Source organism: Phytopseudomonas punonensis, from assembly GCF_900142655.1.
GTDB classification, from domain to species: Bacteria; Pseudomonadota; Gammaproteobacteria; order Pseudomonadales; family Pseudomonadaceae; genus Aquipseudomonas; species Aquipseudomonas punonensis.
In genome coordinates this window covers 194,918-310,260 of sequence record NZ_FRBQ01000002.1, presented here as the reverse complement: position 1 = coordinate 310,260, position 115,343 = coordinate 194,918, and the positions used below count along the sequence as shown (strand labels likewise).

Annotated in this window: 100 protein-coding genes and 10 tRNA genes (1 of these 110 cut by a window edge); 30 read left to right on the top strand and 80 right to left on the bottom strand. The window is 60.0% G+C overall.

All coding sequences use genetic code 11. The annotated features are described in order from the left end of the window. Positions 1 to 727, bottom strand: partial view of a CvfB family protein gene (locus BUC40_RS08090; RefSeq protein ID WP_073264428.1) — the 5' portion only. It extends 113 nt beyond the left edge of the window; only the first 727 of its 840 coding nucleotides appear in the window; it begins with the start codon at positions 725 to 727; the stop codon falls past the left edge of the window. A 165-nt stretch (positions 728 to 892) separates the two neighbouring features. On the opposite strand from BUC40_RS08090, the gene BUC40_RS08085 reads away from it, so the two are divergent. Continuing rightward, a complete protein-coding gene (locus tag BUC40_RS08085; protein ID WP_208605756.1) occupies positions 893 to 1,084 on the top strand; it encodes a hypothetical protein in 192 nt (63 codons plus the stop codon). Between the two features lie 240 nt (positions 1,085 to 1,324). Continuing rightward, complete coding sequence (locus tag BUC40_RS08080; protein ID WP_073264426.1) at positions 1,325 to 3,538, top strand: LTA synthase family protein; 2,214 nt, start codon at positions 1,325 to 1,327, stop codon at positions 3,536 to 3,538. A gap of 9 nt (positions 3,539 to 3,547) precedes the next feature. Here the strand turns inward: BUC40_RS08080 and BUC40_RS08075 are convergent, their stop codons facing one another. Both BUC40_RS08075 and BUC40_RS08070 read right to left on the bottom strand, forming a co-directional pair. After that, on the bottom strand, positions 3,548 to 4,267 hold the full coding sequence (locus BUC40_RS08075) for a substrate-binding periplasmic protein (RefSeq protein WP_073264424.1): 720 nt from the start codon (positions 4,265 to 4,267) through the stop codon (positions 3,548 to 3,550). A gap of 88 nt (positions 4,268 to 4,355) precedes the next feature. After that, positions 4,356 to 4,763: a transcriptional regulator gene (locus tag BUC40_RS08070; RefSeq protein WP_073264422.1), complete on the bottom strand. Its 408-nt coding sequence runs from the start codon at positions 4,761 to 4,763 to the stop codon at positions 4,356 to 4,358. Positions 4,764 to 4,915: 152 nt separating this feature from the next. Between BUC40_RS08070 and BUC40_RS08065 the strand changes: the two genes are divergently transcribed. After that, a complete protein-coding gene (locus tag BUC40_RS08065; RefSeq protein ID WP_073264419.1) occupies positions 4,916 to 6,691 on the top strand; it encodes a S8/S53 family peptidase in 1,776 nt (591 codons plus the stop codon). Positions 6,692 to 6,773: 82 nt separating this feature from the next. Continuing rightward, positions 6,774 to 7,061, top strand: a complete 288-nt coding sequence (locus BUC40_RS08060) for a hypothetical protein (RefSeq protein WP_083593403.1) — start codon at positions 6,774 to 6,776, stop codon at positions 7,059 to 7,061. Between the two features lie 235 nt (positions 7,062 to 7,296). Here BUC40_RS08060 and BUC40_RS08055 read toward each other — a convergent pair whose 3' ends face one another. From BUC40_RS08055 to BUC40_RS08045, 3 genes are all read right to left on the bottom strand, one after another. Beyond that, the gene (locus BUC40_RS08055) at positions 7,297 to 8,649 is read right to left on the bottom strand and encodes a DEAD/DEAH box helicase (protein WP_073264417.1); all 1,353 of its coding nucleotides are present in this window, start codon (positions 8,647 to 8,649) and stop codon (positions 7,297 to 7,299) included. Positions 8,650 to 8,745: 96 nt separating this feature from the next. Then, a complete protein-coding gene (rarD, locus tag BUC40_RS08050) occupies positions 8,746 to 9,648 on the bottom strand; it encodes an EamA family transporter RarD (RefSeq protein WP_073264415.1) in 903 nt (300 codons plus the stop codon). 363 nt (positions 9,649 to 10,011) lie between these two features. After that, positions 10,012 to 10,326: a 3-phosphoglycerate kinase gene (locus BUC40_RS08045; protein WP_073264413.1), complete on the bottom strand. Its 315-nt coding sequence runs from the start codon at positions 10,324 to 10,326 to the stop codon at positions 10,012 to 10,014. Positions 10,327 to 10,400: 74 nt separating this feature from the next. Here BUC40_RS08045 and BUC40_RS08040 point away from each other — a divergent pair, with 74 nt between their 5' ends. From BUC40_RS08040 to BUC40_RS08020, 5 genes are all read left to right on the top strand, one after another. Beyond that, the gene (locus tag BUC40_RS08040; RefSeq protein ID WP_073264411.1) at positions 10,401 to 11,327 is read left to right on the top strand and encodes a PA3225 family LysR-type transcriptional regulator; all 927 of its coding nucleotides are present in this window, start codon (positions 10,401 to 10,403) and stop codon (positions 11,325 to 11,327) included. Between the two features lie 4 nt (positions 11,328 to 11,331). After that, positions 11,332 to 12,144: an alpha/beta fold hydrolase gene (locus BUC40_RS08035; RefSeq protein ID WP_073264409.1), complete on the top strand. Its 813-nt coding sequence runs from the start codon at positions 11,332 to 11,334 to the stop codon at positions 12,142 to 12,144. 5 nt (positions 12,145 to 12,149) lie between these two features. Beyond that, complete coding sequence (locus BUC40_RS08030; RefSeq protein WP_073264407.1) at positions 12,150 to 12,704, top strand: peptidylprolyl isomerase; 555 nt, start codon at positions 12,150 to 12,152, stop codon at positions 12,702 to 12,704. Between the two features lie 129 nt (positions 12,705 to 12,833). After that, positions 12,834 to 14,669, top strand: a complete 1,836-nt coding sequence (locus BUC40_RS08025) for an ABC transporter ATP-binding protein (protein WP_073264405.1) — start codon at positions 12,834 to 12,836, stop codon at positions 14,667 to 14,669. A 197-nt stretch (positions 14,670 to 14,866) separates the two neighbouring features. Continuing rightward, on the top strand, positions 14,867 to 15,130 hold the full coding sequence (locus BUC40_RS08020) for a DUF2790 domain-containing protein (protein WP_073264402.1): 264 nt from the start codon (positions 14,867 to 14,869) through the stop codon (positions 15,128 to 15,130). A 57-nt stretch (positions 15,131 to 15,187) separates the two neighbouring features. Here BUC40_RS08020 and BUC40_RS08015 read toward each other — a convergent pair whose 3' ends face one another. The 3 genes from BUC40_RS08015 to BUC40_RS08005 form a co-directional block, all read right to left on the bottom strand. Further along, positions 15,188 to 16,312, bottom strand: a complete 1,125-nt coding sequence (locus BUC40_RS08015) for a GNAT family N-acetyltransferase (RefSeq protein WP_073264400.1) — start codon at positions 16,310 to 16,312, stop codon at positions 15,188 to 15,190. A 109-nt stretch (positions 16,313 to 16,421) separates the two neighbouring features. Further along, on the bottom strand, positions 16,422 to 17,750 hold the full coding sequence (locus BUC40_RS08010; RefSeq protein WP_073264398.1) for an OprO/OprP family phosphate-selective porin: 1,329 nt from the start codon (positions 17,748 to 17,750) through the stop codon (positions 16,422 to 16,424). Positions 17,751 to 18,011: 261 nt separating this feature from the next. Further along, positions 18,012 to 19,136, bottom strand: coding sequence for a beta-ketoacyl-ACP synthase III (locus tag BUC40_RS08005; RefSeq protein WP_073264396.1), 1,125 nt, complete (start codon positions 19,134 to 19,136; stop codon positions 18,012 to 18,014). A gap of 256 nt (positions 19,137 to 19,392) precedes the next feature. Between BUC40_RS08005 and BUC40_RS08000 the strand changes: the two genes are divergently transcribed. Next, on the top strand, positions 19,393 to 21,042 hold the full coding sequence (locus BUC40_RS08000) for an FMN-binding glutamate synthase family protein (protein ID WP_073264394.1): 1,650 nt from the start codon (positions 19,393 to 19,395) through the stop codon (positions 21,040 to 21,042). On the opposite strand, the gene BUC40_RS07995 is transcribed toward BUC40_RS08000, so the two are convergent. Beyond that, complete coding sequence (locus BUC40_RS07995) at positions 21,035 to 22,003, bottom strand: NAD(P)H-quinone oxidoreductase (protein WP_073264392.1); 969 nt, start codon at positions 22,001 to 22,003, stop codon at positions 21,035 to 21,037. The two genes, BUC40_RS08000 and BUC40_RS07995, sit on opposite strands and share 8 nt — an antisense overlap. Positions 22,004 to 22,131: 128 nt before the next feature. Here BUC40_RS07995 and BUC40_RS07990 point away from each other — a divergent pair, with 128 nt between their 5' ends. Both BUC40_RS07990 and BUC40_RS07985 read left to right on the top strand, forming a co-directional pair. After that, positions 22,132 to 24,222, top strand: coding sequence for a carboxy terminal-processing peptidase (locus tag BUC40_RS07990; RefSeq protein WP_482811885.1), 2,091 nt, complete (start codon positions 22,132 to 22,134; stop codon positions 24,220 to 24,222). Positions 24,223 to 24,440: 218 nt separating this feature from the next. After that, entirely contained in the window at positions 24,441 to 26,225 is a 1,785-nt protein-coding gene (locus tag BUC40_RS07985; RefSeq protein WP_073264388.1) for a bifunctional diguanylate cyclase/phosphodiesterase, read from the top strand. Here BUC40_RS07985 and BUC40_RS07980 read toward each other — a convergent pair. From BUC40_RS07980 to BUC40_RS07970, 3 genes are all read right to left on the bottom strand, one after another. After that, positions 26,207 to 26,572, bottom strand: coding sequence for a hypothetical protein (locus BUC40_RS07980; protein WP_073264386.1), 366 nt, complete (start codon positions 26,570 to 26,572; stop codon positions 26,207 to 26,209). The two genes, BUC40_RS07985 and BUC40_RS07980, sit on opposite strands and share 19 nt — an antisense overlap. Next, positions 26,569 to 26,886 (bottom strand): helix-turn-helix domain-containing protein, encoded by a 318-nt coding sequence (locus tag BUC40_RS07975; protein WP_073264384.1) that lies wholly within the window; start codon positions 26,884 to 26,886, stop codon positions 26,569 to 26,571. The genes BUC40_RS07980 and BUC40_RS07975 overlap by 4 nt, the downstream gene beginning before the upstream one ends. Positions 26,887 to 27,007: 121 nt before the next feature. Then, complete coding sequence (locus BUC40_RS07970; RefSeq protein ID WP_073265160.1) at positions 27,008 to 27,565, bottom strand: TetR/AcrR family transcriptional regulator; 558 nt, start codon at positions 27,563 to 27,565, stop codon at positions 27,008 to 27,010. A gap of 189 nt (positions 27,566 to 27,754) precedes the next feature. On the opposite strand from BUC40_RS07970, the gene BUC40_RS07965 reads away from it, so the two are divergent. Beyond that, positions 27,755 to 28,927, top strand: coding sequence for an efflux RND transporter periplasmic adaptor subunit (locus BUC40_RS07965; RefSeq protein WP_073264382.1), 1,173 nt, complete (start codon positions 27,755 to 27,757; stop codon positions 28,925 to 28,927). 15 nt (positions 28,928 to 28,942) lie between these two features. Then, positions 28,943 to 32,080 carry an efflux RND transporter permease subunit gene (locus tag BUC40_RS07960; RefSeq protein ID WP_073264380.1) on the top strand — a complete coding sequence of 1,046 codons (3,138 nt, stop codon included), beginning with the start codon at positions 28,943 to 28,945 and terminating at the stop codon, positions 32,078 to 32,080. A 134-nt stretch (positions 32,081 to 32,214) separates the two neighbouring features. Here the strand turns inward: BUC40_RS07960 and BUC40_RS07955 are convergent, their stop codons facing one another. Together BUC40_RS07955 and BUC40_RS07950 are read right to left on the bottom strand one after the other, a co-directional pair. Next, the gene (locus BUC40_RS07955; RefSeq protein ID WP_073264378.1) at positions 32,215 to 32,823 is read right to left on the bottom strand and encodes an FMN-dependent NADH-azoreductase; all 609 of its coding nucleotides are present in this window, start codon (positions 32,821 to 32,823) and stop codon (positions 32,215 to 32,217) included. A 79-nt stretch (positions 32,824 to 32,902) separates the two neighbouring features. Next, positions 32,903 to 33,691: an EAL domain-containing protein gene (locus tag BUC40_RS07950; RefSeq protein WP_073265158.1), complete on the bottom strand. Its 789-nt coding sequence runs from the start codon at positions 33,689 to 33,691 to the stop codon at positions 32,903 to 32,905. Between the two features lie 397 nt (positions 33,692 to 34,088). Between BUC40_RS07950 and BUC40_RS07945 the strand changes: the two genes are divergently transcribed. Next, the gene (locus BUC40_RS07945) at positions 34,089 to 35,090 is read left to right on the top strand and encodes an AraC family transcriptional regulator (RefSeq protein WP_073264376.1); all 1,002 of its coding nucleotides are present in this window, start codon (positions 34,089 to 34,091) and stop codon (positions 35,088 to 35,090) included. Positions 35,091 to 35,340: 250 nt separating this feature from the next. Here BUC40_RS07945 and glpT read toward each other — a convergent pair whose 3' ends face one another. The 18 genes from glpT to leuC all read right to left on the bottom strand — a co-directional run bounded on the left by glpT (position 35,341) and on the right by leuC (position 54,327). Beyond that, positions 35,341 to 36,687: a glycerol-3-phosphate transporter gene (glpT, locus tag BUC40_RS07940; protein ID WP_073264374.1), complete on the bottom strand. Its 1,347-nt coding sequence runs from the start codon at positions 36,685 to 36,687 to the stop codon at positions 35,341 to 35,343. 399 nt (positions 36,688 to 37,086) lie between these two features. After that, positions 37,087 to 37,163, bottom strand: a tRNA-Asp gene (locus BUC40_RS07935). Positions 37,164 to 37,260: 97 nt separating this feature from the next. After that, positions 37,261 to 37,337: transfer RNA gene (locus tag BUC40_RS07930), tRNA-Asp, on the bottom strand. A 37-nt stretch (positions 37,338 to 37,374) separates the two neighbouring features. Continuing rightward, a tRNA-Val gene (locus BUC40_RS07925) sits at positions 37,375 to 37,450 on the bottom strand. Positions 37,451 to 37,533: 83 nt separating this feature from the next. Further along, complete coding sequence (locus tag BUC40_RS07920) at positions 37,534 to 38,745, bottom strand: O-succinylhomoserine sulfhydrylase (RefSeq protein ID WP_073264372.1); 1,212 nt, start codon at positions 38,743 to 38,745, stop codon at positions 37,534 to 37,536. 66 nt (positions 38,746 to 38,811) lie between these two features. Then, a complete protein-coding gene (gene purF, locus BUC40_RS07915; RefSeq protein ID WP_042553057.1) occupies positions 38,812 to 40,317 on the bottom strand; it encodes an amidophosphoribosyltransferase in 1,506 nt (501 codons plus the stop codon). A 28-nt stretch (positions 40,318 to 40,345) separates the two neighbouring features. Continuing rightward, positions 40,346 to 40,912 carry a CvpA family protein gene (locus BUC40_RS07910; protein WP_073264370.1) on the bottom strand — a complete coding sequence of 189 codons (567 nt, stop codon included), beginning with the start codon at positions 40,910 to 40,912 and terminating at the stop codon, positions 40,346 to 40,348. Between the two features lie 79 nt (positions 40,913 to 40,991). Further along, positions 40,992 to 41,630 (bottom strand): SPOR domain-containing protein, encoded by a 639-nt coding sequence (locus tag BUC40_RS07905; protein ID WP_073264368.1) that lies wholly within the window; start codon positions 41,628 to 41,630, stop codon positions 40,992 to 40,994. Further along, positions 41,614 to 42,921: a bifunctional tetrahydrofolate synthase/dihydrofolate synthase gene (gene folC, locus BUC40_RS07900; RefSeq protein ID WP_073264366.1), complete on the bottom strand. Its 1,308-nt coding sequence runs from the start codon at positions 42,919 to 42,921 to the stop codon at positions 41,614 to 41,616. Before folC ends, BUC40_RS07905 begins: the two co-directional genes overlap by 17 nt. Beyond that, positions 42,918 to 43,802, bottom strand: coding sequence for an acetyl-CoA carboxylase, carboxyltransferase subunit beta (accD, locus tag BUC40_RS07895; protein ID WP_073264364.1), 885 nt, complete (start codon positions 43,800 to 43,802; stop codon positions 42,918 to 42,920). Before accD ends, folC begins: the two co-directional genes overlap by 4 nt. Positions 43,803 to 43,974: 172 nt before the next feature. Continuing rightward, positions 43,975 to 44,607: a phosphoribosylanthranilate isomerase gene (locus tag BUC40_RS07890; protein ID WP_073264362.1), complete on the bottom strand. Its 633-nt coding sequence runs from the start codon at positions 44,605 to 44,607 to the stop codon at positions 43,975 to 43,977. Between the two features lie 82 nt (positions 44,608 to 44,689). After that, on the bottom strand, positions 44,690 to 45,520 hold the full coding sequence (gene truA, locus BUC40_RS07885; RefSeq protein ID WP_073265156.1) for a tRNA pseudouridine(38-40) synthase TruA: 831 nt from the start codon (positions 45,518 to 45,520) through the stop codon (positions 44,690 to 44,692). A 174-nt stretch (positions 45,521 to 45,694) separates the two neighbouring features. Beyond that, a complete protein-coding gene (locus BUC40_RS07880; protein ID WP_073264360.1) occupies positions 45,695 to 48,505 on the bottom strand; it encodes a motility hub landmark protein FimV in 2,811 nt (936 codons plus the stop codon). A gap of 146 nt (positions 48,506 to 48,651) precedes the next feature. Further along, positions 48,652 to 49,659 (bottom strand): aspartate-semialdehyde dehydrogenase, encoded by a 1,008-nt coding sequence (locus tag BUC40_RS07875; protein ID WP_073264358.1) that lies wholly within the window; start codon positions 49,657 to 49,659, stop codon positions 48,652 to 48,654. A gap of 137 nt (positions 49,660 to 49,796) precedes the next feature. Beyond that, entirely contained in the window at positions 49,797 to 50,909 is a 1,113-nt protein-coding gene (gene asd, locus BUC40_RS07870; protein WP_073264356.1) for an aspartate-semialdehyde dehydrogenase, read from the bottom strand. A gap of 54 nt (positions 50,910 to 50,963) precedes the next feature. Next, positions 50,964 to 52,046, bottom strand: a complete 1,083-nt coding sequence (gene leuB, locus BUC40_RS07865) for a 3-isopropylmalate dehydrogenase (protein WP_073264354.1) — start codon at positions 52,044 to 52,046, stop codon at positions 50,964 to 50,966. A 195-nt stretch (positions 52,047 to 52,241) separates the two neighbouring features. Further along, positions 52,242 to 52,889, bottom strand: coding sequence for a 3-isopropylmalate dehydratase small subunit (gene leuD, locus BUC40_RS07860; protein WP_073264352.1), 648 nt, complete (start codon positions 52,887 to 52,889; stop codon positions 52,242 to 52,244). Between the two features lie 10 nt (positions 52,890 to 52,899). Next, complete coding sequence (gene leuC / locus BUC40_RS07855; RefSeq protein ID WP_073264350.1) at positions 52,900 to 54,327, bottom strand: 3-isopropylmalate dehydratase large subunit; 1,428 nt, start codon at positions 54,325 to 54,327, stop codon at positions 52,900 to 52,902. A 318-nt stretch (positions 54,328 to 54,645) separates the two neighbouring features. Here leuC and BUC40_RS07850 point away from each other — a divergent pair, with 318 nt between their 5' ends. Together BUC40_RS07850 and BUC40_RS07845 are read left to right on the top strand one after the other, a co-directional pair. Beyond that, complete coding sequence (locus BUC40_RS07850) at positions 54,646 to 55,527, top strand: LysR family transcriptional regulator (RefSeq protein ID WP_073264348.1); 882 nt, start codon at positions 54,646 to 54,648, stop codon at positions 55,525 to 55,527. 114 nt (positions 55,528 to 55,641) lie between these two features. Next, positions 55,642 to 58,563, top strand: a complete 2,922-nt coding sequence (locus tag BUC40_RS07845; protein ID WP_073264346.1) for an EAL domain-containing protein — start codon at positions 55,642 to 55,644, stop codon at positions 58,561 to 58,563. Between the two features lie 50 nt (positions 58,564 to 58,613). Here BUC40_RS07845 and BUC40_RS07840 read toward each other — a convergent pair whose 3' ends face one another. After that, positions 58,614 to 59,060 (bottom strand): Hsp20 family protein, encoded by a 447-nt coding sequence (locus BUC40_RS07840; RefSeq protein ID WP_073264344.1) that lies wholly within the window; start codon positions 59,058 to 59,060, stop codon positions 58,614 to 58,616. A gap of 117 nt (positions 59,061 to 59,177) precedes the next feature. Here BUC40_RS07840 and BUC40_RS07835 point away from each other — a divergent pair, with 117 nt between their 5' ends. Next, the gene (locus BUC40_RS07835; protein WP_073264342.1) at positions 59,178 to 59,924 is read left to right on the top strand and encodes an SDR family oxidoreductase; all 747 of its coding nucleotides are present in this window, start codon (positions 59,178 to 59,180) and stop codon (positions 59,922 to 59,924) included. Here the strand turns inward: BUC40_RS07835 and BUC40_RS07830 are convergent. Further along, positions 59,908 to 60,921 (bottom strand): tRNA dihydrouridine synthase, encoded by a 1,014-nt coding sequence (locus BUC40_RS07830; RefSeq protein WP_073264340.1) that lies wholly within the window; start codon positions 60,919 to 60,921, stop codon positions 59,908 to 59,910. The two genes, BUC40_RS07835 and BUC40_RS07830, sit on opposite strands and share 17 nt — an antisense overlap. Before the next feature lie 157 nt (positions 60,922 to 61,078). On the opposite strand from BUC40_RS07830, the gene BUC40_RS07825 reads away from it, so the two are divergent. Then, complete coding sequence (locus BUC40_RS07825) at positions 61,079 to 61,468, top strand: hypothetical protein (protein ID WP_073264338.1); 390 nt, start codon at positions 61,079 to 61,081, stop codon at positions 61,466 to 61,468. A gap of 4 nt (positions 61,469 to 61,472) precedes the next feature. Here the strand turns inward: BUC40_RS07825 and BUC40_RS07820 are convergent, their stop codons facing one another. The 8 genes from BUC40_RS07820 to uvrB form a co-directional block, all read right to left on the bottom strand. Further along, positions 61,473 to 61,907, bottom strand: coding sequence for an acyl-CoA thioesterase (locus BUC40_RS07820; RefSeq protein ID WP_073264336.1), 435 nt, complete (start codon positions 61,905 to 61,907; stop codon positions 61,473 to 61,475). Positions 61,908 to 62,127: 220 nt separating this feature from the next. Continuing rightward, positions 62,128 to 62,203: transfer RNA gene (locus BUC40_RS07815), tRNA-Glu, on the bottom strand. A 47-nt stretch (positions 62,204 to 62,250) separates the two neighbouring features. After that, positions 62,251 to 62,326, bottom strand: a tRNA-Ala gene (locus BUC40_RS07810). 49 nt (positions 62,327 to 62,375) lie between these two features. Continuing rightward, positions 62,376 to 62,451 (bottom strand) — tRNA-Glu (locus BUC40_RS07805). A gap of 59 nt (positions 62,452 to 62,510) precedes the next feature. Next, positions 62,511 to 62,586 (bottom strand) — tRNA-Ala (locus tag BUC40_RS07800). Positions 62,587 to 62,743: 157 nt separating this feature from the next. Further along, positions 62,744 to 64,225: a glutamate--tRNA ligase gene (gene gltX / locus BUC40_RS07795; RefSeq protein WP_073264334.1), complete on the bottom strand. Its 1,482-nt coding sequence runs from the start codon at positions 64,223 to 64,225 to the stop codon at positions 62,744 to 62,746. Between the two features lie 154 nt (positions 64,226 to 64,379). Beyond that, entirely contained in the window at positions 64,380 to 64,898 is a 519-nt protein-coding gene (locus tag BUC40_RS07790; RefSeq protein WP_073264332.1) for a nucleoside 2-deoxyribosyltransferase, read from the bottom strand. Beyond that, positions 64,895 to 66,910, bottom strand: a complete 2,016-nt coding sequence (gene uvrB / locus BUC40_RS07785) for an excinuclease ABC subunit UvrB (RefSeq protein ID WP_073264330.1) — start codon at positions 66,908 to 66,910, stop codon at positions 64,895 to 64,897. The genes BUC40_RS07790 and uvrB overlap by 4 nt, the downstream gene beginning before the upstream one ends. A 165-nt stretch (positions 66,911 to 67,075) precedes the next feature. Here uvrB and BUC40_RS07780 point away from each other — a divergent pair, with 165 nt between their 5' ends. Then, positions 67,076 to 68,272 carry an amino acid aminotransferase gene (locus BUC40_RS07780; protein WP_073264328.1) on the top strand — a complete coding sequence of 399 codons (1,197 nt, stop codon included), beginning with the start codon at positions 67,076 to 67,078 and terminating at the stop codon, positions 68,270 to 68,272. Between the two features lie 67 nt (positions 68,273 to 68,339). Continuing rightward, positions 68,340 to 68,415 (top strand) — tRNA-Asn (locus tag BUC40_RS07775). A gap of 337 nt (positions 68,416 to 68,752) precedes the next feature. On the opposite strand, the gene BUC40_RS07770 is transcribed toward BUC40_RS07775, so the two are convergent. From BUC40_RS07770 to BUC40_RS07625, 30 genes are all read right to left on the bottom strand, one after another. Then, positions 68,753 to 70,162 (bottom strand): sigma-54-dependent transcriptional regulator, encoded by a 1,410-nt coding sequence (locus BUC40_RS07770; protein WP_073264326.1) that lies wholly within the window; start codon positions 70,160 to 70,162, stop codon positions 68,753 to 68,755. A gap of 3 nt (positions 70,163 to 70,165) precedes the next feature. After that, positions 70,166 to 71,371 (bottom strand): sensor histidine kinase, encoded by a 1,206-nt coding sequence (locus BUC40_RS07765; RefSeq protein WP_073264324.1) that lies wholly within the window; start codon positions 71,369 to 71,371, stop codon positions 70,166 to 70,168. Between the two features lie 217 nt (positions 71,372 to 71,588). After that, complete coding sequence (locus BUC40_RS07760; protein ID WP_073264322.1) at positions 71,589 to 73,061, bottom strand: sigma-54 dependent transcriptional regulator; 1,473 nt, start codon at positions 73,059 to 73,061, stop codon at positions 71,589 to 71,591. Between the two features lie 219 nt (positions 73,062 to 73,280). Beyond that, positions 73,281 to 73,577 carry a flagellar protein FliT gene (locus BUC40_RS07755; RefSeq protein WP_073264320.1) on the bottom strand — a complete coding sequence of 99 codons (297 nt, stop codon included), beginning with the start codon at positions 73,575 to 73,577 and terminating at the stop codon, positions 73,281 to 73,283. 25 nt (positions 73,578 to 73,602) lie between these two features. After that, positions 73,603 to 73,983 carry a flagellar export chaperone FliS gene (fliS, locus tag BUC40_RS07750; RefSeq protein ID WP_027906174.1) on the bottom strand — a complete coding sequence of 127 codons (381 nt, stop codon included), beginning with the start codon at positions 73,981 to 73,983 and terminating at the stop codon, positions 73,603 to 73,605. A gap of 218 nt (positions 73,984 to 74,201) precedes the next feature. Next, complete coding sequence (fliS, locus tag BUC40_RS07745) at positions 74,202 to 74,588, bottom strand: flagellar export chaperone FliS (protein ID WP_073264318.1); 387 nt, start codon at positions 74,586 to 74,588, stop codon at positions 74,202 to 74,204. Beyond that, positions 74,589 to 76,007, bottom strand: a complete 1,419-nt coding sequence (gene fliD, locus BUC40_RS07740) for a flagellar filament capping protein FliD (RefSeq protein WP_073264316.1) — start codon at positions 76,005 to 76,007, stop codon at positions 74,589 to 74,591. A gap of 80 nt (positions 76,008 to 76,087) precedes the next feature. Then, entirely contained in the window at positions 76,088 to 76,468 is a 381-nt protein-coding gene (locus tag BUC40_RS07735; protein ID WP_073264314.1) for a flagellar protein FlaG, read from the bottom strand. Between the two features lie 80 nt (positions 76,469 to 76,548). After that, positions 76,549 to 77,709 (bottom strand): flagellin, encoded by a 1,161-nt coding sequence (locus tag BUC40_RS07730; protein ID WP_073264312.1) that lies wholly within the window; start codon positions 77,707 to 77,709, stop codon positions 76,549 to 76,551. A gap of 256 nt (positions 77,710 to 77,965) precedes the next feature. Next, positions 77,966 to 82,390, bottom strand: coding sequence for a glycosyltransferase (locus BUC40_RS07725; protein WP_083593399.1), 4,425 nt, complete (start codon positions 82,388 to 82,390; stop codon positions 77,966 to 77,968). Then, positions 82,387 to 82,803: a sugar 3,4-ketoisomerase gene (locus BUC40_RS07720; RefSeq protein WP_073264310.1), complete on the bottom strand. Its 417-nt coding sequence runs from the start codon at positions 82,801 to 82,803 to the stop codon at positions 82,387 to 82,389. Before BUC40_RS07720 ends, BUC40_RS07725 begins: the two co-directional genes overlap by 4 nt. After that, the gene (locus BUC40_RS07715) at positions 82,794 to 83,930 is read right to left on the bottom strand and encodes a DegT/DnrJ/EryC1/StrS family aminotransferase (RefSeq protein ID WP_083593396.1); all 1,137 of its coding nucleotides are present in this window, start codon (positions 83,928 to 83,930) and stop codon (positions 82,794 to 82,796) included. The genes BUC40_RS07720 and BUC40_RS07715 overlap by 10 nt, the downstream gene beginning before the upstream one ends. After that, a complete protein-coding gene (locus BUC40_RS07710) occupies positions 83,914 to 84,396 on the bottom strand; it encodes an acyltransferase (protein ID WP_073264306.1) in 483 nt (160 codons plus the stop codon). The genes BUC40_RS07715 and BUC40_RS07710 overlap by 17 nt, the downstream gene beginning before the upstream one ends. Next, on the bottom strand, positions 84,393 to 85,541 hold the full coding sequence (locus tag BUC40_RS07705) for a CDP-glycerol glycerophosphotransferase family protein (RefSeq protein ID WP_073264304.1): 1,149 nt from the start codon (positions 85,539 to 85,541) through the stop codon (positions 84,393 to 84,395). The genes BUC40_RS07710 and BUC40_RS07705 overlap by 4 nt, the downstream gene beginning before the upstream one ends. Continuing rightward, on the bottom strand, positions 85,534 to 86,205 hold the full coding sequence (locus BUC40_RS07700; protein WP_073264302.1) for a phosphocholine cytidylyltransferase family protein: 672 nt from the start codon (positions 86,203 to 86,205) through the stop codon (positions 85,534 to 85,536). The genes BUC40_RS07705 and BUC40_RS07700 overlap by 8 nt, the downstream gene beginning before the upstream one ends. Continuing rightward, on the bottom strand, positions 86,181 to 86,783 hold the full coding sequence (locus tag BUC40_RS07695; protein ID WP_073264300.1) for an HAD-IB family phosphatase: 603 nt from the start codon (positions 86,781 to 86,783) through the stop codon (positions 86,181 to 86,183). Before BUC40_RS07695 ends, BUC40_RS07700 begins: the two co-directional genes overlap by 25 nt. A 5-nt stretch (positions 86,784 to 86,788) precedes the next feature. Beyond that, positions 86,789 to 87,547 (bottom strand): class I SAM-dependent methyltransferase, encoded by a 759-nt coding sequence (locus tag BUC40_RS07690; RefSeq protein ID WP_073264299.1) that lies wholly within the window; start codon positions 87,545 to 87,547, stop codon positions 86,789 to 86,791. A 164-nt stretch (positions 87,548 to 87,711) separates the two neighbouring features. After that, a complete protein-coding gene (gene flgL, locus BUC40_RS07685) occupies positions 87,712 to 88,956 on the bottom strand; it encodes a flagellar hook-associated protein FlgL (RefSeq protein WP_073264297.1) in 1,245 nt (414 codons plus the stop codon). 169 nt (positions 88,957 to 89,125) lie between these two features. After that, positions 89,126 to 91,165, bottom strand: a complete 2,040-nt coding sequence (gene flgK, locus BUC40_RS07680) for a flagellar hook-associated protein FlgK (RefSeq protein WP_073264295.1) — start codon at positions 91,163 to 91,165, stop codon at positions 89,126 to 89,128. Between the two features lie 6 nt (positions 91,166 to 91,171). After that, on the bottom strand, positions 91,172 to 92,395 hold the full coding sequence (flgJ, locus tag BUC40_RS07675) for a flagellar assembly peptidoglycan hydrolase FlgJ (RefSeq protein ID WP_073264293.1): 1,224 nt from the start codon (positions 92,393 to 92,395) through the stop codon (positions 91,172 to 91,174). A 12-nt stretch (positions 92,396 to 92,407) separates the two neighbouring features. Continuing rightward, positions 92,408 to 93,505, bottom strand: a complete 1,098-nt coding sequence (locus BUC40_RS07670; RefSeq protein WP_073265153.1) for a flagellar basal body P-ring protein FlgI — start codon at positions 93,503 to 93,505, stop codon at positions 92,408 to 92,410. A gap of 11 nt (positions 93,506 to 93,516) precedes the next feature. Continuing rightward, the gene (gene flgH, locus BUC40_RS07665; RefSeq protein WP_073264291.1) at positions 93,517 to 94,230 is read right to left on the bottom strand and encodes a flagellar basal body L-ring protein FlgH; all 714 of its coding nucleotides are present in this window, start codon (positions 94,228 to 94,230) and stop codon (positions 93,517 to 93,519) included. Positions 94,231 to 94,291: 61 nt separating this feature from the next. Then, a complete protein-coding gene (flgG, locus tag BUC40_RS07660; RefSeq protein WP_073264289.1) occupies positions 94,292 to 95,077 on the bottom strand; it encodes a flagellar basal-body rod protein FlgG in 786 nt (261 codons plus the stop codon). 45 nt (positions 95,078 to 95,122) lie between these two features. Beyond that, a complete protein-coding gene (locus BUC40_RS07655; RefSeq protein WP_073264287.1) occupies positions 95,123 to 95,863 on the bottom strand; it encodes a flagellar basal body rod protein FlgF in 741 nt (246 codons plus the stop codon). A gap of 191 nt (positions 95,864 to 96,054) precedes the next feature. Then, complete coding sequence (locus tag BUC40_RS07650; RefSeq protein ID WP_073264285.1) at positions 96,055 to 97,458, bottom strand: flagellar hook protein FlgE; 1,404 nt, start codon at positions 97,456 to 97,458, stop codon at positions 96,055 to 96,057. A 43-nt stretch (positions 97,459 to 97,501) separates the two neighbouring features. Continuing rightward, on the bottom strand, positions 97,502 to 98,176 hold the full coding sequence (flgD, locus tag BUC40_RS07645) for a flagellar hook assembly protein FlgD (protein ID WP_073264283.1): 675 nt from the start codon (positions 98,174 to 98,176) through the stop codon (positions 97,502 to 97,504). Between the two features lie 14 nt (positions 98,177 to 98,190). Next, positions 98,191 to 98,634 carry a flagellar basal body rod protein FlgC gene (gene flgC / locus BUC40_RS07640; RefSeq protein ID WP_073264281.1) on the bottom strand — a complete coding sequence of 148 codons (444 nt, stop codon included), beginning with the start codon at positions 98,632 to 98,634 and terminating at the stop codon, positions 98,191 to 98,193. An 11-nt stretch (positions 98,635 to 98,645) separates the two neighbouring features. Beyond that, on the bottom strand, positions 98,646 to 99,056 hold the full coding sequence (gene flgB, locus BUC40_RS07635; protein ID WP_073264279.1) for a flagellar basal body rod protein FlgB: 411 nt from the start codon (positions 99,054 to 99,056) through the stop codon (positions 98,646 to 98,648). A 289-nt stretch (positions 99,057 to 99,345) separates the two neighbouring features. Next, entirely contained in the window at positions 99,346 to 100,173 is an 828-nt protein-coding gene (cheR, locus tag BUC40_RS07630) for a protein-glutamate O-methyltransferase CheR (RefSeq protein ID WP_073265151.1), read from the bottom strand. 112 nt (positions 100,174 to 100,285) lie between these two features. Then, a complete protein-coding gene (locus BUC40_RS07625) occupies positions 100,286 to 101,209 on the bottom strand; it encodes a chemotaxis protein CheV (protein ID WP_073264277.1) in 924 nt (307 codons plus the stop codon). A 79-nt stretch (positions 101,210 to 101,288) separates the two neighbouring features. On the opposite strand from BUC40_RS07625, the gene flgA reads away from it, so the two are divergent. The 4 genes from flgA to BUC40_RS07605 all read left to right on the top strand — a co-directional run bounded on the left by flgA (position 101,289) and on the right by BUC40_RS07605 (position 103,928). Beyond that, complete coding sequence (flgA, locus tag BUC40_RS07620) at positions 101,289 to 102,047, top strand: flagellar basal body P-ring formation chaperone FlgA (protein ID WP_073264275.1); 759 nt, start codon at positions 101,289 to 101,291, stop codon at positions 102,045 to 102,047. Between the two features lie 142 nt (positions 102,048 to 102,189). Continuing rightward, positions 102,190 to 102,525 (top strand): flagellar biosynthesis anti-sigma factor FlgM, encoded by a 336-nt coding sequence (gene flgM / locus BUC40_RS07615; protein ID WP_073264273.1) that lies wholly within the window; start codon positions 102,190 to 102,192, stop codon positions 102,523 to 102,525. 102 nt (positions 102,526 to 102,627) lie between these two features. After that, a complete protein-coding gene (locus BUC40_RS07610) occupies positions 102,628 to 103,098 on the top strand; it encodes a flagella synthesis protein FlgN (protein ID WP_244160619.1) in 471 nt (156 codons plus the stop codon). 80 nt (positions 103,099 to 103,178) lie between these two features. Beyond that, positions 103,179 to 103,928 carry a flagellar brake protein gene (locus BUC40_RS07605; RefSeq protein WP_073264271.1) on the top strand — a complete coding sequence of 250 codons (750 nt, stop codon included), beginning with the start codon at positions 103,179 to 103,181 and terminating at the stop codon, positions 103,926 to 103,928. 11 nt (positions 103,929 to 103,939) lie between these two features. Here the strand turns inward: BUC40_RS07605 and BUC40_RS07600 are convergent, their stop codons facing one another. The 4 genes from BUC40_RS07600 to BUC40_RS07585 all read right to left on the bottom strand — a co-directional run bounded on the left by BUC40_RS07600 (position 103,940) and on the right by BUC40_RS07585 (position 110,066). Beyond that, positions 103,940 to 105,268, bottom strand: coding sequence for an MFS transporter (locus BUC40_RS07600; protein WP_073264269.1), 1,329 nt, complete (start codon positions 105,266 to 105,268; stop codon positions 103,940 to 103,942). Between the two features lie 158 nt (positions 105,269 to 105,426). After that, positions 105,427 to 106,083: a YceH family protein gene (locus BUC40_RS07595; protein ID WP_073264267.1), complete on the bottom strand. Its 657-nt coding sequence runs from the start codon at positions 106,081 to 106,083 to the stop codon at positions 105,427 to 105,429. Positions 106,084 to 106,444: 361 nt separating this feature from the next. Continuing rightward, positions 106,445 to 106,519, bottom strand: a tRNA-Arg gene (locus BUC40_RS07590). 79 nt (positions 106,520 to 106,598) lie between these two features. Continuing rightward, positions 106,599 to 110,066, bottom strand: coding sequence for an indolepyruvate ferredoxin oxidoreductase family protein (locus BUC40_RS07585; RefSeq protein WP_073264264.1), 3,468 nt, complete (start codon positions 110,064 to 110,066; stop codon positions 106,599 to 106,601). A 198-nt stretch (positions 110,067 to 110,264) separates the two neighbouring features. Between BUC40_RS07585 and BUC40_RS07580 the strand changes: the two genes are divergently transcribed. From BUC40_RS07580 to BUC40_RS07570, 3 genes are all read left to right on the top strand, one after another. Continuing rightward, positions 110,265 to 110,732: an Lrp/AsnC family transcriptional regulator gene (locus BUC40_RS07580; protein ID WP_073264262.1), complete on the top strand. Its 468-nt coding sequence runs from the start codon at positions 110,265 to 110,267 to the stop codon at positions 110,730 to 110,732. Between the two features lie 178 nt (positions 110,733 to 110,910). Next, positions 110,911 to 111,147: a hypothetical protein gene (locus tag BUC40_RS07575; RefSeq protein WP_073264260.1), complete on the top strand. Its 237-nt coding sequence runs from the start codon at positions 110,911 to 110,913 to the stop codon at positions 111,145 to 111,147. Between the two features lie 186 nt (positions 111,148 to 111,333). Next, the gene (locus BUC40_RS07570) at positions 111,334 to 111,516 is read left to right on the top strand and encodes a PA3371 family protein (RefSeq protein ID WP_073264258.1); all 183 of its coding nucleotides are present in this window, start codon (positions 111,334 to 111,336) and stop codon (positions 111,514 to 111,516) included. A gap of 17 nt (positions 111,517 to 111,533) precedes the next feature. Here BUC40_RS07570 and phnN read toward each other — a convergent pair whose 3' ends face one another. After that, a complete protein-coding gene (phnN, locus tag BUC40_RS07565; protein ID WP_073265147.1) occupies positions 111,534 to 112,109 on the bottom strand; it encodes a phosphonate metabolism protein/1,5-bisphosphokinase (PRPP-forming) PhnN in 576 nt (191 codons plus the stop codon). Between the two features lie 372 nt (positions 112,110 to 112,481). On the opposite strand from phnN, the gene BUC40_RS07560 reads away from it, so the two are divergent. Next, a complete protein-coding gene (locus BUC40_RS07560) occupies positions 112,482 to 112,811 on the top strand; it encodes an Arc family DNA-binding protein (RefSeq protein WP_073264256.1) in 330 nt (109 codons plus the stop codon). A 128-nt stretch (positions 112,812 to 112,939) separates the two neighbouring features. On the opposite strand, the gene mgtE is transcribed toward BUC40_RS07560, so the two are convergent. Next, entirely contained in the window at positions 112,940 to 114,388 is a 1,449-nt protein-coding gene (mgtE, locus tag BUC40_RS07555; RefSeq protein ID WP_073264254.1) for a magnesium transporter, read from the bottom strand. 323 nt (positions 114,389 to 114,711) lie between these two features. On the opposite strand from mgtE, the gene BUC40_RS07550 reads away from it, so the two are divergent. Continuing rightward, positions 114,712 to 115,209: a DUF4124 domain-containing protein gene (locus BUC40_RS07550; RefSeq protein ID WP_073264252.1), complete on the top strand. Its 498-nt coding sequence runs from the start codon at positions 114,712 to 114,714 to the stop codon at positions 115,207 to 115,209. Between the two features lie 41 nt (positions 115,210 to 115,250). On the opposite strand, the gene BUC40_RS07545 is transcribed toward BUC40_RS07550, so the two are convergent. Beyond that, positions 115,251 to 115,327: transfer RNA gene (locus tag BUC40_RS07545), tRNA-Arg, on the bottom strand. Between the last annotated feature and the right edge of the window lie 16 nt (positions 115,328 to 115,343).

Genomic DNA, 115,343 nt, shown 5'->3' with positions numbered 1-115,343 from the left:
GCTCGGGCGTGCTCTTGTCGCTCAACTCCAGCATGCCGCCGCTTTCACGCAGGCGCTGCAGAATCTGCTCGCTGAGGCCCTCGCTAACCTGCTGGCCGATCGGTTGCAGGCTGAGGCTGATCTTGCCGTCGCTGCGCATTTCCTTGATGAAGCCGGGCTGGCGGATACCTGGGCGCATAAAACCGATCACTTCGTTCTTATGGATCAGGCCCCAGTGCTTGCCGTTGATGATCGCCTTGAACCCCATGTCGGTCGGCTCGACCACCAGCAGGTCGACTTCTTCGCCTGACTTGTAAGTGGCCGGCACCTTGTCCAGGTAGCGGTCCAGGCGCGCGGTCGCGGTAATACGCCGGCTGCGCTTGTCGACGAAGACGTGCACCACGCAATAATCACCGATCTGCAGCGGGCGCTTTTCTTCCGAATGCGGCAGCAGCAGGTCCTTGGGCAAGCCCCAGTCGAGGAACAGGCCAACACGATTGATATCGACGACCTTCAGGCTGGCGAACTCGCCAACTTGCACCTTGGGCTTTTCGGTGGTGGCGATCAGCTTGTCTTCGCTGTCGAGGTAAACGAAGACGTTCAGCCAGTCTTCCACCTCACTCGGCGTCTCCTTGGGGATGTAGCGCTTGGGTAACAGAATCTCGCCATCCGCCCCGCCGTCCAGATACAGACCGAAGTCGGTGTGCTTGACGACCTGCAAGGAATTCATACGTCCGATAACAGCCATGGTGCCTACCCTCATTTTCAGGCCGGCATTGTACCCGACTCCGCAACGAAACTCGCCTTTGCAGCGCCTACCGCACCGGCGTTTTGCCCACTGGTCAATGAGTGAACAGTTGAGCGCGCCGCGGTGTTACAATACGCGGCCATCTTGATTACTCGAGTAGGTAATATGGCCGTCATGCGCGTCAAAGCATCCCAGAGCAAAGCCAAGCCCGCCCCAGCGGTAGAAACCAGCGAATCGATCGACGCTCAAGTAGCGGCGTTCCTCAAGTCCGGCGGCAAGATTCAAGAAATTGCCAAGGGCGTGAGTGGCCAGACCAACGGCCCTGCCAGCCGTCACATCACCATCGCCAAAAAGTAATTTGTTGTCTGTATCGACCTGCAGCGCCTGACAGTAGGCGCCAGGTCGGCAGCTCCTCCCCTCGCCCGTCCGGGCAATGATTTGAACGACTTAATTCACGACTTCATCGTTTGTTGCTAGCGGTGAGCACACGCATATTTCAAAATAATGTCACTCGCGTTTCAGCACCGGCGCTGATGGATAGCCGCCTGCATGTTTGCTGAAACCGTCGTTCGTTGCCCATCGATTTAAGGAAGATTCGTGCGTTCTCTCGGCCCCTGGCTGCAGCGACCGGCCAGCATCGTGTCCGTACTGGCGGTCCTGTTCATTGCATTGCCACTGCTCAGCCGTTACTCGTTGGGCTGGTCACACCCCTTCGGTTACCTCTCGGATCTGGCCATTGGCAGCCTGTTGCTCTTGTTGTCGCTGCGCCGCCGTTTGCTGCTTGGCATACCGCTGACGCTGCTTTGGGTCGTGCTCAACTTGGGCACTGTTGAACTGGTGAGCGCCGTGGGCCGCATGCCTGAACCAGCCGACCTGCACTACCTCACCGATGCACAGTTTCTCAGTCACTCCACCCAGGGCGGCGGGCTGACTCATCCCTGGCTGGCTGGCGCGTCCATCCTCGCCGCGCTGGCATTTTTCGTCCTGCTGTTAGTGCGCGGATCGCGCCAGCGCAAGCCTTCGGTCGCCTGGTTACTGGCACCGCTCGGCCTGCTCGCGGCACACGCCGTCTACCAGTACCGCAGCCCCAGCGAAGCCGACCAGTGGGTGCAGTTCAATCTGCCACACAAGTGGCTCGCCGAAGGCCTCAGCCTCGCCAGGCTGGGTGTCGACGACTGGATGAGCCGAGGCCAGCCCAACAGCCCGCCCGATGTCACAGGTCTGACTCGCCTGGACATGGACGGCACGCCGCTGCTGGCCGAACCGGGCCGCGCCCGCAACGTGCTGATCATCACCCTGGAAGGCATTCCCGGTGCGTATATCAGCGCCAGCCGGCAGGCAATCGGTAGCAGCTATCAGGACGATCTGATGCCACGCCTGAGCGCCTGGGCCGAGCGCGGCATGCTGACCACCGATTACGTGCTGCACGCTCACCAGACCATCCGCGGGCTGTACGCGATGCTCTGCGGCGATTACGACAAGCTGGGCTCGGGAACCCCAAAGGGCATCGAGCTGCTCGGCAATGCCGAACGTAGCTCACAGTGCCTGCCAGCGCAGCTGCGCGAGAATGGCTTCAGCACGCACTTTTTGCAGGGTGCTGGGCTGCGCTTCATGGCCAAGGACCAGATCATGCCGCGCATGGGCTTCGACAAGACCCTGGGCCGCGACTGGTTTCGAAACACGCCGTACCTGGACTTCGCCTGGGGCATGGACGACAAGTCCTATTTCGAGGGTGCGCTGACCTACGTCGATAGCCTGCGCAAGAGCAAGGCGCCATGGATGCTGACTCTGCTGACCGTTGGCACCCACCAGCCCTACTCCGCCCCGGCCGACTATCTGGAACGCCATGCCAGTGCCAAGCAGGCTGCCATCGCTTACCTGGACGATGCCGTTGGCGACTTTCTCGACGGGCTGCAAAAACGCGGCGTGCTCGACGACACGTTGGTGGTGGTGACCTCGGACGAATCCCACGGCATCGAGAACGTGCGCCTGGCATCGGCCTGGGGCTTCAACCTCATGCTGGCCCCGGAGCAGCCTCAGTTGCCGGCGCGCAAGAGCGGCGTTTACGGGCATATCGACCTGACCGCTTCGATTCTCGATTACCTGAGCCTGCCGATTCCGGCAGACATCGCCGGGCGCTCGATGCTGCGTGACTACAGCCACGGCCGCGAGATCATCTCCTACACCAACGGCCTGCTGCGTGAGCATGATGGCAAGGGCACGTTGACCGAGTGCAACTTCCAGCAGGTTTGCCGGCGCTACGCCAGCCCGGGCTTTATCGCCGAGCATGCCGACTACCTTGGTCGCCTCAGTGGCAAACCTGCGCGCCAGGTGAGCCTGCGGGCCGAGCTGCTGGATCGCTCGTTGACCGATGGCCAGGGCAATCAGGTGCTGCAGTTCGCCAGCAACGAACGCATTCGCTTGAGCCAAAACCCCAGCGATGACTGGGCAGACAACCTGATCGGCGCCCAGTATCTGGAGCTACCGAAAGGCACCCAGACCCGCGTCACCTTGAAGATCAACGCCCTGAACATGAGCGAGGCCGGCGCCACGCTGCGCCTGAAGACCAAGGAATTCGACCGCGACGTGCTGATCAACATGCCGGAGATACCGCGGCTCAAGAAGGGCCAGCCGGTAGAGGTGAGCTTCGCCTTCGACAACCTGGATACGCGCAAGGCGTTTTCCTTCCACCTGATTGGCGAAGGCAAAGGCTCTATCGAAATCACCGACTTCAGTGTCGAAACGCGGCCAATCGAAAGCGAGATGGTGGCCGTTCAGGCCGACGAGGAAACCGAAGAGCTGACACGGTAACGGGCCGGCTCAATACATCGCATAGCGTCGCTCGATTTCCTGGTACTCGCCGCTGGCAATGATGTCGGCGAGGCCCTGATCGAAGCGATCACGCGCCGACTGATCACGCATCCCCAACTGGTATGCGGTCGGCGCAAACAGCGGGTATTCGGTGACCGGCTGGCTGACATCCACCTGGCGATACACCTCACGGTTGAAATAGCGCAGGATCCGCCTGTCGCCGATCACCACGTCTACCCGGCCGCTGTAAAGCAGGCGGTTACGAGCGATCTCCTGAGCTTCCTCGTGATACCGCGGGTTGGCCTCGGCCATGCGCTGGAATTCTTCGCCGAGAACCACACGCGCCCGCTGGAAAGCGCGCACGGAGTAATTGCCCAGGTCAGAAATACGTTCAATACGGTAATGCCGGGCGCTGAGCGCCAAAGCCACGTGCTGATAATTGATGTAAGGCTGGGTGTAGAAACTATTCACGCCGCCTTCCAAGCGCGTACTGGCGATGCCGTCGAGCTCGCCACGGCTGTACTCGCGGTGCAAACGTTCTACAGGAGCATAGGAGGGAATGACTTCCATGCCACCGGCACGAGCGGCAGCCACCACGATGTCGTACTCGAGCCCGCGCCTTTCACCCTGAAAAATATACGGCGGTTTGTGCGTGCCAAAGCCGATCCTTAGCTCGTCAGCCGTGGCATTGATCGCCAACAGCAGCAGTCCGATTGCCCACCACTTCATCCCACACTCACCCTCGCTGCGCAGACTGTACCTATAACCTGGACAGGTCATGAAAGCACAGTTTACGCGGCCAGGGCGCAGGCGGGTATCAGACCAGCGTTGCCCGCGGCGCCAGCGTATCGAACACCTCTGGCTCGAGCGCCGACAGGCCATGACGGTCAAGCACCTCGCGTGGGTGCTCTTCGCCGGGAAAGGTGCTGTCGATCATGCTCAACAGCTGGGCGCCACGTGGGGTGAGCACAAAGTTCTCGCCATTGCCGCCTTCTTCTTCCGGTCGCGGCGCGATAAAGCCGCCCTCCAGCAGTGTGGCCTCGTATCCATCGGCTTGAGCCTTCAGCGAATCGAGATTATCGACCGGCTGACCGGCCTGTTGCAGCGCCTCGGCTAGTTCTTCGGCGCAGCGCCGTGGCACGAATGGCTGGCCGGCGCCGTTCTGCACCTCGTGGAGCAAACGCTCGATAAGGTCCCAGTTGTGGGTGTGATCGTGAGTCGTCATAGCAGCGTCTCCCATCTTGTCGGTGCCAGCGGCACCCGTGAGGGTGTGACGCCGATGCCGCCGGCAAGGTTCGAGCTATCTGCCGAACGCAGCCTGAACCAAGCCCAGCGGCGCCAGTCTGAGGCGCATCCCCCCGCACAAAGGATTCCGCCATGCCCTGTCGGCCAACGCTGCGCCCGCTTTTCAGCGCCTTGCTCGTGGCGGCTATAGCGCCGTCGGTATTGGCGGCAGAACCGCTGCGGCTCAAGCACCTGTATCGCTGCGAGAATGTTCTCGACACCGATCGCCAGACGTTCTGTCTGGATACCCGCGGCATGGCCGAAGGCGAGCTGCAGGTGTTGCTCGATGGCAAATCGTTGCCCGCCAGCGCAGTGAACCGCCGCGATGGGCTGCGCGTCACCCTGGACACCCTGCGCTACAAAAGCGGCCCGCTGTGGCTGAAACAGGGCGACCAGGAAAGCAACCCGGTGTGGCTGTCGATGGCCGGCAGCCACGTGCTGGCGGCCAAGCCCGGAGAAGTGGCAAAGAACATGGATGGCCTCAATACCTACGTCGACCTGGTCAGCGTGGTTATCGAGGAAGACGCCAACGGCCTCGATACAGCCAAGGCCCTGGCCAAGAAATACGGCGCCGAGGTGGTCGGCGTGATAGCGCCGCTCAATACCTACCAGCTACGGCTGCCGGCCAAAGATTTGATCCAGCGCGACGCCATGGTGCTGCGCCTGGGCAGCGAGCTGAGCGTCGACGCCGTGGTGATCGAGGAGTCATCCGCAGAAGAACAGGAAGCGCAATCGGGCGAGACGAAGGACGCACATCTGGACGAGGAAGAATGGGCCGCCAATCGCTTCGTCGATGCGGTCAACTATTACCAGCGGCGCATCCCGTCCAAACGCTCGCCCATCGCCACAAAGCCGGTACGCATCGGCCTGATCGAACGTAACGTCGACTTCGACGCGCCGGACTTCAAGGATTACCTGGGCGCCGCCGACCGTGACGGGCACACCCCGCACACCCGGCTGTACAGCCGCGACGCCGACAAACCGGATGGTCACGGTTCCACCGTGGCCGGCATCCTCGCCGCGCGCTGGGACGATGGCGGCAATACCGGTTTCCTGCGCGGCCTCGATGGCGCCGGCCCGGGCTTCGAAGTGATCGTCGACCGCAACTCCGACGCTGGCATCACTGCCAACATCGCCGCCTCGGTCAATCTGGTCGAGGATGGGGTGCGGGTGCTGAACTGGAGCTGGGGCATTCACCGTATCGGCGCGAAGAATATTCACGGCGACGAAATCGACTCGCTGGTGCGCTCCGGCATCGCAATGAGCGGCTACGAGGAACTACTGGAAGAGTTCTTCCTGTGGCTGCGCCGTGAGCACCCGGACGTAGTGGTGGTCAACTCGGCTGGCAACGGCGCATCGTTCTCCGGCGCCGACGATTACCGTCTGCCCTCCTCGTTCGTCACCGAGCAACTGTTCGTGGTCGGCGGCCATCAGCGCAGCGAGCGCAAGGACGTAGCTGTAGACGACCCGGCCTACGTCAAACGGCGCAGCTCCTCGAACGTCGATACCCGCGTGGACATCACTGCAGCGGCCTGCGTGCGTGCCTCCACCGCCGAGGAGAATCAGCAAGGCAGCGTGCACTGCGGTACGTCCTATGCCACGCCATTGGTGGCCGGCGTGGTGGCCTCGCTGATGTCGATCAACCCGGATCTGCACCCCGACCAGCTGCGTATGCTGCTGCGCCGCAGCGCCATGACCATCGGTGAGGAGTTCGACTTCGAGCCCACCGACGCCGACGACCTGACTGCGCCGATCCTGCCGTCCGAACGCGGCTTCGACATGAACGACAAGGACATCGGCCGCTCGGCGCGACTGGACATGCAAAAGGCGCTGGATCTGACCGTCAGGAGCCTGGACCAGAGGAAATGACGCACCGGGCGAAAGCCTGAACCTTCAAGCCTGGCAGGCACTCAACCTCACACATGACCCTGCCAAGCCTGAGGAATTGAGCATGATCAAGCTAGTCGCACCACTCTGTGGTCTGGCCTTCGCACTGTATGGCATGGCCCAGGCACAGGCCTGCACCGCCGATGAAGCCACTGCCAAAGCGCAAGAGCTGGCGGCCAAGGTGGATGAGATTACTCAACGTGACCCGGAGCGAGCCGCGTTGCTGCGTCAGGAACTCAAGGACATGAAGCCCGAGGCGCCAGGGCAGCAGGCTACCGACTGCGACGCTTACGATCAGCGCCTGCGCGAGCTGGAAGAGATTGGTGGCGAGGTGGAGGAACAGATGGACTAAGAACCTGTTCACGATCTTTCAGTATAGGTTCGTCGATTTTGGCAGCTAAATGGCGGAAGCGGCCGGTCGATCGCCACTTGTGGGACGGGCCATGCCCGTGATTTCGCGGGCATGGCCCGCTCCCACAGGTACTGCATCGATGACTGCTTCTGCATTGCAGCAGCCGCCTAAAAAGATCTTGAACAGGTTCTAAGCGCTTACCGACAGGCGTGGCTGTCGGTAAGCGCTGCCGGGATCAGGCGTCGGCCGAAGGCGCCTTACGTTTGAGCGGCGCTAGCCCGTCCTGGCTGACCAGCGTCGGCGCATCGCTCTTCGGCTTGTTAACCGTGTTGCGCTTGGCCGGGGTTTTCGCCGCTGACTTCTTGGCGATCTTCTTGCCGGTTTTCGGGTCGATCTTTTTCTTCTTGGCGCCCACAGCCTTGCCGGAGGCTTTCAGGTTCTTCGGCCCCTGATAAATGCCCTTGTGCTCCTTGACGGTACGCTTCTCGAAACGCTGCTTGAGGTAGCGCTCGATGCTCGACATCAGGTTCCAGTCGTTATGGGTGATCAGCGAGATCGCCAGCCCTTCATTACCGGCACGGCCGGTACGCCCGGTGCGGTGCACGTAATCGTCACCCGAGCGCGGCATATCGAAGTTGATCACCAGATCCAGACCATCGACATCTAGGCCGCGCGCCGCCACGTCAGTGGCAACCAGCACTTTCACCGCACCCTGGCGCAGACGATCGATGGCCAGCTTGCGGTCTTTCTGGTCCTTCTCACCGTGCAGCACGAAAGTCTTGAATTCTTTGGCCACCAGCTTGCCGTACAGGCGGTCGGCCTGGGCACGGGTGTTGGTGAAGATGATCGCCTTGTCGTAGGTCTCGTTAGTCAGCAACCACTCGACCAGTTGCTCCTTGTGGTAGTTGTGGTCGGCGGTGATGATCTGCTGACGCGTACCTTCGGCGAGTTCGCTGACCCGGTTGAGCTGCAGATGCTCGGGGTCGCGCAATACCTTGGCGACCACTTCACGCAGGCCCGCGCCGCCACTGGTGGCGGAGAACAGCAGGGTCTGGTGCTCACGGCCGCACATCTCGGCCAGGCGCTGCACATCTTCGGCAAAGCCCATGTCGAGCATGCGGTCGGCTTCATCGAGCACCAGCACTTCAACGTCATCGAACAACAGGTTGCCAGCGTTGGCATGCTCGATCAGCCGGCCTGGCGTACCGATGACGATATCGATCTTGCGCAGCATGGCAGCCTGCACCTTGAAATCTTCACCGCCAGTAATCAGCCCGCCCTTGAGAAAGGTGTACTGGGCGAAACGCTCGACTTCCTTGAGGGTCTGCTGGGCCAGCTCGCGGGTCGGCAGCAGAATCAGCGCACGTACGCTGACGCGGGCCTTGGAGCTGCCATTACCGAGCAGACGGTTGAGCATGGGCAATACGAAGGCTGCGGTCTTGCCGCTCCCCGTCTGGGCGATTACCCGCAGGTCCTTGCCTTCCAGCGCCAGAGGAATCGCAGCGGCCTGTACCGGGGTCGGCTCGGTGAATTTGAGCTCTTCCACGGCTTTGAGCAGGCGTTCATGCAGGGCAAATTGGGCAAACACGGGGCAACCTCGATGCAAATGCTAAATCAGCCGCATAGGTTACCGCGTTCGCGCCCCGGGGCCGAATGCTTTCTCAATCTGAACCGCCGAAAGCCGTCAGACGGCCCGTTGCATGCGCCGCTGCTTGATCAGCAAGCGCCCGCTGTCCCAGCCAACGAGCACCACGGCTACCCAGATGGGCAGGTAAGTGAGGAACTGCTTGGAATCGAACTGCTCGCCGAGAAATACCAGGCTGACCATAAACAGCAGCACCGGCTCGACATAACTGAGAATGCCAAACAGGCCCAACGGTAGTAGCCGCGACGAAGCCATCATCGCTGCCAGGGCGATGGTGCCCAGCAGCGCCATGCCCGGCACCAGCCACCACAGGCGCGGATACTCGGCGAACATCCCGGCCGGCGCCCAGTAGACGACCAGCCAGATGGCCAGGGGCGCCATCACCAACATTTCCAGTACCAGCCCCGGCAGTGCGTCCAGGCGCATCCAGCGGCGCAGCATGAAGTAAGGCGGATAGCCTAGCGCGGTGACCAGCGTGACCCAAGAAAACGCCTGGGACTGCCACAACTCATGCAGCACGCCGGCAAATGCGCAGGCCACGGCGAGCCTTTGCAGCGGACGCAGACGTTCGCCGTAGAAGACCCGTCCGGCCAGCACCATGGCCAGCGGCAAGAGGAAGTAACCCAGAGAGACGTCGAGCATATGGCCGGTCAGCGGCGCCCACACGAACAGGAACCACTGCAGGCCGATCATCGCCGCTGCCAGAGGCAACGCAGCCAATAGCAGTGGTTCTCGGCGCAAGCGCTGCAGCGCAGCCAGCAACAGCGGCCATTGGCGCAGCAGGGTGAGCAACAGCAACACCGCCGGAATCGACCACAGCACGCGCTGGGCGAACACCTGAAAACCGTCCAACGGCGTGAGCATCTGCACGTAGCCAGGGATCAGGGCGAACAGGATCGACGCGCTGACAGAAAGCAGCACGCCGGGTCCGGAAAGCGTCATCACGCACCTCAAGGGAGAAGAAAATAGCCCACCTTAATCAGCCTATCAGGCGGCCGTACAAGCGTTGCGACTACGGCGCGGGCAGATATGCCAGCGCCGCACCAGGCGAGTGCGGCGCACCATAACGGTTCATTTGCAGGCAGACAATCCACCGGGCGATCCGGGGAGAAATAAAGAGGCGAAGCCCATTGCCCCGCCTCGCTAATTGCGGTGAATTTGGCCGCACTCGGCAGATCTTCGAGCCTGCGAAGAGCAACGATGGCGGCGAGCACCAAGCCACATCCGATTAAAAGACCCGATATTTCGCACCCAACTATCGATGAAGTTGATTTGTCCGGGCGCTAACCCTAGTCTGCTCGAACCTTATTGCGGCTCGCAGGTGAGCTGCACACGCAGGCGGATGATGCTGCGAGCAAACTTCACCGTGAGATTGCCGCTCTGCCCCGCCGCCAGGGTCGTACTTCGCGTACGCGGCGCCTCGGGGCCGTTACGAAATACGGCTTTGCAGGAAGCGGCTTGCGAGCCGTAATTCTGAACCAGTACGGCCGCCATGTTGTGATCGATTTCCTGGGTGCTTGCCGAGATTTCGGCGCCATTGAACTGTTTTTCCAGTTCGATGGGATAAGCCAAGGCTGCCAGTGGCAAGCAGGCAATCAGCGCGCAGCAGAGTTTTTTCATGGCCAGCCTCCTAGGTGGGCCGTCAGTTTAGAGCCAGTGCAGCCCCGTGCACAGCCGCTGGTGAAGGAGATGAGATGAAGGCCCCACGAGTAACCCTCGACCAGTGGCGCACCCTGCAGGCGGTGGTCGATAACGGCGGTTTCGCCCAGGCCGCCGAAGTGCTGCATCGCTCGCAATCGTCGGTGAGTTACACCGTGGCGCGCATGCAAGAGCAACTCGGCGTACCGCTGCTGCGCATTGATGGCCGCAAGGCGGTGCTCACCGAAGCCGGCGATGTGCTGCTGCGTCGCTCGCGACAACTGGTCAAGCAGGCCAGCCAGCTCGAAGACCTGGCGCACCATATGGAGCAAGGCTGGGAGGCCGAGGTGCGCCTGGTGGTCGACGCGGCCTACCCAAGCGCACGCCTGGTGCGGGCGCTCACCGCCTTTATGCCGCAGAGCCGCGGTTGCCGGGTGCGCCTGCGTGAAGAAGTACTGTCGGGCGTCGAGGAAGTGCTCAAGGAAGGTGTCGCGGATCTGGCGATCAGCGCCTACAACATCCCCGGCTTTCTCGGCTCGGAAATGAGCCCGGTGGAGTTCATGGCCGTGGCGCACCCCGATCACCCGCTGCATCGTTTGCAGCGCGAACTCAGCTTCCAGGATCTGGAAACCCAGATGCAGGTGGTGATCCGCGATTCCGGGCGCCACCAGCCCCGTGATATGGGCTGGCTCGGCGCCGAGCAGCGCTGGACGGTGGGCAGCCTGGCCACCGCAGCGACCTTCGTCGGCAGCGGCCTGGGTTTCGCCTGGTTGCCGCGCCACATGATCGAACGCGAACTCAAGGATGGCCTGCTCAAGCCGCTGCCGCTCGACAAGGGCGGCAACCGCAAGCCGGTGTTCTTTCTCTATGCCAGCAAGGACAAGGCGCTGGGCCCGGCTACGCAGATTCTCACCGAGCTGATCCAACGCTTCGACGCCGCCCCGCTCGACGCTGCCCTCGCCGCTCCCGCCTCGCCGGTCTGAGCCCATGGCCTATTTCGAGCATCGCGGCTGCCGGCTGTTCTTCGAAGAATACGGCGAGGGGTCGCCGGTGTTGCTGATTCACGGCCTGGGTTCCAGCACGCTGGACTGGGAACTGCAGATTCCCGTGCTGGCCGCACAGCACCGGGTGATCGCCCTCGACGTACGCGGCCACGGGCGCTCCGACAAACCGCGCCAGCGCTACCGCATCAGTGATTTCGCAGGTGACGCCGCGGCGCTGATCGAGCACCTTGGGCTTGCGCCCGTGCACCTGGTCGGCATCTCCATGGGCGGCATGATCGGCTTTCAACTGGGCGTGGACAGTCCGCACTTGCTGCGCAGTCTGACAGTCGTCAACAGCGGCCCGGAAGTGAAGGCGAAGAAGCCGGCTGACTACCTGGAAATAGCCAAGCGCTGGACGCTGTCTCGGCTGCTCAGCCTGGACACCATCGCCAAAGCGTTGGGCAAGATGCTGTTTCCCAAACCCGAACAGGCCGAGCTGCGCCGCAAGGTCGAAGAGCGCTGGCCGCGCAATGACAAACGCGCCTACCTGGCCAGCCTGGACGCCATCATCGGCTGGGGCGTGCGTGAACGCCTGAGCCGCATCACCTGTCCAACTCTGGTCATCAGCGCCGACCGCGATTACACGCCCGTCGCGCAAAAGCAGGCGTACGTCGATGAACTGTCAGATGCACGCCTGCTGGTCATCGCCGATTCACGCCATGCCACGCCGCTCGATCAGCCCGAACACTTCAACCGCAGCCTGCTTGCCTTTCTGCATGAAGTCGAAAACACTGCTGCCACCTCACTCAAGGACTAGACCCGATGCTGAAGAAACTCGCCCTCACCGCCTGCTCGCTGCTGTTCACCGCCCACCTGATGGCGGCGGAAAACCCCACCGTGCTGCTGACCACCAGCCTCGGTGAAATCGAAGTGCAGCTCGATGAGCAGAAAGCGCCGATCAGCACCCAGAACTTCCTGGCCTACGTGGACAGCGGTTTCTACAAGGGCACCGTGTTCCATCGCGTGATTCCGGGCTTCATGGTGCAGGGCGGCGGCTTCGACGAGAGCATGCGCCAGAAACAGACCCAGGCACCGATCAAGAACGAAGCCGACAACGGCCTGCACAACGTGCGCGGCACACTGGCCATGGCCCGTACCCAGGTACGCGACTCGGCCACCAGCCAGTTCTTCATCAACCATGCCGACAACGCCTTCCTGGATAACGGCTCGCGCGACTTCGGCTACGCGGTATTCGGCAAGGTGACCCGTGGCATGGAAGTGGTCGACCGTATCGCCCAGGTACGCACCGCCAACCGCGCCGGCCAGCAGAACGTGCCGGTCGACCCGGTGGTGATTCTCGACGCCAAGCGCCTCTGATACTGCTACCCTCCCCCGGTAACCCACGCGCCTGAGCGCGTGGGTTTACCTCAGCGCCACGCGCTCCTGCCAATCGGCAGCCTTTCTTTATCCGCCATCCCCATCATTCGCCAGAGCAGACTGCACCCCATGTTGTTTCGCCGTTTCGAAAATCTGATCGACGTCTTCAAACCCAGCCCCGATGTAGCGCCGCCGGCCGGCATGCTGCGTTTCTACGCCCATTACCTGAAGCAGGTATGGCCGCCAGTGGTGGTGTTGCTGATCGTCGGCTTCTTCGTGGCGGTGATCGAGGTGGCGCTGTTCAGTTTTCTCGGCCAGCTGATCGACATGGCCCAGGCTACCGCTGATGCCAGCACCTTCTTCGCTGAGCACAGGAACGAGTTGCTGTGGATGGCTCTGGTGGCGCTGATCATCCGCCCGCTGGTATTTGGCCTGCACAACCTGCTCGTCCACCAGACGATCAATCCGGGGCTGACCAACCTGATCCGCTGGCAGAACCATCGCTATATGCTCAAGCAGAGCCTGACGTTCTTTCAGAACGACTTCGCCGGGCGCATTGCCCAGCGCGTCATGCAGACCGGCCCGTCGCTGCGCGAATCGGCCATGCAGGTGATCGACGCGCTGTGGCACGTGGTGGTCTACGCCGGCAGCGCGCTGTACCTGTTTGCCGAGGCGGACGTGCGACTGATCGCGCCGCTGACGCTATGGATCATCGGCTACAGCGCGGCACTCTGGTACTTCGTGCCGCGCATCAAGGAGCGTTCGGCTGCGGCTTCTGCCGCGCGCTCCAAAGTCATGGGCCGGGTGGTCGATGGCTACAGCAACGCCGCGACGCTCAAGCTGTTCGCCCACTCGCGTGAGGAAGAAACCTACGCCCGCGAGGCAATGACCGAGCTGCTCGACAAATTCCGCCAGCAGACGCGCATCATCACCAGCCTGGATTTCCTGATCACCTGCCTGAACGGTCTGTTGATCGTCGGCACTGGCGCTCTGGCCTTGTGGCTGTGGAGCGAATCGCTGATCAGCACCGGCGCCATCGCCCTGGCGCTGGGCCTGGTGATTCGCATCAACAACATGGCCGAATGGATCATGTGGGTGATCAACGGCATCTTCGAGAACGTCGGCACCGTGCAGGACGGCATGCAGACCATCGTTCAGCCGCGCGAAGTGCTCGACCGCGAAGACGCCAAGCCGCTGCAGGTGCAACAGGGCGGCGTGCGCTTCGACGACGTGCATTTCCACTACGGCAAGAAAGGCGGCGTGATCAGCGGCCTGAACATCGAGATTCGCCCCGGCGAGAAGATCGGCCTAGTGGGCCCTTCAGGCGCCGGCAAGTCGACCCTGGTCAACCTGCTACTGCGCCTCTATGACCTGGAAAGCGGGCGCATCCTAGTCGACGGACAGAACATCGCCGAGGTTAGCCAGGAAAGCCTGCGCGCCAATATCGGCGTGGTCACCCAGGACACCTCGCTGCTGCACCGCTCGATCCGCGACAACCTGCGCTACGGCCGGCCCGAGGCCAGCGATGAAGAACTCTGGGCCGCAGCCCGTAAAGCCCGCGCAGATGGTTTCATTGCCACACTCGACGACAGCCAGGGCGGCATGGGCTTCGAGGCCCAGGTTGGCGAGCGCGGCGTCAAGCTCTCCGGCGGTCAGCGCCAGCGCATCGCCATTGCCCGCGTGCTGCTCAAGGACGCACCGATTCTGGTGCTCGACGAAGCCACCTCGGCGCTGGATTCGGAAGTTGAGTCGGCGATTCAGGAAAGCCTCGACAGCCTCATGGACGGCAAGACTGTGATCGCTATCGCTCACCGCCTGTCGACCATCGCGCGGATGGACCGCCTGGTGGTGATCGACAAAGGCCAGGTAATCGAGACCGGCACCCACGCCGAACTGATCGCCCGCGGCGGCCTCTATGCGCGCCTGTGGCAACACCAAACTGGCGGCTTCGTCGGCGTCGACTGAGGCTCGCGAATTGGCATGTGTCAGCACACAAAATAGGCACTTCGTTAGCTAGCTAACATATATCAATTTTCATGATACTCACTAACGAGACCATCAATTTCCGCCGTTTCGGCTTTGCTGGTCATATGAGTCCACCAGGCAACGCAATCGAATAGGTCGATCAGGTTGCCGGTCATCGAACAATCGAGGACTCCATCATGAAAGTTGCAACCGCTATCACCGCCCTGCTCTCCAGCCTCGCTCCCGCCGTTTTCGCAGCCGACATACAGGCCAAACCGGGTGCAGGCCTGCCGACCGAGCAGTACCACTACGGCATGAAAGTCGATGTACAGAAAGTGCTCTATCGCACCGATGTTTCCGACAAACGCGGCGTAGTGCCGGTGATCATGGTTTACACCGACAGCCAGGGTGAAACCCACAAGATGAGTTTTCTCGAGTGGGGCGGCCGTTACGATGGCTGATCAGTCGCCTGCTGCACTGGCGCGCTGCGGGCAACCGCAGCGCGCAGCTGCGCTATCTCAGGCCTGCCGATACGGCAGCATCTCCCGCGCCTGTTCGGCGTAAGCCAGAACGCCCTCACGCTCCTCCTGCAGAACCCCCGCCACGGCATCACGCAAGCCTTCGTGCACCAAGTAGTGCCAGGAATGGGTGATGGTTGGCTCGAAGCCACGAATCAACTTGTGCTCGCCCTGAGCGCCCGCGTCAAAGCGCTGTAATCCCTGCGCGATCGCCTGCTCCATGCCTTGATAGAAACAGGTTTCGAAGTGCAGCCGATCAAACTCGGCCAAACAGCCCCAGTACCGCCCATACAGGCTGTCGCCGCCCCATAGGCTGAACGCCATGGCCACCGGCTGTGAGCCGCGACATGCCAATACCACGCGAATCGCCTCGGGCATGCGCTCGGCCAACAGACTGAAAAAGCTGCGAGTCAGGTACGGCGCCTGGCCGCGAATATGGTAGGTGTTGGCGTAGCAGTGATAGACGAAGTCCCACTCCGCTTCGCTCAACTGCTGCCCTTCGCGCCACTCGAAATCAATCCCCTGCCCGGCCACCTGCTCGCGCTCCTTGCGCATCTGCTTGCGCTTGCGTGAGCTGAGGGTGTCGAGGAAATCCTGAAAATCCCGGTAGCCGCGGTTGTGCCAGTGAAACTGACAGCCCAGGCGCTGCAGCCAACCGTTGCGCCCGCGCATCAGCGCATCACTCGCTGCATCGGTGAAATTCACGTGCAGGCCTGAAAGCCCTTGCTCTTCCAGAGTCGCGGTCAGCGCATCGAGCATCTGCGCTGCAGCTTCTGGAGAGCCGAGCAGGCGCTGACCAGTGACCGGTGAAAAGGGAATTGCGCCGAGTAACTTCGGGTAGTACGCGATATCGGCGCGGCGGCAGGCATCGGCCCAGCCGTGATCGAATACGTACTCGCCTTGAGAGTGATATTTGACGTAGGCCGGCAGCGCCGCCAACGGTTGGCCATCGCTGCCCAGCAGCACCTGATGGGCCGCCTGCCAGCCGCTGCGCCCGCCAACGCTCCCACTATCTTCCAGCGTGGAAAGAAAAGCGTGGCGCAGAAATGGCTGCGGCTCGGTAAGCAGGCCATCCCAGGTTGCGGCGTCGAGTTCGTTGAGGGCGTGCAGGCTGTAGACAGGCATCGGCAATATCCGCGGGCAATCAGCGCACACTATATCGCCAAGCGCACCACCAATAAAAAAACCCCGCCTACGGCGGGGTTCAAAGGAGTACCACGTTTGCAGGTGTTGCTTAGAACGCGTACTGAGCGCGGAAGACGAAACCGTCGCCGCTGTCATCGCCAGTACGAACGCCAGTGGTAGAAGCGTTGTAAACGTTCTCGGTATTGGCCTTGACGTACACGCCGCTGATTTTCACCGCTTCGTTGACGTACCAGTTGACGCCCAGGTTGTGCACTTTGGCTTCCAGGTCACCGACATCACGGGTAGCGGAAGCGGTCACCAGGTTGTCGTCTTCGACATTGATGCTGTCATAGCGGTAGAACACTTCCCACGCACCGATCTGCTTGTTCTCAGGCTTGATGGCGTCGAACTTGCCCAGTTTGTAGCCACGGGATTCGCCAGTCAGGGTGTAGGCTGCCTGTACGTAATAACCATCCGCCTCGATGTCCTGGAAGGCAGAGGAATCCGCCTTCAACTTACGTTTCATATACTCGCCCTGGATCGACAGCGGCCCCATTGCCCAGGCAGCTTCCAGGCCCAGAGCGGTATCGTCATCGTAGGAGCCAGCGACGGTGTTGTTGGCACCCGCGAATACAACGCGGTTACCGTTGGTGCCGGCGTCGTTACCACCGGTGGTTTCCACGCCACGCATGCCCAGGCGGCTACGGAAGCGTGTATCGATCACCGAGTCGGATACATCGCGGCGAGCGGCGTTGAAGCCTAGGTGCAGCACGTTGCCGGCTTCATGCAGGGGTGCAAATACACCGCGCAGGTTGACCTGTTTGTTGCTGTCGCCATCGGTGTCGTTGTTGTCCTTGGCAAACAGGCCACCGGACAGGTAGACCGAGTCACCGATGGTGCTGGAGGCCTGGATACCCATGCCGTTCTGGTGGCCGTTAGCCCAGTCGATCACGTCGTAGAAGGCGTTACGCTCTTGGGCGGTTACCCACTTGGAGCTGGTGGCCTTCTCCAGACCGAACTCGGGATCGAAGCGACCGACTTTGATGGAAACCGGCTTGAAGCCGTTATAGGCAATGGACGCCTCGTCGAAGTAGCCGTCTTCCGAGCTACCCGAGTTATGCGAGAAGTCGTAGTTCAGGGTATAGGCCCAATCGGTGAAGGCAACGCCGGAAATTTCCAGGAAGGCACGGCGGAAATAGGCAGCGTCGGCGCTATCACCGTTTCGGGTGTAAATACCGTCGAACGAACTGTAGTCAGCCTGCAGACGACCACCAATCTTGAAACCGAAAGCCTTGTCGGTGGTAGCAACCTCAAGGCCGCCCTTGGTTTTAACCACGATGTCAGCGCCGTCGGTGGTGACGGTACCGGCGAAAGCCTGGGCGGAAACGGCCAGAGCCAGGGCGCTGGCTGCGAAACCGGCGAAGTGCTTACGGATCATCGAGAATTCCCCTAATTGAACTTAAGTGCTGAAAAACACCCGAGCGTTGGGCTCGTTCGTGCTGGGGGAATCTTCGCGGCGGCTTATTTCAGCGCCGTTTCCGATATATAAATATTTGATGACAAGGGAACTTTTTAATCCCTTTGAATATAACGCTTGACAGCGAAACGCCCAGCCGAGTAGCTGGGTCCGCTGTATAGGGCGTTTTAGAGGGGTTTATCGATTTAAGCAGGCGGCACCTTGCGTGCCGCCTTTGTACGATCAGCGCTTGCGCAGAATCACGCTGCCGATGGAATAGCCGGCGCCGAATGAGCTGAGCACACCGAGTGAGCCGGCCGGCAAATCGTCCTGATTCTTGTGCAGGGCGATAACCGAGCCTGCCGAACTGGTGTTCGCGTAGGTGTCGAGAATCACCGGCGCTTCGTGGGCCTCCGGGTCACGGCCCAACAGCTTGCGGGCGATCAGTTGGTTCATGTTGAGGTTGGCCTGGTGCAGCCAGAAGCGCTTCACGTCGGCCACGCTCAGGTTGTTTTCCTGCAAGTGGTTGGCGATCAGCTCGGCAACCATCGGGCAGACCTCCTTGAACACCTTGCGCCCTTCCTGCACGAACAGCTTGTCGCCAGCCGCCTGGTTGCCGTCCTGCGCAGCGCGGTTGAGGAAACCGAAGTTATTGCGGATGTTATTGGAAAACTGGGTCAGCAGCTTGGTACCGACGATCTCGAACTGATGCTTTGACGTCGCCAGATCCGCACGTTCCAGAATCACCGCAGTAGCGGCGTCGCCAAAGATGAAATGGCTATCGCGGTCGCGGAAATTCAGGTGGCCGGTGCAGATTTCCGGGTTGACCATCAGGATCGCCCGCGCCTGGCCGAGCTGGATGCTGTTGGCCGCGGCCTGAATGCCGAAGGTGGCTGACGAGCACGCCACGTTCATATCGAAGCCGAAGCCCTGAATACCGAGCGCCGCCTGCACTTCGATGGCCACCGCCGGATAGGCGCGCTGCAGGTTCGAGCAGGCAACGATCACCCCATCGATATCTGCCGCAGTTTTACCGGCGCGGGCCAGCGCCTCTTCGGCAGCGGCGACCGCCATCTCGCAGAGAATGCCCCACTGCTCGTTATCACGCTCCGGAATAGACGGCACCATACGCTGCGGATCGAGGATGCCCTGCTTGTCGATCACGAAACGGCTCTTGATCCCCGAGGCCTTTTCGATAAAGGCGCTGTTCGACTCACTCAGCGCCTCTACCTCGCCGCGCTCGATGGCAGCAGCGTTGTCAGCGTTGAACTGCTGCACATAGGCATTGAAGGACGCCACCAACTCGTCGTTGGAGATGCTGTTGGCCGGGGTATAAAGGCCCGTACCGCTGATGACGACGTTATGCACGCTGCTTCCTCTTGTTCGTGGCGATAGCCTGGCAGACCGCGGCAAAGGGCCGGCGGCACTGGAGCACGGTCTGGCGCTGCTCGTCGCTGCACAACCCGTATTCACTGGCTCTCAAGTGTGCCACAGGCGCCGCGTTTTCGTCTGCACGCAGGTAACGAGGCGCAAGCCTGGCACGCCCGAGGCCACCGCAGGCATCGACGAACCGTGAGCGGCGGTCTAAATTGCCGCCGTCCCCCTCCTGCAACAAGGAAGCTGTATGAACCTGTCGCTGCTCAGCCGCTACGCCTTTTTCGCCTTTTGCGTGTTGTTCACTCTTGGCAGCCTGGCGTTCGTACAGCACGAATGGGTATGGCCACTGACCCTGGTGAGCGCCGTGTTGAGTTTGGTGGGTATTGGCGATCTGCTGCAAAAGCGCCACGCGGTGCGGCGTAACTATCCAATCCTGGGCAATATCCGTTATCTGGTCGAAGGCATCCGCCCGGAAATTCGTCAGTACCTGCTCGAAGGCGACAGCGAGCAACTGCCCTTCTCCCGCGCCCAGCGCTCGCTGGTGTACGCCCGGGCCAAGAACGAAGGCGCCGACAAACCGTTCGGTACCCTCAGCGATGTCTACCAGAATGGCTTCCAGTTCATCAGCCACTCGATGCGCCCGGCGCCGCTGGGCGACCCGGACAGCTTCCGGGTAGTCATCGGCGGGCCGCAGTGCAGCCAGCCTTACTCGGCGTCGCTGTTCAATATTTCCGCCATGAGCTTCGGCTCGCTTAGCGCCAACGCCATACGCGCGCTCAACAAGGGCGCAAAGCTGGGCAACTTCGCCCACGACACCGGCGAGGGCAGCATCAGCAGTTATCACCGCGAGCACGACGGCGACCTGATCTGGGAGCTGGGCAGCGGTTACTTCGGTTGCCGTACCGCCACCGGCAGCTTCGATGCCGAACGCTTTGCCGCTCAGGCGCAACGGCCGCAGGTGCGCATGATCGAGATCAAACTCAGCCAGGGTGCTAAACCCGGCCACGGCGGCATTCTGCCCAAGCACAAGATCACCCCGGAAATCGCCGAAACCCGTGGTGTGCCAATGGGCGAGGATTGCGTATCGCCGTCGCGCCACAGCGCTTTTGCAACACCCATCGAACTGCTGCAGTTCATCGCCCGCCTGCGGGAGCTGTCGGGCGGCAAGCCGGTTGGCTTCAAGTTCTGCCTGGGCCATCCGTGGGAGTTCATGGCCATCGCCAAGGCCATGCTGGAAACCGGCATCCTGCCGGACTTCATCGTCGTCGACGGCAAGGAAGGCGGCACCGGAGCAGCGCCTGTGGAGTTCACCGACCACCTAGGCGTGCCGATGCGTGAAGGCCTGCTGTTCGTACACAACACGCTGGTTGGCCTGAACCTGCGCGACAAGATCAAGCTCGGCGCCAGCGGCAAGATCGTCAGCGCCTTCGATATCGCCCGTGTGCTGGCGATTGGTGCCGACTGGGCAAACTCCGCACGCGGCTTCATGTTCGCCATCGGCTGCATCCAGAGCCAGAGCTGCCACACCAACAAATGCCCGACAGGCGTGGCCACCCAGGATCCGTTGCGTCAGCGTGCGTTGGTGGTCGAGGACAAGGCGCAGCGGGTGTACAACTTCCACCGCAACACCCTCAAGGCGCTGGCGGAAATGCTCGCCGCTGCCGGCCTCGACCATCCGGCGCAGATGGATGCACGGCACTTGGTGCAGCGGATGTCGGCCACAGAAATTCGCCTGTTCTCGCAGCAGCACGTGTTTCTCAAGCCAGGCGAGTTGCTCAGCGGACAGATCGAGGGCGAGTTTTACGCGAGGATGTGGAAGATGGCCCGCGCCGACAACTTCGACGCGGCGCCTGACGAGGCGCACCAGGGCGCCGCGTCAGACCGGCAGGTCAGCTGAGGCTGTCGTCGATGACCAGCACCAGCTTGCCGTTGACCTGGTTGCCTTCCAAAGTGGCATAAGCCTCCTGGGCCTCGGCAATCGGGAAGGTTCTGGCCAGCTGCGGTTTTAACCGCCCTTCGCTAAACAGCGGCCACACGTGCTGGCGCAGGTCGCGAAGCAGCTCGGCCTTGAACAGATCGTCGCGGTTACGCAGGGTCGAGCCGATCAGTTGGATACGCTTGCCGAGCACCAGCGCCATGTCCACCTCGGCCTTGCGCCCGCCCATCATGCCGATGTTCACCCAGCGCCCATCGAGCGCTAGCAGCTTGAGGTTCAGTGCCGCGTAACTGGCGCCAACCGGGTCGAGAATCACCTCGAAGGGGCCGAAGTCGTCCGGCACTTTCAGGCCGTCCTTGTCGCGAATAGCGCCGCCACTGGCGCCCAGGCTTTCGCAATACGCCAGGCGTTCCTGCGAACCAACGCTCACCCAGCAGGCACTACCAAAGGCCTTGCACAGCTGGATCGCTGCCGAGCCAACGCCACTGGCACCAGCATGCAACAGCACCTTCTCGCCAGGCTTCAAGCCGGCCAGCTGGAACAAATTGAGCCAGGCAGTGGCGTACACCTCGGGCAACGCAGCGGCTTCGTGCAGCGACAGGCCTTCCGGCACCGGCAGCACGTGGCGCGCATCGACTACGACCTCTTCGGCCACGCCGCCGCCAGCCAGCAACGCGCACACGCGATCGCCAACCTGCCAGTCATCGCAACCGGCGCCCACTTCACTGACGATGCCCGCACACTCCAGGCCCAGCGTGTCGCTGGCACCCGGCGGCGGCGGGTAATTGCCAGCCAGCTGCAACAGGTCGGCACGGTTCAAGCCCGCTGCCGCCACACGAATACGAACTTCCCCTACATCACAGGCTGGAGTGGGACGATCGACCCATTCCACCTGCCCTTCAACGCCTTGCAATGCTTTCACGGTGCCTCCATAGTGCATTCGAACCTGGCCCGTCGCTCAGCGACGGGCCTTTGCATTGCGCCGATGGAACCTGGCGCCCTCAAAGACGGCCTAATATGCGTTATCAACTGTCCCCACGTCGAATCAGCATGAAGCGATCCTTTCTCAGCGCTACCCTGGCCCTCGTTCTCGGGCTGGGCGCTTTACCCCTCGCAGCCAAAACCAACCAGGCCGATCAGTGGGAATACCTGCAGCCTGATCGTGATCAAGTGATCGCCAGCCTCAACGTGGTCGAGCTGCTGCAGCGTCATCACTACAGCAAGCCACCATTGGACGACGCCCGTTCGGAAAAGATCTATCAGGGTTACCTGAAGATGCTCGACCCGGCGCGCAGCTATTTCACCGCAGCGGATATCGCCGAATTCGACCGCTGGAAGGACAAGTTCGATGACCTTCTGAAGAAGGGCGACCTTGAACCAGGCTTCTATATTTACAAGCGTCAGCTCGAGCGCCAGCAGGATCGCCTGAACTACGTGCAAGGCTTGCTTGCCAAGGGCGTCGACAAGATCGACTTCAGCGTCGATGAAAACCTGTTGATCGACCGCGAGAAGGCCCCTTGGGCCAAGGACGTCGCCGAGCTAGACGACCTGTGGCGCAAACGCCTGAAAGATGAAGTGCTGCGCCTGAAACTGGCCGGCAAGGAACCCAAAGCGATTCAGGAACTGCTGACCAAACGCTACAAGGCCCAGCAAGCGCGCCTGCAGCAGACCCGCAGCGAGGACGTGTTCCAGGCGTATATCAACGCCTTCGCCATGACCTACGATCCGCACACCAACTACCTGTCGCCAGACAGCGCGGAAAACTTCGACATCAACATGAGCCTGTCCCTCGAGGGCATCGGCGCCGTGCTGCAGAGCGACAACGAGCACGTCAAAGTAGTGCGTCTGGTGCCAGCCGGCCCGGCCGAGAAGAGCAAGCAGATCTCGCCTGCCGACAAGATTGTCGGTGTTGGCCAGGGCGACGATGAAATCGTCGACGTGATCGGCTGGCGTCTCGATGAAGTGGTTAAGCTGATTCGCGGCCCGAAAGGCTCGAAGGTGCGCCTGGAAGTGATTCCGGCCAGCAACGCCCCGAACGACATGACCAGCAAGATCGTCAGCATCACCCGTGAAGCGGTGAAGCTCGAAGAGCAGGCGGCGAAGAAATCCATCCTCAAGCTCGAACAGGATGGTCGTCCCTACAAGCTGGGCATCATCGAAGTGCCTGCTTTCTATCTGGACTTCAAGGCGTTCCGCGCCGGTGACCCGGATTACAAGAGCACCACGCGTGACGTCAAGAAGCTGATTACCGAGTTGCAGGCCGACAAGGTCGACGGCATCGTCATCGACCTGCGCAACAACGGCGGCGGCTCGCTGCAAGAAGCCACCGAACTGACCGGCCTGTTCATCGATAAAGGCCCGACCGTACTGGTGCGCAACAGCGACGGTCGCGTCGATGTTCTGGCTGATGAACAGGATGGCGCCTTCTACAAAGGCCCGATGGCCGTGCTGGTCAACCGCCTGTCCGCCTCGGCTTCAGAGATTTTCGCCGGCGCCATGCAGGACTACCACCGCGCGCTGATCCTCGGTGGCCAGACCTTCGGCAAAGGCACCGTGCAGACCATCCAGCCACTCAACCACGGCGAGCTGAAGCTGACCCTGGCCAAGTTCTACCGTGTTTCCGGCCAGAGCACCCAGCACCGCGGCGTGGTGCCGGATATCGCCTACCCGGACGTGATGGACAACAAGGAAATCGGCGAAAGCGCCCTGCCCGAAGCCATGCCGTGGGACAGCATCCGCCCGGCGATCAAGCCTGAGCAGGATCCGATCAAGCCGTTCCTCACTGAACTGAAGAGCCGCTACGACGCCCGTACCGCCAACAATCCTGACTTCAACTTCGCCCGTGACCGCCTGGCGCTGTCCCGTGAGCTGATGGCCGAGAAGACCGTCAGCCTCAACGAAGCCAAACGCCGTGCCGAGCAGGCAGATATCGAGAAACGCCAATTGGCGATCGAGAATGCCCGCCGCAGCGCCAAAGGCGAAGAGCCGCTGAAAGAGCTGAAGAAGGAAGACGAGGACGACACGCTGGCACAAGCCGAAGAGGACAAGAAGACCAAGCCGGAAGACGACGCCTACCTGTCGGAAACCGGGCACATCCTGATCGATTACCTCAAGCTAAACACCCGCCTGGCCAAGCAGTGACAGCTGGCCGGTAGCAACACGAAGGGCGTCGCAAACACGACGCCCTTTTTATTGCCTGAACAAAACCTGCGGCGCCAGAAAATCACCCGATATTTTTTGACGCCTACCCTAGGTCATCAATCGGTCATCATTCTGTAGTCAAATCATGCGCATCTAGCGGGACGCTTCTATCATGGCTTATAGCCATCTTCCGCTTATGATTTGCATAGAGATCCGCCATGACCGTCACCGAGCAGATGAGCTCACTGGGCCAGATCCTCGCCCACGGCGATTTGCATAGCCTGTTTCAACCCATCGTGTCGGTCGCCGAGCGGCGCGTGCTCGGCTACGAGGCATTAACGCGCGGGCCTTCCAACAGCCCGCTGCATTCGCCACTGACCCTGTTCGCCGCCGCTCGGCAGACCGGCGTGCTCAGCCAGCTGGAGCACGCCTGCCGCAAAAGCGCCTGCCGTCGTTTCAGTGAGCTGAAACTCGACGGGCTACTGTTTCTCAACGTCTCGCCCGACTCACTGCTCGATGCCAATCACCAGCCAGGGCGCACTCTGCAGCTGCTGCAAACCTACGGCATCGCCCCGAGCCGGGTAGTGATAGAGCTGACAGAGCAGTCGCCGACCGACGATTTCTACCTGCTCGACACCGCCCTGCACCACTATCGCGACATGGGTTTCTCCATCGCTCTCGACGATCTGGGTGCTGGCTATTCCAGCCTGCGTCTTTGGTCGGAGCTGCGTCCCGACTACGTGAAGATCGACCGCCACTTCATCGATGGCATTCACCGTGATGCGGTCAAGCGAGAGTTCGTCGGCTCCATCCTGCAAATGGCCAAGGCCTCGCGCGCCAAAGTGATCGCCGAGGGCATCGAACTCGAGGAAGAGCTCGCCGTGCTCTGCGAGATGGGCGTGGACCTGCTGCAGGGGTATCTGCTCTGCCGGCCACAGGAAGACCCACCAAGTGACGCTCGCAAGATGCTGCCAGCAATCGGCCAAGCGCCGACGCCACTGGGCGAAGAAGGCTGCGACCTGACCGCCCTGCTCAACGAGCAACAGGCGGTGTCCATTTCCACGCCCACCGCCGATGTACTGGAGGCATTTCGCGCACAAGCCAACCTCAACTCCCTGGCCGTACTGGACGACGCCCAGCGCCCGGTCGGCATCGTGCACCGCCATTCGCTCTCCGACGTGCTGCTCAAGCCGTTCGCCACCGAGCTGTACGCACGCAAGCCGATCAGCCGGCTGATGAGCAATGATTTTCTCGCGGTAGAAATCGGTCAGTCGCTGCAGCAGGTCAGCCGGCTACTGACCAGCCGAGCTCGTCAGCGCATCGAAGAGGATTTCATCATCACCATCGACGGTTGTTACCAGGGCCTTGGCCGGGTAATCGACGTGCTCAAACTGATCACTGAGCTGAAGATCCAGCAGGCCCGCTATGCCAACCCACTGACCCTGCTGCCGGGCAACGTGCCTATTCAGCAATGCCTGACGCGCCTTTTACAGCAGAACCGCGAAGCAGCGGTTTGTTACGTCGACATCGACAGTTTCAAACCCTTCAACGATCTCTACGGCTACGCCAAGGGCGACGAGGTGCTGCTATGCCTGGCCCACTGCCTGAACGAGCGCATCGACCCCAGCCGTGATTTCGTCGGCCATATCGGCGGCGATGATTTTCTACTGGTGTTCGGCTCCAAAGACTGGCGCACCCGCCTCAACCAGCTACTCGAAGACTTCCAGAGCCAGTGCCGGCGCTTCTACTTGGACGAGCACCTGGATGCTGGCTGCTTCGTCAGCCACAACCGCCAGGGTCAACGCGAGGAGTTTCCGCTGCTCTCACTATCGCTTGGCGTGGTGCACCTGCACCCAGAGCACTGTGCGCTGCTGGATGCCAGCGAGCTGGCTGGTCTGGCGTCGGAAGCCAAACGTCACGCTAAAGAGGTGCCAGGCTACAGCCTGCATGTGATCGATACTCATACGCTGCAGGAGCGCCCAACTCAGGTCTGCGGCGGATAATCGAACTCGAACACCCGAGCCACTTCAGAGGCGTGCCAGGAGGCGGCAGCAACTCCGTCGGGCGCGCCCTCGAAGCGACCCAGGCGGGTGACGCACTCGAAAAAGCCCGTGCGTGGCAGGCGGCTGGCGCCCTGGCTGATGACCAGCGCGCTACGCAGCGGGCGTTCGGCGCGGGCATCGAGTGCGGCAAGGTGCTCAAGCGCGGCGGTCAGGGTTTGCATCGCGGGCGCTGGCAGCGACAGACGCTCGATCAGCGCGCGATAGGTCAACAGGTGGCGCTGGCGCCGGGCATCGTCGAGGGCCGCGAGCAGCGCCTCCCAGTGCGCGCGGCTGATGCGCACGCTCACGCTTCCCAGCCGGAGATGCCGAGCACCCAGGCCAGTGCACGCAAAATGGCCGCATCAGGTTGGCGCTCGCCGCTCTCGATCATGCCCAGGTAGTGCGGGCTAATGCCCACGGCACGGGCCAACTCATCACGGCTCAAGCCTTTGCCTTCGCGCAATGCGCTCAACTCGCTCAGCGGTTTGGCTGCGTCGGTATTCGGCTGGCTTGGCTGCGCACCTTCGGTTCTGCCGGCGGCCTGAAGCAACGCCTGATAATCGGCCCACGGCAAGACTGCGTATTCCGGCTCACCGTCACGCTCGATCACTTGTACATTCATGCTTCATTTCTCCGCGAGGCGCAGCATCCCTCTGCATAATCATCGACTCTGGGCCACACCATGAGCCGCATACTACCAGCCATCGGGCTTGACGCGCTCATCAGGCAGGCGGATGCGACCTTCAGACTCGGGCCTCGGCGCCCTGCATGAAGAACTGCAGCAACGAGGTCCCCATGCTTGCCCGTGCGACACGACCGCGACGCTCGCCATCGACCAGGCCGAACAGCAGCGAGGCAAACAGCTCGGTCAGCACCGGCGCGCCGATGTCGATGCGCAAGACGCCTTCCTGCTGCCCGCGCAGGAAAAACTGATCCAGCGCATTGGTATACGGCAGCCAGCGCGCCTCTTCACCGCACTCGTGCAGTGAATCCGGGCGCCACTGGAACATCAGAAACACCAGCAGATCGCGATGCACCAGGTGCCCGTCCACCAGGCGTTGCAAGGCTTCGGGCACCGGCGCATGCTGCAGGTCGGCCTCGGCGATGACCTGGTTCATCACCTCTGAGCCATAGTCGAAGAGCATTTCGATCAGGTTGTCGCGGGTGCCGCAGAAACGGTTCAAGGTTGCCTTGCTCACACCTGCCGCCTGGGCGATTTCCTTGAACGTGCCACGCGGCTGCTCGACCATCGCTACGGCCAGCGCCTTGAGCAGTTTTTCTTCAACGACAGGTCTTTGCATCAATACGGTCTTCTCGGGGCTGTTATCAGCACGGTGCGCCATTGTGCAGCAAAGCCACAACTGTTCAAAAGAGCAGCCAAGTTTAGTCACACAAAATGCAAATGAGGCAATATTGACTCACATGCACCTATAAACGACCATTCGAGCCTTTCGACGACTAACTGGATTGGGCATAGCCCCAGGTGAAGCATGAGCAGGATTCGCACACGTCACGTCGTATCGGCGGCCACCCTTTCGATCTTCATCACCCTCGCCGGCTGCGACAAAGGTGAGCAAGGCTGGGGCGAGGCGCCGCCTCGTGAGGTGGACGTGCTCACCATAAAGACCGAACCCTTCACCGTGGTCGCCGAATTGCCGGGCCGTATCGAGCCTGTGCGCGTCGCCGAGGTTCGTGCCCGGGTTGCTGGCATCGTACTCAAGCGCACCTTCGAGGAAGGCGCTGACGTCAAGGCCGGCGACCTGCTGTTCCAGATCGACCCCGCCCCGTTCAAGGCCGCGCTGTCGCGTGCCGAGGGCGAACTGGCGCGCGCTGAAGCGCAGCTGTTCCAGGCTCAGGCCACGGTCAAGCGCTATGAGCCGCTGGTGAAGATCGCCGCGGTCAGCCAGCAGGACTTCGACGTCGCCCGCGCCACTCTGCAAAGTGCCCTGGCTGACAAACGCTCGGCACAGGCCAGTGTTGAAACCGCCAAGCTGGACGTGGGCTACGCCCAGGTTCGCGCGCCCATCGCTGGGCGTATTGGCCGTGCTCAGGTAACCGAAGGCGCGCTAGTCGGCCAGGGTGAAACCACCCTGCTCGCCCGCATCCAGCAACTTGATCCGGTGTATGCCGATTTCAGCCAGCCGGCTGCCGATGCACTGCGCCTGCGCGCCGCCATCGCCGACGGCAAGGTTTCTGGCGACGGCGATAAAGCGTTGTCATTGCGTGTCGATGGCACCGATATCGAGAGCAAGGGCACCCTGCTGTTCACTGATATTTCGGTAGACCGCAGCACCGGGCAGATTGCCCTGCGCGGACGCTTCGACAACCCACAAGGCGTGCTGCTGCCTGGCATGTACGTGCGCGTGCGCACGCCCCAGGGACTCGACCAAGAGGCCATTCTGGTGCCGCAGCGCGCGGTGCAACGCTCTGCCGACGGCAAGGCCAGCGTGATGCTGCTTGGCGCCGACAATACCGTACAGGCGCAGCCGGTCACTACCGGTGTCATGCAAGGCGCGCGCTGGCAGATCAGCGAAGGGTTGAAGGCCGGTGACAAGGTCATCGTCACGTCCCTTGGCGCGATTCAGCCAGGTGCCAAGGTCGTGCCACGTGAAGAAGGTGCGCCAGCTTCTGACGCCTCAGCCAGCCAACCCAAGGCGCAGTAAGCCGGAGCTCATCACATGACGTCCCTGTTTTTTATCCGGCGCCCCAATTTTGCCTGGGTAGTCGCCTTGTTCATCACCATGGGCGGCCTACTAGCCATCCCCTTTCTGCCCGTGGCGCAATACCCTAACGTGGCGCCGCCGCAGATCACCGTTACCGCGACCTACCCCGGCGCGTCGGCGCAGGTGCTGACCGATTCGGTCACCAGCGTGATCGAGGAAGAACTCAATGGCGCGAAGAACCTGCTCTACTTCGAGTCCACCAGCAACGCCAACGGCATCGCCGAGATCACCGTGACCTTCCAGCCCGGCACCGACCCGGAACTGGCTCAGGTCGACGTGCAGAACCGCTTGAAGCGTGCCGAGGCGCGCATGCCCCAGGCCGTGCTGACCCTTGGCATCCAGACCGAACAGGCCACAGCCGGCTTTTTGCTGATCTACGCCCTGAGCTACAAGGACGGCAGCGCCAACGACGACACCACGGCTCTGGCTGACTATGCGGCGCGCAACATCAACAACGAGATCCGCCGCGTAACCGGTGTGGGCAAGCTGCAGTTCTTCGCCTCCGAAGCGGCGATGCGCGTATGGATCGACCCGCAGAAGCTGGTCGGTTACGGCCTGTCGATCGATGACGTCAACAACGCCATCCGTGCCCAGAACGTGCAGGTGCCAGCCGGTGCCTTCGGCAGTACGCCGGGCACGGCAGAGCAGGAGCTGACCGCGACGCTGGCGGTCAAGGGCACCCTGGACAACCCCGAGGAATTCGCCGCCATCGTGCTGCGCGCCAATCAGGACGGCTCGCGCCTGACCCTGGGCGACGTCGCGCGTATCGAAGTAGGCAGCCAGGACTACAACTTCGGTTCGCGCCAGGACGGCAAGCCGGCCGTGGCCGCCGCCGTGCAGCTGGCGCCAGGCGCCAACGCCATCCAGACCGCCGAAGCGGTCAAGCAACGCCTTACCGAACTGTCGGCCAACTTTCCGGACAACGTGCAGTTCTCCATGCCGTACGACACCTCGCGGTTCGTCGACGTAGCCATCGACAAGGTCATCATGACCCTGGCCGAAGCAATGGTGTTGGTGTTCCTGGTGATGTTCCTGTTCCTGCAGAACGTTCGCTACACCCTGATTCCGTCCATCGTGGTACCGGTGTGCCTGCTCGGCACATTGACCTTCATGTACCTGCTGGGCTTCTCGGTGAACATGATGACCATGTTCGGCATGGTGTTGGCCATCGGTATTCTGGTCGACGACGCCATCGTGGTGGTCGAGAACGTCGAGCGGATCATGGCCGAAGAAGGCCTCGACCCCGTCCCTGCGACGGTCAAGGCCATGGGCCAGGTCTCCGGGGCGATTCTGGGCATCACCCTGGTGCTGTCGGCGGTGTTCCTGCCCCTGGCGTTCATGTCCGGCTCGGTGGGTGTGATCTACCAGCAGTTCTCGCTGTCGCTGGCGGTGTCGATCCTGTTCTCGGGCTTCCTGGCGCTGACCTTCACGCCCGCGCTTTGCGCCACGATCCTCAAGCCGATCCCTCAAGGGCACCATGAAAAGACTGGCTTCTTCGGCTGGTTCAACCGCAAGTTCACCGGGCTGACAAACCGCTACACGAAGCTCAACAGCAAACTGGTACCGCGTGCCGGTCGTTTCATGTTCATTTACCTGGGCATCGTGATCCTGATGGGCTTTTTCTACCTGCGCCTGCCGGAATCCTTCGTGCCGGTCGAAGACCAGGGCTACATGATCGTCGATATCCAGCTACCGCCGGGCTCCACCCGCGAGCGCACCTCGTCGACCGCCAAGCAGCTGGAGGAATTCCTTGCCAGCCGCGAGGCCGTGGCCACTTCGTTCGTGGTACTAGGCTTCAGCTTCTCGGGCATGGGTGAAAATGCTGCCATCGCCTTCCCGCTGCTTAAGGACTGGTCAGAGCGCAACTCAGAGCAGTCGGTACAGGCCGAGACCACAGCGGTCAACGGCCGCTTCGCCAACCTCGACGACGGCGCCATGATGGCCGTTCCACCGCCACCGATCGAAGGCCTGGGCAACTCCGGCGGTTTCTCCCTGCGCCTGCAGGACCGGGGTGGGCTCGGCCGTGATGCCTTACTGGCAGCTCGGGATGAAGTGCTCGGCAAGGTCAACGGTAACCCGCTGTTCCTCTACGGCATGATGGAAGGCCTGGCCGAAGCGCCACAACTGCGGCTGGTCATCGACCGCGATCAGGCACGCGCTCAAGGCGTCAGCTTCGAGTCGATCAGCAGTGCGCTGTCTACCGCGTTTGGCTCCTCGGTGATCAACGACTTCGCCAACGCCGGCCGTCAACAGCGCGTCGTCGTGCAGGCCGAGCAAGGCGCGCGTATGACGCCGGACAGCGTGCTAAAACTGCACGTGCCCAACGACAGCGGCGGCCTGGTGCCACTAAGCGCCTTCGTGACCACCCAATGGGAACAAGGCCCGGTGCAGGTAGCCCGTTACAACGGTTACCCGTCGATCCGTATTTCCGGCGATGCCGCGCCAGGCGTCAGCACCGGCGAGGCCATGGCCGAGCTGGAGCGCATCGCCGCCGGGCTGCCGGAAGGCATAGGCTACGAATGGACCGGGCTTTCCTATCAGGAGAAGGTCGCCAGCGGTCAGGCGACAATCCTCTTCGCCCTGGCCATCGTAGTGGTGTTCCTGCTGCTGGTCGCGCTCTACGAGAGCTGGGCGATCCCATTGGCGGTGATGCTTATCGTGCCGGTCGGCGCCCTCGGCGCGGTCCTTGCGGTGACAGCCATCGGCTTGCCGAACGACGTGTACTTCAAGGTCGGCCTGATCACCGTGATCGGCCTGGCAGCGAAGAACGCGATTCTCATCGTCGAGTTCGCCAAGGACCTGTGGGAGGACGGTTACTCGCTGCGCGATGCCGCCATCGAAGCCGCACGCCTGCGCTTCCGACCAATCATCATGACCTCCATGGCCTTTATGCTCGGCGTCGTGCCGCTGGTGATCGCCAGCGGCGCCGGTGCGGCCAGCCAGCGCGCCATCGGCACCGGGGTACTGGGTGGCATGTTCAGCGCGACCTTGCTGGGGGTGATCTTCGTACCGATATTCTTCGTGTGGGTGCTGTCGCTGCTGCGTGCCAAACCGCAGCAAACCGATAACCATCCCCTGCATAAGGCGGAGTGAGGCCATCGCCTCTAGGACATGCTGCGCCCAGATATTCTGACGGGCGACTGGGTAGGCCCGCCGCAAGGCACGCTTACCTGGACCGGCAAGCATGGTGACTGCAACGCGCGGGCCGTTACAGCGGCTCGTGCAGCTCAGTAGACTCGCGACAGCGCAGCCTTGGCGACCTTGATGCCTTCGCTGCGCTCCAACTCGCCCTTCATCGTGCCTTCAGCGCGTACGAAGCGAATATCGTTAATGCCCAGGAACTTGAAGAAGCTGCACAGATACGGCTCCTGAAAATCCATCAGCGCCTGCGACCCGTGGGAATAGAAACCGCCACATACCGACACCACGATCACGCACTTGCCGCCCGCCAGGCCAACGGTACCGTTTTGCGTGTAGTTGAAGGTGCGCCCCAACTGCGCGATCCGGTCGAGCCAGGCCTTCAGCTGGGTAGATATCGAGAAGTTGTACATCGGCGCGCCGATGACCAGGATATTGCTAGCCAGAAATTCGCTGACCAGCCTCTCGGACAGCTGATGTTCCTGCCTGGTAACTGCATCGAATTCACCCGTTTTGAGCCCATCAAAGCCTGCGAAGATCGAGCCGGTAAGGTGATTGACGGGCGTTTCGACCAAGTCGCGATAGGTCACTTCGGCGTCCGGATAAACTGCCCGCAGATGACTGATTGCCAGAGCAGACAGCTCCTTGCTCAATGAGCTGTCGCCCGAGATGCTCGAGTCCACATGCAGGATTTTCATGCGTAGGTTACTTCCATGCCGAACCAGTTGAAACAGTGATTGAGCGCGGCAGGTCGAGATGACGTCTGCATTCGTAGGCTCATTCGGTTTTCAGTACACAGGGCGTATCGAGGCCATCGATCAGCCGCTGCGCCCGGGAAAACAGAAAGCCTTGCACCCACTGCGCTTCGCAGTCCAGGCCCATCGCCAGGTCATCAGCGGTCTCGACCCCCTCGACCACCACGTGGGGAGCCAAGGTGTTACACAGCCCGACAAGGTGCCTGAGGGTCTTGGCATGCAGCGAGGAGCGCCGCGCGCGCTGCACGTAGCCCTGGTCGATCTTGATGATGTCGGGCTGTGCATGCTGGATGAACGCCAGTGTTCCAAAGCCCGAACCAAAGTCGTCGATGGCCACATGGCAGCCAGTGCTACGCAACTGGTGAACGAACTCGACGGCTTGGTCATGGCTGTTCGGCGCCGAGCTTTCGGTAATTTCGATGACCAGGCGCGAGGCGACTTCGCTGTCGGCCAAACGCTGCAGAACCTGCTCCCAGTAGTAATCGAGGCTGGTGCTCTGCGCGGAGACGTTGCACCCGAGCGTCAGGTTCGGGTAGCTCTGCAACAAAGCGATGATGGCATCGACGACACAACGATCAAGCCGGCGTATCGCGTGCTTGCGCTCCAACACGGCGAACGGATTGAAGCCCAAAGGCTCACCGTTGCTGCGCAGCAAACCTTCCTGATAGAGCGATCGCTGAGGATCGGCTGCCGCTTTCACCGACTGGAACGCAAGGTGAAAGCGACCGAGCTGCAGTTGCTCGTAAAAATGCCGCACTCGAGCCTCGTCCGAAGAGCTGGTGGCTGCGGAGATAGCATCCAGATTGAGCATCTGGCGCTCTGCGAACATCGAGGGCATCACACAACTTCCATGACTGATCAACGTAGCTGCGATCTCGCAAACGTTTGCTATGGCGGCTCAATGCCACTCTTCGATAAGATCGCCAACCACATTGGTGTAAATTTGCACAATTGCTTCGCCCGCCCACCGCCTAGTCGTACCAGGCTGGAGTGCAACAGTTCACGAGGCGGCTATTGATTTTGTGCTCGGAGAGGTAAGCGCCAGAGACAGCGCTCAAGCGCTTCTGTCAGGCCGTAAGAGGTCTGAAACAAAAGAGCGCGTATGTTCCCAGCACGCGGCCTTAACGAACAGTGTTCCGGTACACCCGTTTGTTGTCCGCACGCCCCTGCTCCACTCCTATATCAGCCGTCGGCCTTCAGGAAAAACGATGTACACAGTGACCAGCAGTTGTTTCCAGGTGATGGCTAAAACCATGCTTGAACAAGGCGTCGACCCAAGCAAACTCGACCAGCAACTGCTGCAAGCGCTAGACAGCGGCGCGCCAATACAGCTGCCGCAGATATACAGTCTGTTTACCCAGGCACGCGAGCAGACCGGCAACCCGGATATCGGCCTGGGCACTTACACACATGCACACCCCAGCGCCCTGGGCGTGCAGTGCTACCCGATGATGTCCAGCCCGACACTGGGTCACGCCCTCAAGTTGATGGTGGATTACCACCCGCTGGTCACCAATGGCTCGCACTACCTGCTCGAGCAGCGCCAGGGCGTCCTCAAGCTGATTGGCCTGGAGACCGGCGCCTCGCCGGCGCCCGCTCCGCGAGCCTTTATCGATGCGGGTGCGGCCCTGACCCTGGGCGTGCTCCATTGGCTGACACCGCACCAACGCCCCACGCCGCTGGGTGCTGAGTTCACCTATCCGGAACCGGCAGATACCAGCCGCTTACGGCAGCTGTTCGGCAACAATCTGCACTTCTGCGCGCCGCACAACAGCCTAATGTTCCGCGAGCGCGATGGCGCCATTGCCTTGCCCACGGCAGACGCGGCACTGCACGTATTGCATCAGGAATACGCACAATCGCGCCTGGATGATCTGGTCAACGGCTCGGTAGCCGCACGCGTGGCAAGGCTGCTGAAGCAGCAACTTACGCTGGGCATCAATCTGGACCTGAGCGAAGTCGCCAACACCCTGACGCTCAGCAAACGCAGCCTGCAAAAAGCGCTGGAACGTGAGGCGGTGAGTTTTATCCAGCTGCAGGAAGAGTCGCGCCTCAAGCTGGCGCACAATCTGCTGCGCAACTCCACACGCAGCCTCAAGTACATCTCAGCGACGCTGGGTTTTCGTGACCAGAGCAGTTTTCACAAGGCGAGCATCCGCTGGTTCGGCATGTCGCCAAGCCACTACCGCAGCCATGAGAATGCCTGCTGAAATAGCCGTCACTGCCTGACAGTACGAACCTGCCTGCTGAGGGTCATTTAGGTTGAATGGGGTTGGTCCAGATTACTGTCTGCCTAGCATTGCGCCAGGGCATTGAAAACTCGGATTAGGCGTGGCCAGCACACATTGCAAATCAACTGACCAATGCGACAACGCCGAGGCTGAGCATGGCTCAACCTCGGCGTTGTCGTGACTAGATCATCGAACGCCCGGCTACTGCATCAGGTGTTCAACTCACCTTTCAGGCCCCGCGTGCCTCACTCGGCGCCTGCTTATGCCACAGGGTGGGAATCAGGAACACGATGGCCAACAGGCACGCGCCGATCAGCAGCACGAAGCCGCCATCCCAACCAAAGTGGTCAACGGTGTAACCCATGGCCGCGCTCGCAGCCACCGAGCCACCCAGGTAGCCGAACAAACCGGTGAAGCCAGCAGCGGTACCTGCCGCCTTCTTCGGCGCGAGCTCCAGTGCATGCAGACCAATCAGCATTACCGGGCCGTAGATCAGGAAGCCGATGGAGAACAGCGCCGCCATATCAACGAATGGGTTACCCGGCGGGTTGAGCCAGTACACCACGGTGGCGACGGTCACCAGGCCCATGAACACCACGCCAGTCAGGCCGCGGTTGCCACGGAACACTTTGTCCGACATCCAGCCGCACAGCAGCGTGCCCGGAATACCTGCCCACTCGTAGAAGAAATACGCCCAGGAAGTTTTGTCGACGGTGAAATGCTTGACCTCTTTCAGATAGGTCGGCGCCCAGTCCAGTACGCCATAGCGCAACAGGTAGACGAACACATTGGCCAGGGCGATGAACCACAGCATTTTGTTGCGCAGCACGTACTTGACGAAGATGTCCCGGGTGCTGAATTCCTGCTCGTGGCTATCGTCATAGCCTTCCGGGTAATCGTTCTTGTACTTCTCGATTGGCGGCAGGCCAACCGATTGCGGCGTGTCGCGCATGGTCGCGAAGGCAAATACGGCTACCAACATCGCCACTGCAGCAGGCACGTAAAACGCTGAGTGCCAGTCGTTGAACAGGCCCATGCCAATCAGGAACAGCGGGCCGATCAAACCACCACCCACGTTGTGCGCGACGTTCCACACCGAAACCACGCCACCGCGTTCTTTCTGCGACCACCAGTGCACCATGGTCCGGCCACTTGGCGGCCAACCCATGCCCTGGGCCCAGCCGTTGATGAACAGCAGGATGAACATCATGGTGACGCTGGACGTCGCCCATGGCGCGAAACCGAATACGAACATCACGGCCGCCGAGACCATCAGGCCGAACGGCAGGAAGTAGCGTGGGTTGGAGCGATCGGAAATGAGCCCCATAAGGAACTTCGACAGACCATAGGAGATGGCAATGGCAGACATCGCCAAGCCAAGCTGACCACGGCTATAACCCTCTTCCTCGATCAGGTAGGGCATGGCCAGGGAGAAGTTCTTGCGAAGCAGGTAGTAACCGGCATAGCCGATGAAGATACCGGCGAAGATCTGCCAGCGAAGGCGGCGGTAGGTACTGTCTATCTGGTCATCGGGCAGGGTTTCCCGATGTGGCGCGGGGCGAAAGAAGGCAAACATCCTTGGACTCCAGTTCTTGTTTTAGCTGCACATGCGAATGTGACAATTGTGTGACATTTTCATTTGCGAAAATAACACTCGCTAGTGAAGCGGTAAAGCCGGAAACCTGTTGGAATTCGAACCAAACAAACTATTCGGACGAAGAACACCCGCGAAATTCATTTTCTGCTGCCAGATGGTCTACGTATGGCTCTTTGCTGAGCCTGCGCGTAGTCAGCTCGAACAGCCGCGCATGCAGCAAGTGCCGAAATCAGCGAAGTGGTGAAGGCAAGGTCACGCGAATGCAGCCCGCCACTAGAACCATGTAGCAGGCGACGAATCAGGAGAAACGCATAAACCAGAAACAAGAAAAGCGGCCAATGGCCGCTTTTCAGGAAACCCGCTTGAGGCAGGTGGATATGGCGCAGCGGACGGGACTCGAACCCGCGACCCCCGGCGTGACAGGCCGGTATTCTAACCGACTGAACTACCGCTGCGTGTCGGTGGACTTTCGTCCGAACAACTCTTTCTTCGTCAGATGTAAAAGCTGAGCTTTCGCATCACATCTCAGATCAGGATCTAGGATGGAAAATATGGCGCAGCGGACGGGACTCGAACCCGCGACCCCCGGCGTGACAGGCCGGTATTCTAACCGACTGAACTACCGCTGCGCGTCGGTGGACTTGCGTCCGATTCTCTCAAGGCAAGTGGTGGGTGATGACGGGATCGAACCGCCGACCCTCTGCTTGTAAGGCAGATGCTCTCCCGGCTGAGCTAATCACCCTTGGCCTTGCGAGGAGGCGAAATTTACGCGGCGGCCTTACCTAAGTCAAGGCCCCGCTTCGATTTTTTCGAAAATAATAGTTTTTACAGTGCAGCCAGACCACGAGCCAGATCTGCTTTGAGGTCCGCAACGTCTTCCAGGCCAACGGCCACGCGAATCAGGCTGTCACGAATACCGGCATTGGCCCGCTCCTGCGGCGAGAGACGGCCATGGGAGGTGGTCGCCGGATGAGCGATGGTGGTCTTGGTGTCGCCCAGGTTGGTGGTGATCGAAATCACCCGCGTGGCATCGATAAAGCGCCAGGCGCCCTCCTTGCCTCCCTTGACCTCGAAACTGACCACCGCACCAAAGGCGCTCTGCTGACGCGCCGCCAGCTCATGTTGCGGATGACTAGCCAGCCCTGCGTAGTACACCTTCTCGATGCCATCCTGCTGCTCCAGCCAACGCGCCAGCTCCAACGCACTGCCGCAGTGGGCTTGCATGCGGATGCGCAGGGTTTCGAGGCCCTTGAGGAAGATCCACGCGTTGAACGGGCTAAGCGTCGGCCCTGCGGTGCGCAGAAAACCCACCACGTCAGTCATCAGCTTGGCACTGCCGGCGACTACGCCGCCCATGGCACGGCCTTGACCGTCGATGAACTTGGTCGCCGAGTGCATGACGATATCCGCACCGAGCTTCAGTGGCTGTTGCAATGCCGGCGTGCAGAAACAGTTGTCCACCGCCAGCAACGCGCCATGCTCATGGGCAATCTGCGCCAGCGCGGCGATGTCCACCAGTTCAGCCAGCGGATTGGAAGGCGATTCGACGAACAGCAGCTTGGTCGTCGGTTTGAATGCTTCGCGCCAGCCCTGCAGATCAGCCAGCGGCACGTAGTCGACCTGCACGCCAAAGCGCTTCAGGTACTTCTCGAACAGGCTGATGGTCGAGCCGAACACGCTGCGTGAAACCAGCACATGGTCACCGGCGCTACAGAAGCTCATGACGATGGACAGGATTGCCGACATACCAGAAGCCGTGGCGACTGCCTGCTCAGCGCCTTCCATGGCCGCGATACGCTCTTCAAAGGCGCGCACGGTCGGGTTGGTGTAACGCGAGTAGACGTTGCCCGGCACTTCGCCGGCAAAGCGCGCGGCCGCATCGGCGGCGGTGCGGAATACATAGCTGGACGTGGTGAACAGCGCCTCGCTGTGCTCGCCTTCCGGTGTGCGATGCTGCCCAGCACGCACCGCTAGGGTGTCGAAACCTACACCGTCCAGATCGCTATTGAGCCGACCCGCATCCCAATCCTGCGTCATATCGCGTCCTCCTCCAGAAACCAATCCGGGCCACTAGGGCCCGGTCATTTATTCTTCGTCTATCGATCAGTTGTTATACAGATCGATGATCTCGCTGACCGCCTGGCTGCTGGTCTTGGATCCGTCGTTACGGGCCAGATCGATGCGGTTCAGGTAAGCCTCATCGACATCGCCAGTCACGTACTGGCCATCGAATACCGCACTGTCGAAATGCTCGATCTTGATCTTGCCGCCGCCGACCGCTTCTTTCAGGTCATCGAGATCCTGATAGATCAGCCAGTCGGCGCCGATCAGTTCGGCAACCTGCTCGGTAGTACGACCGTGAGCAATCAGCTCGTGCGGGCTCGGCATGTCGATGCCGTACACGTTCGGGTAACGCACAGCCGGAGCGGCCGAGCAGAAATACACGTTCTTGGCGCCGGCTTCACGAGCCATCTGAATGATCTGCTTGCAGGTGGTGCCGCGCACAATCGAGTCGTCGACCAACATCACGTTCTTGCCGCGGAACTCCAGCTCGATGGCGTTGAGCTTCTGGCGTACCGACTTCTTGCGCGCAGCCTGCCCCGGCATGATGAAGGTACGGCCGATGTAACGGTTCTTCACGAAGCCTTCGCGGAACTTCACACCCAGATGATTGGCCAGTTCCAGCGCCGAAGTACGGCTGGTATCAGGAATCGGGATGACCACGTCGATATCGTGCTCCGGGCGCTCGCGACGGATCTTGTCGGCCAGCTTCTCGCCCATGCGCAGACGCGCCTTATACACCGACACGCCGTCCATGATCGAATCCGGGCGAGCCAGGTAAACGTGCTCGAAGATGCACGGCTTGAGCTGAGGATTGGGCGCGCACTGACGGGTATGCAGCTGACCCTCTTCAGTGATGTACACCGCTTCGCCCGGCGCCAGGTCGCGAATCAGGGTAAAACCCAATACGTCCAGCGCAACGCTTTCTGAAGCGATCATGTACTCGACGCCCTCGTCGGTATGACGCTGACCGAAAACGATCGGGCGGATTCCGTTCGGGTCACGGAAGCCGACGATGCCGTAACCGGTGATCATCGCTACGACGGCGTAACCGCCACGGCAGCGCTTGTGCACGTCCTTCACTGCAGCGAAGACATCTTCTTCACTGGGGTTGAGCTTGCCGCGCACGGCCAGTTCATGGGCGAACACGTTGAGCAGTACTTCCGAGTCGGAGCTGGTGTTGACGTGACGAAGATCGGACTCGTAGATCTCCTTAGCCAGCTGCTCGACGTTGGTCAGGTTGCCGTTGTGCGCCAAGGTGATGCCGTACGGCGAGTTCACATAGAAAGGCTGCGCCTCGGCCGAGCTGGAGCTACCCGCGGTCGGGTAACGCACGTGGCCAATACCCATGTGGCCGATCAGGCGCTGCATGTGCCGCTGCTGGAACACGTCACGCACCAGGCCATTGTCCTTGCGCAGGAACAGGCGGCCTTCATGGCTGGTGACGATACCGGCAGCATCCTGGCCGCGGTGCTGGAGGACGGTGAGGCCGTCATACAGCGCCTGATTGACGTTCGATTTACCGACGATACCGACAATGCCACACATGTGACGCAACCCCTACTCAGTGAAACGACTATTTACCGGTACCAACAGGAGAAGCCCCCTGCAGCACCTCTTTGAATGGCAGGTCGACCGGCTCGCGGATACCGCTTGCCAGCCACTCGCTGGACACACCCAATATGAGATTCTTCGACCAATCGGCAACCAGCAGAAAATGCGGCAACAATGCCGACTGCTGCCACCAGGCGTCTTGCTGCACTGGCCCCAGGCTGAGCAGCCCGACAGCCACCACGACCAGCAAGGCGCCGCGCGCAGCACCAAAGACCATACCCAGAAAGCGATCCGTACCAGACAGACCGGTCACCCGGATCAGCTCGCCAATCAAATAATTGATCAGCGCGCCGACCAGCAAAGTCAGAACGAATAACAATACACAGGCAGCGATGACGCGGGCGGATGGCGTTTCGATATAAGCGCCAAGGTGTTGCGAGAGCGCACCACCGAACATCCAGGCAACCACGCCAGCAATAATCCAGGTGACAAGCGACAGGGCCTCTTTGACGAAGCCTCTGCTCAAACTGATCAGACTCGAAACGGCGATGATGGCGATAATCGCCCAATCGACCCAGGTGAATGCCACGATGCAGGCTACCGATGGAAGAGGCGCTGCATTTTAGCAGAGCCCTGCCCATCGGTTAAGCGCAGATAACGCTCGCGGCTCAGTTGCTTTCCGGTTGGAAGCGCACCACGAAACCATTGAGCTTGTGCTGACGATTGAGCTGATCACGCAATCGGTCGGCCTCGACACGCTCGACCAGCGGCCCGACAAACACCCTGTTCATGCCATCGGCGGTGCGGATATAGGCGTTGTAGCCCTGAGCTCGCAGGGTCTTTTGCAGCGTTTCGGCACCCGGCCGGCTGGAGAGACTTGCCAACTGAACCGACCAACTGACCGGCAGACTGTTAACGTCCAGGCGCTCGGCGGGCGCTTTCTGCGGCGGCGGTGCAATTTCTGCAGGCTTGCTCGGCGTAGGTTGCGCTGTGGGCGCCGGCTGGGCTGGAACTTCGCTGGCAGGCAGCTCGGTGATTGGCTGCTCGACAGGCGGCTGCGCCTGATCGGTAGGCGAGCTGTCGACCGGCACCGGCTCCTGAGGCAATTGCTGCGGATCGGGAACGATCACCGGCTGCATCTCGATCTCCGGCACTACCGGCTTGGCCGGAATGCTCGGCGCCTCGACCACGACGTGGCGCAGTTCATCAGGACGCGAAAGCAGCATCGGCAGAAAAATCACCGCCAGGGCGACCAACACCAATGCGCCGACAATACGTTGCTTGGTCCCACTATCCAGCATTGCCATCCTGCACATCCTCCTGGGCGTAGCGCTCCAGCCACATCAAGGCTTCGGCCACGCAGAAAAAAGACCCAAAGAGCAGAATTTCATCCCCTGCCGCCGCTCGCTCGCACTGCGCCTGCAAGGCACTGCCGACATTGGCATGCGCCTCGACCTGCGCTGCACAAGCGGCTAGATGCGCATGCAGTTCGGCTGCGCTACGCGAACGCTCGCTGGGCAGCGTCGCCACCGCCCAATGGGCAATTTCACCCAGCAGCGGCAATACCACACCCGGCAATTCCTTGTCGGCCAGCAGACCGAAAACTGCGAGGCGGCGCCCGGCAATAGCACGAGCCTGCAAGCGACCAGCAAGGAACTGCGCGGCATGGGGGTTGTGCCCCACATCGAGCAACAGAGTGATGGACTTGCCGCGCCAGTTCAAGTGACGACGATCCAGCCGCCCGGTCACGCGAGTGGCCTGCAGGGCGCCCGCTATCTGCTCGGGCTGCCAAGGCAGGTCGAGCAAGGCATAAGCCTGCAGCGCCAGCGCAGCGTTTTCCATCGGCAGGTCGAGTAGCGGCAAATCCTGCAGGCGCAGCACTTCGCCGGCTGCCGTCAGGCCGTACCAGTTCCAGCCTGACTCGTTGACGCTCAGGTCGAAATCCCGGCAACGCAGGAACAGCGGAGAATCGAGTTCTGCGACGCGCTCAAGCAGCGGCAGCGGCGGATCGAAATCACCACACAGCGCAGGCTTGCCGGTACGCATGATACCGGCCTTCTCGAACGCCACAGACTCACGGGTATCGCCGAGCCAGTCGGCGTGATCCACACCAATACTGGTAATCAACGCCAGGTCGGCATCGACCAGATTGACCGCATCCAGGCGACCGCCCAGCCCGACCTCGAGCACCGCGACATCCAGACCGGCCCGTTCGAACAGCCAGAACGCCGCCAGGGTGCCCATCTCGAAGTAGGTCAGAGAGGTTTCGCCACGGGCAGTCTCAACAGCGGAGAACGCCTCGCAGAGGCTCGCATCAGCGACCTGCTCGCCATCGATTTGCACACGCTCGTTGTAGCGCAGCAAATGCGGCGAGCTGTACACGCCAACCTTCATGCCTTGAGCACGCAGCAGCGAAGCGAGAAAGGCGCAGGTCGAACCTTTGCCGTTAGTGCCGGTGACGGTGATCACCCGGGGCGCTGGACGGGAAAGCCCAAGGCGCCCGGCGACTTCCCTAGAGCGCTCCAGGCCCATGTCGATGGCGCTCGGATGCAGCCGCTCCAGGTACGCCAGCCACTCGGCCAGGGAGCGTTGCATCATGCAGTGACCGGAAGGGCTACAGGAGACTGCTGATGAGTGAACTGAGCCAGCAGGCGCGCCAAACGCGGACGCAGCTCGGCCCGGTGGATGATCATATCGATCGCGCCATGCTCGATGAGGAATTCACTTCGCTGGAAACCTTCCGGCAGTTTCTCGCGAACGGTCTGCTCGATCACACGCGGGCCGGCGAAGCCGATCAGCGCTTTCGGCTCGGCGACGATCACGTCACCCAGCATCGCCAGGCTGGCAGAAACGCCGCCGTAAACCGGATCGGTCAGTACGGAAATGAACGGGATGCCCTCTTCGCGCAAGCGCGCCAGTACCGCAGAAGTCTTGGCCATCTGCATCAGCGAGATCAGCGCCTCCTGCATGCGCGCACCGCCGGAGGCGGCGAAGCAAACGAACGGGCAACGCTTCTCGAGCGCGACGTTGGCAGCCTGCACGAAACGCTCACCAACGATGGCGCCCATCGAGCCGCCCATGAAGGAAAACTCGAAGGCGCAGGTGACGATCGGCATGCCTTCAAGGGTGCCACTCATGGAGATCAGCGCGTCCTTCTCACCGGTCTGCTTCTGAGCAGCGACCAGGCGATCCTTGTACTTCTTGCCGTCACGGAATTTCAGGCGATCGCTTGGCTCCAGATCGGCACCGATTTCTTCGCGGCCATCAGCGTCGAGGAAAATATTCAGGCGCGCACGAGCGCCAATACGCATGTGGTGGTTGCACTTGGGGCAAACGTCGAGGGTCTTTTCCAGCTCGGGCTTGTACAGCACGGCCTCACAGGATGGGCACTTGTGCCACAGACCTTCAGGCACCGAACTCTTCTTGACCTCGGAACGCATGATCGATGGGATCAGTTTGTCTACCAGCCAGTTGCTCATGCTCTCAATTCTCCAACGCTGTAGGCTTCAACATGCTTGTTACACATGACAAGCGAATTCACAAAGCGGTCGCCCCAAGGGCCGGCTTGCTGCCCGCCACCTGCCTCGACCACGAAAAAAGCGCGCACTGTCCGCGGCGATAGGAGTATGGACGGCTCGCTGAGCGGCGCCGTCACATCAACTCTCCAACCGCACGCACAGCACGCACGAAGTCTTTAACCTTGGTGGCATCCTTGATGCCCTTGCCAGCCTCGACACCACCGCTGACATCCACTGCATAAGGACGCACCTGAGCGATGGCCGCCCCGACGTTATCCGCCGTCAAGCCACCGGCCAGAATCACCGGTTTGCTGAGCTTCGCCGGAACCAGCGACCAGTCGAAAGCCTGCCCCGTACCGCCCGGCACGCCTTCTACATAGGTATCGAGCAAAACCGCCTGGGCACTTGGGTAAGCACCGACAAGCGCAGCTACATCGTCCCCTGCACGAACACGCAGCGCCTTGATGTACGGCCGCCCGAGCGCTTCGCAATCAGCCGCTTTTTCATCACCGTGGAACTGCAACAGGTCCAGCGGCACGGCAGCAAGCAGCGCTTCGATTTCGCTACGCGGCATATCGACGAACAAACCAACAGTGGTCACGAATGGCGGCAAGCCAGCAAGAATGTTACGCGCCTGCTCTACGGACACAGCTCGCGGGCTGCGCGCGTAAAAAACCAGGCCGATAGCATCGGCGCCAGCGGCCACTGCAACCAGCGCGTCTTCAAGGCGCGTAATCCCACAGATCTTGCTGCGAACGACTGACAAAAGACGAATACCTCCGCGAAAGGCCGGATGGTAACAAATGACCAGCGAAGACGCGCCATTAATTGCCGCGCCCCTGCCTCGCCTACCTTGCCGCCACGTCTTCCAGGCCCGACAAGAAGTGCGGCCCAAGATAGCGGGTCGGCAAGTCGAACTCTTCAGGGTAATCCACCTGCACCAGATACAACCCATAGGGGTGAGCCGTCACGCCGCCGGTACGGCGCACGCCGGCTTGCAGCACCTGCCCTGCCCACCCAACCGGCCGTTCGCCAGTGCCGATGGTCATCAGCACGCCAGCGATATTGCGCACCATGTGATGCAGAAAGGCATTGGCGCGGATATCGAGCACGATAAAACGCCCGTGCTGCAGCAGTTCGAGATGGTGAACCGTCTTGATCGGCGACTTGGCCTGACACTGGCGAGCACGAAAAGCGCTGAAGTCGTGCGTACCCAGGAACACCTTGGCCGCCTCGCGCATGCGCTCGATATCCAGCGGCCGGTGATTCCAGGTGACCTCTTCGGCCATATGCGCCGGGCGGATCTGGTCGTTGTAGATCACATAGCGATAGCGCCGCGCCATGGCGCAGAAGCGTGCGTCGAAATGCTTTGGCATGGCCTTGGCCCAGGTGACGCTGATGTCACCAGGCAGGTTCATGTTGGCACCCATGACCCAGGCATGCATGGAACGGTCAACCGTGGTGTCGAAATGCACCACCTGGCCGCTGGCATGCACCAAGGCGTCGGTGCGCCCTGCACAACTGAGCGTCACCGGCGCACCGCCCGCAACCTTGGACAAGGCTTTTTCGAGCGCTGCCTGGATCGAGGGCACACCGTCGCGCTGGCGCTGAAAACCACGATAGCGGGCGCCACGGTACTCGACGCCCAGAGCAATCTTGTAAATGCCGACGGCAGCCATTTCGGCTGCCGTCATTTGTTCATTAATCAATTGGTTATGACCAGATCAAAGCTGCAATGCCGGCAATTATACCGCCACCCAAGGAGGCTGCCATGCCAGCCGCCAATTTAGTTGTGTGCTGTAGATGCAAAAACGGCAGCCTCTGGGCTGCCGTTTTTGCCAATCAATTGCTCGTTAAACCAGCTTGCCGATCAGCTCGCGTGCTTCCTGCTGCTGACCATCATTACCTTCGGCGATCACTTCATCGAGGATGTCACGAGCACCTTCGGTATCGCCCATATCAATGTAAGCCCGCGCCAGGTCCAGCTTGGTGGCGGTTTCGTCGGTGCCGGAGAGGAAGTCGAAATCATCGTCTTCATCGAGCGGCAGATTATCGGCTTGCATATCCTGCTGCCCTTGCTGCTCGAGGCTTTCGGCCAACTGATCGAGCTCGGCGGTCACATCATCGAGCTGAGCGGCGAAACTTGCACCGGTGTTCGTCTGAACTGGCTCGTCGTTGAGCGACAGGTCGAAATCGGCTGGGAGGCCAAAATCATCTTCGGGCTTGTCGTTATCCAGCGCTGAAGAAAGCTCGGCCAGATCAGGCGCCGGCTTTTCGGCTTCGTCATCCAGGCTCAGCAGGAAATCGTCATCCTGCGTGGCAGTTGTGCCGGCCGGAGTATCGAGGTCGAGGCTGAAGTCGGCCAGCTCACCACCGAGCTCCTGACGGCTGGTGGTTTCATCGCCAAGACCCAGGTCGAAAGCGTCGTCCTTGCTTGTAACAGGCGGCTGGGAATGCAGGTCCAGATCCGAATCCAGGCTCAGGGTGTCGATTTCATCAAAGCTGGCGATGTCATCCTGCGCCTTGGGCAGCGGCTCTGCCGCGAACTCGGCTTCCAGTGCATCGAGGTCCAGATCGAAAGCGTCATCAGCGGCTGGCTGGCGAGGAGCGGTTACCTGCTCCGGCTCGTCGAGCGCCAGATCGTCGAGGCTGAAGGAGTCCAGATCATCAGCGGCCGCATAGCTGGCAGCTGCAGCAGCGCCGCCGAGCACGACCATCGCTGGATAACGGCTCTTCAACTGCTCAACCTGAGCATTGGCGCCACCGATCTCGCGCAGCTCGCTTTCTTGACGCGCGAAACCTTCGCGATCGCCCAGCTCGGCATAGACTTCCATCAGTTTCAGACGCAAATCGGTGCGGTGCGGCTCATCGTTGATCGCATTGTGCAGCAGCTCGGCAGCCTGATTGAAGCGGCCGTAAGCGATGTAGATATCAGCCTCACCCAGAGCATCACCGGTCTGCGCGGTAATGCGCTCTTCGCCTACAGGCTGCGACAGGGCAACCTGGTCGTCCGGCAGATCGTTAAGGCTGTCGGCCGGCAGTTCCAGATCGCTATCGAAGCGGTGGGTGTCTTCTTCATAGACCGCCAGGCTGGCTTCTTCCTCTTCCGCCTTACGAGCATTGCGGCGCGAGAGAATCAGCAGCACCAACAGAAGCGCCAGCAGCAGACTGCCGCCGATCAACCCCAACATCATCGGGTTGGCCAGCAGGTTATCGAGAGCACTGTCTTCTTCGGCTGTTTCAGGCGCTGCAACTACCGGCGCCGGCGCAGGAGTTTCGGCAGCAGGTGCCGCAGGCTCGGCCGGGGCAGGCTCTGCAGCCACTTCAGGCGCTTGGGTCGGAGCCGTTTCGGCAGCTGGAGCAGAAGGTGCCTGATCGGCTGGCGTGGCCTCGGCAGGCGCCGGCTCATTGGCCGCAGCTGGCGCTTCGTTTGCCGGGGCACCAGCAGCTGGTGCGGTAGTAGGCGGAGTGGCTGGCGCAGCTGGGGCTTGAGCGGTGCCTACGCTAGCGGCTGCTCCGTTAGCGGCCGCCTGGCCGGCTGGTGCCGACGCATCAGCCTGCAGCTTGGCCAGTTGGTTGTCTTTGAGCTGAATGAGCCGCTGCAGTTTATCGAGCTGGCTTTGCAGATCGGTCATCCGATCCTTGAGCTCATCATTCTCACGGCGCGTCGAGTCCAGGCTCTCTTGGGTAACTGCGAGCTGGTTGGACAGCGCGGCGCTGTTGGCAGAACCGTTCTCGCTGCCGGCAGTAGCCTTGCCTGCTTCGGCAGCGACCAGTTTGAGCTTGTCCTGGGCGGCCACTTCGGCTGGCGCGGCGCCAGCAGTGCTACGGCGCGTGGCGTCGATCTGCCGGGTGCCAGCGACTGCCGGTGCACTACGACCCTGACGCCAGGAACTGTTTTGTTCGCCGACCTGCGCCAACGCTTCGGACTGGCTACGACGGGCGATCTGCTGATCATCCGGCAGACGCAGTACCTGGCCGCTCTTCATGCGGTTGATATTGCCGCCAATGAAGGCATCCGGGTTGAGATCCTGGATGGCGAGCATCTTCTGGTGAACGCTACCGCTACCGCCTGCACGCTGGGCTACTTCCCACAGTGTGTCGTTGGCATTGGTGCGGTAATCACCACCAGCGCTGCTCGCACGCGGCGCAGCCGGTGCGGGAGCGGGTGCAGCAGCACGCGGTGCTGCGCTAGGCGCTGGGCGCGGAGCAGGCACAGGCGCGGCCACCGGCAATTGCGGGGCAGCAGCGGCTTGCGGGGAATACAGTGGTGGGTCGAGCAGCAGGGTGTACTCGCGCAGCAGGCGGCCATTGGGCCACAGCACTTCTACCAGGAAATTCAGGTAAGGCTCGCGAACCGGCTTGGTCGAGGTGACACGAATCACGCTCTTGCCATTGGGTTTGACGATGGGTGTGAACTTGAGGTCGGTCAGGAAATACTGGCGGTCGACACCTGCCTTGTTGAATTCCTCTGGCGAGGCCAACGAGGGCCGCATTTCCGCAGCGGAAAGGTCGCGCACGTCCAACAGTTCAATTTCCGCCACCAGAGGCTGGTTCAGAGACGACTGGAGTGTCAACTCGCCGACACCCAGCGCATGCGCCATACCGGAAGACAACGCCGTCGCCGCAGCGATAGCCAGTACCAGTTTACGAACCCGAACCATAGCCTTTTCCTTTGTGTTAACTGCTCTCGAGAGACGAGAGAATAGGTGATCGGTGGCTGCCCCTTTTCAGGCCCCCCAGCCAACGATCAGCGCGCTCAGTTTTTGCCAAGCTCGAATAGATATGCAGACTTCCGGATAAGTATCTTTTACAGATGGTGTTTTATCAATAACTCGGCCAGTTGCACCGCGTTCAAAGCAGCACCTTTTCGCACATTATCAGACACAATCCACAAACTGAGCTCACAGGGGTCATCAATCCCCCGGCGTACGCGGCCTACGTAGACTTCATCCTGGCCGACGGCGTCACCGATAACCGTGGGGTAATCACCGGCATCCACCAGCTCGATGCCAGCAGCGGCATCCAGCGCGGCAATTACCTTGCCCAGCTCTACAGGTGTAGACGCCTGCACGGTGACACTCAAACTATCGCCGAAAAATACCGGCACCTGATGGCAGCTGACCGCGACATTCAGCGCCTCATCAGCGAACAATGCCTTGATGTCTGCGTTGACTCGGCGCTCCAGGCGGCCATGGCCCTCGGCATCCGGCTCGTCAACCTGGGCGAGCACGTTGAACGCCATCTGCCGATCGAACAGACGAGGCTCGACAGAACGGCCGTTGAGCAGCTCGGCGGTTTGCCGCGCCAGCTCGGAAACGCCCTCTCGCCCACGGCTGGAGACCGCCAGCCCGGCATCGATCACCAGCCTGCGCACCTGCACGTGCTCGCGTAGTGCCCCAAGCACCAGGCTCACGGCAACTGCCACCGAGGACGGGCTGGTCACGGCGAACGGCGCCTCACCACTGATCAGAGCGCCGTTAACTTCCGGCACCACGCGCGGCGCAACGTCACTTGGCAGCGCACCCGTTACATCGATCAGCGAACAGCCGGCCTTACGCACCGCGTCGGCATGGGCCAGGGTCACCGATGGGTCGGCAGCAAAGAACACCAGTTGCACGGTACGGAAATCGAAACCGTCTACCGCACGCACGCGCAGGTTACGGCCTCTGTAGGCCAGCGTGCGGCCGGCCGACTCGTTGCTGGCCAGCAGATGCAGATCACTGATCGGGAAATCGCGCTCTTCGAGGATTTGCAGCAGGGTTTCGCCAACACTGCCGGTAGCACCGACGATGGCTATAGCAAAGTTAGAAGTCATGAAGGGAGCCTGACGCTCGATAGCTGAAACAGACCCAGCACTCTACCGAAAAGCAAAGGGGCCGGCGACGGCAATCGCAAGCGACCACCCTCTACCAGCCCCAAGCACGGCGCGCCTGGCAGCGCGCCGCTTGTGAATCAACGCTCCAGCAGGATGCGCAACATACGGCGCAGCGGCTCGGCAGCGCCCCACAGCAGCTGGTCGCCCACGGTGAAAGCGCCCAAGTACTGCGAACCCATGTTCAGCTTGCGCAGACGGCCGACCGGTACGCTCAGGGTGCCGGTAACGGCAGCCGGACCGAGTTCGCGGATGCTGGCTTCGCGATGGTTCGGCACCAGCTTGACCCACGGGTTGTGCTGGCTGATCAGCCCTTCGATATCGGAGAGCGGCACGTCCTTGTTGAGCTTGATGGTCAGCGCCTGGCTGTGGCAACGCATGGCGCCGATGCGCACGCAGATGCCGTCGACCGGAATCGGATTCTTGAAGCGCCCGAGAATCTTGTTGGTTTCCGCCTGGGCCTTCCACTCTTCGCGACTCTGGCCGTTAGGCAGTTCCTTGTCGATATAAGGAATCAGGCTGCCGGCCAGCGGCACGCCGAAGTTGTCGACCGGGAACGCATCGCCGCGCATGGCTTCGGCTACTTTCCGGTCGATGTCGAGGATGGCGCTGGCCGGGTCGGCCAGTTCATCGGCCACGGTGGCGTTGATGGTGCCCATCTGCTTGATCAGCTCGCGCATGTTCTGCGCGCCAGCACCGGACGCCGCCTGGTAGGTCATGGCGCTCATCCACTCGACCAGGCCGGCTTCGTACAGACCGCCGAGGGCCATCAGCATCAGGCTGACGGTGCAGTTGCCGCCGATGTAGTTCTTGGTGCCGGCATCCAGCGCGTGGTCAATGACCCGGCGGTTGACCGGGTCGAGCACGATCACCGCGTCGTCAGCCATACGCAGCGAGGACGCCGCGTCGATCCAGTAGCCCTTCCAGCCCGCCTCACGCAGCTTCGGGAATACTTCGCTGGTGTAGTCGCCACCTTGGCAGGTGAGAATCACGTCCAGGCCTTTGAGCTCGTCGATGCTGTAGGCATCCTTGAGCGCTTCGGTTTCCTTGCCAATGGCAGGGCCTTGGCCACCGACATTGGAGGTGGTGAAGAACACTGGCTCGATCAGATCGAAATCCTGTTCTTCCAGCATGCGCTGCATAAGCACGGAACCGACCATGCCACGCCAACCGATAAGACCTACACGTTTCATAACCACTACACCTATATGAACAAACCGCCGGACAGTTTCCAGCGGCCTGGAAGATTACAGACTACGCAGCGCTTCGACTACCGCATCACCCATCGCCGCAGTGCCGACCTTGGTCGTACCCGCCGAATGGATGTCACCGGTGCGCAGGCCCTGGTCGAGCACGCGGCTCACGGCCAGCTCGATGGCATCGGCGGCCTGAGCCTGGTTGAAGCTGTAACGCAGCATCATCGACACCGACAGAATGGTCGCCAGCGGGTTGGCGATGCCCTGCCCGGCGATATCCGGCGCCGAACCATGGCACGGCTCGTACATGCCCTTGTTGTTGGCATCCAGCGAAGCGGACGGCAGCATACCGATGGAACCGGTGAGCATCGAGGCCTCGTCGGAAAGGATGTCGCCGAACATGTTGTCGGTAACCATCACGTCGAACTGCTTCGGCGCACGCACCAGCTGCATGGCAGCGTTGTCGACGTACATGTGGCTCAGCTCGACATCCGGGTAATCCTTGGCCACTTCCTCGACCACGGCGCGCCACAGCTGGCTGGAGGCGAGGACGTTGGCCTTGTCCACCGAGCACAGTTTCTTGTTGCGCACCATGGCCATGTCGAAACCGACCTTGGCGATACGGCGGATTTCGCTCTCGCTATATGGCAGCGTGTCGTACGCCATGCGCTCGCCGCTTTCCAGCACCTTGGTTTCGCGCGGCTGACCGAAGTAGATGCCGCCAGTCAGCTCACGGACGATCAGGATATCCAGGCCAGCCACCACTTCGGGCTTGAGCGACGAAGCGTCGGCCAGCTGCGGGTAAAGGATGGCCGGGCGCAGGTTGGCGAACAGGCCGAGCTGCGAGCGGATCTTCAGCAGGCCACGCTCGGGGCGAATGGCCGGGTCGATCTTGTCCCATTTCGGGCCACCCACGGCGCCAAGCAGCACGGCATCGGCCGCGCGGGCGCGTTCCAGGGTTTCGTCAGCCAGCGGCACGCCGTACTTGTCGACGGCCGCACCGCCCAGCTCGTCAAACGACAGTTCGACGTTGAGGTCGAACTTGTCATTGGCCAGGCGCAATACCTTGACCGCTTCGGCCATGATTTCCGGGCCGATGCCATCACCGGGAAGAATCAGAATCTGCTTGCTCATACCTTTCCTTTATTAGGTTCGGGCCGCCGGCCTTGCCGTGCGCGACCTGTAAAAACCCGAACAGGCCCGTGGCCATTACCCTGCCGCGAGGGGCGCCATGTTCGGCGTCCGTTCGGGCGGGGTCAAGGCGCTACGGGCCCATTCACCGATAACACGTAACCTTATTTTTCCGCGCCGCCAGGCGGCGCGGGCGGCTTACTTGATGGCGCCGAACAGCCACGGCTGACGTTGCCTGTAGCCGACTTCGAACGCACGGATCGCGTCGGCGTCCTGCAGAGTCAGGCCGATATCATCGAGGCCATTGAGCAGGCAGTGCTTGCGGAAGGCATCGACTTCAAAGTTGTACTGCACGCCATCCGGACGGGTGACGGTCTGCGCAGCGAGGTCGACGGTCAGTTGGTAACCCTCGGTGGCCTCGGCCTGTTCGAACAGCGCATCGACTTCCTCTTCGGCCAGCACGATCGGCAGCAGGCCGTTCTTGAAGCTGTTGTTGAAGAAGATATCAGCGAAGCTCGGCGCGATCACGGTGCGGAAACCGTACTCGTCCAGCGCCCACGGCGCGTGCTCGCGGCTCGAACCACAACCAAAGTTTTCACGGGCCAGCAACACGCTGGCGCCCTGATAACGCGGGAAGTTGAGCACGAAGTCCTTATTGAGCGGCCGATTGGAGTTGTCTTGGTTTGGCTGCCCGACATCCAGGTAACGCCACTCGTCGAACAGGTTCGGGCCAAAGCCGGTGCGCTTGATCGACTTCAAGAACTGCTTGGGGATGATCTGGTCGGTGTCGACGTTGGCGCGATCAAGCGGAGCGACCAAGCCGGTGTGCTGGGTAAAAGGTGTCATGTCGTACTCCTCAGGCCTGAATCAATTCGCGAACGTCGATGAAGCGACCGGTGACCGCTGCGGCGGCAGCCATGGCCGGGCTTACCAGGTGGGTACGACCACCAGCGCCCTGACGGCCTTCGAAGTTGCGGTTGGAGGTCGACGCGCAATGCTCGCCGTTGCCGAGTTTGTCCGGGTTCATCGCCAGGCACATGGAGCAGCCTGGTTCACGCCACTCGAAACCGGCTTCGATGAAGATCTTGTCCAGCCCTTCGCTTTCCGCCTGGGCCTTGACCAGACCTGAGCCCGGAACGACCAGCGCCTGCTTGACGGTGCTGGCGACCTTGCGACCCCTGGCCACTTCAGCAGCGGCGCGCAGATCTTCGATGCGCGAGTTGGTGCACGAGCCAATGAACACGCGATCAAGCTTGATGTCGGTGATCGGCTGGTTGGCGGCGAGGCCCATGTACTTAAGCGCGCGGGTGATCGAATCCTTCTTCACCGGGTCGTTTTCACGGGCCGGGTCCGGCACGTTCTGGTCAACAGCCAGGACCATCTCGGGCGACGTGCCCCAGCTGACCTGCGGTTTGATGTCTTCTGCACGCAGCTCGACCACGGTGTCGAAATGCGCGTCGGCATCGGAAACCAGGTCACGCCATACCGCCACGGCTTTTTGCCAATCCGCGCCCTTCGGCGAATACGGTCGGCCTTCGACATAGGCGATGGTTTTCTCATCGACCGCCACCAGGCCAACCCGGGCGCCGGCTTCGATGGACATGTTGCAGATGGTCATGCGCCCTTCGAGAGACAGGTCACGGATCGCGCTGCCGGCGAACTCCATGGCATGGCCATTACCGCCAGCGGTGCCGATCTTGCCGATCACCGCGAGCACGATGTCCTTGGCCGTCACACCGAACGGCAGCTTGCCCTCGACCCGCACCTGCATGTTCTTCATTTTCTTGGCGACCAGGCATTGAGTGGCGAGCACGTGCTCGACCTCGGAGGTGCCGATGCCATGGGCCAGCGCGCCAAACGCACCATGGGTGGAGGTGTGCGAGTCGCCGCAGACCACGGTCATGCCTGGCAAGGTGGCACCCTGCTCCGGGCCGACCACGTGCACGATGCCCTGGCGCACGTCGTTCATCTTGAATTCGAGAATGCCGAAGTCGTCGCAGTTCTCGTCCAGGGTCTTGACCTGAATACGCGAGACTTCATCGGCGATGGCGTCCAGGCCACCGAGGCGCTCGGCGCGGGTGGTCGGCACGTTGTGATCCGGGGTGGCGATGTTGGCGTCGATACGCCACGGCTTGCGCCCGGCCAGGCGCAGGCCTTCGAAGGCCTGGGGCGACGTCACTTCGTGAAGAATGTGGCGGTCGATGTAGATCAGCGACGAGCCGTCGTCGCGTCGCTTCACTTCGTGCATTTCCCACAACTTGTCGTAGAGCGTCTTGCCAACCATCAGCCTGTTCCTCATCAGTCTTCGGGCACCTCTAAAAACTACCTGCGTTGTCATCGCCGCGTTGAAAGCAGTCTCAAAATGCTCATTTACAACTCGTAAACTCCGCTTTCTCGCCTGCTTTCGCCTTGCGCTGACTGCCTCGCTTACGTTTTTAGAGGCACCCGTTCTATGCCGGAGCAATAGCCCCTTCGCTTATGGGGAGAATGCTATGCCTCGGTAGCGAATAACTCAAATTCATATTTTTCATCCAGAAGATTCCTGAACGGAATTGATATAGCATCGGGCGATAAACAACGCAGATCGCCAACTGGAAGACTTATGGATCTCGCCACGCTCAATGCCTTTATCGCCATTGCCGAACTCGGCAGCTTTTCCGAAGCGGCGATACGCCTGCACCTGACCCAACCAGCAGTCAGCAAGCGCATCGCCAGTCTGGAGCAGCAACTGCGTGTGCGCCTGTTCGACCGCCTAGGCCGCGAGGTGAGCCTGACCGAGGCTGGCCGCGCCCTGCTGCCACGTGCTTATCAGATTCTCAACGTGCTGGAGGATACCCGCCGGGCGCTGACCAACCTCAATGGCGAGATCACCGGCCGGCTGACCCTCGCCACCAGCCACCATATCGGCCTGCACCGCTTGCCGCCGCTGCTGCGCGCCTTTACCCGCGCACATCCGCAAGTCGCGCTAGACATCCAGTTTCTCGACTCGGAAGTGGCTTACGACGAGGTGTTCCACGGCCGCGCCGAGCTGGCGGTGATCACCCTGGCGCCAGATACCCGCGATCCGGTGCGCGCCGTGCCAGTGTGGGATGACCCGCTGGATTTCGTCACCGCCCCCGAGCACCCACTGGCCCAAAGCACGGGCGTGACCCTCGCCGATGTCGCCCTGCACCCAGCGGTATTTCCCGGCGGCAACACCTTTACCCACCATATCGTTCAGCGCCTGTTCGAGGCCGAGGACCTGACGCCGAATATCGCCATGAGCACCAACTATCTGGAAACCATCAAAATGATGGTTTCCATTGGCCTGGCCTGGAGCGTATTGCCGCGCACCATGCTCGATGATCAGGTGTTCCGGCTGCCGTTGCCGGGCATTCAGCTGTCACGCCAGCTGGGCTACATCGTGCATACCGAGCGTACTCTTTCGAATGCCGCCAGGGCCTTCATGCAACTGCTCGACGGCCAGCGTGACAGCTTGCCTTAGCGCTAAGGCAACAGCTAACGTGGCACTCATACCGGCCATTGGCCGGTATTCATTCGGCGTACTTGCCGATAGCCCGGCCACCACTCTGGCCGGGCTTATGTAGAGGAAGGGTCAATGGGCAACTCCAACGACAAACGCCCACCATTGCCCCACGTACCGGTGCTTGATCCCGCCGAGTTCGAAAAGACCTGGCACGACAGCCAGCACCTGCTGGCGGCCCTCAACGGAGCGGGGCTCGGGGCCTGGTACTGGAACATCGACAGTGGTGAGGTCAGCTGGTCACGTGGAGCTCAAAAGGTCTTCGGCCTCGACCCGACTCGACCACTGAGCGCGCCGGTCGACTATATAGGGCTGATTCCCGAAGAAGAGCGCGGCGAAGTGCTGCGCATGTTTCAGGCAGTCATCGACGGCTCCCCGACTGCAGAGCCGATCCGCCACCGTATCCACTTGCCGGACGGCAGCCTGCGCTGGATCGAGATTACCGGCAGCCTGCAGGCCGGTGAAGGCAAGCAGAACCGGATGTTCGGCGTGGTTCGCGACATTAACCGGCAACGCAGCCAAGAGCAGGCCCTGGCCGATAGCCAGGAACGCCTGCGCATGGCGCTCGAATCAGCAGAACTGGGCACCTGGGACTGGCACATCCCCAGCGACACCATGTTCGCCTCGGGCCGGGCTGCTGCGTTGCACGGCTTGCCTGCCGAACCCTTCCAGGGGCCGTTCACGGATTTCTTTGCGCACGTCCCGATGCAGGACCGTAAGGCGCTGCGCCAGACTTACCGCGACCTGCTGCTCGACAACGGCGAGGACTCTCAGGTCACCTACCGCACGGTACACGCCAGCGGGCAGACGCATTACCTGGAGAGCAGCGCCAAACTGCACCGTGATGCCAACGGCCAGCCGGCGCGAATGACCGGCATCATGATCGATACCAGCGAGCGCACCCTGCGCGAGCAGCGCCTGCAGGCCTCCGAGCGCAAGTTCGCCATGGTGTTCCAGGCCAGCCCTGATCCGATTTGCGTAACCACCCTGCCGGAGGGGCGCATTCTCGAGATCAACCCGGCCTTCACCCAGGCCTTCGGCTGGCGTCCAGCAGAAGTCACTGGCCGGAATATCTTCAAGCTCGAGCCCTGGCAGGCGCTGCCGCAACATGCCGAACTGCGTAGCATGATCATCAGCGGTAACGACCTGACCGACCAACGTATCGATCTACGTGACCCGCAAGGCGGCGTCATGACCTGCATCGTGTCGTGTAGACGCCTGGAGCTAGCAGGGCAACCCTGTGTACTCAGCATGTTTCGCGATATCACCGAGCAACAACGCGCCGAATCCGCGCTCAAGGCCAGCCAGGAGAAGTTCTCCAAGGCCTTTCACTCCAGCCCGGACGCCATCACCATCACCACACGTGATACCGGGCGCTATATCGAGGTCAACGACGGCTTCACCCGCCTCACCGGCTACAGCGCAGAAGAGGTCATAGGCCGTACCTCCCTCGAAGTAGGTATCTGGCCCGACGCGGAGCAACGCCGGCAAATGCTCCAGATGCTTCACGACGAAGGGCACGTGCAGCGTCTCGAAATGACCGGCCAGGATCGCCACGGCGAACTGCTAGAAGTGGAAGTTTCCTTCGAACCCATCGAGCTGGACGGCATGCTTTGCCTGCTGGTGACCGCCCGCGACATCAGCCAGCTCAAGGCCGCCCAGCATCAGATTCATCACCTTGCCTACCACGACCCGCTAACCAGCCTGCCCAATCGCGCCCTGCTGATGGATCGCCTGACGCAGCAGATCGCACTACTGCAACGCCACCGCCTACGCGGCGCCCTGCTGTTTCTCGACCTCGATCACTTCAAGCACATCAATGATTCGCTTGGCCACCCGTTTGGCGACGCGGTGCTCAAGCTGATCACCGCGCGCCTGGAAGTCAGCGTGCGCGAGGAAGACACCGTGGCGCGCCTGGGCGGCGACGAGTTCGTGGTGCTGCTGACCGGCCTAGAAGGTACGCTCGAGCAAGTCGTCAGTCATGCCGGGCAGGCTGCAGAAAAGCTGCGCAATCTGCTCAGCGAGCCGATGCTGCTCGAAGGTCACCGCCTGCAGGTCACCCCGAGCATCGGCATCGCGCTAATTCCCGATCACGGCCAGACGCCGGCGGACCTACTCAAGCGCGCCGACATCGCCCTGTACCGCGCCAAGGATTCAGGCCGCAACACCATCCAGCTGTTCCACAACTCCATGCAGCATGCTGCCAGCGAACGCCTGCGCCTGGAAAACGAGTTGCGCACGGCGCTGAGTCGCGGCGAATTCGAGCTGCACTTCCAGCCCCAGGTGGATGCACGCAGCGGCCAGATTATCGGCGCCGAAGCCTTGTTGCGCTGGGCGCATCCAACACTGGGCCAGCAGTCGCCTGCTCTGTTCATCCATGTACTGGAAGAAAGCGGGCTGATCCTCGAAGTGGGCGCCTGGGTGATGGTCGAAGCCTGCCACGCCTGCGCACAGCTGCTGGAGGAACGCATCATTGATGAGCAGTTCAGCCTGTGCGTGAACATCAGCACCCGGCAGTTCCGCCAGGGGGATTTCGTCGAGCGCGTCGAGCATTGCCTGCGCAAGAACAAACTGCCCCACGGCATGCTCAAGCTGGAGATCACCGAAGGCATCGTCATCGAGGACATCGACGACACCATCGCCAAGATGAACCGCCTGCGCAAACTGGGCGTGAGCTTCGCCATGGACGATTTCGGCACTGGCTATTCGTCGCTTACCTACCTCAAACGCCTGCCCGTGGACGTACTGAAGATCGACCAGTCGTTCGTGCGCGACGCCACCATCAACCCCAGCGATGCAGAAATCATCCGTGCCGTGGTGGCGCTCGGCCTCAGCCTGGGCCTGGAGGTGATCGCCGAAGGCGTGGAGCAACAGAGCCAGCTGGACTTCCTGCAAGCCCAGGGCTGCCACTGTTATCAGGGCTATCTGTTCAGCCGCCCGCTGCCGCTGCCGATCTTCCGCGACCTGCTCACCCAGACCGCTCACCTGCCGCTCTGAAACAGAAAAGGCGCCACGAGGGCGCCTTCTCCGGTGTGCAGCCGCGGGAATCAGTTTTCCAGCGCCGCACGTGCAGCCCCGATCGGGATTCGCTTGGCTTTGGCCTCTTCCGGCACATGACGCACCAGCTCGATATTGAGCAGGCCGCTCTCCAGGTTGGCGCTCTTGACCTCGATATGATCGGCCAGACGGAACGACAGCTTGAACGAACGCTGAGCGATGCCCTGATACAGGTAGGTGACATTTTCACCATTGCCCGCGCGCTTGCCGCCGGTCACGGTCAACACACCGCGCTCGACCTGCAGATCCAGATCTTCATCCTGGAAACCAGCGGCAGCGATGACGATCCGGTACTGGTCGTCGGCATGCTTCTCGACGTTATAGGGCGGGTAGCTGCTGCTCGTCTCGTTGCGCATCGCCGACTCGAACAGGTCGTTGAAACGGTCGAAGCCAATGGACTGACGGAACAGCGGGGTCATGGAAAATGCAGTGCTCATGGTAAATCTCCTGAATAGTCAGCGAGTGATAAGGTGCGGGACCCGACTTCGGCATCCCGCAGTGAGAAAAATGTGGATGCCCGAAAAAATTTCAAGGCCCTGAAAAAGGAGTTTTTGATGAGCCGCATCATTCTGATTACCGGAGCCAGCCGCGGCATCGGCGCCGCCACCGCGCGCCTGGCGGCGCAGCATGGCTACAGCGTGGTGATCAACTACCATCGCCAGCGCGAGACCGCCGAAGCGCTGGCCAAAGAAATCGCCGCCAACGGTGGCCAGGCTATCGCGCTGCCGGCCGACGTGGCGGACGAAGCTCAGGTTCGCGATCTGTTCGCCGAGATCGATGAACGCCTTGGGCGCCTGGACGTGCTGGTCAACAATGCCGGCATGCTGGAGCAGCAGATGCGCCTGGAGCAGATGAGCCTGGAGCGCTGGCAGCGGGTATTCGCGACCAACGTGTACGGCAGCTTCCTGTGCAACCGCGAGGCGATAGCACGCATGTCGACCCGTCAGGGCGGCCGCGGTGGCGCAATCGTCAATGTGTCGTCGATTGCCGCGCGGCTCGGCGCGCCAGGGGAATACATCGATTACGCCGCCGCCAAGGGCGCGGTCGACAGCATGACGGTGGGCCTGGCCAAGGAGCTTGCTGAAGATGGCATCCGCGTCAACGCGGTGCGCCCTGGGGTGATCGACACCGAGATTCATGCCAGCGGCGGCGAGCCACAACGGGTGGCGCGCGTGGCCGCCAGCATTCCACTTCGGCGCGGCGGGCGCGCCGAAGAAGTGGCAGAGGCCATTGTGTGGCTGGCGGGCGAACAGGCTTCCTACACCACCGGTTCGCTACTGGACGTCAGCGGAGGTCGCTAAACGCCTCGTCGTCAGCTTCGAGCGTTTGCAGAATGCTCACCTCTGCTGGCGCAATGTTCACACCAAGCAGCGCATCGATGACCTCGCAGTTGGTTTCTCGCCGCACCACAGCGAACAGTTCGACTGCCTGCGGGTAAGTGCGGGTAAGCATCGCCAGCCACTGCTTGAGCCGCCCCGACGCGTAACGCGGAGAAATCTTGCGGCGTGCCTGTAACCAGAACTCGGCGAGCAGCGGCTGCAGCTCCGCCCAAGTCATCACGCCAGCATCCTGGCCGGCCTTTGCCGCAGCGATCTGCCGGGCCAGGTCGGGCTGCGCCACTACGCCGCGGCCGAGCATAATGTTTTCCGCACCACTGACTTCACGGCAACGCCGCCAGTCGTCCAGCGACCAGATATCGCCATTGGCGTACACAGGCACGGCAACGGCTTCCTGCACCCGCGCCACCCATTCCCAGTGAGCCGGCGGCTTGTAACCTTCGACCTTGGTGCGCGCATGCACGACGATCTGCGCGGCGCCCCCCTCGGCCAGCGCCCGTGCGCAATCCAGTGCCAGATCCTTGTGATCGAAGCCCAGGCGCATCTTGGCTGTCACTGGAATGCTCGAAGGCACGCTACGGCGCACCTCACGCACGATGGCGTGCAACAGCTCCGGCTCCTTGAGCAGCACCGCCCCGCCGCGGGACTTGTTCACCGTCTTGGCCGGGCAGCCAAAATTCAGGTCGATCACCGGTGCACCGAGCACACAGGCATACGCGGCATTGTCACCCAGGCACTTGGGGTCCGAGCCGAGCAGTTGCACACGTAGCGGCGTACCGGCCGCGGTTCTGGCGCCATTGAACAGCTCCGGCGCCAGCTTGCGGTAGGTCGACCTGGGCAACACGCGGTCGGTGACGCGGATGAACTCGGTCACGCACCAGTCGATGCCGCCAACCTGGGTCAGCACGTCGCGGAGAATTTCATCGACCAGCCCCTCCATGGGCGCCAGGGCGATCTGCATGGCGGTACTCTCGAAAAGATAGTGACGGCATCAGCATGCCGGTGGAAAACGGCGCGTAGTGTAGCGGCGAGGAGCACGCCAGGACAGCGGCGTGCGAGCTGAACACCGGCAACCTCTAACAGTCCATTGCATTACCGAATGCCAATCTGGAATGACCATGAGCAGACTTAGCCTGCCCGGCGCACCGCTCGCCCTGCTGCTGATCAGCACGGCGAGCTTCGCCGTGACACCCATCTCCGAGGGCGTGCCCATCGACCCGGCGGCCACCGCCAAACTGATCGTCAGCCGCGACCGCAATGCACCCAATGCCTGCGACCTGCAGCTGCGTGTTGACGAACAATTGGTGGTGGCCCTGCCAGCCGGTGAGAGCGTCACGCTGGACGTGCCGAGCGGCGAGAGGACCGTCGTCCTCACGCCTTCACGGGAAGGCTTCTGCGCCCAGATAGAGCTGGTGAGCAGCCAGTCGATTCTGCTGCAGCCTGGTGAGGTGCGAAGCTACCAAGCCGTTTACCAAGAACAGAAGCTGTTTCTCGCTCCACAGCCATGACCCATCAGGCGGGCAGCAAGGCCTTGCCATAGCCTTCGACGAACTCGGCCGGCATGCGTTTGGGTCGCCCGCTGGACAGCTCGATGCAGACGAAGGTGGTGCGCGCGCGCAACAAGGTGACGCCATCATGCGGGCGTACCAGCTGGAAACAGCGATCCATCTTCAGGCGCTGATCGGACTCGACGATCCAGGTGCCCATCAACAGCTCCTGACCTTCGTAGGCGCTGCTCAGGTAATCGATCTCGTGACGCACCACCGCCATGGCCCGATCCAGGCGCCGGTACTCGACCAGATCCAGCCCCAGCGACTGCGAATGCCGCCAGGCGCAGCGCTCCAGCCAGGTCACGTAAACGGCGTTGTTGGCATGCCCGAGGCCGTCGATATCCTCGCTGCCGACCACCAGGTCGATGGTGAACGGATCGGGGCGATCCCAGCTCACGACAGACGCCCAGGCGCGGAGGCGCGCAACGATGCAGCAGTGTGAGTCAGCTTCATGCGGTGACCTCCCTTGGTGATGGCACGAGCCTGACCTTAGGAGTTTTGCCTGCTGCAACGCAAGGACTGCATGAACAAGCCGGCCAGCACTTTTCGAGCGCACAAAAACAAAAGGGCCACTTCGTGAGAAGTGACCCTTAAAAATCCCGCAGAGCGGGCAAAAATGGCGTCCCCTAGGGGACTCGAACCCCTGTTACCGCCGTGAAAGGGCGGTGTCCTAGGCCACTAGACGAAGGGGACGAAACCTTCGAAGAACAAGGCCAGCACTAGGCTGGCCCGGCGTGGATTGGTGGAGCTAGACGGGATCGAACCGTCGACCTCTTGCATGCCATGCAAGCGCTCTCCCAGCTGAGCTATAGCCCCATAACCTTGCGGTCTGGCTGCAGCACCAAGGCGCTGCAACTGGAAATAATGGCGTCCCCTAGGGGACTCGAACCCCTGTTACCGCCGTGAAAGGGCGGTGTCCTAGGCCACTAGACGAAGGGGACGCAAATGCCCTTCTTTACAACTCAACCTGTTCCTAAGAACCGGTTGTGGCATCCGAGATTGGTGGAGCTAGACGGGATCGAACCGTCGACCTCTTGCATGCCATGCAAGCGCTCTCCCAGCTGAGCTATAGCCCCATCTCGAGGACGGGGCGCATGTTAAGTGCGCCCCCTCACCCTGTCAACAAAAAAATAGTCGGTGGCTGTTTTTTTTTCGCTGACATAACAAACACTTACCGCAAACCGCGGGATGCCAGCCCGCCACGGCGACCGACGGCCTGGAAACCGGCTCCGATCAGTTGATGCTGGCCAGAAGCTTTTCCCACTCCTTGTTCTCTTTCTTCGATACGCCACCGAGCAATTCGATGGCCTGGCGCAGGCGGAAACGCGTGAGATCCGGGCCGAGGATTTCCATGGCATCGAGCACTGACACCGAGCTGGCCTGGCCGGTGACGGCGGCGAACATCAGCGGCATGGCATCGCGCAGTTTCAGCTCCAGGTGCTCGACCACCGCCTGGATGCAGCCGGTGATACGCTCCTTCTCCCACTGACGCAGCGCTTCGAGCTTCCAGAGGATCAACTGCATGAGCTGGCGCACCTGATCGTCCGACAGCTTCTTGTGGGCGAACAATGCCTTGTCGGGCTGCACGCCACCAGCGAAGAAGAAACCCGCCAGCGGCGCGATCTGGCTGAAGGTTTCCACCCTGCCCTGCACATGCGGCGCGATCTGCATCAGGTAGTCGCTGTTGAACGCCCACTTCTGCACGCCAGCGGCGAACTCCTCGACGCTCAGTTCGCGCATCCACTGGCCATTGAGCCAGGACAGCTTCTCCAGGTCGAAGATCGGCCCACCCAGGGAAACCCGCTGCACGTCGAAGTTGGCGATCATCTCGTCGAGGGTGAATTTCTCGCGCTCATCAGGCATCGACCAACCCATGCGGCCCAAATAGTTGAGCATCGCCTGTGGCAGGAAGCCCATACGCTCGTAGAAAGTGATCGAGGTCGGGTTCTTGCGCTTGGACAGCTTGCTCTTGTCCGGGTTACGCAGCAGCGGCATGTAGCACAGCTGCGGCTTTTCCCAACCGAAGTATTCGTACAGCAGGATCAGCTTGGGCGCCGACGGCAGCCACTCCTCACCGCGCAGCACGTGGGTGATCTTCATCAGGTGGTCGTCGACCACGTTGGCGAGGAAGTAGGTCGGCAAGCCGTCGGTCTTCATCAGCACCTGCATGTCCATGCGATCCCACGGAATCTCCACGTCGCCGCGCAACATGTCCGGCACCACGCAGATGCCCTCGCTCGGCACCTTCATACGGATCACATGGGGCTCGCCGGCGGCCAGCCGACGCTGCACTTCTTCTTCGGAAAGCAGCAGGCCGCGGCCGTCATAGCGCGGCGTTTCACCACGGGCCATCTGCTCGGCACGCATCTGGTCGAGCTCTTCCGGGGTGCAGAAGCAGTAGAAGGCATGGCCTTTCTCCACCAACTCCAGCGCGTACTTGCGGTAGATCTCGCCCCGCTCGCTCTGCCGGTACGGACCATAGGGGCCGCCGACGTCAGGACCTTCGTTCCACTCGATACCCAGCCAGCGCAGGGCGTCATAAATCTGCTGCTCCGACTCGCGGGTCGAACGCACCTGATCGGTATCCTCGATACGCAGGATGAACTCGCCACCGTGCTGCTTGGCGAAGCAAAGGTTGAACAGGGCGATGTAAGCGGTACCGACGTGGGGATCGCCAGTGGGCGACGGGGCGATGCGAGTGCGAACGGTGGTCATGGGTAGTCCCGAGCAAGTAAGACTGGAAAATGGCATAGGCCGAACCTGCGGGCGGCGGCGTATGCGACCGGTGCAGGCGCCATGCAAGACGCGAGAAATCGAAAGTGGCGGATATTAACAGGCCAGCGCAGGCCGGCTCCAGCAGCGCTGGCAATTAGCCGGCCGGAGAGCGATCGGCCAAGTACTGCCGCAAGGCGATGACGCCCTCCTCCACGCAGGCACTGCAACCGACCCAGGAACAGGCGAGCATCAGGTTGCGCGGCAGGCCGAAATCCTCGATGAAATAGCCTTCGGCATCACGGCCTGCTTCGTCACCGGGCAACCACTGGCGCATGCTGCCCTGGTGCTGGAAGTACGCCCACACCGGCTTGCCGAGCGCTACCGCCGCCCCGACCTCGAACGCCGTCCCGGAATCCGGTTCGAAACCGCGAAAGGGGTTGAGGTTCGCCAGCACGGCGTCCGCGTCGCGAATCATCGCCAGGTTGAGCTGGCAAATCTGTGCCGCGCGCTCGCCGGGCGCCAAGCCCTGATCCACTTCGTTATCGAATGGATAAAGGCCCAGCATGCCCTGCTCGCGGCACAAGCGCTTCAGGTACCCGCCCTGCGCTATCGCATCAGGTCGGAATACGTCGAAGCCCGCCAGATAAATCCGTGGCTGCCCCGCTGCACTCATACCGCCAGCAGCCGGTCACGCAGCTTTTGGATGTCGTCGCGCATCTGCGCCGCCGCTTCGAACTCAAGGTCCCGGGCCAACTGGTACATCTTCTCCTCAAGCTGACGGATGCGCTTGGTGATTTCCGCAGGCGAGCGCAGCTCGGCTTCGTAGCGCGCGCTTTCCTCGGCGGCCTTGGCCATGCCCTTGCGCTTCTTGCTACGCGCCCCCGGCACCACGGCGCCTTCAAGAATATCCTTGACGTCCTTGAACACGCCCTTGGGCACGATGCCGTTGGCCTCGTTAAAGGCCAGTTGTTTCTCGCGACGGCGCTCGGTCTCGCCAATAGCCCGCTCCATCGACCCGGTGATGCGGTCGGCGTAAAGGATCGCGTGCCCGTTGAGATTACGCGCCGCGCGGCCGATGGTCTGGATCAGCGAGCGTTCGCTGCGCAGGAAGCCTTCCTTGTCGGCATCGAGAATCGCCACCAGGGCGACCTCGGGCATGTCCAGGCCCTCGCGCAGCAGGTTGATGCCGACCAGCACGTCGAAGGTACCGATACGCAGATCACGGATAATCTCCACCCGTTCCACGGTATCGATATCCGAATGCAGGTAGCGCACTTTTACGCCGTGATCGCCGAGATAATCGGTCAAATCCTCGGCCATGCGTTTAGTCAACGTGGTGACCAGCACGCGCTGCTCAAGGGCCACACGCTTGTGAATTTCCGAGAGCAGGTCATCAACCTGGGTACGCGCAGGGCGTACCTCGACCTCGGGGTCGACAAGGCCGGTTGGCCGCACCACCTGCTCGATCACCCGGCCAGCATGCTCGGCTTCGTAAGGGCCGGGCGTGGCGGAAACGAAGATGGTCTGCGGGCAAGCCCCTTCCCACTCCTCGAAACGCATCGGCCGGTTGTCCAGCGCCGAGGGCAGACGGAAGCCGTACTCGACCAGGGTTTCCTTGCGCGAGCGGTCACCTTTGTACATCGCGCCGACCTGCGGCACGCTGACGTGGGACTCGTCGATCACCAACAGCGCCTCGGCCGGCAGGTAATCATAAAGCGTGGGCGGCGGCGCCCCCGAGGGGCGGCCGGACAGGTAGCGCGAGTAGTTTTCGATGCCGTTGCAGTAGCCCAGTTCGAGAATCATCTCCAGATCGAAACGCGTGCGCTGTTCCAAACGCTGCGCTTCGACCAGCTTGTTGGCGCCACGCAGGTAGTCCAGACGCTCCTGGAGCTCGACCTTGATCTTCTCCATCGCCTCAAGCAGCGTGTCGCGGGGCGTCACGTAGTGGTTCTTAGGGTAGAAGGTAAACCGCGGCAGGCGTTGTAGCACCTCGCCGGTCAGCGGGTCGAATGCGCTGATGTTTTCCACTTCATCATCGAACAGCTCGACGCGGATCGCTTCCAGATCAGATTCGGCCGGGAAGATATCGATCACGTCGCCGCGCACCCGAAAGGTCGCACGGGCGAAATCCATGTCGTTGCGGGTGTACTGCAGCTCGGCCAGGCGGCGCAGCAGGTCGCGCTGATCCATCTTGTCGCCACGGTCGAGGTGCAGCACCATTTTCAGGTACTCCTCGGGACTGCCCAGGCCGTAGATCGACGACACGGTGCAGACCACGATGACGTCCTTGCGCTCGATCAGCGCCTTGGTCGCTGAAAGGCGCATCTGCTCGATGTGGTCGTTGATCGAGGCGTCCTTCTCGATAAAGGTGTCCGACGACGGCACGTAAGCCTCGGGCTGGTAGTAGTCGTAGTAGGAGACGAAGTACTCCACCGCGTTATTCGGGAAGAACGACTTGAACTCGCCATACAGCTGCGCTGCCAGGGTCTTGTTCGGCGCCAGCACCAGCGTCGGGCGCTGCACCTTGGCGATCACGTTGGCCACGCTGAAGGTCTTACCGGAGCCCGTCACACCGAGCAGCGTCTGGTGCGACAGCCCGGCTTCGAGGCCCTCGATCATCTGCCGGATCGCCTCCGGCTGATCACCGGCAGGTTCGAAACGGGTGACCAGTTGGAACTCGGACATAAATACCTCTGCAAAGGCTGTGACGCCACGAGAAAGAGTGCGTCATACCGGTGTACGCTATCGCGACACAGAATATGGGCCGCTATACTAACGGCCCGCTTGCGCAACCCCTAATCCAGTTGCCGGGTTGCTCGATACTCACCTCACCATAGAGCTGCCGCCCTCATGAGTCTGTTCTCCGCCGTCGAAATGGCTCCGCGCGATCCTATCCTGGGCCTCAACGAAGCATTCAACGCCGATACGCGCACTGACAAGGTCAACCTTGGCGTGGGTGTTTACACCAACGAAGAAGGTCGCATCCCCCTGCTGCGCGCCGTGATCGAAGCGGAAACCGCCTTGACCGCCGCCCATGCGCCCCGTGGCTACCTGCCGATCGAGGGCATCGCTGCCTACGATAAGGCCGTGCAGACCCTGCTGTTGGGCAAAGACTCGCCGCTGATTCAGCAAGGCCGTGTGATCACCACCCAGGCAATCGGCGGTACCGGCGCTCTGAAAACCGGCGCTGATTTTCTCAAGCGCCTGCTGCCCGACGCCACCGTCGCCATCAGCGACCCGAGCTGGGAAAACCACCGTGCGCTGTTCGAAACCGCCGGTTTCCCGGTGCGCAACTACCGCTACTACGACGCCTTCAGCAATGGCGTGAACCGTGGCGGCCTGCTCGAAGACCTGAAGAACCTGCCGGCTCGCTCCATCATCGTACTGCACGCCTGCTGCCATAACCCGACCGGTGTCGACCTGACGCCCGAAGACTGGCAAGCCGTGCTGGAAATCGTGCGCGAACGCGAGCATGTGCCGTTCCTCGATATCGCTTATCAGGGTTTTGGTGACGGTATTGAAGAAGACGCCGCTGCGGTGCGTTTGTTCGCCCAATCTGGCCTGACCTTCTTCGTCTCCAGCTCGTTCTCCAAATCGTTCTCGCTGTATGGCGAACGCGTTGGCGCGTTGACTATCGTCACTGGCGACCAGGAAGAAACCAGCCGCGTGCTGTCGCAGGTCAAACGCGTTATCCGCACCAACTACTCCAACCCGCCTACCCACGGCGCCAGCGTAGTCGCCGCGGTACTCAACAGCCCTGAACTGCGCGCTATGTGGGAAACCGAACTGGGCGAAATGCGCGACCGTATCCGTACCCTGCGCCTGGCCATGGTCGAGCAACTGGCAGCCCTGAACGCCAAGCGCGACTTCGGTTTTGTCGCCGAACAACGTGGCATGTTCTCCTACTCGGGCCTGACCACCGAACAGGTCGAGCGCCTGCGCAGCGAGTTCGGCATCTACGCGGTAGGCACCGGCCGCATCTGCGTGGCAACGCTGAACACACGCAACCTGCCGGTCGTCACCAAGGCCATCGCCGCGGTCCTCTGAGAGGCGCCTGGGGAAGTCGGCAGATGCTTGACTTCCCCTTCGTAATCAGTAGGATACGCGTCGTTGTTCCGCGATAGCTCAGTCGGTAGAGCAAATGACTGTTAATCATTGGGTCCCTGGTTCGAGTCCAGGTCGCGGAGCCAAATTCAGAAGCCTCGGTTCATACCGGGGCTTTTTTATGCCCGCTGGACTCTCACCAGGGACTGCGTCCCAGGTTATTCGCTGCGCTCACCCCTTCGGGGCCGCGCTGAAGCGCGTTCAACTGCGCTGTCGAGTCCAGGTCGCGGAGCCAACTCAAGAAACCCGGTCACTAGGCCGAGTTTTTTATTGCTTGCCGAAAAGCATGCAATCCGTAGGGTGGGTTAGCGCCGCCATTCAGAGGCATGGGAGACGCCACGGGCTCGAAGCGGCGCGTAACCCGCCAAGCGATCACTAGACTGATACGAGGTCTGCATAAGCTGCCCTGGATATTCCCGCAGCTCAGCTGGCGTAAAGATAAGCCTCTACATCCATCCCGGCATCACGCATCTGCGCCAGCTTGTAGCGAAGCGTGCGCGGGCTGATGCCAAGTCGTTCAGCTGCCTCTTTGCGACGACCTCGCTCAGCACGCAGGATGTCGATGATCACCTGATACTCCCGGCGCCGCAGATCCTCGCCCAGCGCACCATCGGCCACAGCAGGTTCAAGGACAGGCGGCGCATCTCTACCCGATACCACAGCCAGTAGCGGTTGCGCGGGCTGAGGTATTTGAGCGAAACCAATCGGCGCAGTGAGACAAAGATCGTGAGGTTCGATAACGCCATTTTGCTGAAGAATGACCGCGCGCTGGATGGCGTTATCCAGCTCACGCACATTGCCGGGCCAGGCGTAGCCCGTCAGGCAAGCGACAGCCTGGGCGGAGAGGCGCAGTGGCGGCAGGTTCATCTTGCCGACGTATTTGGCCAGCAGCCTCTCTGCCAGGGGCAGGATATCCGCCGGGCGTTCACGCAATGGTCGCCAGGCCAGAGGAAACACAGAAAGGCGATAGAACAGATCCTCACGGAAACGTCCCGCAGCCACTTCGGCCGCCAGATCACGGTTGCTGGTCGCCAGCACCCGAATGTCCAGTTTGAGTGGCTTGCGAGCCCCTACGCGCTCGACTTCACGCTCTTGCAGCACACGCAGCAATTTGGCCTGAAGCGCGAGCGGCATTTCGGAGACTTCATCAAGAAGAATGGTGCCGCCTTCGGCCAACTCGAACTTGCCTGGCGCACTCGCAACGGCGCCAGTGAACGCACCTTTCTCGTGGCCGAACAGCGTGGCTTCCAGCATGTTTTCCGGAATCGCGGCGCAGTTGATGGCGATAAACGGCCCCTTTTCGCGAGAGGATTGCTGATGAAGGTAGCGGGCCAGAACTTCTTTACCGGTTCCCGATTCACCAGTGATCAACACCGTCGAATCACTGCGTGCGACTCGTGCCGCCAACTCCAGTAATTGCAGACTGGCAGGCTCGCAAGCCACAGGACCACCCTGTTCCGTGTCGCTGGCTCTGCCCAATGCGTGGCGGGAGACGAGCGACAACAGCGCCTTGGGCTCGAAAGGCTTGACCAGGTAATCGACAGCGCCACGCCGCATCGCCTCAACAGCCCGCTCAACAGCGCCAAACGCCGTCATCAACAAAACCGGCAACTGTGGCTGACGCTCACGAATCACAGACAGCAACTGATGGCCGTCCATACCCGGCATGTTCACGTCGCTGATCACCAAGCCGAACGGCTCTTGGCCGATTGCGATCAACGCTGACTCGGCGCAGTCGACTGCGCGATAATCGTGGCCACCCAGCTCCAGGGTGTCCGCCAGGGCTTCGCGCAGCGCGCGGTCGTCTTCAACCAACAGGACTTTGGCAGCCATGGGTCACTCCTGAATCAAGGGATGCGCTGGAATGATCAGCGGCAGAATCAACAAGGCGCAGGTTCCGAAACCCGGTCGCGAACGCAGTTGCAGCTCACCGTGATGAGCCCGGGCAACAGCCTTGACCACTGCCAGACCAAGACCGGTGCCAGTGGCTTTTGTGGTGAAAAAGGGTTCGCCCAGACGCGACATCGTGACCGCATCGATACCAGGGCCATTGTCGCTGACGCACAAGCGCAAGGTGCTACCGCGGCCATACGCATGCACTTTGAGTCGAGCGCCCTGCCCCGCAGCCTGAATGGCATTCTCGAGCAAGTTCAGAAGCGTACCGACCAAGGTATCGCGATTACACAGCAACTCACCGCCACGGACATCGCACTGCCAGCGCACGCTCATGCCATGAGCCAGCGAATCACTCACTTGCCGAAATGCCTCGAAAAGCTCAGACGGTGTGAGCCGATCCGGCAATGGCAGCTCACCACGGGCGAACACCAGCATGTCACGCACCTGGTGTTCGAGCTCGTGAAGCCGCTCCTTCAAGCGCCCAGCAAAGCGCTGCTGCTGCTCGGCGGGTAATACCTGGTCGGTCAGATGACTCGCGTACAGCAGCGCCGCCGACAAGGGCGTACGTACCTGATGCGCCAACGAGGCAACCATCCGCCCCATTGCGCTCAAGCGCTCATGCCGCGACAACTGATCCTGCAGGCGGCGGGTTTCCGTCAGGTCGGTCAACAACACCAATTGCCCGGGCTCGCCCTGTAGCGAGCGAGTGGAAATCGAAAGTCGCCGGCCATCAGCCAAGGAAACTTCATGCCCGTCATCACGACGGGGAGCGAAACGCTGGGCAATCACCTCGCGCCAAAGCCTGCCAAGCAACGGCTCACCGAGCATGTCGCGCGCAACAGGATTGGCCTCGCGCACTAAGCCATGGCCGTCAATGACGACGACACCGCCAGGCAGCAAATCCAACAGGCTCTGCAGTCGATGGGCCAAGCGCTCTTTCTCATTCAACTCAAGCACACGCTGCTCACTCACATGAGCCAACTGCCCTGTCAGTTCGTTGACGCGATTTTCCAAGAGGCTGTAGGAATTCCCCAGCCGACTCGACATCTGCTCGAACAGCGCCAGCGACTGTTCTAGATCGCCACGCGCCCCCTGTACAGGCGTATGGGCGGCTGAATCGAGATGTCGCTGCGGGCTTGGTTTCATTGCACTTTCTCGCTTGGCGAACCGTCATGGGCGGTCAGTTACCAAGGAGATAGCAATACTCATGCCTGAAAATAAAATCCTTTATTTTCATAGCGATAGGATTATCTAGAATAGAGAGCCGCCAATTACCTGATTGGCCGGCACAGCGAACGCTGCACCTGTAATCAACGCAAATGGTGAGCGGGCGCCCACCATCTCTAGAAGCACAGCGGCGAACTTACTCGTCGCCACCCTCATCGTCGCGGCGGCTCATACCGTACTTGCGCATCTTCTCGACCAGCGTGGTACGGCGGATACGCAGGCGCTCGGCGGCCCGAGCCACAATCCCGCCGGCATCATCCAACGCCTGCTGGATAAGCCCTTGCTCCAGATTACCGAGGTAATCTTTCAGATCCAGGCCCTCGGCTGGCAGCATCGCTGCCGACAACACGGACGGCGTCGACGAGGTCAGCACCGCACGCTCATCGAGCTCATCACGCAGACTGGCGGCGAGCTGTTCATCCTCGTCATCGACGTGGCGGAATTTCTTCGGCAGCTCACCAACCCCAATCACGCCATAAGGGTGCATGATCGCCATGCGCTCAACCAGGTTGGCCAGTTCGCGGACGTTGCCTGCCCAGTCGTGGCGGCAGAGCGACATGATCGCTGCGGAGTTGAAGCGGATCGAGCCGCGCTTCTCATGCTCCATGCGCGAGATCAGCTCGTTCATCAGCAGCGGAATATCTTCGATGCGCTCACGCAGCGGCGCCATCTCGATCGGGAACACATTGAGGCGGTAGTACAGATCCTCGCGGAAACTGCCGCCCTCGATCATGTTCTCAAGGTTCTTGTGGGTCGCCGCGATGATGCGCACATCTGCATTCTGAGTCTTGTTGCTGCCCACGCGCTCGAAGGTGCGTTCCTGCAACACACGCAGCAGCTTTACCTGCATGGGCAAAGGCATGTCGCCGATCTCATCGAGAAACAGCGTGCCGCCATTGGCAAGCTCGAACCGTCCTGCGCGGGTGGTGATGGCACCGGTGAACGCGCCTTTCTCATGGCCGAACAGCTCGCTTTCGAGCAGCTCGGCGGGAATGGCGCCGCAGTTAACCGGAACGAAAGGCCCTTCACGGCGTTTGGAGTGGTAATGCAGGTTGCGGGCGACCACTTCTTTTCCAGTACCGGACTCACCAAGAATCAGCACACTGGCCTCGGTATCGGCCACCTGCTGCATCATCTGCCTAACCTGCTGGATGGCACGACTGGTGCCGACCAGGCTACGGAACAGGTTGGGTTCGCGCTGCCGACCACGCTCACGGGCCTGATCGTACATCTCGCGATAGACCTGGGCGCGGTGTAGGGAATCGAGCAACTTATTGTAACTGGGCGGCATTTCCAGCGTCGCCAACACACGACGTCGGTATTCCTCTGGCCACTCATGCGTGGAATGCTCGTGAAGCATCAGTACCGGCAGAAATTCGTCCCAGGCGGCGAACTCCTTGAGCAGATCCAACGCTCCGCCCTTGAGCTGCACTTCACCCAAGAGGACGCCGAGAATACTCCGACTAGAATCAACAGCCTCGACAACCTTGCGCCAGTCCCCACTGCCACAAGCGAGATGGTCCTCACCAAGGAAAGCGAGAATCACCGACAGGTCGCGGCGGCGCTCAAGATTGTCATCGATTAGCAGAAGCTTGGTTTCACGCCACATAATTGTTCGGCCCAGAGAGGAAAAGCCACCAAGCGCCCTAGCGCCGGCATATGGCCAGCAGTAAAGTAAATTATTGGCGCTTAGTCAATTTTATGGCGTGATTATTTGAAGGAAGCTGGGAATGAGTCAATTTTAAAGCCGGCCAGGGAAAACCGCGGCTACAGGGGAAAAAGCTGACAAACATTAATTGGTGCAAATAATGACGCAGTAATTACTTACTCAGCCAAAAAGCTGATAAACCTTTGCGCCCTGCTGCGAGTGGTTAAATTGAACAAGCTCGTTAGCCAAACGCTGGCGCTCGGTTTGACAAGCGGTTACCAAATCCTTGTAGAGATCTAGCAACTCCTCCATTCGCGCCCGCAGCACACCATCGTCTTCGGCAGCATCTACCATGGCATCTTCCACAGCCTGACGGCACTGCAGATCCAGCTCACCGATAGCCGCCCAATCCTGGGTTGACAACGCCTGGCGCATGGCAGTACCCGTATTCTGCAGACGCTGAACAGATGTATTCATGGAAAACTCCTTTCCAGCACGCCAATCACTGGGCGATTGCATCCCAGCCGGATTTAACGTTGCGCAGCAAATCGGCGACTTCATCGAGCGGCTCGACGCTGTTCTTCAGATTAGCCTCCAGCAAGCGGCGGCTCATGTAGTCGTAAAGGTTGTCCAGGTTCACAGCCAGCTCACCACCTTCTTCGAGGTTCAAACCAGCACGCAGGCCACCAATGATTCCAATGGCCTTGCCAATCAACTCACCCTTCATAGCAAACTGCCCGCGCTCCATGGCGCCACGCGCTTGGGCCAAGCGAGTCAGGCCACCTTCCATCAGCATCTGAATCAGACGATGCGGACTGGCATCTACAGCCTGAGCCTGAGTGTTGACGTTTTGATACTGACGCATAGCGGCCATGGCATTCATGCAGATGTACTCCAGTGTACAGCGGGAATACTTCATGTATCGGCACGAGAGGCGTGAGCTTTAGCGAAGATTGATCATCAATATATCGAGATAGGAGAGCGTGGAAAACGGGCGAGTACACACGCCACAAGCGAGGCGCAAGCCCCTCGCTTATGGCGACAGTCGACTTGCAAAAACTAGACAGAGGCGCCTCGCAGTTACTCGTAGACGCACTCCGTTCATTCGCCGCCAGGTTCGACCTCAGGGCCGATGGCTTTCCAGGCATCGCGGATCTGCGTCAGCAGCTCCTGCACCTCTTCCAATCGGCGCGGCGTATCGTCGAGCGCTACGCCAACCAAACGACGGTTGATGTAGTCGTACAGATTGTCGAGATTCTGCGCCAGCTCACCACCGAGCTCCTTGTCCAAGCTCGACTGCAACACGGCGATGATGGATATGGTGCCGCTGACCGCCTCACCGCGTAGACCGGGGTTCTGCTGTTGCTGGGCCAGAATAGCCAGGGCGATTCGCTCGATGGCACCGTCCAGCAGGAGGCTGACCGCCTGGTAAGGCGTCACGATCTGGCTGGTTTTGACACTCTTGTAGGTATCGATAGGATCGCTCATTTAACTATTCTTCCTCACTACGCCGGGTAGATTGGACAGCGTGTTCTGCAACTGACTGCTGGTACCGTTCAACTGACCGACCAGAGAGTCCATCGCGTTGAATTGGGCAAGCAGGCGCTTTTGCATGCTGTCGACACGTACCTTGAGATCCTCGGTCTGTTTTTTTATGTCGGCATCGGTAGATTGCAGCGCTGACATCCGCTGAGAAAGAATTCCACCTGTCTGGCTGTATGCCGTCACCTGCCCATCCAGACGCTTCATCAAGCCGGTATCACCTAAGAAAAACGAACCGACTGCATCGAAGTTGTCTTTCAGTGCCGCATCGAGTTTGGTGTCCTCGATTTTCAGGGTGCCGTCTTTTTGGGTGGTAATACCCAGATCGGCCAGCACCCTCACACCATCACCGCCAACGGGGTTCACCAGTTCGTTGCGAACACCGCCGACGAGATTTCGCACTGTCGAGTCACCCACCAACCCTCCGACCAGCGGAGTGCCGTCCTCGCCAACCTTGGTCACCCGAGTCAGATCGTTAGTGGTATTGATCAGCTTGTTGTAGGCCTCGACGAATTTCTTGATACCCGCTTTGACACCGGCGTTATCCTCGCCGACCTTGAGGGTCAGAGGCTTGTTGCTTTCGGTGGTAGCGAGCAAGTCGAAATCGACATCTGCAATCGCCCCCTTGACCGTATTGGTGGGGCTGCTGAGTACCAGGCCATCGATGGAGAACTGAGCATTGGTCGCCTGGACGATGTAGCCCGCGCCCTGGGTATCGGCGGGATCAAGCTTAGTTCGACCATCGACGCTAAGAGCGGCGAGATCACCGCTGCCGGAAACGATGACGTCCTTGCCGTCACCCGTCTCGTTGCCACTGAATACCAGGCGAGACTTGCCAGTGGCTGGATCGTTGATGGTGCTGACGCTTACGCCCTTATCCTTGAGCGCAGAATTGAGCTGGTCACGAATGCTGGCAAGATCAGAACCTGCAGTGATCTTCACGTCGACAGCGGTGCCACTATCACCGAGTTTGACGCTCAGTACCTCGTCACTGCCGCCACTCTTGAAGTTTCCGTCGAGGGCCTGAGTCGCAACCTTGCTGGCTGAAGCCAGGCTTTTCACCTCAACCTGGTAGCTGCCAGCCGATGCTGTTTTTCCGGCGGTAGCCGTCAGCGCACTGGTATTGGAGGACGTGGCCGTACGCTTCTCGAACAGAGCTGGGCTATTGAGATCTTTGAGCGCGGTCTGAAACTCGCCAAGCGCAGTATTGAGCTTGCCCAGGCCGGTTAGCTTGACGGTAGTCGAACTCGACAGGCGCGCCAGCTGCGCTTCCTTGGGTGCCTTTTCGGCATTGACCATCGCCGTCACCAGCTCACCGATTGGCAAGCCCGAGTTGATACCCGTCTGAATTCCACCAATAGCCATAAATTCTACTCCGTCACGATATTGACGTTCCTGCGCAAGTTTTTGCAGCCCTATTTTTTACATTCAAAAACCACGCCATATCAGGCTTCGGCCTTGAACAGCAGACTTCGCACTTCCTCCAGACTTTCCGCCAAGCGCAAGGCCTCTTCGGAAGGCAACTGACGAATTACATCGCCAGAAGCTCGATCGGTCACCTTGACCACAACCCTGCCACTTGAATCGTCGACACTGAAATTCAGGTCACGGCGGATGTTCTGCACGAAACTCTGGATGGACGTGACCGCTTTGTCCACCTGCTCGTAAATCTGCTCAGAATCTTCCGCCGGGGCCTGGCCCTGACTTGCAGCGGGCTTATCATTACCTGCTTCAGCAGAAGCCCCAGTTCTGACATAAGCACCGGAGACAGGCGAGCCGGTAGGCTTGGCCAGCACAGGTGACAAACTGTTTATTGCGATGTCCATTACTTTTACCTCGCAAGGCAAAACGGGGAGAAGCGCTATGCACTTCCCCCCGGAGTTTAGAGCAGCCTAGCCAAGTTGGCTTACTGCAGGAGGCTGAGCACCGCCTGCGGCAGCTGGTTGGCCTGGGACAGAATCGCAGTACCGGCCTGTTGCAGGATCTGGTTCTTGGTCAGGTTCGCAGTTTCTGCTGCGAAGTCCGTATCCTGAATCCGACCACGTGCAGCCGAAACGTTCTCTGCGATGTTCTGCAGGTTACCAATGGTGTTCTCGAAGCGGTTCTGCACCGCACCGAGGTCGGCACGCTGCTTGTCGATCGCCGAGATCGCCTGGTCGATGACGATGACCGACTCCTGGGCACCCTGTACGGTGCTGACGTCGATGTTGGTCATCTCCGTTTCGGTGACAGCCGTTGCAGCGGTGTATGCGCCGGTGGTAACGCCGGTCACAGTGCCACTGATGCTCAGGGCGGACAGCGCGTTCTCGGTGCCGTCGGTGTTCTGCCCAGAAATCAGAGTGGTGGCGCCTGTATCGTCGACGAACGCACCCACACCAATGTTGGCATCGTTGATCGCAGTAGCAACCGACTGGCTAACCTGCACTGCAGTTGCGCCGCTGGCGATAGCTACGTCGACCGAGAAATCGGTACCGTTTACGGTGCCGGAAACGGTGATGGTACCCGAAGCGCTGGCCGGGCCAGTGGAAGCAGCGATGGTGCCTTCGTAGTACTTACCTTTCAGCGACGCGGTGCTCATTTCGTCGATTTTCACGCTGATGGTTTCGTTGGCCGCGCTACCTACCTGGAAGGTGGTGGTACCGAAGTTGCCATCGAGCAGTTTCTTGCCACCAAAGGTGGTGGTGTTGGAAATACGGTTCAGCTCTTTCTTGAGCTCGCTCACTTCCGAGTTCAGTGCTTTACGCTCACCGTCGCTGTTCGAGCCGTTGGCCGACTGCAGGGACAGGTCACGCATACGCTGCAGGATGGTGGTCGACTGCTGCAGGGCACCTTCAGCGGTCTGCGCCATGGAGATACCGTCGTTGGAGTTCTTCACCGCAACGTTAAGGCCGTTGACCTGGCTGGTCAGGCGGTTGGCGATTTGCAGGCCAGCCGCATCGTCCTTGGCACTGTTGATGCGCGAACCAGTCGACAGGCGCTGCAGGGAAGTGTTGAGCGCGTTGGACGAAGTGTTCAGGTTGCGCTGAGTGTTCAACGACGCAATGTTGGTGTTTACGGTCAAAGCCATGATGTTTGTCCTCCATCGGACACTAACTGTTTGCCTGGGCTTGCGACTCTGGCCTGCAATGCTCAGGCAACATTGAGTTCGCTTTCATACTCTTTATCGACCTGAATCTGCGAAGCTTTAGGGAGAAGTTGATTTATTTTTGCGCCTCCCTTGACAACCTGGGAGCCTCGATTTATCTACCTCTTCCTGATTAGTGTATCGGCGCTCGTTTCGAATTCTTGAGGCCGACAATAAAATCGCGCCGGCCTCTCGACGCTCAGTCAGGCAACCAGGCTCTTTGCCAGGCGATGAGGTTGTCCCCCTCCAGCATCCAGTCACGCATGACCTGCGAATGCAACGCTTCACCGGCGCGAGCCGTTGCATCCAGATCGGCGACATGCGTTCTTATTGCATCTACCCAGTCCCGATAACGGTTCTTGACCCGGGTAACCGGCAGGTTTCCCTGATAACTGCGTACATCACTGCAGACCACGGCAAATCCGCAAGCCCCGTACTCCAACAGGCGCAGATTGCTCTTGCACTCGTTGAACAGGTTTTCTTCCAGTGGTGCCAAAGCCAGGTCCAGGTTGAGCGCAGCCAATGCTCGCGGGTAGGCCATAATATCGACCCCCTGGTGAATCTCCTTGACGAAGGGCCGCAGCTTCTCTGGGCACATGCCCATGAACACCCAGTCGACTTCATCGGCCAGCGCCAGCACGACATCGGCAATCATTTCCAGGTCGCCGGTGTGACCAATGCCCCCCGCCCAGCCGACTCGGGGTTTACCCGACCTGCTGCGCACGGTGGCGAGTCCTTTCCACCAGGCAGGCGGCAAACAGTTCTCGATCACCCGGATATCGCCATGCAAGCCGCTACAGGCATCTGCCAGAGCTTGAGTCGAGACAACGAAACGGTCGACATAGCCTAAAGCGCGACGCATGGACCTCAGGATGTCCTTGGGCATCTGCGCCCGGTGGACGCTTTTTACCGGCAAATTAGGCAGGTAGTCGTCGAGCTCGTAAACCTTGAGCGCACGCGAGAATGCCTGCATACGGCGCATCGCATCGAAGCGCTCATCGCCGATCTGCTTCTGCAAAATGATCACGTCCGGGTCATAGCGTTCCAGATCCGTTACGTGCATCAGTCCTGGGGACAGCCCGCCATCGATCAAACCGGCCTGTTGCAAGGAGGTAAATGGCTGAATCACTCGATAGTGCCCGGAGCCGTAGTTGTCGGACGGATGGGCCAGCACCGTGGGCACCGGTTTCCATGACGACAGGGGACGCCATGACAACGCCGTATCGGCCAGCTTGAAGCCCCCCGGCTGTGAGAGCGAGAAATTCGGGTTGTAGGCGGGATCGCGGGCCAGCACCGGCAGCCACTTGGCATACAGGGCGTCGTGCTCGGCGGTAGTACCCCGGGTCAGATCTACCGGGTCGAGCATCAACTGCGAGAACGGTGTCCACACGGTCAGATAACCGGCCTGACGGGCTTTCAGGCAGAGGTCAACACCCGCATAGCGCCACGGCATGTTCTCCTCGCTCAGTCCACCCAACTGCAGGAATACGGCCTTGGCAACCAGCAGGCACTCATGCCCAACGGCGCTGCTGTTCTGCACCACCTGTAGGCGTTGCATATAACCCGGTGCATCCAGGGGTTCACCGACATAGGGCCGGCCCACCGGCCCCTCGAGCCCGAGGATCAGGCTGGCCCGAGCGATTTCCCCGTCTGCTGACAGCAACCTGGCACCTACGCAAGCAACTTCCGGACGTTGTGCATGATTGACCAGCTCGTCCAACCAGTCCTCGCTGATCGCAGCCGTTTCGGCCGACAGCAACAACAGATACTCACCATGAGCCTGCTGAGCAGCCTTGTTGAGCAGCGCTTGAGGCGTCAGCGGCTGACTGACGGCAGGCAATACTCGAATGCGCGCTTCGCCGAGGGAAGCCAACGCGCTGAGCCATGAACTGAGCTCCTCGCCCTGCAGATGCTGCTCGATCAACAGCAACTCATAGTTCGGGTAGCGGGTATTTTCGAGAATGCTTTCCACACAACGCTGCAGATGCTCGAGACGCTCCCCAGGGAGAATCAGAAAGGACACCAGCGGAGCTTGCCCATGCCCATAGTCGATCTGGTAGCGGCCAGGCTTGCTAGAGCTGACCACGGCATTCTGATAGCCGCGCTGCTGCAGGTGCAGGGCGATCGCCCGCTGCTCGGTAGCGTTGTCGGCAAGTGCAGGCGCCTCGGTGATCACCAAGGGTTCAGCCACGTGGCCCAGGCCGTCGAGACCGCCTTCATTGATCAGCCTGAGGATCAGCTCCAGCTCAGGGGCCTGTTCGAAGGCAGGGTCGAACCCACCGGCATCCACCACCACGTCTCGACGGAACAGCCAATGCCTGGCCATTCCCGCCGGGAAACTCAATAGATAATCGAGGTTGAAGGCAGGCCGCAACGCGGCTGCCAGTTGCCCGTCCTGGCGGAACATTTCGTCACAGTAGACCGCCCTGCAATCCGGTACGGTCAGCAGCTCCAGCCCCGCCATCATGAGGCCCGAAGGGGTCAGCTCATCGCCCGCACGCAGCAGTAGGCACCAATCGAAAGACAAGCCAGCCAGAAGCTCATTAAGGGGCTTGATCCATTCCTCGGGCCGCACCACAACAACCTGGCAGGATGCCGAATTGGCGATGTTTTCAGCGCTGGTGAGCACCACTGCCTGCAGCTTTTGATAATTATCGTGCGCCCCCTTCAGGGAGGCGAGCGTGCGCGCCAGTGCTTCGTGATCCCCTGGCAGATCAACGATCAGGATACCGAAGTGCGGCGCCGCGCCCTGCCCTTGCAGGCGCTCGTCCACCAGTCTTTTCTGGGCAGCTGTCAAGGCGCGACGTTGCAGCCATGCCTGCATGCTTGGCGGTTGCCGAGTAACCTCAACGTCAACACCCAGGCGCTGCAGCAGGTTCTCCCGGCCCGCCTTCACTGCTGCACTGCCCGCGTCGGCGTGACGCCGGTACATCTCCATATACAACGCCGGATAGTCCTTTAACGCCTGCTGAGAACGTCGCTCGGCAGACGAGTCGTCAGCACGCATGCGCACCTGCACGGTTTCCTGCTGCAGATGGTGGAACGGCAGCCGAGCGGCGAGCCGCATCAGAAAATCCCAGTCTTCCAGGCCTGACAAGGTTTCATCGAACCCGCCAACCTCCAGCGCAGCAGAACGCGGCCAGGCAAAGGTATTGATCGGGATGTAGTTGTCGACAAGCAGACGTTCGCGTGAGTACGTCCCATGGGGATAACGCTGCTCTTGATTGACAATGTGGCGTACCCCGTTCTCAACGCGCTCTGCAATGAACAGGGCATCGCTGTAAACCACTTCCCCCGGGTGTTCCTGAAGCGCATTGGCGAGGGCTTGCAGGTGAGCCGGTAGAAAGATGTCGTCGTCGTCGAGGTAAACCAGGTACTGACCACGGGCCAGACGATGCGCTGCATTTCGCGCCGCCGCGGGCCCAGCATTGCGCCCCTGACGCAGGTAGGTAATACAGAAGGGGTACCGCTCCAGAAGCGATTCGACCCCCTCTCCATGGTCATTGACCAGAATGACCTCGAAATCCTGAAGGGTCTGAGCACCGACGCTGTCCAGGGCGAAGCGCAGCAGTTCGCGCCGGTTGTAGGTGGTCATGATGATCGAGAACAGGTACTGCGATGGCGCCATGGACAGTTCGCCCTTGGCCATCAGCGCGGTATGGATCGCATCGATTCTACGTTGATAGAACGCCGTCGTTTCAGAGGGGTACGCGTTTACCCGCTGCTGATACAGTGCCCAAATGGCATCGCCATTAGCGATCATACGCCTGCGGGTGGGGGCATCGGCGAGGTTCATTTCCAGAATCTCGGTGTGCTCGCGCAGCGGGCGCTCGCTGCCGTAGAAGGTGTTCGATATCTGTCCGGAATGGATGCGGTAACCAACACTCGCCTGGCGCAGAAAAACGAAATCGGGGAAGGTGCGCGCCAGACGAATCCACAATTCCCAATCGCCGGCCAACAGATCGTGACGGTGGATTCCCCCTTCGGGCAATTCGATATGAGGCAGTGCGCTGCGTCGCAGGATCGCGGCCGAGGGCGTGATGTAACTGTCGAACGTCAGAAGGTCCGCCACCTCGTCACGCCCGCCGGAATAGGACTGCTTGCGGTGCCCCGGATGGTCGGCAAAGCGAATGAATTTACCGTTCTCATCGATCCAGTTGCACTGGGCATAACCCAGAGCCGCACTTGGGCAAGCATTCATCGCCGCCACGAGAGATGCCAGGTGGCCAGGATAGATAACATCATCGGAGCCCAGCACGACCAGGTACTTGCCACCGCCTGATTGAACGCAGCGATTGTAGTTACCGGCCATTCCCAAGTTGACCGGGTTGACCTGAAAACTGAAGCGTGGGTCGCCAATGTATCCCTTCAATACCTCGACACTGTCATCAGTGGAGCGATCATCGAAGACCAGCAACTCGAGGCTTACGCCTTCCTGAGACAGCACCGACTCGATCGTCTGCGCAAGATACGAAGCATTGTTGTAGGACATGATCGTAACGGTGACATCAACATCGTAGCGAATGTCAGCCGGGCCACGTCGTGAGGCCTTCAGCCTGTTAAGGCTCGCCAATCCATCGAGCAAACGCTCGAGTGGCGGAACGTTAGAACTGACAGAGCTCATGCCGAAGGTCCTTGTAACGCCTTTTTGAATTCATCGTAATCCCTGAAATAGTCATCTTCGTCATAGAACTGCGAAGCCATGACCATACAAACGGACCCGCTGGAGAAGTTGTCGATTTCGCGCCAGATCATGGGCGGAATGTAGAGGCCGTAGTAGGAGCGGTTCATGTGATATTTGAAGCGGGTACGACCATCGTCCAGCAAGATATCGAAACTGCCAGACATGGCGATCAGCAACTGGTGCAGGCCCTTGTGCGCATGGCCGCCGCGATGGGAACCACCCGGCACGTCGTAGAGGTAGTAAACACGCTTGATGTCGAACGGAATATGCCGGCCGCCCTCGACGAAAGTCAGGTTGCCGCGCGGGTCTTCGATCTTTGGCAGATCAATGATCTTGCAATCTTTTAGCGACATGGGCCCTCTCTAATTTCGTCAGGCGGAAAATCGTTGCACGCATCGATCACAGCAGCCACGTAGTCCTCCGGCATCCCGGGATACAGAGGCAGGCTCAGCACTTGGGCGGCCATGCCTTCCGCTACCGGCAGTGATAGGTTGGAGAGCTCGGAATAAGCAGCCTGTCGATGGATCGGCACGGGGTAATGAATCAGGGTAGGAATACCACGACGCTGCAAATGCGCTTGTAGGTCATGCCGTTGCGCGCAACTCACCACAAACAGATGCCAGACATGGCTGAGCGGCAATGAAGGTTGGCTCGGCAGGGTGATCGCCGGATTCGATATGCCCTGCAGGTAGCGATCTGCAATGGCCCGCCTCTGCTCAGCGTCTTCACCCAGTCTGCTTAGCCTGACTCGCAGCAATGCCGCCTGCAGCTCGTCCAGGCGCGAGTTCACGCCTTTCACGTCATGAATGTACTTCTCGGAGGAGCCATAGCTGCGCAGCTTGCGTACCTGCTCAGCAAGCACACCATCATTGGTGGCGACCGCACCACCATCGCCAAGCGCACCCAGGTTCTTCACCGGAAAGAAACTGAATCCTGCGGCATCGCCCAACGAACCCGCCACGCGGCCGTGCTCGTCGCGTGCGCCATGGGCCTGCGCAGAATCCTCGATCAGCAACAGATCGTGGCATTGCGTCACCTGCCGCAAGCCAGACATATCAGCCAGTCGCCCATAAAGATGAACGGCGATCACCGCCCCTGTTCGGGGAGTGATCGCGGCCTCGACGGCGGCAACCGAAATGGCAAAGTCGCTCTCCTGAGGTTCGACCAGCACCGGAACCAGACCTGCCTCGCTAACGGCCAATGCCGTGGCGATAAAGGTGTTGCCTGGCAGTATCACCTCCGCGCCCGGAGCAAGACGCCCAAGCTGGCGATAGGCGCGCAGGATCAACGTGAGGGCATCCAGACCATTGCCGACTCCGACCACATGATCAACGCCGCACAATTGCGCGAACTCGTGCTCGAACGCCTCTACCTCGGGTCCCAGCACATACCACCCCGAATGTAGAACACGGGCGAATGCCGCATTCAGGGCAGGCTCATCGCGCGCCATGAGCGCTTTCAGGTCAAGAAACGGGCGCATGGCGATCATCCAGATAACGTACGACTCGTGCGGGGCTGCCGACGACCAGCGCATGGGCAGGCACATCTCGGGTGACCACGGAGCCGGCGCCGACCATCGCCCCAGCACCAATGGTCAAGCCGGGCAAGATTACCGCGGCGGCGCCGATCGAGGCACCGGCCTCGATTTGGGTCGGCAGGAAACGCTCGGGCCGTTGCCGCGAACGAGGAAAGAGGTCATTGGTGAAGGTCACGTTCGGACCGATGAACACATCGTCCCCGACCCGCAGACCGTCCCATAGATAAACACCGCATTTCACCGTAACGCGATCACCCAGCACGACATCATTTTCAATGAAGCAATGGGCGTTGATATTGCAGTCACGACCGATGACGGCATCGGCCAGAACCACCACGAACTGCCATATCCGCGTGCCATCGCCTATCCGGCAACTCTGGATATCCGCGAGAGGATGAAGGGTGGTCATGCCATCAGCCCCTTGAGCACGTCCAGTACACGGCGCCCGGCAGCGCCATCGAGCCGGTGGAAGAAATGCCTGATGGCAGCGGTGCGGCTCAGCAGCAGGGGATCCTCGTCTCGCCGTAATTGATCCAGAAAGACGGCGACCTGCTCGACATCCGCAGCGCTCTGATACTGACGCACCACTGCGGCACCTTCTTCGTTGAGGCCTAGGCCATGGGGGTTTTTCAGGTAAAGAACCGGTTTGCCGGTCGCCAGGTACTCCATAAGGAAAGACCCGGCATCGCTCATCATCGCCGAACTGGCGGCGAAGGCATGGCGGTGGTCGGAGCGCTCATCGATGATCACACCGGACGCTCTCAACTGCACCTTGAGATCCGCTATCTCCTGCTCCTTGAGAATGTTCAGGTTGATCAGTTTTTTCCATAGCAGCGGATGGGGGCGCAACAGCAGCACGAGATCCGGACGAGCGGCGAACGCGTCGAGGATGCCTGCCGCCAGCTGATCGAAAGTCGACCACAGGTCACCATCGAATGAAAAGTGCGCGTTCCACAGCACGGCCTTGCGCTCGCCGATTGCCTCCAGCAACGCTGGGTCCGCCCGAAACTGCGCGATATCGACCAGCCCATCCATACGCGGATGCCCGGTGACATGGACATGGCCGGCACCCGTCGGGCAATGGCGGGCAAACATCTCACGAACACTCTGCGACCTTACAAAAACGGCATCCGCATGAGCGGTGACGGGCTGGCCGTACTGATAGACGTAGTTCTGCTCGCCGCCCCCCACTTCCAGACCATAGGGGATGTACGCGGTAAGCCCCACGCGCTGGCGCAGCTCGGCAAATTTATAGGCGGGCGGTCTGGTCTCATCATAAGGCGAGGTGTACAGCACGGCGTCAATCTGCTCGCCTTCAAGCGCATGGGAATCCCACGGCACGAACGGCACGCCAAGCGCGCGCAGATGCGCCTCGGCCTGGTCGCGCTGCCACTGGTAATCGCGATGGATGAATGGCAGCAATATCACCGAGACGTCGACTGAGTCGTCAGCACGAGCGGCCTCCCAGACGGATCGCACATTGGCCCAGGATTCAGGCAGCTGATAAAGGATGACCAGATGTTTTTTGGCGGTATTGATCGAGTCGTTATGCATAGTTATCTCTATCGAGCCATCCATCTGCAAGAACCTGGCGCGCCATGTCAAGGTCGGCGATCGTGTCGATATCGAATGCCTTGATCTCGGCGGCGCGCATGGGCAGAGAACCTTCAAGCGCCTGGTAGACGTAGATGGGTTTGTCGACCACCACCGCCGGATCGATGACGGCAATGCCGGTCCACTCCCAGGCATGCTCTGGCGCCCGCGTGAACGCGGTGACGCACGCGCCGGCTTCGTCGAGGAGCACGCGAACGCCATCGCTGGTCGTGTAACGGGAAATACCGATCAGCTGCGTACATTCGCTGGCTGCCAACATGAAGGCGTTGAAAGACGCTGGCTCGACGACGGTATCGGCATCAATGACCAGAAATCGCTCCTGCAAATGCCGCGATACACGATGGATACTCTGTAGCGTGTTGGTCCTCGCGTAGTCCGGGTTGCGAACGATGATCAGGTCGTTACGCAAGGACATTGCATGGCGGATGACCTCGGTTTCTTCAAAGCCGACAACCAGCCATATATTCTCCGCCCAACTCAGACGCTCGAGGTGATAATCGAGTAGCGTGCGCCCTGCTATTTCGACCAGGCACTTGGGCTTGTTCAAGCCGAGCCTAGAGCCAATCCCGGCGGCGCTGATTACAACGTGTTTAATAGGCGACACAACGCACCTCCGTCGTTTACGACAAAGTCACTCAACTTCACCAAAAGGTGATTCGGGCTGTGGGCGCCGCCAAAGGCGATACGCCAGTCTGCCATTTCGAACATCGGCACATCGTTCATGCCATCGCCGACGGCGATGATACGGTCGAAGCGATCCCGTAGGCCAAGGACAGCATCGCCCTTGTGCAAGATATGCTCGATCCCTTCGATGCGCGGCCCGTTCATCTGCGCTATCGATGTGAAGCTCTGAATACCCAGGCGATCAAGTACGGGTTTAACCCACACATCGAGGTTGCCTGTTACAACGAAGCACTGATCAGGTCGGCTGGCGATGAACTTGATCATGTCAGCATTGAATTCGACTTGTTTCAGAAGCGCCGAGTGGATCCAGTCGATATTCGCATCACGCAGCAGGCGAACGCGCAGCTTGAAGGATTTTTCGAACGGTAGAATTCCATTTATGGTGGCTTCGGTCAGTACCGATATCTCATCCTCCAAACCGACGGACGATGCGATCAATGGCAGCAGCTCCTGCTGGGTTAAGGTGCCATCGAGATCGAAGCAATAGGCGGTGGCCATAGCGCTCAACTCTTTTGAAAGATGAAATAGTGCTGCCGAGTTTCCGTTCTTTTTTCCAGATCAGCGGAAAACAGGCACCCTGACACCTGGATACGCAAGGCCGGCAACAGCCCCGCCTGCGCCAGCAATCCTTCCAACTCTGCAACGGTGCGGTAGATGGCCGAATACTCGTACCTGAGCTCTTGCGAATAGAATCGGTCAAGTGTCAGGCGCTCTTGAACGCCCACGGGTTCGCGCAGGTAGATTTTTCCAGCGGGCGCACATAACTCGCAGGCGGAACGCAATACCTTTATACAGTCATCGTCATTGAGGTAAATCAGCAGCCCCGAAATGATGACAAGATCAAAGGGCGGCCTGATCAGCAACTCGTCTGGCTGGATATTGATTGCAGACATGGTCTGGAAGCGCAACGAGCTATCACCCCGTTGCAAGGCTTCCTGTCGGGCTTTTTGAATCAGTGCCTCCGAAAAATCGATACCGAGGTAATCGATGCCCGGGACGGTCTGATTGAGAAACCAGCCCCAGCGCCCAACGCCACACCCGACATCAAGAGCCCGGGCTTCAGCGGGCAGCTGTAGTTGTGGTGCCAGCACGGCCTTTTCCGCCTGATCGCGCTGCATGACCAGCTCGGGGTCATTGTCCTGATACATCGTGGTACTCAGAGCACTAGCATATTCTCGCCGGCCTCTCTCTTCGAAAAAGGCCTGTGTTGCCTCGTAGTCGATAGGAACATTGGTTCCCTTTATCCGGCCTTGAGTGCTCATTTGTTCTCCACAGGGGCATAGTAGGCGAGACGCGCCATGGGCGATCAACTCTGCGTCAATCTTCCGACATTCAGAGCCAATCAAGCAAAATATTAGCCAACTGGGGAGAAGCTGCTACTGAGTACCACATGAACCAGCGATATGTGGCACCGGCAGCCGATGGATCAAAGCTTGTTGAACAAATTCAGACCACTAATTTTCACGTAGCTCTGCTGCGCCGCTTCGAGAATCAGTGTCTGGAAAGACAGGCGCGAGAGCGCCTCGGGATAATCCAGCTCACGCAATTCCGCTTGCACCGACTTGTTAGCGAGAGCGGTATCTTCGTTGCTGGTCAGCGTACTCTCGATAATGTTTCGCCGCGCGCCAATGTCGCCACGGGTGCCGTCGACCGTAACGCTGGCATGTGACAGGTTGGTCATCGCCTGTGCAACGGCATCGCGGACCTGAAGGTTACCCTCCGGCGTTGCTGGTGATTCTTCGAGTGATCTACGCAGATTGGCGATGGTATCGAGCGCACCCTGCTTCTGTCGGTTGGGGTCGGAAGTGACGGTCACCGTATCGCCTGTAGCGGGAGCTCCATCGAAGTTGATCACCACGCCGCGAAATACCAATTTGTCGCTGGCGTCGGGTTTGTCGTCCATAGCGCCGGTGGCCAGTGCCGGCGTAGTGGTTCCAGCTGCAAACACCTCGTAGCTGTTGGCATCGGGATTACCGAAGACGACATCAACGCCACCATCCGGAAACCGAGGTGTACCGCTGAATGCCACTTCATCCTGAACCAGCGGCGTGGAGGCACGCAGGGTAGACCCAGGCTGGGCGGCAACGACCGCATCCAGGCGACCGGCATTGATAACGTCCTGAAATACCTTCTTGCCGTTGTCGCTGATCGGCACGCTGAGCGAGCTGGCAATTTCCAGCTTTCGCTGCCCTTCATCACCCTGATAGCTGTAAGTGCCATCGGCATTGCGAACGAAAGGCTCGGCTTTGCCTTGAAACCCTGAGAAAAGATATTCACCGCGGGCATTCTTGGTATTCATGAGGCCGAGCAGCTCGTCTTCACGCTCACGCAATTCCGCGGCGATAGCTTTGCGCTGCTCTGGAGCCAGTGCGCCGTTACCCGCTTCGACGGCAAGCTCCTGCACCCGGATAAGTACGGTATTTACCGACTGCAAAACGCTTTCCTCCTGAACGAGGCTGTTATCTGCCGCATTCAGGTTTTCCTTATGTTGGGTCAGCACATTCTGCTGCTGCTCGAGCTGCAGCAGGCGCACCGATGCAACCGGGTCATCCGCAGGCGTGAGAATTCGATTGCCAGTACTGATCTGCTCCTGGGTGCGGATGGCATTGGCGTAGTTGCGCTGCAGGCCTTGAACGCCGTTGTTGAACGCCTGAAGAGTGGAAATACGCATAACTGCCTCGCCTTGTCTGGCGGCCCGGGGCTCTACCGGTACCGCACCCCTTTGGGGATTTCTACCATCTAGCCATTGCTGATGGTCAGAACGGAATGATCGTTAACTCGTCTATCTGATATGGCTATGCATCGCGCTGGGTGCACTCGCTTCATCAAGCTAAATGCCCCTATCGGAATGCTCCGATCAGGGTATCGAACAAAGAGCGCGCAACTTGAATCACCTGAGCAGAGGCGTTGTAGTACTGCTCGAACTTGATCAGGTTAGCAGCCTCCTCATCGAGGTTGACCGCTGAGAGTGAATCACGGTTGTCCTGAGCTTGCTTGAGGATAGCACCGGTCGCTTCGTTGTCCTGACGAGCCTGAGCGGTCAGGGTGCCGACTCGCTCGATCAGGTCCCCGTAACTGTCGGTAAAGCTGGCACCGGTGGTGATTCCGGTGACACTGGGATCGACCCCCACTACCTGCTTGTTCTGCAAACCAACCAGTGCCAGGGCGTTGCGGTTATCGGAAACGCCGTTTTGGTTGAAGCCGATGTTGAAGCTATCACCATTTTCCGGGCGACCACTGAGACTCATGTTGACGCTGGTGCCGTCTGCCATGGTCAGCTGGAAGTTATTTTGCTGCCCCGGCGTGAAAAGAGGAGTCGGCGCGGGCGTGATCGGCTGCCCTTTATTGTCGACGCGGGTCAAAGTCGCACCTGCAGGCAGGCCCGTGAAATCTCCACCAGCAGAGTCGTAGGTAAGCGTGAGCGGCGGGAAAGCAGCCTGCAGAGCTGCCGGATCGATGTTGCTGCCGTTGGACTGCAGTGTCGGCTGGCTGATAACGCCATTGCCGCGATTTTGCAGGTTGGCCTCGGCGCGAACTGGCGCGGCAAAAGCCAACTGATCTGCCTGATCTAATACGGTGGAAATGGTCGAGGCACCAATACGCGTCGGCTGCAGTGCAAAAAAGTCACCAGCGGCAGGCGCCGGTGTACCCACTACTACTTGGAAGCCCTGATCGCGCCCTGCGCTATCCTGAAAACTCAGCGTGCCAGCCGGGTTCTGAGTCACGGTCATCGGCTGGTTGTCGCTCAAACGGCGCGCCGAGTAGTTGGTACCATCGAACTCCAGGCGATAGTCGCTGGTAGTCAGTACCGAACTGTTGGTGATATTCAGCACGGGCGAGGCGTTACTACTATTGGTCGACGCAGGCAGCACGCGCAGACGTGCCAGCGCCTCCTCGTTAAAGTCACCAAAGAGCTTGGTACCGACTTGCCCTTTCAGATCCAGGCCCTGCCCCAACTGACTGTTGACCTGATCACTGATCGACAGTGCAAGACGACCCAGAGAGTTGAACGTCTTGTCCAGGACGTCTTCGCGATAACGCAAAATGCCGCCCAGCTCACCACCGGTCACCTGGTTGGTGATGGTCTGGCGGGCAGAGCCGACTATGAACTGGATCTCGGAGCGATTCGGATCGTTGGTACCGGGTACCACTTCCAGGCGAGCGGCATTGCTGCCGATCACCAACGGCTGGCCCGAGCCGATGAAAACGTTCTGAGTACCGTCGTTCTGCGCAACAACGTTGACGCCGACGAAGGTTGCCAGCTGACGCACCGTCTCCTCACGCGCATCCAACAGGTCGTTTGGCTGACTGCCATTGGATTGAGCGATCGCGATCGACTCGTTGAGGCTGGCAATCGAGCCAGCCAGCCGGTTGATCTGCTCAGTAACAGCGCCCATCTGCTTGTTGGCAAAACTGTTCTGCTCACTCAGGCGATCATAGACAGTATTGAACCGCCGGCTCAGCCCTTCAGCCTCGGAAAGCACCAGTTGCCGCGCTGGCAAGTTGGACGGATCCTCGGCGGCCGTCTGCATCGCCGAGAAGAACTTCTGCAGGGAAGGCGTGACGCCCGTGGTCGTGCCGGCCAGCAAAGAGTCGAGCTGGTCGATCTGACTTTTGTACGCTTTCACGTCGCTGTTCAGCGAGGTGCTACTGCGCAGCTGGGTGGTCATGAACTCACTGTAACTGCGACGGATGTCCACCAACGTGGTTCCGCTGCCGATGTAACCCGCACCACTGAACTGTGGCGTACGCGTCGCCTGGATGGTGTCCTGCCGCGAGAACCCGGGGGTGTTGATATTGGTGATGTTATGTCCGGTCACCGACAGCGAAGTCTTGTTCGCCGCCAAACCCGACAGACCTATGTTCAGTAAGTCAGCCATGTTTCATCATCCCTTGTTCGAGGGCGCGCCGTTGGCCGCGATCATCTGGTAGGTCGACAGCTTGCGAGCGATCTGCGACACCTTGCGGGCGTACTGCGGGTCGGTGGCATAGCCGGCTTTCTGTAGTTCGCGAGCGAACTGCTCAGGATTGGCGGTCGAGCTCAGCGCCTTTTCGTAACGCCCGTTGCTCTGCAGGAAACTCACGTAATCATCGAAACTGTGCGCAAAGGATTCATAGGAGCGGAACGAGGCAGCTTCCTTAACCGGATTGCCGCTCTGGTATTCGGTGGTCATCACCCGAGCGGAATCACCACTCCAGGTGTTGTGGGTTTTGATGCCGAACAGGTTATGGCTGCTGCTGCCATCGCCCTGCTTGATGATCGACTTGCCCCAACCGGTTTCCAGCGCCGCCTGTGCGACCAGATAGGTCGGATCGACGCCCAGCTTGGCAGCCGCTTTTTCGGCCATTGGCAACATGGTTTCCATGAATTCCTTGGCCGATTTGAACGATGTGCGGCTGGCGATCTCTTCGCTGCCGTTGATATTCAGACTGCGCTCGGCGGGCGCGGCATAAGCCTTGGCTGGCAACCAGTCGCCCTTGGCTAATGGCTTGCCAACGGCTTCACCGGCCGGTGTATTGGCTACGGTAGTCGCCGTGGCGGCTTCGGCGCCCGGTACGATGCCGGCCTGGATACCCTGGGCCAACTTGCCAGGCAATGACAGACGGCGCTGATTGATCAGCGTCATGTCGTTGCGCTCAGGATCTACAGCGGCGGCGATCTTCTCGACTCGCGCTGGTGCAACATCGGCAGCCGCCTCGCCACGTGCCAGCGGCTTGCTTGGCGCAGCCGGAACGGGCGCGTCGACCTGGGCAAACGGGTTGGGCCGCTCGCTGACGTTCTTCATCTTCGACATCTGCCGCGCCATCACGTCGGCCAGGCCGATGCCGTTCTTGTTACCAGCCATGGTCACCGACAACTGCTGGTCGTACATATCCTGGTAGGTCTTGGCCTCGTTGCTGTTCATGAAGTTGCCTTCACCGAACACCTCGTTAGCCGAACGCATGGTCTTGAGCATTTCGTTGAGGAACAGCGACTCGAACTCCTTCGCAACCTTGCGAATGTTCTCCTCATTGTCGCCACCCACCTTGAATTGGTTGAGGCGATTGAGATCGGTGTAGGCACCGCTATCAACGGTGCTGGTGCCGGCGGCCGAGAGTCGAGTATCCATATCGCGTGTCCTTTAAATCACGATCAGGTCAGCCTGCAGAGCGCCGGCTTGCTTGAGCGCCTCCAGGATGGCCATCAGGTCGGAAGGCGAAGCGCCTACCTGGTTCACCGCCCGCACGATCTCGTCGAGGGTGGTACCGGGGCCGAACTTGAACATCGGTTTCTTTTCTTCGTCTGCGCCAACGCGTGAGCGCGGCACCACGGCGGTCTCGCCACCGGACAGCGCGCCCGGCTGGCTGACGATCGGGTCTTCGGTAATGGTCACCGTCAAGCTGCCATGGGTGACAGCCGCAGGCTGCACGCGCACGTTCTGACCAATGACGATGGTGCCGGTACGCGAGTTGATAATGACCTTGGCCACCGCCTGCCCAACGTCTACTTCAAGATTCTCGAGGATTGACAGGTAGTCGACACGCTGGCTCGGGTCGAGCGGCGCGCTGACGCGAACCGAACCACCATCGAGCGCCTGAGCGACACCTGGGCCAAGCAGTTCGTTGATGTGATCGACAATGTTCTTGGCGGTGGTGAAGTCAGGACGATTGAGGTTCAACGTCAGCGTATTGCCTTGATCGAAGCCGCTCGGCACCGGGCGCTCGACCGTCGCACCTCCGGGAATACGCCCGGCCGACGGAACGTTGACGGTAATGCGCGAGCCATCGGCGCCGCTGGCATCGAAGCCGCCCACTACCAGGTTGCCCTGAGCGATTGCATAGGTGTTGCCGTCGATACCTTTGAGCGGCGTCATCAGCAAGCTGCCGCCACGCAGACTCTTGGCGTTACCGATAGAGGAAATGGTGATATCGATGGTTTGGCCCGGCTTGGCGAACGGAGGCAAGTCAGCATGGATAGACACCGCTGCAACGTTCTTGAGCTGCACGTTGCCACCCTCCGGCACCTTGATGCCGAACTGCGCCATCATGTTGTTGAAGGTCTGCACGGTGAAAGGCGTTTGGGTGGTCTGGTCGCCGCTGCCATTGAGGCCCACGACCAAGCCATAACCGATCAACTGGTTACTGCGCACGCCTTGAATGCTGGCCAGATCTTTGAGCCGCTCGGCTTGAGCGGTCGAGGCCAGCAGCAGCGCTGCAACGGTGATGATCCATTTACGCATGATCATGAGCCTCAGAACGGCCACAGCGGGCTGACGAAGAAGCGATCCAGCCAACCTGGTTGGCTGGCATCGGCAAAGGCGCCAGTACCGGAATAAGTAATGCGTGCGTCAGCGATTCGGGTCGAGGCCACAGTGTTGTCACGCGCCACATCATCAGAGCGGACCAGTCCAGCAATACGCACCAGCTCGTCACCCGTATTGAGGGTCATCCACTTTTCGCCACGCACCACCAGCAGGCCATTGGGTAGCACTTCAGCCACGGTCACGGTGATCGAACCGGTCAGGCTGTTGCTCTGCCCCGCCTGCCCGGAACCGTTGGTATCACGCTGGGCGCCGTACTGGGCACTAAGCCCGAGGTTCTCGGCCTTCAGCGGGTTGAGGCTGGAGCTTGGGTTGTCGATGGATACGCCGCCACCGAACAGCGATGTCAGACCGATATTGGCGTTGCTGTCCTTGGACATCTGCGAGCTGGCGTTCTTGCTGGCCTGCATACGTTCGCTAAGGCTGATGGTGATCACATCACCGACGCGGAAAGCCTTACGGTCGCCGTACAGGTTGTTCTCGAAGCCCGACTGGAAGATCGAGCCATTGTTCTGCGCAGCCGGCAGCGGTGTACGCGGCAGCACAGGCGCGTAGTACGGGTCGTTGGGCTTGGCGACCGGCGCCACACAGCCGCTCAGCACTACGCTGCCGAGAATCGAGAACATACACACCAAGCGGTTCATAACCACTACCTCACAGCGTTCAGGCGTATCGAGGGGCGAGCTGCTGCCCTACCCCGGGGTCTTAAAGGTTCTGGGTAACGAAGGACAGCATCTGGTCAGCAGTGGAGATGACCTTGGAGTTCATCTCGTAAGCACGCTGGGTGGTGATCATGTTGACCATTTCCTCAACCACGCTGACGTTGGAGTTCTCCAGGGTGTTCTGCAACGTCGTACCCAGGCCGTTGAGGCCGGGTGTACCGACTTGCGGTGCACCACTGGAAGCAGTCTCCAGGAACAGGTTGTTGCCGATCGCTTCCAGCCCCGCCGGGTTGATGAAGTCGGCGATCTGCAGGTTGCCGACGACCTGTGGTTGCGGGTTACCGGTAGTGGTGACCGACGCGGTACCGTCCTCACCAACGGTAAAGGTACGCACCTCTGGTGGCAGCACGATGGCAGGCTCCAGCGCAAACCCCTGGGACGTGACCACCTGACCATTAGAGTTCAGGTGGAAGCTGCCATCACGGGTGTAGGAAACCGTGCCATCGGGCATCAGCACCTGGAAGAAACCACGCCCATTGACGGCCATGTCCATCGGTTGCTCGGTGGTCTGCAGGCTGCCAGCGGTGAAGATCTTTTGCGTACCGTTGATACGCACACCAGTACCCAGCTGCAGACCGGACGGCAGTTGGCTGTCCTGGCTGGACTGGCCGCCTGGCTGACGACGGATCTGGTACAGCAGGTCCTCGAACTCGGCGCGGTCGCGCTTGAAGCCCGTAGTGGACACGTTGGCCAGGTTGTTGGAAATAGTCGTCAGGTTCATGTCCTGAGCTGACAGGCCCGTCTTGGCCACCCAAAGTGCCGGAAGCATAGCGTTCTCCTCGGGTGCCGGATTCATGGCACCGCGTGTTGGTTATCAGCTCATCTGCAAGACGCGCGCCATGGCGGTGTCATTATCTTCTGCAGTGCGCATCATCTTGACGGACAGCTCGAATTGCCGGGACAGCGCCAGGATCGAGGTCATTTCCTCGACCGCATTGACGTTGCTGGACTCAAGAAAACCCGAGGTGATCTGCACCGTGGCATCTGCCTCTGGCGGCTGGGGGCCGTTGAAGCGGATCATGCCGTCAGTGCCCTTCTGCATCTGCTTGAGGTCGGGGTTAACCAGGCGCAAGCGGTCGACCTCGGCCAATACGCGAGGCGCCTCGCCAAGGGCACGAATGCTGATGGTGCCGTCCTGACCGATCTCGATCTTCTGCTCCGGCGGCACGGCAATCGGCCCCGCGTTGCCCATCACCGGCATGCCATTGCCGGTGCGCAGCATGCCTAGGGCGTCAACGTTCAGGCTCGCCGTCCGCACGTAGGCTTCGGTGCCATCCGGCGCCTGCACGGCGAGCCAACCCTTGCCACCGACAGCAACGTCCAGATCACGCCCGGTCTCCTGCAGCGTCCCCGGCGTAAAGTCTGTGCCTGGCCGCTCGCTCATAGCGAATACCCGGGAAGGCTGACTCTCACCAAAAATCGGCATCGAACGCGCCTGTTCGAAATCACGGCGAAAACCGGTGGTAGAAATGTTCGCCAGATTGTTGGCGTGGGCACGCTGGGCCAACGTGTTGTTGTGGGCGCCAGTCATGGAGACGTACAGCATCTTGTCCATGTTTTCCTCCGAGGTGGGCAACGTGCCCGCGACTCTGTCTACACATCAAAAGCAATACACATGCCATATTCAATAAATTTTATTAAGTGACTGAATGTAAAGAGTTTTTAAAATAAAAAAGCTCCCTAAGGAGCCTGTATTTTGTCGTTTGGCGAGTTGTTGCCGCTTCCGGCAACAACTCCCTGACGCTATCAACGCAGGTTGATGATGGTCTGCGTGATGGCGCTCTCGGTTTCAATCGTCTTGGCGTTGGCCTGGTAATTACGCTGCGCCACGATCAGGTTGACCAGCTGATCGGAAAGCTCGACGTTGGAGTCTTCCAAGGCGCCGGATTGCAGACTGCCCAACGTGCCGCTCTTCGGCGTGCCTATCACCGGCTCGCCTGATTCGGACGACTGCACCCAGGCCGTTTTGCCAACGGGAGTAAGACCCTGCATGTTGGCGAAGTTGGCAAGAACCAGCTGCCCCTGAATCTTGGTTTGGCCATTGGTATAGCGCGCGAAAAGCTGGCCGGTTTCATCTATTTGCAAGCCGGACAGTTCGCCCGTGGTGTAGCCGTCCTGCACAACCTTGGCGACCGAGAAGGTACTGTTGAACTGGGTAGAGCCGCGGAAATCGAATTTTATCGCTGCACTGGCGGCAGACCCGTTAGCCGACCAGGTCGTACCTTCGGCATTGGTCGGCGCAGCAGGCACCCAGCCATTCATGTTGATGGAACCATCGGGTGCGACCGTCAGCCCAGCGCTCAAATTAGCCGGATCAATGGCCTGCATTTTACCGGATGCATCGAAAGTCACCCCAGCCGATAGCGCCTGGGTGCTGGTCGGATCCAACGGGTTACGCCCGTCGACCAGAATCTTCACGTCCCAGTTATTCGCACCGGTCTTCACGAAATACTGCGTAAAGGAGTGCGCATTACCCTGTGCGTCAAAGATATTGACTGAGGTAGAACGGTTGTAACTGGTCGGATCGGCTGGGTTGAACGTAGCGTTGCCGGCCGCCTCAGCTGCCGCGATTTCGTCCGGACTCGGGTTGGCCGGATCGGCGGCGTTGGCGATCTCCTGGTCATAAGCACTCTTCCAGAGCACCGGCACATTTTCCGTAGAGTTCAGGTTGAACGGCTGGGTGATGGTACTCGTCGAGCGTGGCGCCTGGCTGGCGGTTTCCACTCTCAGGTTGCCGATAATGCCGTTCTGCAGGTTGCCGTTAGCATCCACCCCATAGCCCTGCAGGTTATGCCCGAAGTTGTTGACGATGAAGCCTTCACGGTCGGTACCGAAGTAGCCAGCACGGGTGTAGCTGATATCGCCATTGTTGCTGGTACGAAAAAAGCCACTACCTTGAATTGCCAGATCAAGTGAGTTCTGCGTGTAGTTGATGTTGCCCTGGCTGAACAGCTGGGAAACATCACTGAGCAGCACACCACTGCCGATCGGGTTGGAGCCGCTGCTGAGCATCGACGAGGCGTACAAGTCGGCAAACTCAGCGCGTGACTGTTTGAAGCCAGCGGTGCCGGCGTTAGCGATGTTGTTACCCGTTACGTTTAGGTCACTGGTCGCAGCACGCAGGCCACTAAGACCGATATTGAACGACATGAAAATTCTCCTTGCCGAAAGTCCGGCAGTTACAGCCTGTTAATTACTGACCAATGACCTGCACCTGCGACAACGGCACATTGCCGATCCCCGCCAGGTTGAGCATCAATTCGTTACCACCCAGAGTGACGCTGTCGACATTGGCAGGCAGCAAGGTGTAGAGCCCCTTAGTCTCATTGCCGTAAGTCGCCTGGGCCTCGAACTTGTAGGTGCCGGGCTTCATTACATTTCCGCTTGCGTCTTTACCATCCCAGATAAAGCTCACATTGCCCGCTTGCTGCTCGCCCAGATTGATGCGATTGACCACCGCGCCGGCACTGTCATAAACGTTGACGTAAACGTTACTGCTGCTGGTGGGCAGCACAGCACTGGCCTTGAAGCTTTCGCTGGTATCGACCAGCGCCTTATCGACCGGCACGATCACCTTGCGCCCGACCAGCGAAGACGCCTGCAGTGCTTGCGAGGACTGATAGCCAGACAGGATGGTTTCCATGCTCGAGTTGAGTTTCTCGACGCCTTCCACGGTACTGAACTGCGCCAGCTGCGCGATGAACTCGCCGTTGCCCTGGGGCTCCAGCGGGTTTTGGTTGTTCAGCTGCGCCACCAGCAGATTGAGGAACTGATCCTTGCCCAGTTCCTTGTTCTGCGTAGCGGAATCCTGCTTGACCTGATATTTGTCCAGTACCGAACTGGAGCTGACGCCATCAACAGTGCTCATCTCTCACTCCCTGCTTACTGACCCAGAGTCAGCACGCGCTGCATCATCTGTTTGGCGGTATTCATCATTTCCACGTTGGTCTGGAAGGCACGGCTCGCGGAGATCATGTCCGCCATTTCCTCGACCACGTTGACGTTGGGGTAGTACACATAACCCGCTTCATCCGCTGCCGGATGGTTGGGTTCGTAGCGCGGCATCAGACTGCTCTGATCCTCGACGATCCCCATCACCTGAACACCAGCGCCAGACTGATCTTGATCAGCGAACAGCGAGCCGTTATTGCCGCCCTGCGCATTCTGGAAAACAGTAGCGAACACCGGATGGCGTGCGCGATAGGTCTGGTCGATGCTCGACGAAACCGTTTCGGCGTTGGCAATGTTGCTGGAGATGGTATTGAGGCGAGTACTCTGGGCACTCATACCGGTTCCGGCGATATTAAAAACACTGGTGAGGGACATATCAGGCTCCTTTATTCACCACGCAGGGCACTTACGAGCCCTTTGAATTTACTGTTGAGCAACGTGAAGCTGGTCTGGAAAGCGACCGCATTCTCGGCGTAATTGGCCTGCTCAACCTGGGCATCGACGGTGTTCTGGTCGATAGAGGGCGCAGTGGGCGTGCGATAAGCCAGGGCCGCGTCGCCCATTGGCACGCCTTCTGCTGCAATGTGGCGGCTGTTGGTGGTTTTCAGCCCTGAATTGCCGCTGCCACCACTTTTGGCCGCTTGCTGAGCCAAAACGGACGCGAAATCAAGATCGCGGGCTTTGTAGTTCGGGGTATCGGCGTTGGCCATGTTATTGGCCAACACTTCCGCACGCTGGGCGCGGAAACCCAGTGCTTTCTCGTGAATGCCAAGTGCGCTATCGAAACTGATGCTCATCTCAGGAACCCTTGCCGTAACGGCTCGCCTGTTTTCATGCGAAGTTCACAGCAAGCCACGTGCCAGTTTATTTTTTCACTTATAAATCAGTGAAATGTACGAGATAAGGGATGTTTCACACGGATGGACGGCAAAACTTTTCCGCCGCATGGCAAGGCTAAAGCGGCAATTGAGCGACCGCTTGCCGCTTTTCTGACGCGCGAGTGCCAGAACACTGTCAGCCGCCGCTAGCAAAGCAAAATAAAACGGGAGGCCAAAGCCTCCCGTTTTTCTTGGCGCCGCTGATGAATTACTTGGCCTTGTAGATGATGCCAGGGCTGCACTGCACCATCTGATATTTCTCGGGTAACCCGTTAAGCGCTTCCGAGGCGCCGAGAAACAAGTATCCACCCGGCTTGAGCATGGCGTGGATGCGCGTGAGGATGTCTTTCTTAACCTCAGCGGAGAAGTAGATCAGTACGTTGCGGCAGAACACGATATCGAACTTGCCAAGACTGGCGTAGCTGTCCAGCAAGTTCAGCGGGCGAAACTCAACGCGGCTCTTGATCGCAGGCTTGACAACCCAACGCCCCGGCCCTTTAGGGTCGAAGTAACGCTGCAGGCGCTCCTGAGCCAACCCCCGGCCCATGGCCAAGCTGTCGTACTCGCCGGATTTACAATTATTGAGCATGGTCGGTGACAAGTCGGTTGCCACAATTTGCACACCGGTCTTGAGCTGACCGATATTGCTGCGCTCGAACTCATCAATGCTCATGGACAGCGAATAAGGCTCCTGCCCCGACGAGCAGGCTGCCGACCAGATACGCAGGCGCTGACCGGGGTAGGCCTTGATGAGCTCAGGCAATACACGGTTCTTGAGCACTTCAAACGGATAGGTATCGCGAAACCACAACGTTTCGTTGGTGGTCATAGCATCGACCACCTGCTCGCGTAGCCCGCTACGCGGCTGGCTCTGCATACGCTGCACCAACTCGCCCAACGTCTTTATACCGTTGGTTTCCATCAGTTTGTTCAGCCGGCTGGAGACCAGGTACTGCTTGTTGCTGCCCAGCACGATGCCACAGGCCTTTTCCAGAAAGATCCGGAATTGTTCGAAATCCAAATTACCTGAAGACACTCGTGAGGCCTCGCCCATCTATAAAGTCGAATACGACAAGCGTTCAAAAGAACGCTCATCGGCTTAACTGCTACTACTCGCTAGCGATATCAGGCAATAAACGCCCTGATAATCAACCTGCCTTGACGCGTTCAACCACCCGGGACGCCAAATCATCCGGCCGGAATTTAGCCAGAAAATCGTTGGCCCCCACCTTCTTTACCATCGCCTGGTTGAACACACCCGACAGCGAAGTATGCAGGAGAATGTGCAGTTTCTGCATGCGCGGATCAGAACGGATTGCTGCAGTCAGCGTATAGCCATCCATTTCCGGCATCTCGATATCGGAAATGATCATCAGCAATTCCTGCTCGGGCGACTTTCCTTCATCGACCATCGCACGCAAAAAATCGAGCGCCTGACGACCGTCGTTCAGCGCCGTGACCTCGACACCAACGGTCTGCAGGCAGCGCATCACCTGCTTGCGCGCCACCGAAGAGTCATCAACGATCAACACGTGCTGACTGACAGCCTTACCTTGAACTTCCACGTCGATCACACCTGCCGAAATCACTTCGGAGGTCGGTGCCACTTCGGCCAAAATCTTCTCGACGTCGATGATTTCGACGAGTTTCTCATCCAGCCGGGTAACTGCCGTCAGGTAGTGATCACGGCCCGTGCCCTTGGGTGGTGGATGAATCTCTTCCCAGTTCATGTTGACGATGCGCTCAACCGAACGCACCAGAAAGCCCTGAACCTTAGTATTGTATTCGGTGATGATGACGAAACTACCCTGCAAATCGCCTAACGGGCGCTTTCCAGTGGCCATGGACAGATCCAGGATCGGAATCGTGCCACCGCGAATATTCGCCACGCCACGAACCACAGGGCTCGACTTGGGCATGATGGTGAGTTTCGGACATTGCAACACCTCCTTCACCTTGAAGACGTTGATCCCGTACAGCTGAGGGCCGTCGAGACGAAACAACAGCAGTTCCAGGCGATTTTGCCCAACCAGCTGAGTTCGCTGGTTGACCGAATCCATCACACCGGCCATGTACGGGCTCCCAAGATTCCAGTAACACATCAGATTTGGTTAGCGTAGCAGGCGGCACGCGCCTTGCTACGAACCAGACATGAATGCACAAATGACAATTATCCGACGCGCGATGGCCAAGAGCCTTCGTTGCCTGGCAGTTTTACCTGCTTTAATGGCGCTCGGCTATAGCACGCTGACAACTGCTTCGGTCACCCTGCCCGATCAGCTTATCGGCGAGACCCAGCGCTTTCTTGAGCAGGCAGTCACAGACTATTTGCAACGCAGCAACATTCAGGCTCGACACGAGGTTCAGATCAACCGTTTGGACCCTCGTCTAAGGCTGCCTTTATGTGATCAAGCATTGACCACAACCCTGGAAACCCCAACCGAGCCAGTTGGCCGGGTAACCATGCGGGTACGCTGCGACGGTGCCGCGCCCTGGACAGTATTCGTGCCTGGCCAGGTGCGCCTCTACCGAGAAGTGGTTACCGTAGTGCACCCCGTCAAACGCGAAGGCGTGCTCGGCGAATCAGATCTGGCGCTGGCCGAGCGCGATGTCGGCCTGCTCAACCAAGGCTATATGACGGACATGGAGCAAGCGGTCGGCAGAAAGACCACCCGCCCTTTACTGCCGGATCAGGTATTGTCGCCTACGTTTATTCGCCAGGCAGAAGTCATTCGTCGCGGCGATCAGGTAGTGATCAGCGCGCGCAGTGGTGGCATAAACGTGCGCATGCCCGGTGAAGCCCTTTCCGACGGCACCGTGGGAAAACAGATCAGCGTGCGTAACCTAGGCTCGCAACGCGTAGTTCGGGCTCGGGTGATCGGTCCGGGTCAAGTGGAAGTATCGATGTAACCTCTGCAAAGCCGGTAGACTGGCTGACGGGTGAGCAAGGCTGTTTTAGACTGTGCAAGCGACGCATTTTTTTGCCTAAAGTTTTTCCGGGCACAGCCGACACACTAGGCAAGCGTCCACACACCGTTAGAGGTTTTGCATCATGGTTATCGACTTCAACCGACTCAACAGCACCACGCCAGCCAGCACCACACGTGCGGGTAGCACTCAGGGCGGCAAGAACGAAGCCATCGACAACAAGGCTGCTGGCGGCGATGCAGCCGCTCAGAAAGCAGCTGCAGGCAGCAAGAGCGGCGAGTCCGTTCAACTGAGCAGCGAAGCGCAGCAATTGCAAAAAACCGTCGATAAGCTGCGCGATCAGCCAGCTGTCGATTCAGATCGAGTAGCCAAGCTGAAGCAAGCAGTTGCTGACGGCAGCTATCAAGTCGACAGTAAACGCGTCGCCAGCAAGCTGCTCGATTTCGAATCCCAGCGCTAGTCATCAGGCTCGCACTGGGTGTTGGACGCCCGGAAACCGCTTTGACGTTTGCCTGCACATGCGACAGGTAGACTTAAGCAGGTTTCGCCCCAGAGAGCCCGAATGATGAACGCCACGCCCCTGCTCGACCTGTTCAATGAAGATATCGGCCATGCAGAGCAGTTGCTTGAGCTGGTCGAAGCCGAATACCAAGCGCTCAGTGAACATGACCTGACGCGACTGCAAGAGATCCTGGCTGGCAAGCAACCGCTGCTCGCCACTCTTGATCAGCACGGCAAGACTCGCACCCGGATGTTGGCAAATCTGAATCTGAGCCCAGACCGTGTAGGACTGCAGGCATTAGCTGAACGCGTGGATAACGGTAGCGCCTTGCTAGAGGCGAGCGCGCAACTGAGCGACCTGCTCGAGCGCTGCCAGAGCGCTAACTTGCGTAACGGCCGAATTATCCGTACCAGTCAGAAATCCACGGCAAGCATGCTCGAAATATTACGCGGTAATGAAACGCCGTCGCTCTATGACAGCAGCGGTGGTACAGCTAAAATCGGCAGCAAGCGCCCGCTCAGCCAGGCCTGACATAACGACAAGATGCACGGCAATGCAGCCCAATCGCACTGCCGGATGCAGCAGTACCTTGCCCCGGAGATCACTGGACCGTGTCCAACCCCTTCGCTCAGGACAGTGGCCCGCAACCTCCCAAAGTGCTCAAGGCACCCGTGGAGATCATTGCCAACCTGCGCCTCCTGCAACAGAACCATGATCCATTGACTCTCACTTTCTCGGAGCGCAATCAGCGCTTTCAGAGCTATGTGATCGAGATCGACCGCGAGCGCAACCTGCTGATCCTCGACGAAATGATCCCGAGTGACGGCGAGCGCTATCTGCAAAATGGCGAATCCTTTAGCGTCGAGGCATTTCACGATGGTGTTCGTATCGCCTGGGATTGCCCTACAGGCATGCGAACCGACGAATACCAGGGTGAGCGCTGCTACATCGGAACGATCCCCGAGCAAGTGCTCTATCACCAGCGGCGCAATGCCTTTCGAGCCGCCCTCAAGCAATCTGAGCAGGTCAAGATCGAGCTCAGCGGCGACCGCTTGCGCACACCGCTGCAGGGTTTGATGCTGGATATATCCGCATCAGGCTGCAAGATTCGCATGCCGGGCGATACCAGCAAACAGCTGCAGCCAGGGCAAATTTACGAAGGCTTCTGCGCACTGCTACCGGTAGGCAAGCTGGAGACGGCCATCGAGCTGCGCCACACACGTTATGACGACAAGCTCGACGTGACCTTTGCGGGCCTGCATTTCGCTAACCTCAGCGGCTTACAACAACGCCTGATCGAGCGCTTTGTTTACCAGCTACAGCGCGAAGCCCGTCGTTTCGAAAGCGACACTTTTCTCTAGTCGCTCAAGCATCACGCCTGAGGAGCCGCTGCTGGCGACTCTGACGCTTGCTCTTCGCCCTCAGCGTGCTCAGTTGCCACGGGGTCCTGCATTTGCTCCTGCACATCCTGCTCATCGACACGCGGATCTAGCGCAGCAATCAATGGTGAGGCCGTCATGTTTACGGGCATGGCCACGTGATGGAGCGGCGCATCGTCGACCTGATGAAGATGGGTAACGATGTTCGAACGCACACGCCAGACCAGAAACAGGCCGCATATGCAGAAGAATGCGTAGAGCATATTGGCGCCGAAGAAGCGCATCAGTACGCCGACCAGCAGTGGCCCGATACAGGCCCCTACCCCGAATGTCACCAGCAGCATCGCGGTAAGCGATACCCGTCGATCAGTCTCTACGTGGTCATTCGCGAATGCCACAGCCAGCGGGTACAGGCTGAATTGCAGCATGCTGACGATGAACCCAACCGAAATCAGCAATAACAGTGGCGCCTCGGACAATATCGCCAAAGGTGCAGCAACCAGCACCATGGCCGCCGACATGCCTCTTATCAGCTTGACCCTGTCGAAGCGATCCGAGAGCCAGCCAAGCGGGGCCTGAACGATCAGGCCAGCAAGGATGCAGCAACCCATGAAGATACCGACCTGCTCGGTGGCCAAGCCCATCTCCGCGGCATACAACGGCGCCAAACCGTAAAAGGAGCCGATCATTAAGCCGGCGACACCAATGGTGGTCAATGACAGCGGTACGCGCTGGAAGAAGAATCGCATTTCCAGCGGAGCAGGACGCAGCGGTGCCGGGTGTAGACGGCGGGTCAGCGCCACAGGCACCAGGCATAGGGCAAACGCCAACGCTACCAGCATCAACAGCTCAAGCCCGAGCGTCGGATGCACCACCAGCACCAGCTGGCCCAGCACCAAGCCTAGGTAAGAAGCGGCCATGTAGCCGGCGAACACCAGACCTCGCTGCTTGGTTTCCGCCTGCTCGTTGAGCCAGCTCTCGATCACCATGTACTGACACATCATGCCCAGGCCCACCAGCACACGCAGTACCAGCCATGCAGGCAGCCAGTCAAGCAAGCCATGACCGAGAACTGCCGCCGTCACCACGCCAGCACAGGCCACGTAAGCGCGTATATGACCCACGCGGGCGATCAGGCGATGACCGATTTTGCCACCAAGTACCAGGCCGAAATAGTTAGCCGCCATCAGCGCACCAGCCCATACCCCCTCACCAGACTCTGCCAGGCGCAGTGCCAGATAGGTACTCAGTAGGCCGGAGCCCAGCAGCATCAGGACAGTGGCGATATATAGAGAACTGAAGGATTTCCAGATCAAGCGCATGGGACTGCAACGACTCCTTGTACCCGCTACAAGAACAGGCCTGTATTCGATTTGCGACGCCAGTTGGCAAGCCTACCTAACTGCCGCAGTGCCATATTGATAATGCACAACCGGGACAGTTCACTCATTCCGAGACACCCGCCATACCGCCGGGCCACTCAGCTATCACGGGTACCTTCCAGCGCTGTCAACCGCGCCTCCAAATACGCTATACGGGCTTCGAGTGCTTCCAGGCGCTCTGCCGAGCTACTTGATGAAGGCTCCTGGCGCTGTGCACGATCATTCAGCTGCGCTTGCAATTGCTCGGGGTCACCGAGCAAGTGAGCGTAGCGATCCTCACGCTGGCCAGCCTGTCGACCACTCAGCGCTACCAATTGGCGGCCCATCAGCCTTTCAAGATGATGCTGCACTTGCTGCGCGTCGTCGAAGTCGTGCTGACGACTGCTGCGCGCGAGCAGCTCACCAATAGTCTGCGGCCCACGTAGCAGCAAAAGACCGAGCAATGTGACCTGAGGCGCCACCAGCTCGAGCGCCTTGTCGATTCGCTGCTCCCAGCGGTCGGCCCGGCTACCCATTACCAGCCGCACGTAACCCCGCTCTTCCAGGCTGCGCAGAGCTTGCCCAACAGCACCAGAAGTGAGGTTCATCAACGGATCACGGCTGGTTTTCTGGTTACAGGCCAGCAGCAACGCATTCAAGGTCAGCGGATAAGATTCCGGCGTCGTAGCTTGCTTTTCGATCAAGCTGCCGACGATTCGCGCTTCGACAGCGCTAAGTGGCTCAGCGCCAGGGGTGTGATCAGACTCATCGCTCATGCCGTTCACCAAGCAGGGAATTACTTCTAGGGTAGCCCGAGGCAAGACAAGTTGATACGAGCTGGGCCAATTTGATCATCGCAAGCTACTGATTCTCAAAGGACAGAAAGCCCGAACGCCGCCCAAAGACAAATGAGAAGTATTTTTATTGACAACTGATCGAGAATGACTATTATCTACATCACCAGCCGCGAGGCTGGTTTGATATCTGAATGCATCCCTGTCGGACGCTTACAGTTATCTCCTCATCAGGCTAATCACGGTTATTGACCCGGCTCTTGCCGGGTCTTTTTTTGCTTTTTATCAGGCTAACGCAAAATTGCGGCGCGCCCTGAGTGGGCCGTCGTGGTGGGATGGATCATGGCGTCCCCTGCTGGAATCGAACCAGCATCTAGCCCTTAGGAGGGGCTTATTCTATCCGTTGAACTAAGGAGACCCGTTTGATCCGGCGCCCGCTAGAGCGCCGGCCGGCATGTTAACCATCGCAATCGAATTTGTCATGCCGACTTCCTTGTTCAGGCTGCCGGCTCGAACAACCTCACCACCTGAGCGCCATTTGTCTTGAGCTGCATTTGCAACTCCTGCTCCAGCGCCCTCGCCCGCTCTACGGCTTTTTCCTTCACATGCCCATAACCACGAATCTGCTCGGGGAGTTCTGCGATGGCCAGGGCAGTTTCGTAGTTGTCGGCAGTCACCCCCTCAAGAAGCAAATTTACGCTGCGCTCGTAATCACCGATCAGCGCCCGCTCCAGCTTGCGCTCCTCGCTGTGGCCGAACGGATCCAGCCAGGTCCCTCGCAGCATGCGCAGCTTGGCCAACAGCTTGAACGCGCCTAGCATCCAGGGCCCGAACGTGCGCTTGCGTGGCTCCCCGGTGGCGCTGTCAATGCGGCTGAGCCAGGAGGGTGCGAGGTGGAACTGCAGGCGGAAATCCCCTTGAAACTGAGCATTCAGCGCACTGCTGAAGGCTTCATCGCTGTACAGCCGCGCCACTTCGTACTCGTCCTTGTACGCCAACAGCTTGAAGTAATATCGAGCGACCGCCCCAGTCAGGCGCTTTTGCGGATCGCTATCGCGCTCGCCTACCCGATTGACCAGTTGCCGGTAACGCTCAGCGTAACCAGCGTTCTGGTACGAGGTCAGGCGCGCCACACGATCTTTCACGACCTCGTCTAGCGTCCCGCAGCGTGCAGCTTGCACATCTTGTGGACGCACAAGGCGCTCAACGGCAGCTGCGTCATAGGCTGCGCGCCGCCCCCACAAGAAGGCCTGCTGATTGAACTCGACCGCCACATTGTTCAGCTCGATTGCCTTGTCGATGGCCTGCGCACTGAGCGGCACCAGGCCTTTTTGATAGGCATAGCCAAGCATGAACAGGTTGGTGGCGATGCTGTCGCCGAGCAGACGGGTAGCCAGGTGCGTGGCATTAACGAACCAGGTTTTGTCCGCGCCGACAGCATCCACCAGCGCCTGGCGCATTGCTGCTCCCGGCACCTGAGCGTCAGGGTTGCGCGTGAACTCTGCCGTGGCAGCTTCGTGATCATTGATCACCGCATGGGAAACCTGCTCATTGAGTTTCGCCAGCGCATCTTCACCAGCCGCCACCACCAGATCGCAGCCAATCAGCAGATCTGCCTCACCGGCCGCGATGCGCACGGCGTAGATATCGTCCTGCCGTGCAGCGATACGCACATGGGTATTCACCGGCCCGAACTTCTGCGCCAAGCCAGCCTGATCAAGCACTGTGCAACCTTTGCTTTCCAGGTGCGCAGCCATCCCCAACAGCGCGCCCACCGTAGTCACGCCGCTGCCACCGACACCAGGCAGCAAGATGTTCCAGGGGCGCTCGAGAGAAGGCTGACGAGGCTCCGGCAGCGCCACAAACAAAGCGCCCGACCCGACCGCCTGCGGTTGCCGCAACTGGCCACCGTGCACGGTAACGAAACTGGGACAAAAACCATCGAGACAGCTGAAATCCTTGTTGCAGGCGTTCTGATCGATTTCCCGCTTACGCCCCAGTTCGGTTTCCAGCGGCAGAACCGACAAGCAATTGGATTTCACGCTGCAGTCACCACAGCCCTCGCAGACTGCAGCATTGATAAATGCCCGCCGTGCCGGATCCACCAGCTTGCCGCGTTTGCGCCGACGGCGTTTTTCAGTAGCGCAGGTTTGGTCATAGATGATCACCGAGACGCCTTTGCACTCACGCAGTTCGCGCTGTACGGCATCGAGTTCACGGCGGTGGTGGAAGGTGGTGATCGAGGCGAAAGTCGAGCGAGTCGGGTATTTGTCGGGCTCGTCGCTGACCACCGCGATGCGCTTGACGCCTTCGGCGAATACCTGCTGGCTCAACTGATCGACCCGCAGTTCGCCGTCCACCGGCTGACCACCGGTCATGGCCACCGCGTCGTTGTAGAGAATCTTGTAAGTGATGTTCACGCCTGCGGCGACAGCGGCACGCAGGGCGAGATGCCCGGAGTGAAAGTAGGTGCCATCGCCCAGGTTCTGGAACACATGGGGCGTATCGGTAAACGGCGCCTGGCCGATCCACGTCACCCCTTCCCCACCCATTTGCGTGAAGGTGTCGGTGCTGCGATTCATCCACTGGGTCATGTAATGGCAGCCGATGCCGCCCATTGCACGACTGCCTTCGGGCACTTTGGTCGAGCTGTTGTGCGGGCAACCCGAGCAGAAATGTGGCGTGCGCACGGTGTTGTAACTGCGCGCTGCCAGAGCCTTTTCCTTGGCATCGAGAAAGCCCAGACGCGCCTCAATAACTGCACTGGTATAAATAGGTGCAAGGCGCCGGGCGATGACACGGGCGATCATTGCCGGGGTCAGCTCGCCCAGGTTCGGCAGCAGCGATTGGCCCTGCTCGTCGAACTCGCCAACCACCCTAGGGCGTTTGCCAACCGACCAGTTGTAGAGCTGTCCAGTCAGTTGATCTTCGATGATGCTGCGCTTCTCCTCGACGACCAGAATTTCATCAAGCCCCTCGGCAAAACCATGCACCGATACCGGCTCCAGGGGCCAGCTCATGCCGACTTTCAACACACGCAAACCAATCCGAGAGCAGAGGGCCTCGTCGAGGCCGAGGTCGTCCAGCGCCTGGCGTACGTCCAGATAGGATTTGCCCGTGGTGATGATCCCCAGCCGCGGATTGGGCGAATCAAGCATCACCTTGTTCAAGCCGTTGGCGCGCGCAAAAGCACGTGCGGCGTAGATCTTGTAGACGTTGAGGCGTTTCTCCTGGGCCAACGGCGGGTCCGGCCAGCGAATATGCACGCCGTCTTCGGGTAGTTCGAAATCATCGGGGATGGTGACTTGCACACGCTGCGGATCGACATCCACCACAGCCGACGAGTCGACGTTCTCGGCAATGGTCTTCAACGCAACCCAGCAGCCGCTATAGCGCGAAAGCTCCCAGCCGATGATGCCGTAATCGAGAATTTCCTGGACGTTCGCCGGGTTGAGAACCGGCATCGACGCGGCGATAAAGGCGTGCTCACTCTGGTGAGCGATGGTCGATGACTTGCAGCCATGGTCGTCGCCGGCCAGTACCAGCACACCACCATGGGGCGAGACGCCAGCAGAGTTGCCATGTTTGAAAACGTCCCCACTGCGGTCTACGCCAGGCCCCTTGCCGTACCACATGGCAAACACGCCGTCGTAGCGCGCGCCTGGGAATAGATTTGTCTGCTGGCTACCCCACACAGCCGTGGCCCCAAGCTCCTCGTTAACGCCAGGCTGAAAGTGAATGGCGTTCTGCTGAAGGAATTCGCGAGCCTCCCAGAGGCTTTTGTCCAAGCCCCCAAGCGGCGAGCCACGGTAACCAGAAATGAAACAGGCGGTATTGAGCCCCGCAGCTGTATCGCGCTGCTTTTGCAGCATGGGCAGGCGAGTGAGCGCCTGAGTACCGGTGAGATACAAATGGCCCGTGGCAAGACGATATTTGTCATCCAGGCGGATTTCGGCCAGAGACATAGGACGGCGCTCCTGTTGTTTTTATAGCGACCTGTCAGGTGGCACGGTTGGCTCCACCTGCCCGCACCCTCCAGGATCACTGGCAGGATGTGCCTTAAGCATAGACCGGAGCTCGATGATTTTTTCTTTCTAATTCATGCCAACAGTGACGATACTGCGCATGAACGTTTCAAAAATTAATAAAAATGAGAAGCGAACATGCATGAACCCTTAAGTGCCATTGATCGTCGTATTCTCCGATTACTGCAACGCAACGCCGACCTGAGCGCAGCAGAAATTGCCAAGAAGGTGGAGCTTTCTCAATCGCCATGCTGGCGACGCATCAACCGCCTGCAGGAGGAAGGCTTCATCGAACGCAAGGTGGCACTGCTTAACCCCAAGCGGCTTGGCTTCACCATCACGGTATTCGTAAGCATCAAACTGTCGGCCCACGGGCGCAGCAATCTGGATGAATTTGAACGCGCGATAACGGGCTATTCGGAGGTGATCGAGTGTTACACCATGGCCGGCAGCTCGGATTACCTGCTCAAGGTGGTAGCACGAGACATCGCCAGCTATGAGCGCTTTCTGCGTGACCAATTGCTGCAAAGACCCCACGTGCAAGAGGCCCACTCAAGCATCGCAATGAGCGAAGTCAAACGCACCACAGAGCTGCCGTTAGACTAGGCCACAGAGCCGACATTGCATTTTGCAACGCGGCAATTCGCGCACCTTGCAACATGCACGAAATTAACCCACAGATAAACTTATAAGTTATTGTTTTATAAGTATTTTTTTTGATAAAAAATCTGGCACGGGAACTGCTCTTTTCACTCGCATAGAATTCGAATGCGAGACGCCCAACATGAACACTTTCATCGCCCTGGCTACAGCCATCGCCCTGACCCTGCTAGCAGGCGCCGCATTCGCCAATTTCCAGAATACTCAGCAACAGGCCACCGCTATGCAGCTCGTGCAGCAAATGCGCGCTACGCCGGTTCAATTCGAGCATGCGACCAAGGTCGAGCCTGGTCAGTTCATCGCCAAACCGCTGACTACAAGCGATTGGCAGCCACAGCCACAACAGCGCTTCACGTTCTGAGCCCTGATCATGTGGAGCGTATTTTTCCCCGGATTCGTACTGTTGCTGGCCACCGTCACCTGCGCTGCCATCTGGTTGATCGATGGGCTTTCAGATCGAGCTCCGCCACAGGGGTCAAGCGACGACCACAATGGCCCACATGATCCGTTTTTCTAGTTGGCAGGCGTGCCACGCAAGGAGAGCATGATGTCCAAAACCGCTTTAATTTTTTTGATGATCGCCATTCTGTCGGGCGGTCTGCTCGCCGCACCGGATCAAGCGCAATGGCTCACAGCAGCTGCCAAGATTGCCTTGGCTTTCAGCAGCATTGCGCTAGCAATCGCCTTGCTGATTGGCAAGCGAGTTAAGTTCGACCCTGTTTTGCGCTGACCTACGGTTACTCAGCATCAATCTAGGGGCGCATGAGCGTTGATGTTGATAATGTCGAGCAACCGTTCGACCGTAGCGTCCAGGGAACCAGAGTTGTCGAGACGAATAATCTGCTCGCCTGCACTCAGGCTCTCTTCGCTGGCAAATAGGGCACTGCGTGCCAACCTCGCCTCGATCTGCTCAATATTTTCTCGGGCACGGCTTAACAATCTTGATCTCAAGATTTCAGGCGCGACCTCCAGGAGCACAGGAACAAGGGATGGATAACGACGCCTGGCTTCCTGTAGATATCCTCTCGAGCCATTGACGATCACCTGAACGCCACTAGAGAGCCAGGAGTCGATCTCTCTGGTAATGGCGTAATCCAGCCCATTGGCACGCCAGTGCATGGCGAACGCACCAGCCGCCAAACGAACGTCGAACTCTTCTCGCGAAACCGCGACAGCGTCCTCCCCCACTGCTTCGGCCGAGCGCGTGATCACTCGCCGGGCGACTCGACATTCTCGATCCTCAAGGCGCACAGTCACTGCCTGAAGCACACTGTCCTTGCCTGATCCCGATGGCCCCATCAGGTAAATCAGCCTGCCCTGCATCTGGATAACCTCACCTGCCCAACCGTGCATGCCAGCAATCATATCCACTTGGTGGCCTCGCACGCCCTGACCCGCGGAATACGAACCCTAAAGAACCGCATAATCGTGCAAATTGCGGCCCTCTGCCATCGACCTTAAATGAGAAACTGCGCGCAGTCAGAATCAATTCCGACAAGTTGTACTAGCAAAAAGCCGGTACGAAGACCACAATACGACATGTAATTGGCGTCAATTATCTGCTGGAAAGAAGTACGATCACCAGACAAAATGCCGACGTTGTTGAACGGCAGGCGCGAAAGATGGTCAGAAGCCTGACACTCTGTAGCTATATGCCATTACAGCTTCGTTTCCCTGAACTTATTTGGTTGATGTATGCGCCCTATGAAACAGGCTATCTACTCCAGCCGTACGGCTGACAAGTTCGTCGTTCGGTTGCCCGACGGCATGCGTGAGCGCATTGCTGACGTGGCTCGCCAACACCACCGCAGCATGAACTCCGAAATCATCGCGCGCCTGGAGCAGAGCATGCTTCAGGAGGGCGCTCTGGATGACGAGCTCGGTATCAGCCTCGACAGCCCGGAGCTTTCACTGCATGAGCGAGAGCTTTTGCAACGCTTCCGCCAGCTGTCGCGCCGCCAACAAAACGCCCTCGTTGCATTGATCGCACATGACGCAGAGATGGCCGCCGGCAACGACGACTGACTCGCTATTCAAGAAATCGCAGGCAGCGATTTTTTAGTGTCTGTGATGGCTCGCGCATGCTTGGCGACGGATAAAAAAGCATAAAAAACCGGCTCTAGGCCGGTTTTTTGCTGCCTGACATCAGGCAACTACAGCAGAAATACTGACGCCAATCCCAGGAAGATGAAGAAGCCGCCACTATCGGTCACCGCAGTGATCATCACGCTGGCGCCCATGGCGGGGTCACGCCCTATGCGCATCAGCGTCATGGGAATCAGCACACCCATCAAGGCGGCAAGCAGTAGATTGAGCGTCATCGCAGCTGTCATCACCACACCCAGCGACCAGCTGCCATACAAGCCGTAGGCCACGACGCCGATCACCCCGCCCCACACCAGACCGTTGATCAAGGCGACGCCAAGCTCCTTGCGAATCAGCCGCGAGGTATTGCCATTGCCGGTGCTGACCTGATCGAGCGCCATAGCACGCACGATCATGGTGATGGTCTGATTACCGGAGTTACCACCGATACCAGCCACGATCGGCATCAACGCCGCCAAGGCTACCAGCTTCTCGATCGAGCCCTCGAACAAACCGATGACGCGCGACGCCATGAATGCCGTGACCAGGTTAATAGCCAGCCAGGCCCAACGGTTGCGCAGCGACTTCCAGACGGAGGCGAAGATATCTTCCTCTTCACGCAGACCGGCCATGTTGAGGACTTCGCTTTCGCTCTCCTCACGAATCAGGTCGACCATCTCATCGATGGTCAGACGGCCGATGAGCTTGCCATTCTTGTCTACAACCGGCGCCGAGATCAGGTCGTAACGCTCGAACGCCTGCGCGGCATCGTAGGCATCTTCATCAGGATGGAAGCTGACCGGATCACTGGCCATGACCTCAGCGACCTGCTTCTCGGGGTCATTAACCAGCAAGCGCTTGATCGACAGCACGCCCTTGAGCACGCCGTCATAATCGACCACGAACAGCTTATCAGTATGTCCTGGAAGCTCTTTGAGGCGCCGCAGGTAACGCAATACCACCTCAAGGCTGACATCCTCACGGATAGTCACCATCTCGAAGTCCATCAGCGCACCGACCTGCTCCTCCTCGTAGGAGAGCGCAGAACGCACCCGCTCACGCTGCTGCGCGTCGAGGGTCTCCATGAGCTCGTGAACGACGTCACGCGGCAGCTCGGAGGCCAGATCCGCCAATTCGTCGGCGTCCATCTCTTTTGCTGCCGCGAGGATCTCGTGATCCTCCATATCGGCGAGCAGCGTCTCGCGCACGGCGTCCGATACTTCGAGAAGGATATCGCCGTCACGGTCAGCTTTTACCAATTGCCAGATGGCAAGGCGATCTTCGAGCGGCAAGGCTTCGAGAATGTAGGCGACGTCGGCAGAGTGAAGCTCATCGAGTTTGCGCTGCAGCTCGGCGAGATTCTGCCGGTGCACGAGACCTTCGACGCGGTCCTGGTGTTGGCCTTCCTGGCGATGAGTCAGGTCTTCGACAAGCCGATGCCGCTGCAACAGTTCGACGACCTGAGCGAGTCGATCCTGCAGGCTTTCTTGCGGCTTCTTGGCTTCTACTTCGGTCATGGCACACTCCGCCCCCAGCGGCGGCGCGCGCCAGCGAGGGTCAATCAGTCAATACGTGATTGCACACTTGGAATTCTGAGTTACTACTGGGTAAGTCCATGGAAGGGATCCACAAGCCCCGGCGGGGCTGACGGCGCGGATAATAACACGCCAATCGCCTGCGCAAATGACAAAGGCACGGCAAGACAAGCGCTTGCAGCATTTTCTTGAGCTCATTGCTACAAGCATGAGCCATAAGTTGTTACAGCCTGAGGGTAGAGACAACGGGCAGCGAGTGAGGCGTCGACTAAGCTTGCCAGGTAAACGTCAGGGAGGACGCCACCATGCACTGGACGCACTGCGCAGCCATTTGCGCTACTTTGCTCTGCCCTACCCCACTACTCGCCTCAAGCGTATTTCGCTGTGAAGACGCCAACGGCCACATTACCTTCACTCGACATGGCTGCGGCGATAGCCAGCAACAGCAAATCCAGAACACCCACAACCCAAGACCAGGGAGTGGCGCAGCCGTTCCGCTGGCGACACCGCAGGCCACTCAGAAAAGCAAAGAAACAGCTGCCACCGGAAACTCGCTGACCATAGTCGGCGGACAACAGGATGGCTGCGAGAACGCGGTCACCGGCAGCGCCAGGCGCGAAGCGATCATCAGAAAGCAGGTACGTGCCGGCATGACCCGCAGCGATGTGGAAAGCGCATTAGGTAAGCCCGAGCGCATCAGCCGCCGCAACGGTCAAACGACATACCACTACGCCAGCAAGCCCAAAGGCGAGCGGCGCACCGTAAACTTCGATCAGAACGATTGCGTCATGGGTAAACGTTAGACAAAGAAAAAGGGCCTGCATCGCTGCAGGCCCTTTTGGTATGGCGGACTCAGGAGGATTCGAACCTCCGACCGCTCGGTTCGTAGCCGAGTACTCTATCCAGCTGAGCTATGAGTCCGTTTGGCGCTTTTAGA

Bases quoted from the DNA above. Each gene is read 5' to 3' on its own strand.
- BUC40_RS08085 (WP_208605756.1), top strand. From the start codon at position 893: ATGGCCGTCATGCGCGTCAAAGCATCCCAGAGCAAAGCCAAGCCCGCC.
- BUC40_RS08075 (WP_073264424.1), bottom strand. From the start codon at position 4,267: ATGAAGTGGTGGGCAATCGGACTGCTGCTGTTGGCGATCAATGCCACG.
- BUC40_RS08070 (WP_073264422.1), bottom strand. From the start codon at position 4,763: ATGACGACTCACGATCACACCCACAACTGGGACCTTATCGAGCGTTTG.
- BUC40_RS08065 (WP_073264419.1), top strand. From the start codon at position 4,916: ATGCCCTGTCGGCCAACGCTGCGCCCGCTTTTCAGCGCCTTGCTCGTG.
- BUC40_RS08060 (WP_083593403.1), top strand. From the start codon at position 6,774: ATGATCAAGCTAGTCGCACCACTCTGTGGTCTGGCCTTCGCACTGTAT.
- rarD (WP_073264415.1), bottom strand. From the start codon at position 9,648: ATGACGCTTTCCGGACCCGGCGTGCTGCTTTCTGTCAGCGCGTCGATC.
- BUC40_RS08045 (WP_073264413.1), bottom strand. From the start codon at position 10,326: ATGAAAAAACTCTGCTGCGCGCTGATTGCCTGCTTGCCACTGGCAGCC.
- BUC40_RS08040 (WP_073264411.1), top strand. From the start codon at position 10,401: ATGAAGGCCCCACGAGTAACCCTCGACCAGTGGCGCACCCTGCAGGCG.
- BUC40_RS08035 (WP_073264409.1), top strand. From the start codon at position 11,332: ATGGCCTATTTCGAGCATCGCGGCTGCCGGCTGTTCTTCGAAGAATAC.
- BUC40_RS08030 (WP_073264407.1), top strand. From the start codon at position 12,150: ATGCTGAAGAAACTCGCCCTCACCGCCTGCTCGCTGCTGTTCACCGCC.
- BUC40_RS08025 (WP_073264405.1), top strand. From the start codon at position 12,834: ATGTTGTTTCGCCGTTTCGAAAATCTGATCGACGTCTTCAAACCCAGC.
- BUC40_RS08020 (WP_073264402.1), top strand. From the start codon at position 14,867: ATGAAAGTTGCAACCGCTATCACCGCCCTGCTCTCCAGCCTCGCTCCC.
- BUC40_RS08015 (WP_073264400.1), bottom strand. From the start codon at position 16,312: ATGCCTGTCTACAGCCTGCACGCCCTCAACGAACTCGACGCCGCAACC.
- BUC40_RS08010 (WP_073264398.1), bottom strand. From the start codon at position 17,750: ATGATCCGTAAGCACTTCGCCGGTTTCGCAGCCAGCGCCCTGGCTCTG.
- BUC40_RS08000 (WP_073264394.1), top strand. From the start codon at position 19,393: ATGAACCTGTCGCTGCTCAGCCGCTACGCCTTTTTCGCCTTTTGCGTG.
- BUC40_RS07990 (WP_482811885.1), top strand. From the start codon at position 22,132: ATGAAGCGATCCTTTCTCAGCGCTACCCTGGCCCTCGTTCTCGGGCTG.
- BUC40_RS07985 (WP_073264388.1), top strand. From the start codon at position 24,441: ATGACCGTCACCGAGCAGATGAGCTCACTGGGCCAGATCCTCGCCCAC.
- BUC40_RS07975 (WP_073264384.1), bottom strand. From the start codon at position 26,886: ATGAATGTACAAGTGATCGAGCGTGACGGTGAGCCGGAATACGCAGTC.
- BUC40_RS07970 (WP_073265160.1), bottom strand. From the start codon at position 27,565: ATGCAAAGACCTGTCGTTGAAGAAAAACTGCTCAAGGCGCTGGCCGTA.
- BUC40_RS07965 (WP_073264382.1), top strand. From the start codon at position 27,755: ATGAGCAGGATTCGCACACGTCACGTCGTATCGGCGGCCACCCTTTCG.
- BUC40_RS07960 (WP_073264380.1), top strand. From the start codon at position 28,943: ATGACGTCCCTGTTTTTTATCCGGCGCCCCAATTTTGCCTGGGTAGTC.
- BUC40_RS07955 (WP_073264378.1), bottom strand. From the start codon at position 32,823: ATGAAAATCCTGCATGTGGACTCGAGCATCTCGGGCGACAGCTCATTG.
- BUC40_RS07950 (WP_073265158.1), bottom strand. From the start codon at position 33,691: ATGCTCAATCTGGATGCTATCTCCGCAGCCACCAGCTCTTCGGACGAG.
- BUC40_RS07945 (WP_073264376.1), top strand. From the start codon at position 34,089: ATGTACACAGTGACCAGCAGTTGTTTCCAGGTGATGGCTAAAACCATG.
- glpT (WP_073264374.1), bottom strand. From the start codon at position 36,687: ATGTTTGCCTTCTTTCGCCCCGCGCCACATCGGGAAACCCTGCCCGAT.
- BUC40_RS07920 (WP_073264372.1), bottom strand. From the start codon at position 38,745: ATGACGCAGGATTGGGATGCGGGTCGGCTCAATAGCGATCTGGACGGT.
- purF (WP_042553057.1), bottom strand. From the start codon at position 40,317: ATGTGTGGCATTGTCGGTATCGTCGGTAAATCGAACGTCAATCAGGCG.
- BUC40_RS07905 (WP_073264368.1), bottom strand. From the start codon at position 41,630: ATGGCAATGCTGGATAGTGGGACCAAGCAACGTATTGTCGGCGCATTG.
- folC (WP_073264366.1), bottom strand. From the start codon at position 42,921: ATGATGCAACGCTCCCTGGCCGAGTGGCTGGCGTACCTGGAGCGGCTG.
- accD (WP_073264364.1), bottom strand. From the start codon at position 43,802: ATGAGCAACTGGCTGGTAGACAAACTGATCCCATCGATCATGCGTTCC.
- truA (WP_073265156.1), bottom strand. From the start codon at position 45,520: ATGGCTGCCGTCGGCATTTACAAGATTGCTCTGGGCGTCGAGTACCGT.
- BUC40_RS07880 (WP_073264360.1), bottom strand. From the start codon at position 48,505: ATGGTTCGGGTTCGTAAACTGGTACTGGCTATCGCTGCGGCGACGGCG.
- BUC40_RS07875 (WP_073264358.1), bottom strand. From the start codon at position 49,659: ATGACTTCTAACTTTGCTATAGCCATCGTCGGTGCTACCGGCAGTGTT.
- asd (WP_073264356.1), bottom strand. From the start codon at position 50,909: ATGAAACGTGTAGGTCTTATCGGTTGGCGTGGCATGGTCGGTTCCGTG.
- leuB (WP_073264354.1), bottom strand. From the start codon at position 52,046: ATGAGCAAGCAGATTCTGATTCTTCCCGGTGATGGCATCGGCCCGGAA.
- leuD (WP_073264352.1), bottom strand. From the start codon at position 52,889: ATGACACCTTTTACCCAGCACACCGGCTTGGTCGCTCCGCTTGATCGC.
- leuC (WP_073264350.1), bottom strand. From the start codon at position 54,327: ATGGTTGGCAAGACGCTCTACGACAAGTTGTGGGAAATGCACGAAGTG.
- BUC40_RS07850 (WP_073264348.1), top strand. From the start codon at position 54,646: ATGGATCTCGCCACGCTCAATGCCTTTATCGCCATTGCCGAACTCGGC.
- BUC40_RS07845 (WP_073264346.1), top strand. From the start codon at position 55,642: ATGGGCAACTCCAACGACAAACGCCCACCATTGCCCCACGTACCGGTG.
- BUC40_RS07840 (WP_073264344.1), bottom strand. From the start codon at position 59,060: ATGAGCACTGCATTTTCCATGACCCCGCTGTTCCGTCAGTCCATTGGC.
- BUC40_RS07835 (WP_073264342.1), top strand. From the start codon at position 59,178: ATGAGCCGCATCATTCTGATTACCGGAGCCAGCCGCGGCATCGGCGCC.
- BUC40_RS07830 (WP_073264340.1), bottom strand. From the start codon at position 60,921: ATGCAGATCGCCCTGGCGCCCATGGAGGGGCTGGTCGATGAAATTCTC.
- BUC40_RS07825 (WP_073264338.1), top strand. From the start codon at position 61,079: ATGAGCAGACTTAGCCTGCCCGGCGCACCGCTCGCCCTGCTGCTGATC.
- gltX (WP_073264334.1), bottom strand. From the start codon at position 64,225: ATGACCACCGTTCGCACTCGCATCGCCCCGTCGCCCACTGGCGATCCC.
- BUC40_RS07790 (WP_073264332.1), bottom strand. From the start codon at position 64,898: ATGAGTGCAGCGGGGCAGCCACGGATTTATCTGGCGGGCTTCGACGTA.
- uvrB (WP_073264330.1), bottom strand. From the start codon at position 66,910: ATGTCCGAGTTCCAACTGGTCACCCGTTTCGAACCTGCCGGTGATCAG.
- BUC40_RS07780 (WP_073264328.1), top strand. From the start codon at position 67,076: ATGAGTCTGTTCTCCGCCGTCGAAATGGCTCCGCGCGATCCTATCCTG.
- BUC40_RS07770 (WP_073264326.1), bottom strand. From the start codon at position 70,162: ATGGCTGCCAAAGTCCTGTTGGTTGAAGACGACCGCGCGCTGCGCGAA.
- BUC40_RS07765 (WP_073264324.1), bottom strand. From the start codon at position 71,371: ATGAAACCAAGCCCGCAGCGACATCTCGATTCAGCCGCCCATACGCCT.
- BUC40_RS07760 (WP_073264322.1), bottom strand. From the start codon at position 73,061: ATGTGGCGTGAAACCAAGCTTCTGCTAATCGATGACAATCTTGAGCGC.
- BUC40_RS07755 (WP_073264320.1), bottom strand. From the start codon at position 73,577: ATGAATACATCTGTTCAGCGTCTGCAGAATACGGGTACTGCCATGCGC.
- fliS (WP_027906174.1), bottom strand. From the start codon at position 73,983: ATGAATGCCATGGCCGCTATGCGTCAGTATCAAAACGTCAACACTCAG.
- fliS (WP_073264318.1), bottom strand. From the start codon at position 74,588: ATGAGCGATCCTATCGATACCTACAAGAGTGTCAAAACCAGCCAGATC.
- fliD (WP_073264316.1), bottom strand. From the start codon at position 76,007: ATGGCTATTGGTGGAATTCAGACGGGTATCAACTCGGGCTTGCCAATC.
- BUC40_RS07735 (WP_073264314.1), bottom strand. From the start codon at position 76,468: ATGGACATCGCAATAAACAGTTTGTCACCTGTGCTGGCCAAGCCTACC.
- BUC40_RS07730 (WP_073264312.1), bottom strand. From the start codon at position 77,709: ATGGCTTTGACCGTAAACACCAACATTGCGTCGTTGAACACTCAGCGC.
- BUC40_RS07725 (WP_083593399.1), bottom strand. From the start codon at position 82,390: ATGAGCTCTGTCAGTTCTAACGTTCCGCCACTCGAGCGTTTGCTCGAT.
- BUC40_RS07720 (WP_073264310.1), bottom strand. From the start codon at position 82,803: ATGTCGCTAAAAGATTGCAAGATCATTGATCTGCCAAAGATCGAAGAC.
- BUC40_RS07715 (WP_083593396.1), bottom strand. From the start codon at position 83,930: ATGCGCCCGTTTCTTGACCTGAAAGCGCTCATGGCGCGCGATGAGCCT.
- BUC40_RS07710 (WP_073264306.1), bottom strand. From the start codon at position 84,396: ATGACCACCCTTCATCCTCTCGCGGATATCCAGAGTTGCCGGATAGGC.
- BUC40_RS07705 (WP_073264304.1), bottom strand. From the start codon at position 85,541: ATGCATAACGACTCGATCAATACCGCCAAAAAACATCTGGTCATCCTT.
- BUC40_RS07695 (WP_073264300.1), bottom strand. From the start codon at position 86,783: ATGGCCACCGCCTATTGCTTCGATCTCGATGGCACCTTAACCCAGCAG.
- BUC40_RS07690 (WP_073264299.1), bottom strand. From the start codon at position 87,547: ATGAGCACTCAAGGCCGGATAAAGGGAACCAATGTTCCTATCGACTAC.
- flgL (WP_073264297.1), bottom strand. From the start codon at position 88,956: ATGCGTATTTCCACTCTTCAGGCGTTCAACAACGGCGTTCAAGGCCTG.
- flgK (WP_073264295.1), bottom strand. From the start codon at position 91,165: ATGGCTGACTTACTGAACATAGGTCTGTCGGGTTTGGCGGCGAACAAG.
- flgJ (WP_073264293.1), bottom strand. From the start codon at position 92,395: ATGGATACTCGACTCTCGGCCGCCGGCACCAGCACCGTTGATAGCGGT.
- BUC40_RS07670 (WP_073265153.1), bottom strand. From the start codon at position 93,505: ATGCGTAAATGGATCATCACCGTTGCAGCGCTGCTGCTGGCCTCGACC.
- flgH (WP_073264291.1), bottom strand. From the start codon at position 94,230: ATGAACCGCTTGGTGTGTATGTTCTCGATTCTCGGCAGCGTAGTGCTG.
- flgG (WP_073264289.1), bottom strand. From the start codon at position 95,077: ATGCTTCCGGCACTTTGGGTGGCCAAGACGGGCCTGTCAGCTCAGGAC.
- BUC40_RS07655 (WP_073264287.1), bottom strand. From the start codon at position 95,863: ATGGACAAGATGCTGTACGTCTCCATGACTGGCGCCCACAACAACACG.
- BUC40_RS07650 (WP_073264285.1), bottom strand. From the start codon at position 97,458: ATGTCGTTCAATATCGGTCTTAGTGGCCTGCGTGCTGCGACCAGTGAC.
- flgD (WP_073264283.1), bottom strand. From the start codon at position 98,176: ATGAGCACTGTTGATGGCGTCAGCTCCAGTTCGGTACTGGACAAATAT.
- flgC (WP_073264281.1), bottom strand. From the start codon at position 98,634: ATGTCCCTCACCAGTGTTTTTAATATCGCCGGAACCGGTATGAGTGCC.
- flgB (WP_073264279.1), bottom strand. From the start codon at position 99,056: ATGAGCATCAGTTTCGATAGCGCACTTGGCATTCACGAGAAAGCACTG.
- BUC40_RS07625 (WP_073264277.1), bottom strand. From the start codon at position 101,209: ATGGCCGGTGTGATGGATTCGGTCAACCAGCGAACTCAGCTGGTTGGG.
- flgA (WP_073264275.1), top strand. From the start codon at position 101,289: ATGAATGCACAAATGACAATTATCCGACGCGCGATGGCCAAGAGCCTT.
- flgM (WP_073264273.1), top strand. From the start codon at position 102,190: ATGGTTATCGACTTCAACCGACTCAACAGCACCACGCCAGCCAGCACC.
- BUC40_RS07610 (WP_244160619.1), top strand. From the start codon at position 102,628: ATGATGAACGCCACGCCCCTGCTCGACCTGTTCAATGAAGATATCGGC.
- BUC40_RS07600 (WP_073264269.1), bottom strand. From the start codon at position 105,268: ATGCGCTTGATCTGGAAATCCTTCAGTTCTCTATATATCGCCACTGTC.
- BUC40_RS07595 (WP_073264267.1), bottom strand. From the start codon at position 106,083: ATGAGCGATGAGTCTGATCACACCCCTGGCGCTGAGCCACTTAGCGCT.
- BUC40_RS07585 (WP_073264264.1), bottom strand. From the start codon at position 110,066: ATGTCTCTGGCCGAAATCCGCCTGGATGACAAATATCGTCTTGCCACG.
- BUC40_RS07580 (WP_073264262.1), top strand. From the start codon at position 110,265: ATGCATGAACCCTTAAGTGCCATTGATCGTCGTATTCTCCGATTACTG.
- BUC40_RS07575 (WP_073264260.1), top strand. From the start codon at position 110,911: ATGAACACTTTCATCGCCCTGGCTACAGCCATCGCCCTGACCCTGCTA.
- BUC40_RS07570 (WP_073264258.1), top strand. From the start codon at position 111,334: ATGTCCAAAACCGCTTTAATTTTTTTGATGATCGCCATTCTGTCGGGC.
- phnN (WP_073265147.1), bottom strand. From the start codon at position 112,109: ATGCAGGGCAGGCTGATTTACCTGATGGGGCCATCGGGATCAGGCAAG.
- BUC40_RS07560 (WP_073264256.1), top strand. From the start codon at position 112,482: ATGCGCCCTATGAAACAGGCTATCTACTCCAGCCGTACGGCTGACAAG.
- mgtE (WP_073264254.1), bottom strand. From the start codon at position 114,388: ATGACCGAAGTAGAAGCCAAGAAGCCGCAAGAAAGCCTGCAGGATCGA.
- BUC40_RS07550 (WP_073264252.1), top strand. From the start codon at position 114,712: ATGCACTGGACGCACTGCGCAGCCATTTGCGCTACTTTGCTCTGCCCT.